The organism is Paenibacillus sp. V4I7 (genome assembly GCF_030817275.1).
Classification (GTDB): domain Bacteria; phylum Bacillota; class Bacilli; order Paenibacillales; family NBRC-103111; genus Paenibacillus_E.
Genome location: NZ_JAUSZD010000002.1, coordinates 4,034,122 through 4,149,464, shown reverse-complemented (window position 1 = coordinate 4,149,464; position 115,343 = coordinate 4,034,122). Strand labels below are relative to the sequence as shown.

Annotated in this window: 112 protein-coding genes, 1 pseudogene, 1 riboswitch and 1 other annotated feature (2 of these 115 only partly in view); of the genes and pseudogenes, 82 read left to right on the top strand and 31 right to left on the bottom strand. The window is 45.1% G+C overall.

All coding sequences use genetic code 11. From position 1 onward, the window contains the following. Both QFZ80_RS20385 and QFZ80_RS20380 read right to left on the bottom strand, forming a co-directional pair. On the bottom strand, positions 1 to 1,387 hold the 5' portion of the coding sequence (locus tag QFZ80_RS20385) for a discoidin domain-containing protein (RefSeq protein WP_307560698.1). 38 nt of this gene lie to the left of the window's left edge; the window shows 1,387 of its 1,425 coding nt (coding positions 1-1,387); the start codon lies at positions 1,385 to 1,387; its stop codon lies beyond the left edge, outside the window. 144 nt (positions 1,388 to 1,531) lie between these two features. After that, positions 1,532 to 1,906 (bottom strand): hypothetical protein, encoded by a 375-nt coding sequence (locus QFZ80_RS20380; RefSeq protein WP_307554715.1) that lies wholly within the window; start codon positions 1,904 to 1,906, stop codon positions 1,532 to 1,534. A 278-nt stretch (positions 1,907 to 2,184) separates the two neighbouring features. Between QFZ80_RS20380 and QFZ80_RS20375 the strand changes: the two genes are divergently transcribed. Then, on the top strand, positions 2,185 to 3,603 hold the full coding sequence (locus tag QFZ80_RS20375) for an APC family permease (protein ID WP_307560696.1): 1,419 nt from the start codon (positions 2,185 to 2,187) through the stop codon (positions 3,601 to 3,603). Here QFZ80_RS20375 and QFZ80_RS20370 read toward each other — a convergent pair. The 3 genes from QFZ80_RS20370 to QFZ80_RS20360 form a co-directional block, all read right to left on the bottom strand. Next, positions 3,587 to 4,474 carry a LysR family transcriptional regulator gene (locus QFZ80_RS20370; RefSeq protein WP_307560694.1) on the bottom strand — a complete coding sequence of 296 codons (888 nt, stop codon included), beginning with the start codon at positions 4,472 to 4,474 and terminating at the stop codon, positions 3,587 to 3,589. The genes QFZ80_RS20375 and QFZ80_RS20370 overlap by 17 nt on opposite strands. Before the next feature lie 82 nt (positions 4,475 to 4,556). Then, the gene (gene tatC / locus QFZ80_RS20365) at positions 4,557 to 5,315 is read right to left on the bottom strand and encodes a twin-arginine translocase subunit TatC (protein ID WP_307554722.1); all 759 of its coding nucleotides are present in this window, start codon (positions 5,313 to 5,315) and stop codon (positions 4,557 to 4,559) included. Between the two features lie 38 nt (positions 5,316 to 5,353). Then, positions 5,354 to 5,587: a MerR family transcriptional regulator gene (locus tag QFZ80_RS20360; protein ID WP_029193642.1), complete on the bottom strand. Its 234-nt coding sequence runs from the start codon at positions 5,585 to 5,587 to the stop codon at positions 5,354 to 5,356. A 218-nt stretch (positions 5,588 to 5,805) separates the two neighbouring features. On the opposite strand from QFZ80_RS20360, the gene QFZ80_RS20355 reads away from it, so the two are divergent. The 5 genes from QFZ80_RS20355 (at position 5,806) to QFZ80_RS20335 (ending at position 10,095) form a co-directional block, all read left to right on the top strand. Next, on the top strand, positions 5,806 to 7,413 hold the full coding sequence (locus tag QFZ80_RS20355) for a flavin monoamine oxidase family protein (RefSeq protein WP_307560692.1): 1,608 nt from the start codon (positions 5,806 to 5,808) through the stop codon (positions 7,411 to 7,413). Between the two features lie 20 nt (positions 7,414 to 7,433). Continuing rightward, entirely contained in the window at positions 7,434 to 7,994 is a 561-nt protein-coding gene (locus QFZ80_RS20350; RefSeq protein WP_307560690.1) for a RidA family protein, read from the top strand. Positions 7,995 to 8,015: 21 nt separating this feature from the next. Further along, complete coding sequence (gene tatA, locus QFZ80_RS20345; protein ID WP_047672154.1) at positions 8,016 to 8,228, top strand: twin-arginine translocase TatA/TatE family subunit; 213 nt, start codon at positions 8,016 to 8,018, stop codon at positions 8,226 to 8,228. A gap of 467 nt (positions 8,229 to 8,695) precedes the next feature. After that, positions 8,696 to 9,538 carry an SDR family oxidoreductase gene (locus tag QFZ80_RS20340; protein WP_307560688.1) on the top strand — a complete coding sequence of 281 codons (843 nt, stop codon included), beginning with the start codon at positions 8,696 to 8,698 and terminating at the stop codon, positions 9,536 to 9,538. A 47-nt stretch (positions 9,539 to 9,585) separates the two neighbouring features. After that, the gene (locus tag QFZ80_RS20335) at positions 9,586 to 10,095 is read left to right on the top strand and encodes a hypothetical protein (RefSeq protein ID WP_307554731.1); all 510 of its coding nucleotides are present in this window, start codon (positions 9,586 to 9,588) and stop codon (positions 10,093 to 10,095) included. Positions 10,096 to 10,230: 135 nt separating this feature from the next. Here the strand turns inward: QFZ80_RS20335 and QFZ80_RS20330 are convergent, their stop codons facing one another. Both QFZ80_RS20330 and QFZ80_RS20325 read right to left on the bottom strand, forming a co-directional pair. Then, positions 10,231 to 10,542, bottom strand: coding sequence for a hypothetical protein (locus QFZ80_RS20330; protein WP_307554733.1), 312 nt, complete (start codon positions 10,540 to 10,542; stop codon positions 10,231 to 10,233). Positions 10,543 to 10,678: 136 nt separating this feature from the next. Then, positions 10,679 to 11,686: a LacI family DNA-binding transcriptional regulator gene (locus QFZ80_RS20325; protein WP_307554735.1), complete on the bottom strand. Its 1,008-nt coding sequence runs from the start codon at positions 11,684 to 11,686 to the stop codon at positions 10,679 to 10,681. 123 nt (positions 11,687 to 11,809) lie between these two features. Between QFZ80_RS20325 and fucU the strand changes: the two genes are divergently transcribed. From fucU to QFZ80_RS20305, 4 genes are all read left to right on the top strand, one after another. After that, the gene (gene fucU, locus QFZ80_RS20320) at positions 11,810 to 12,235 is read left to right on the top strand and encodes an L-fucose mutarotase (protein ID WP_307554738.1); all 426 of its coding nucleotides are present in this window, start codon (positions 11,810 to 11,812) and stop codon (positions 12,233 to 12,235) included. An 87-nt stretch (positions 12,236 to 12,322) separates the two neighbouring features. Next, entirely contained in the window at positions 12,323 to 14,113 is a 1,791-nt protein-coding gene (locus QFZ80_RS20315) for an L-fucose isomerase (protein WP_307560686.1), read from the top strand. A gap of 47 nt (positions 14,114 to 14,160) precedes the next feature. Further along, positions 14,161 to 15,639: a rhamnulokinase gene (locus QFZ80_RS20310; protein WP_307564170.1), complete on the top strand. Its 1,479-nt coding sequence runs from the start codon at positions 14,161 to 14,163 to the stop codon at positions 15,637 to 15,639. Between the two features lie 7 nt (positions 15,640 to 15,646). Further along, the gene (locus QFZ80_RS20305; RefSeq protein ID WP_307560684.1) at positions 15,647 to 16,306 is read left to right on the top strand and encodes a class II aldolase/adducin family protein; all 660 of its coding nucleotides are present in this window, start codon (positions 15,647 to 15,649) and stop codon (positions 16,304 to 16,306) included. A gap of 136 nt (positions 16,307 to 16,442) precedes the next feature. On the opposite strand, the gene QFZ80_RS20300 is transcribed toward QFZ80_RS20305, so the two are convergent. Continuing rightward, a complete protein-coding gene (locus QFZ80_RS20300) occupies positions 16,443 to 17,318 on the bottom strand; it encodes an AraC family transcriptional regulator (protein ID WP_307560682.1) in 876 nt (291 codons plus the stop codon). A 127-nt stretch (positions 17,319 to 17,445) separates the two neighbouring features. On the opposite strand from QFZ80_RS20300, the gene QFZ80_RS20295 reads away from it, so the two are divergent. Next, positions 17,446 to 18,948, top strand: coding sequence for an L-fucose/L-arabinose isomerase family protein (locus tag QFZ80_RS20295; protein ID WP_307560680.1), 1,503 nt, complete (start codon positions 17,446 to 17,448; stop codon positions 18,946 to 18,948). Between the two features lie 731 nt (positions 18,949 to 19,679). Here QFZ80_RS20295 and QFZ80_RS20290 read toward each other — a convergent pair. Continuing rightward, positions 19,680 to 19,874: a hypothetical protein gene (locus QFZ80_RS20290; protein WP_307554747.1), complete on the bottom strand. Its 195-nt coding sequence runs from the start codon at positions 19,872 to 19,874 to the stop codon at positions 19,680 to 19,682. Between the two features lie 418 nt (positions 19,875 to 20,292). Here QFZ80_RS20290 and QFZ80_RS20285 point away from each other — a divergent pair, with 418 nt between their 5' ends. The 8 genes from QFZ80_RS20285 (at position 20,293) to QFZ80_RS20250 (ending at position 28,323) form a co-directional block, all read left to right on the top strand. Further along, positions 20,293 to 20,586: an HPr family phosphocarrier protein gene (locus QFZ80_RS20285; protein ID WP_307554749.1), complete on the top strand. Its 294-nt coding sequence runs from the start codon at positions 20,293 to 20,295 to the stop codon at positions 20,584 to 20,586. 168 nt (positions 20,587 to 20,754) lie between these two features. After that, positions 20,755 to 21,762, top strand: a complete 1,008-nt coding sequence (locus tag QFZ80_RS20280) for an LLM class flavin-dependent oxidoreductase (RefSeq protein WP_307554751.1) — start codon at positions 20,755 to 20,757, stop codon at positions 21,760 to 21,762. A gap of 194 nt (positions 21,763 to 21,956) precedes the next feature. Further along, complete coding sequence (locus QFZ80_RS20275) at positions 21,957 to 23,495, top strand: spore germination protein (protein ID WP_373460128.1); 1,539 nt, start codon at positions 21,957 to 21,959, stop codon at positions 23,493 to 23,495. Continuing rightward, a complete protein-coding gene (locus tag QFZ80_RS20270) occupies positions 23,492 to 24,592 on the top strand; it encodes a GerAB/ArcD/ProY family transporter (protein ID WP_307554753.1) in 1,101 nt (366 codons plus the stop codon). Before QFZ80_RS20275 ends, QFZ80_RS20270 begins: the two co-directional genes overlap by 4 nt. After that, positions 24,589 to 25,710, top strand: coding sequence for a Ger(x)C family spore germination protein (locus QFZ80_RS20265; protein ID WP_307560678.1), 1,122 nt, complete (start codon positions 24,589 to 24,591; stop codon positions 25,708 to 25,710). The genes QFZ80_RS20270 and QFZ80_RS20265 overlap by 4 nt, the downstream gene beginning before the upstream one ends. A gap of 55 nt (positions 25,711 to 25,765) precedes the next feature. Beyond that, positions 25,766 to 26,866, top strand: coding sequence for a GerAB/ArcD/ProY family transporter (locus tag QFZ80_RS20260; RefSeq protein WP_307554757.1), 1,101 nt, complete (start codon positions 25,766 to 25,768; stop codon positions 26,864 to 26,866). Continuing rightward, on the top strand, positions 26,863 to 27,987 hold the full coding sequence (locus tag QFZ80_RS20255) for a Ger(x)C family spore germination protein (RefSeq protein ID WP_307554759.1): 1,125 nt from the start codon (positions 26,863 to 26,865) through the stop codon (positions 27,985 to 27,987). Before QFZ80_RS20260 ends, QFZ80_RS20255 begins: the two co-directional genes overlap by 4 nt. 114 nt (positions 27,988 to 28,101) lie before the next feature. After that, positions 28,102 to 28,323: a hypothetical protein gene (locus QFZ80_RS20250; RefSeq protein WP_307554761.1), complete on the top strand. Its 222-nt coding sequence runs from the start codon at positions 28,102 to 28,104 to the stop codon at positions 28,321 to 28,323. Positions 28,324 to 28,499: 176 nt separating this feature from the next. Here QFZ80_RS20250 and QFZ80_RS20245 read toward each other — a convergent pair whose 3' ends face one another. Then, positions 28,500 to 29,093 (bottom strand): DJ-1/PfpI family protein, encoded by a 594-nt coding sequence (locus QFZ80_RS20245; protein ID WP_307560676.1) that lies wholly within the window; start codon positions 29,091 to 29,093, stop codon positions 28,500 to 28,502. A 62-nt stretch (positions 29,094 to 29,155) separates the two neighbouring features. Beyond that, a riboswitch (ZMP/ZTP riboswitch) is annotated at positions 29,156 to 29,234 on the bottom strand. Positions 29,235 to 29,384: 150 nt separating this feature from the next. Between QFZ80_RS20245 and QFZ80_RS20240 the strand changes: the two genes are divergently transcribed. Beyond that, entirely contained in the window at positions 29,385 to 29,858 is a 474-nt protein-coding gene (locus tag QFZ80_RS20240; RefSeq protein ID WP_307560673.1) for a GlcG/HbpS family heme-binding protein, read from the top strand. A gap of 62 nt (positions 29,859 to 29,920) precedes the next feature. Here the strand turns inward: QFZ80_RS20240 and QFZ80_RS20235 are convergent, their stop codons facing one another. Genes QFZ80_RS20235 through kduI form a run of 4 tightly spaced genes read right to left on the bottom strand, consistent with a single transcriptional unit; the run spans position 29,921 to position 33,146 of the window. Continuing rightward, on the bottom strand, positions 29,921 to 30,751 hold the full coding sequence (locus QFZ80_RS20235) for a sugar phosphate isomerase/epimerase family protein (RefSeq protein WP_307560671.1): 831 nt from the start codon (positions 30,749 to 30,751) through the stop codon (positions 29,921 to 29,923). Then, entirely contained in the window at positions 30,752 to 31,504 is a 753-nt protein-coding gene (kduD, locus tag QFZ80_RS20230) for a 2-dehydro-3-deoxy-D-gluconate 5-dehydrogenase KduD (protein ID WP_307554768.1), read from the bottom strand. Positions 31,505 to 31,522: 18 nt separating this feature from the next. Beyond that, positions 31,523 to 32,278 (bottom strand): DeoR/GlpR family DNA-binding transcription regulator, encoded by a 756-nt coding sequence (locus QFZ80_RS20225; RefSeq protein ID WP_307560669.1) that lies wholly within the window; start codon positions 32,276 to 32,278, stop codon positions 31,523 to 31,525. A gap of 34 nt (positions 32,279 to 32,312) precedes the next feature. Continuing rightward, positions 32,313 to 33,146, bottom strand: coding sequence for a 5-dehydro-4-deoxy-D-glucuronate isomerase (kduI, locus tag QFZ80_RS20220; RefSeq protein ID WP_307554772.1), 834 nt, complete (start codon positions 33,144 to 33,146; stop codon positions 32,313 to 32,315). A gap of 192 nt (positions 33,147 to 33,338) precedes the next feature. Between kduI and QFZ80_RS20215 the strand changes: the two genes are divergently transcribed. Then, entirely contained in the window at positions 33,339 to 33,503 is a 165-nt protein-coding gene (locus QFZ80_RS20215) for a hypothetical protein (protein ID WP_307554774.1), read from the top strand. A gap of 370 nt (positions 33,504 to 33,873) precedes the next feature. Here QFZ80_RS20215 and QFZ80_RS20210 read toward each other — a convergent pair whose 3' ends face one another. Then, the gene (locus tag QFZ80_RS20210; RefSeq protein ID WP_307554776.1) at positions 33,874 to 34,755 is read right to left on the bottom strand and encodes a helix-turn-helix transcriptional regulator; all 882 of its coding nucleotides are present in this window, start codon (positions 34,753 to 34,755) and stop codon (positions 33,874 to 33,876) included. A 134-nt stretch (positions 34,756 to 34,889) separates the two neighbouring features. Between QFZ80_RS20210 and QFZ80_RS20205 the strand changes: the two genes are divergently transcribed. The 7 genes from QFZ80_RS20205 to QFZ80_RS20175 all read left to right on the top strand — a co-directional run bounded on the left by QFZ80_RS20205 (position 34,890) and on the right by QFZ80_RS20175 (position 41,821). After that, positions 34,890 to 35,726, top strand: a complete 837-nt coding sequence (locus tag QFZ80_RS20205) for a phytanoyl-CoA dioxygenase family protein (RefSeq protein WP_307554778.1) — start codon at positions 34,890 to 34,892, stop codon at positions 35,724 to 35,726. Between the two features lie 100 nt (positions 35,727 to 35,826). Next, entirely contained in the window at positions 35,827 to 36,210 is a 384-nt protein-coding gene (locus tag QFZ80_RS20200; protein ID WP_307554780.1) for an AraC family ligand binding domain-containing protein, read from the top strand. Then, positions 36,174 to 37,085: an AraC family transcriptional regulator gene (locus tag QFZ80_RS20195; RefSeq protein WP_307554782.1), complete on the top strand. Its 912-nt coding sequence runs from the start codon at positions 36,174 to 36,176 to the stop codon at positions 37,083 to 37,085. The genes QFZ80_RS20200 and QFZ80_RS20195 overlap by 37 nt, the downstream gene beginning before the upstream one ends. 107 nt (positions 37,086 to 37,192) lie before the next feature. After that, complete coding sequence (melA, locus tag QFZ80_RS20190) at positions 37,193 to 38,698, top strand: alpha-glucosidase/alpha-galactosidase (protein WP_307554783.1); 1,506 nt, start codon at positions 37,193 to 37,195, stop codon at positions 38,696 to 38,698. A gap of 124 nt (positions 38,699 to 38,822) precedes the next feature. Then, the gene (locus QFZ80_RS20185) at positions 38,823 to 39,140 is read left to right on the top strand and encodes a cupin domain-containing protein (RefSeq protein WP_307554785.1); all 318 of its coding nucleotides are present in this window, start codon (positions 38,823 to 38,825) and stop codon (positions 39,138 to 39,140) included. Positions 39,141 to 39,217: 77 nt separating this feature from the next. After that, complete coding sequence (locus QFZ80_RS20180; RefSeq protein WP_307554787.1) at positions 39,218 to 41,062, top strand: sensor histidine kinase; 1,845 nt, start codon at positions 39,218 to 39,220, stop codon at positions 41,060 to 41,062. A gap of 6 nt (positions 41,063 to 41,068) precedes the next feature. Continuing rightward, the gene (locus QFZ80_RS20175; RefSeq protein WP_307554789.1) at positions 41,069 to 41,821 is read left to right on the top strand and encodes a response regulator transcription factor; all 753 of its coding nucleotides are present in this window, start codon (positions 41,069 to 41,071) and stop codon (positions 41,819 to 41,821) included. A gap of 75 nt (positions 41,822 to 41,896) precedes the next feature. On the opposite strand, the gene QFZ80_RS20170 is transcribed toward QFZ80_RS20175, so the two are convergent. From QFZ80_RS20170 to QFZ80_RS20155, 4 genes are all read right to left on the bottom strand, one after another. Further along, a complete protein-coding gene (locus QFZ80_RS20170) occupies positions 41,897 to 42,961 on the bottom strand; it encodes a TRAP transporter substrate-binding protein (RefSeq protein ID WP_307554791.1) in 1,065 nt (354 codons plus the stop codon). 43 nt (positions 42,962 to 43,004) lie between these two features. After that, the gene (locus QFZ80_RS20165; RefSeq protein ID WP_307554793.1) at positions 43,005 to 44,297 is read right to left on the bottom strand and encodes a TRAP transporter large permease; all 1,293 of its coding nucleotides are present in this window, start codon (positions 44,295 to 44,297) and stop codon (positions 43,005 to 43,007) included. Further along, positions 44,297 to 44,800: a TRAP transporter small permease gene (locus QFZ80_RS20160; protein WP_307554795.1), complete on the bottom strand. Its 504-nt coding sequence runs from the start codon at positions 44,798 to 44,800 to the stop codon at positions 44,297 to 44,299. The genes QFZ80_RS20165 and QFZ80_RS20160 overlap by 1 nt, the downstream gene beginning before the upstream one ends. Before the next feature lie 266 nt (positions 44,801 to 45,066). Beyond that, positions 45,067 to 45,672: a LysE/ArgO family amino acid transporter gene (locus tag QFZ80_RS20155; protein ID WP_307554797.1), complete on the bottom strand. Its 606-nt coding sequence runs from the start codon at positions 45,670 to 45,672 to the stop codon at positions 45,067 to 45,069. Positions 45,673 to 45,802: 130 nt separating this feature from the next. Here QFZ80_RS20155 and QFZ80_RS20150 point away from each other — a divergent pair, with 130 nt between their 5' ends. Both QFZ80_RS20150 and fosM read left to right on the top strand, forming a co-directional pair. Beyond that, the gene (locus tag QFZ80_RS20150) at positions 45,803 to 47,260 is read left to right on the top strand and encodes an aminotransferase-like domain-containing protein (RefSeq protein WP_307554799.1); all 1,458 of its coding nucleotides are present in this window, start codon (positions 45,803 to 45,805) and stop codon (positions 47,258 to 47,260) included. 16 nt (positions 47,261 to 47,276) lie between these two features. Continuing rightward, the gene (gene fosM, locus QFZ80_RS20145; RefSeq protein ID WP_307554801.1) at positions 47,277 to 47,702 is read left to right on the top strand and encodes a FosM family fosfomycin resistance protein; all 426 of its coding nucleotides are present in this window, start codon (positions 47,277 to 47,279) and stop codon (positions 47,700 to 47,702) included. Between the two features lie 547 nt (positions 47,703 to 48,249). Here the strand turns inward: fosM and QFZ80_RS20140 are convergent. Further along, positions 48,250 to 48,594, bottom strand: a complete 345-nt coding sequence (locus QFZ80_RS20140; RefSeq protein ID WP_307554803.1) for a DUF1904 family protein — start codon at positions 48,592 to 48,594, stop codon at positions 48,250 to 48,252. A gap of 174 nt (positions 48,595 to 48,768) precedes the next feature. Here QFZ80_RS20140 and QFZ80_RS20135 point away from each other — a divergent pair, with 174 nt between their 5' ends. Then, positions 48,769 to 49,674, top strand: coding sequence for an aminoglycoside phosphotransferase family protein (locus QFZ80_RS20135; RefSeq protein ID WP_307554804.1), 906 nt, complete (start codon positions 48,769 to 48,771; stop codon positions 49,672 to 49,674). A gap of 98 nt (positions 49,675 to 49,772) precedes the next feature. On the opposite strand, the gene uraA is transcribed toward QFZ80_RS20135, so the two are convergent. After that, on the bottom strand, positions 49,773 to 51,044 hold the full coding sequence (gene uraA, locus QFZ80_RS20130; protein WP_307554807.1) for a uracil permease: 1,272 nt from the start codon (positions 51,042 to 51,044) through the stop codon (positions 49,773 to 49,775). A 175-nt stretch (positions 51,045 to 51,219) separates the two neighbouring features. On the opposite strand from uraA, the gene QFZ80_RS20125 reads away from it, so the two are divergent. From QFZ80_RS20125 to QFZ80_RS20105, 5 genes are all read left to right on the top strand, one after another. After that, entirely contained in the window at positions 51,220 to 52,575 is a 1,356-nt protein-coding gene (locus QFZ80_RS20125) for a TrkH family potassium uptake protein (RefSeq protein ID WP_307554809.1), read from the top strand. Positions 52,576 to 52,647: 72 nt separating this feature from the next. Then, complete coding sequence (locus tag QFZ80_RS20120) at positions 52,648 to 52,956, top strand: hypothetical protein (RefSeq protein ID WP_307560667.1); 309 nt, start codon at positions 52,648 to 52,650, stop codon at positions 52,954 to 52,956. A 2-nt stretch (positions 52,957 to 52,958) separates the two neighbouring features. Next, on the top strand, positions 52,959 to 53,720 hold the full coding sequence (locus tag QFZ80_RS20115; RefSeq protein ID WP_307554814.1) for an endonuclease/exonuclease/phosphatase family protein: 762 nt from the start codon (positions 52,959 to 52,961) through the stop codon (positions 53,718 to 53,720). A 194-nt stretch (positions 53,721 to 53,914) separates the two neighbouring features. Further along, a complete protein-coding gene (locus QFZ80_RS20110; RefSeq protein WP_307554816.1) occupies positions 53,915 to 54,820 on the top strand; it encodes a DUF3221 domain-containing protein in 906 nt (301 codons plus the stop codon). 25 nt (positions 54,821 to 54,845) lie between these two features. Further along, the gene (locus tag QFZ80_RS20105) at positions 54,846 to 55,091 is read left to right on the top strand and encodes a helix-hairpin-helix domain-containing protein (protein ID WP_307554817.1); all 246 of its coding nucleotides are present in this window, start codon (positions 54,846 to 54,848) and stop codon (positions 55,089 to 55,091) included. 46 nt (positions 55,092 to 55,137) lie between these two features. On the opposite strand, the gene QFZ80_RS20100 is transcribed toward QFZ80_RS20105, so the two are convergent. Then, positions 55,138 to 56,142, bottom strand: a complete 1,005-nt coding sequence (locus QFZ80_RS20100) for a LacI family DNA-binding transcriptional regulator (protein WP_307560665.1) — start codon at positions 56,140 to 56,142, stop codon at positions 55,138 to 55,140. Positions 56,143 to 56,466: 324 nt separating this feature from the next. On the opposite strand from QFZ80_RS20100, the gene QFZ80_RS20095 reads away from it, so the two are divergent. The 4 genes from QFZ80_RS20095 (at position 56,467) to QFZ80_RS20080 (ending at position 60,610) form a co-directional block, all read left to right on the top strand. Next, positions 56,467 to 56,700 (top strand): ABC transporter permease family protein, encoded by a 234-nt coding sequence (locus tag QFZ80_RS20095; protein WP_307560663.1) that lies wholly within the window; start codon positions 56,467 to 56,469, stop codon positions 56,698 to 56,700. Positions 56,701 to 56,713: 13 nt separating this feature from the next. Further along, complete coding sequence (locus QFZ80_RS20090) at positions 56,714 to 57,028, top strand: ABC transporter permease subunit (protein ID WP_307560661.1); 315 nt, start codon at positions 56,714 to 56,716, stop codon at positions 57,026 to 57,028. Positions 57,029 to 57,077: 49 nt separating this feature from the next. Beyond that, on the top strand, positions 57,078 to 59,705 hold the full coding sequence (locus QFZ80_RS20085) for a GH116 family glycosyl-hydrolase (RefSeq protein ID WP_307560658.1): 2,628 nt from the start codon (positions 57,078 to 57,080) through the stop codon (positions 59,703 to 59,705). 71 nt (positions 59,706 to 59,776) lie between these two features. Then, positions 59,777 to 60,610: a nucleotidyltransferase domain-containing protein gene (locus QFZ80_RS20080; RefSeq protein WP_307560656.1), complete on the top strand. Its 834-nt coding sequence runs from the start codon at positions 59,777 to 59,779 to the stop codon at positions 60,608 to 60,610. A gap of 153 nt (positions 60,611 to 60,763) precedes the next feature. Here the strand turns inward: QFZ80_RS20080 and QFZ80_RS20075 are convergent, their stop codons facing one another. Beyond that, positions 60,764 to 61,189 carry a cysteine hydrolase family protein gene (locus tag QFZ80_RS20075; protein ID WP_307560654.1) on the bottom strand — a complete coding sequence of 142 codons (426 nt, stop codon included), beginning with the start codon at positions 61,187 to 61,189 and terminating at the stop codon, positions 60,764 to 60,766. Further along, complete coding sequence (locus QFZ80_RS20070) at positions 61,138 to 61,530, bottom strand: isochorismatase family protein (RefSeq protein WP_307560652.1); 393 nt, start codon at positions 61,528 to 61,530, stop codon at positions 61,138 to 61,140. Before QFZ80_RS20070 ends, QFZ80_RS20075 begins: the two co-directional genes overlap by 52 nt. A 134-nt stretch (positions 61,531 to 61,664) precedes the next feature. On the opposite strand from QFZ80_RS20070, the gene QFZ80_RS20065 reads away from it, so the two are divergent. From QFZ80_RS20065 to QFZ80_RS20050, 4 genes are all read left to right on the top strand, one after another. Then, positions 61,665 to 61,823 (top strand): hypothetical protein, encoded by a 159-nt coding sequence (locus QFZ80_RS20065; protein ID WP_162257231.1) that lies wholly within the window; start codon positions 61,665 to 61,667, stop codon positions 61,821 to 61,823. 137 nt (positions 61,824 to 61,960) lie between these two features. Continuing rightward, positions 61,961 to 62,638 carry a DUF2238 domain-containing protein gene (locus tag QFZ80_RS20060; RefSeq protein ID WP_483874725.1) on the top strand — a complete coding sequence of 226 codons (678 nt, stop codon included), beginning with the start codon at positions 61,961 to 61,963 and terminating at the stop codon, positions 62,636 to 62,638. 133 nt (positions 62,639 to 62,771) lie between these two features. Then, positions 62,772 to 63,950: an MFS transporter gene (locus QFZ80_RS20055; protein ID WP_307560648.1), complete on the top strand. Its 1,179-nt coding sequence runs from the start codon at positions 62,772 to 62,774 to the stop codon at positions 63,948 to 63,950. A 141-nt stretch (positions 63,951 to 64,091) separates the two neighbouring features. Then, the gene (locus QFZ80_RS20050) at positions 64,092 to 64,418 is read left to right on the top strand and encodes an L-rhamnose mutarotase (protein ID WP_307554836.1); all 327 of its coding nucleotides are present in this window, start codon (positions 64,092 to 64,094) and stop codon (positions 64,416 to 64,418) included. 51 nt (positions 64,419 to 64,469) lie between these two features. On the opposite strand, the gene QFZ80_RS20045 is transcribed toward QFZ80_RS20050, so the two are convergent. After that, positions 64,470 to 66,254 carry a cache domain-containing sensor histidine kinase gene (locus QFZ80_RS20045; RefSeq protein ID WP_307560646.1) on the bottom strand — a complete coding sequence of 595 codons (1,785 nt, stop codon included), beginning with the start codon at positions 66,252 to 66,254 and terminating at the stop codon, positions 64,470 to 64,472. Further along, positions 66,251 to 67,825 (bottom strand): response regulator, encoded by a 1,575-nt coding sequence (locus QFZ80_RS20040; protein WP_307560643.1) that lies wholly within the window; start codon positions 67,823 to 67,825, stop codon positions 66,251 to 66,253. The genes QFZ80_RS20045 and QFZ80_RS20040 overlap by 4 nt, the downstream gene beginning before the upstream one ends. Positions 67,826 to 68,143: 318 nt before the next feature. Between QFZ80_RS20040 and QFZ80_RS20035 the strand changes: the two genes are divergently transcribed. The 12 genes from QFZ80_RS20035 (at position 68,144) to QFZ80_RS19980 (ending at position 84,190) form a co-directional block, all read left to right on the top strand. Further along, on the top strand, positions 68,144 to 69,061 hold the full coding sequence (locus QFZ80_RS20035) for an ABC transporter permease (RefSeq protein ID WP_307554843.1): 918 nt from the start codon (positions 68,144 to 68,146) through the stop codon (positions 69,059 to 69,061). A gap of 27 nt (positions 69,062 to 69,088) precedes the next feature. After that, on the top strand, positions 69,089 to 69,988 hold the full coding sequence (locus QFZ80_RS20030; RefSeq protein ID WP_307560642.1) for a carbohydrate ABC transporter permease: 900 nt from the start codon (positions 69,089 to 69,091) through the stop codon (positions 69,986 to 69,988). Positions 69,989 to 70,049: 61 nt separating this feature from the next. Continuing rightward, positions 70,050 to 71,609: an ABC transporter substrate-binding protein gene (locus tag QFZ80_RS20025; protein ID WP_307560640.1), complete on the top strand. Its 1,560-nt coding sequence runs from the start codon at positions 70,050 to 70,052 to the stop codon at positions 71,607 to 71,609. 131 nt (positions 71,610 to 71,740) lie between these two features. Beyond that, positions 71,741 to 72,586 carry a copper amine oxidase N-terminal domain-containing protein gene (locus tag QFZ80_RS20020; RefSeq protein ID WP_307554849.1) on the top strand — a complete coding sequence of 282 codons (846 nt, stop codon included), beginning with the start codon at positions 71,741 to 71,743 and terminating at the stop codon, positions 72,584 to 72,586. 581 nt (positions 72,587 to 73,167) lie between these two features. Next, complete coding sequence (locus QFZ80_RS20015; RefSeq protein WP_307564168.1) at positions 73,168 to 75,204, top strand: beta-galactosidase; 2,037 nt, start codon at positions 73,168 to 73,170, stop codon at positions 75,202 to 75,204. Between the two features lie 157 nt (positions 75,205 to 75,361). Continuing rightward, entirely contained in the window at positions 75,362 to 77,131 is a 1,770-nt protein-coding gene (locus QFZ80_RS20010; protein WP_307554851.1) for a cache domain-containing sensor histidine kinase, read from the top strand. A 6-nt stretch (positions 77,132 to 77,137) separates the two neighbouring features. Further along, positions 77,138 to 78,691, top strand: a complete 1,554-nt coding sequence (locus QFZ80_RS20005; protein ID WP_307554853.1) for a response regulator — start codon at positions 77,138 to 77,140, stop codon at positions 78,689 to 78,691. A gap of 115 nt (positions 78,692 to 78,806) precedes the next feature. After that, the gene (locus QFZ80_RS20000) at positions 78,807 to 80,135 is read left to right on the top strand and encodes an ABC transporter substrate-binding protein (protein ID WP_307554855.1); all 1,329 of its coding nucleotides are present in this window, start codon (positions 78,807 to 78,809) and stop codon (positions 80,133 to 80,135) included. A gap of 98 nt (positions 80,136 to 80,233) precedes the next feature. Beyond that, the gene (locus tag QFZ80_RS19995; RefSeq protein WP_307554857.1) at positions 80,234 to 81,121 is read left to right on the top strand and encodes a carbohydrate ABC transporter permease; all 888 of its coding nucleotides are present in this window, start codon (positions 80,234 to 80,236) and stop codon (positions 81,119 to 81,121) included. A gap of 12 nt (positions 81,122 to 81,133) precedes the next feature. Further along, positions 81,134 to 81,979, top strand: coding sequence for a carbohydrate ABC transporter permease (locus QFZ80_RS19990; RefSeq protein ID WP_307554860.1), 846 nt, complete (start codon positions 81,134 to 81,136; stop codon positions 81,977 to 81,979). Positions 81,980 to 82,033: 54 nt separating this feature from the next. Next, complete coding sequence (locus tag QFZ80_RS19985; RefSeq protein WP_307554863.1) at positions 82,034 to 83,059, top strand: glycoside hydrolase family 88/105 protein; 1,026 nt, start codon at positions 82,034 to 82,036, stop codon at positions 83,057 to 83,059. Positions 83,060 to 83,071: 12 nt separating this feature from the next. Then, a complete protein-coding gene (locus tag QFZ80_RS19980) occupies positions 83,072 to 84,190 on the top strand; it encodes a rhamnogalacturonan acetylesterase (RefSeq protein WP_307554866.1) in 1,119 nt (372 codons plus the stop codon). Between the two features lie 248 nt (positions 84,191 to 84,438). Here QFZ80_RS19980 and QFZ80_RS19975 read toward each other — a convergent pair whose 3' ends face one another. After that, positions 84,439 to 86,700, bottom strand: a complete 2,262-nt coding sequence (locus QFZ80_RS19975) for a carbohydrate-binding protein (RefSeq protein WP_307560638.1) — start codon at positions 86,698 to 86,700, stop codon at positions 84,439 to 84,441. 190 nt (positions 86,701 to 86,890) lie between these two features. On the opposite strand from QFZ80_RS19975, the gene galU reads away from it, so the two are divergent. From galU to QFZ80_RS19955, 4 genes are all read left to right on the top strand, one after another. Then, entirely contained in the window at positions 86,891 to 87,763 is an 873-nt protein-coding gene (galU, locus tag QFZ80_RS19970; protein WP_307554871.1) for a UTP--glucose-1-phosphate uridylyltransferase GalU, read from the top strand. A 6-nt stretch (positions 87,764 to 87,769) separates the two neighbouring features. Then, positions 87,770 to 88,738 carry a glycosyltransferase gene (locus tag QFZ80_RS19965; RefSeq protein ID WP_307560636.1) on the top strand — a complete coding sequence of 323 codons (969 nt, stop codon included), beginning with the start codon at positions 87,770 to 87,772 and terminating at the stop codon, positions 88,736 to 88,738. A gap of 111 nt (positions 88,739 to 88,849) precedes the next feature. Continuing rightward, positions 88,850 to 89,608 carry a C1 family peptidase gene (locus tag QFZ80_RS19960; protein ID WP_307554874.1) on the top strand — a complete coding sequence of 253 codons (759 nt, stop codon included), beginning with the start codon at positions 88,850 to 88,852 and terminating at the stop codon, positions 89,606 to 89,608. Between the two features lie 26 nt (positions 89,609 to 89,634). Further along, on the top strand, positions 89,635 to 89,775 hold the full coding sequence (locus QFZ80_RS19955; RefSeq protein ID WP_307554876.1) for an N-acetylmuramoyl-L-alanine amidase: 141 nt from the start codon (positions 89,635 to 89,637) through the stop codon (positions 89,773 to 89,775). A 165-nt stretch (positions 89,776 to 89,940) separates the two neighbouring features. On the opposite strand, the gene QFZ80_RS19950 is transcribed toward QFZ80_RS19955, so the two are convergent. The 3 genes from QFZ80_RS19950 to QFZ80_RS19940 all read right to left on the bottom strand — a co-directional run bounded on the left by QFZ80_RS19950 (position 89,941) and on the right by QFZ80_RS19940 (position 92,204). Next, positions 89,941 to 90,147, bottom strand: coding sequence for a DUF1657 domain-containing protein (locus tag QFZ80_RS19950; protein ID WP_307554878.1), 207 nt, complete (start codon positions 90,145 to 90,147; stop codon positions 89,941 to 89,943). A 164-nt stretch (positions 90,148 to 90,311) separates the two neighbouring features. Further along, positions 90,312 to 91,319 carry a LacI family DNA-binding transcriptional regulator gene (locus QFZ80_RS19945; protein WP_307560633.1) on the bottom strand — a complete coding sequence of 336 codons (1,008 nt, stop codon included), beginning with the start codon at positions 91,317 to 91,319 and terminating at the stop codon, positions 90,312 to 90,314. A gap of 51 nt (positions 91,320 to 91,370) precedes the next feature. Next, positions 91,371 to 92,204 (bottom strand): phytanoyl-CoA dioxygenase family protein, encoded by an 834-nt coding sequence (locus QFZ80_RS19940; RefSeq protein WP_307560631.1) that lies wholly within the window; start codon positions 92,202 to 92,204, stop codon positions 91,371 to 91,373. Positions 92,205 to 92,457: 253 nt separating this feature from the next. Here QFZ80_RS19940 and QFZ80_RS19935 point away from each other — a divergent pair, with 253 nt between their 5' ends. From QFZ80_RS19935 to leuS, 19 genes and pseudogenes are all read left to right on the top strand, one after another. After that, on the top strand, positions 92,458 to 93,306 hold the full coding sequence (locus QFZ80_RS19935) for a DUF421 domain-containing protein (protein ID WP_307556094.1): 849 nt from the start codon (positions 92,458 to 92,460) through the stop codon (positions 93,304 to 93,306). 27 nt (positions 93,307 to 93,333) lie between these two features. Further along, positions 93,334 to 93,808: pseudogene (spoVAC, locus tag QFZ80_RS19930) on the top strand (stage V sporulation protein AC). 4 nt (positions 93,809 to 93,812) lie between these two features. After that, positions 93,813 to 94,832: a stage V sporulation protein AD gene (spoVAD, locus tag QFZ80_RS19925; protein ID WP_307554886.1), complete on the top strand. Its 1,020-nt coding sequence runs from the start codon at positions 93,813 to 93,815 to the stop codon at positions 94,830 to 94,832. Beyond that, the gene (spoVAE, locus tag QFZ80_RS19920; RefSeq protein WP_307554888.1) at positions 94,829 to 95,179 is read left to right on the top strand and encodes a stage V sporulation protein AE; all 351 of its coding nucleotides are present in this window, start codon (positions 94,829 to 94,831) and stop codon (positions 95,177 to 95,179) included. Before spoVAD ends, spoVAE begins: the two co-directional genes overlap by 4 nt. Positions 95,180 to 95,448: 269 nt before the next feature. Then, entirely contained in the window at positions 95,449 to 95,559 is a 111-nt protein-coding gene (locus QFZ80_RS19915; protein ID WP_307554890.1) for a YjcZ family sporulation protein, read from the top strand. Between the two features lie 379 nt (positions 95,560 to 95,938). Continuing rightward, positions 95,939 to 96,898: an AAA family ATPase gene (locus QFZ80_RS19910; RefSeq protein WP_307560629.1), complete on the top strand. Its 960-nt coding sequence runs from the start codon at positions 95,939 to 95,941 to the stop codon at positions 96,896 to 96,898. Positions 96,899 to 96,902: 4 nt separating this feature from the next. Further along, complete coding sequence (locus QFZ80_RS19905) at positions 96,903 to 98,189, top strand: DUF58 domain-containing protein (protein WP_307554894.1); 1,287 nt, start codon at positions 96,903 to 96,905, stop codon at positions 98,187 to 98,189. Further along, positions 98,182 to 100,416 (top strand): transglutaminase TgpA family protein, encoded by a 2,235-nt coding sequence (locus tag QFZ80_RS19900; RefSeq protein WP_307554896.1) that lies wholly within the window; start codon positions 98,182 to 98,184, stop codon positions 100,414 to 100,416. Before QFZ80_RS19905 ends, QFZ80_RS19900 begins: the two co-directional genes overlap by 8 nt. Before the next feature lie 60 nt (positions 100,417 to 100,476). After that, positions 100,477 to 101,253, top strand: coding sequence for an alpha/beta hydrolase (locus tag QFZ80_RS19895; RefSeq protein ID WP_307554898.1), 777 nt, complete (start codon positions 100,477 to 100,479; stop codon positions 101,251 to 101,253). A gap of 202 nt (positions 101,254 to 101,455) precedes the next feature. Beyond that, positions 101,456 to 101,950: a YqeG family HAD IIIA-type phosphatase gene (locus tag QFZ80_RS19890; RefSeq protein WP_307554900.1), complete on the top strand. Its 495-nt coding sequence runs from the start codon at positions 101,456 to 101,458 to the stop codon at positions 101,948 to 101,950. An 8-nt stretch (positions 101,951 to 101,958) separates the two neighbouring features. Continuing rightward, the gene (gene yqeH, locus QFZ80_RS19885) at positions 101,959 to 103,074 is read left to right on the top strand and encodes a ribosome biogenesis GTPase YqeH (RefSeq protein WP_307554902.1); all 1,116 of its coding nucleotides are present in this window, start codon (positions 101,959 to 101,961) and stop codon (positions 103,072 to 103,074) included. 17 nt (positions 103,075 to 103,091) lie between these two features. Further along, positions 103,092 to 103,952 carry a shikimate dehydrogenase gene (gene aroE, locus QFZ80_RS19880; RefSeq protein WP_307554905.1) on the top strand — a complete coding sequence of 287 codons (861 nt, stop codon included), beginning with the start codon at positions 103,092 to 103,094 and terminating at the stop codon, positions 103,950 to 103,952. Between the two features lie 20 nt (positions 103,953 to 103,972). After that, positions 103,973 to 104,266 carry a ribosome assembly RNA-binding protein YhbY gene (gene yhbY / locus QFZ80_RS19875; protein ID WP_029193567.1) on the top strand — a complete coding sequence of 98 codons (294 nt, stop codon included), beginning with the start codon at positions 103,973 to 103,975 and terminating at the stop codon, positions 104,264 to 104,266. A gap of 12 nt (positions 104,267 to 104,278) precedes the next feature. Beyond that, complete coding sequence (locus QFZ80_RS19870; RefSeq protein WP_307554907.1) at positions 104,279 to 104,866, top strand: nicotinate-nucleotide adenylyltransferase; 588 nt, start codon at positions 104,279 to 104,281, stop codon at positions 104,864 to 104,866. After that, positions 104,856 to 105,422: a bis(5'-nucleosyl)-tetraphosphatase (symmetrical) YqeK gene (yqeK, locus tag QFZ80_RS19865; RefSeq protein ID WP_307554909.1), complete on the top strand. Its 567-nt coding sequence runs from the start codon at positions 104,856 to 104,858 to the stop codon at positions 105,420 to 105,422. The genes QFZ80_RS19870 and yqeK overlap by 11 nt, the downstream gene beginning before the upstream one ends. 17 nt (positions 105,423 to 105,439) lie before the next feature. Further along, on the top strand, positions 105,440 to 105,787 hold the full coding sequence (rsfS, locus tag QFZ80_RS19860; RefSeq protein ID WP_060645306.1) for a ribosome silencing factor: 348 nt from the start codon (positions 105,440 to 105,442) through the stop codon (positions 105,785 to 105,787). Further along, positions 105,784 to 106,677 (top strand): CvfB family protein, encoded by an 894-nt coding sequence (locus tag QFZ80_RS19855; protein ID WP_307560626.1) that lies wholly within the window; start codon positions 105,784 to 105,786, stop codon positions 106,675 to 106,677. Before rsfS ends, QFZ80_RS19855 begins: the two co-directional genes overlap by 4 nt. A 1-nt stretch (position 106,678) precedes the next feature. Next, positions 106,679 to 107,437, top strand: a complete 759-nt coding sequence (locus QFZ80_RS19850; RefSeq protein WP_307554914.1) for a class I SAM-dependent DNA methyltransferase — start codon at positions 106,679 to 106,681, stop codon at positions 107,435 to 107,437. Between the two features lie 68 nt (positions 107,438 to 107,505). Next, positions 107,506 to 107,818: a binding site (T-box leader), on the top strand. Between the two features lie 88 nt (positions 107,819 to 107,906). Then, on the top strand, positions 107,907 to 110,366 hold the full coding sequence (gene leuS, locus QFZ80_RS19845; protein ID WP_307560624.1) for a leucine--tRNA ligase: 2,460 nt from the start codon (positions 107,907 to 107,909) through the stop codon (positions 110,364 to 110,366). Positions 110,367 to 110,392: 26 nt separating this feature from the next. On the opposite strand, the gene comER is transcribed toward leuS, so the two are convergent. Continuing rightward, on the bottom strand, positions 110,393 to 111,220 hold the full coding sequence (comER, locus tag QFZ80_RS19840) for a late competence protein ComER (protein ID WP_307554919.1): 828 nt from the start codon (positions 111,218 to 111,220) through the stop codon (positions 110,393 to 110,395). 317 nt (positions 111,221 to 111,537) lie between these two features. Here comER and QFZ80_RS19835 point away from each other — a divergent pair, with 317 nt between their 5' ends. The 3 genes from QFZ80_RS19835 to QFZ80_RS19825 all read left to right on the top strand — a co-directional run. Then, a complete protein-coding gene (locus tag QFZ80_RS19835; RefSeq protein WP_307560622.1) occupies positions 111,538 to 112,035 on the top strand; it encodes a ComEA family DNA-binding protein in 498 nt (165 codons plus the stop codon). A gap of 109 nt (positions 112,036 to 112,144) precedes the next feature. Further along, positions 112,145 to 112,657 (top strand): deoxycytidylate deaminase, encoded by a 513-nt coding sequence (locus QFZ80_RS19830; RefSeq protein ID WP_307554924.1) that lies wholly within the window; start codon positions 112,145 to 112,147, stop codon positions 112,655 to 112,657. A 504-nt stretch (positions 112,658 to 113,161) separates the two neighbouring features. Continuing rightward, positions 113,162 to 115,343, top strand: partial view of a DNA internalization-related competence protein ComEC/Rec2 gene (locus tag QFZ80_RS19825; protein WP_307560619.1) — the 5' portion only. It continues 401 nt past the right edge of the window; 2,182 of the gene's 2,583 nt are visible here — the first part of the coding sequence; the start codon lies at positions 113,162 to 113,164; the stop codon falls past the right edge of the window.

Sequence of the window (115,343 nt, the reverse complement as noted above, 5' to 3'; positions counted from 1 at the left end):
AACCGTTGCCAGAGGAGTTGCCATGACCTACGATTCGGACATAACGCCCACTAGTATCCGTAAAGTCATAGGTTACTTGCGAAAGTGTTGTGGTACTGACCTTATTCGCTAGCAGCGTTGTCCAGTTCGTATTGTCGGAGGATATTTGAACATCGAATGTTGTTGTACGGACATCACCTTGGTGAAAAGCGATGGATGCATACTTGACTGTTTTGCTGGAACCGAGATCGAAGTTGATCCATTGTCCGTTTCCTTGAGAGGACCAGCGGGTGCTTAGGTTATTGTCCAATGTATTGGAGGCCACATTTCCATCGTTGCCGCTATCGCTAACGGAAGAAACGGACAAAAGGGAGGGGGAAGGTGCTCCCCCTGTACAAGTCGTGTACACCGTTACCCCGGCTGTATACATATTGCCAGCAGGCGTACGTGTGTTGTTGCAAGCTTTTGCTGAACCACCATTGACGAGCACAACATTGGGGGTGCCATTATCCATATTTGCAGTGTTGTTAAAGAAGTCGTTGTTAAAGCCCCAACCCGGTGAACGTTCATGCACCTGGAAGGCATCAACAATAATCGAATTGCCGTTGCGATTCACTGTATTATTGCGAATGATCGAGTTGTTTCCTTTGACATCCATGAAGCTATTTGCTGCATTGGCTCCGCTGATGCCTGTGCCGTTGAACGTACTATTCTCGACGATGGTTCCTGTCGTGCCTTCTTTGATATCAATGGATTCTGCTGTTACATTGGGCCCGATCGTTACGTTCGTAATTCTGTTGTTATCAGCTTCTTTGATATAGGTGCCCCATTTGCCGACATCAGAACCCACGTAGACGCCTTCGCCGTAATCGGCAGTTACCTGTCCTGTGTCGTGAACACTGGAGTTTTGGATGATGTTGTTGGAGCTGCCGTCCCGATAATGAACGCCTTCTTCTCCGATATTGTACACTTCGACCCCGTCGATTAAACCGTTGTTGGCATTATCGATCATGATGCCCTTCTTGGCATTGGTGATCTTTAGGTTTTTAACTTGGGTATAATTCCCGGTTAGATGAAGCGTGTAGCCACTTGATGTTCCACCGCCATTTAAAATTGCTTTATTGGTGGAACTGGCACTTTCGATGATAATCGGGTTCGAAGAGGTGCCATTTACGCCAGACACAAAATTGCCCGTATAGGTTCCGGCTGCAAGAATAATGCGGTCTCCAGCTACTGCATTGGATAATGCTGTTGTTAAACAGGAGGCCGTACTGCAGTTAACCGGTGCTGCGCCAGCTTGCGTAGGCAAAGCAATGGTTACCACTACCGTAGACATAAGAAGTAAACTTGAAAATTTCCTCCTAAAAGCAGCGTGTAAGTTGTTACTACTAGCTGAAAAATAAGTCATTATAAAACCACCTCTCATTTTTGTAATCGCTTACAAATGAAAGATAACACAAAAACGGAAGTGAATCAAACATTTTCGTACAATAAAGATATAAATGAAACCAGGGAAATAAAAAGAGGCCCTAAAGGCCTCCACATCCATCCATTATGCATGTGCTAATTGTTTAAGTTCAAGTTTTCCTGTCGTTAAATACGTGAGTTCCGGTGTTGAGAAAAAGTCAGCTAATCGCCGAAGTCTCATATATATCGTTCGCAAAATAACGGAATCCATCTCCGTGATCATACTGCGATTTGCAATGAAATCTCGCATGCTCACCTTGATGAGATACTCACTATCTCGAAGATCGGTTATCAGTTGTTTATTTGGAAGGTCTCCGTAGTTGACTATGTATTTCGTTTGTCCCAGAGCACTTTGATACAGTTCAGCACATGTTCGCGTAATTTGTACTTGCCTCTTAGTACCCATAGAATCAGTGACTGTAAGCAATTGATTTTTAGCATCTAATGAGTTCTTTTTCAAATAAACAATTTCGTGAGAGGCAATACCTTCTGTGAGTAAACGAACAATAATGGCATCTTGCGGATTGATACAGCGAGTTTCGATAAAATGAATTTGTTCTAATGTAATAATACGAAATCAGCATCCCTTCAAGTGTGAAAATTGGATTTCAGTAAACTTTCATACGGCTTTCAGTAATAAGCAACTATATACTCTATGCGGGATAAAGTTCGATAATGACTGTTTTATTAAATAATAATTAGCTCAATTTTCATTAAGAAGAAGGGAATACTTGGTTTATGCAGAAAATGATTGTATACATTTATGGGTGGAGTTGTGAGGGAGAGCTGCTGAATATGGTGAATGAAGAAGGAAAATTGAAGAAGGTGTTAGGCTTACGAGATTCAATTGGTATTGCTCTCGGACAAATTATTGGAGCGGGTATCATGTCAATTACTGGCATCGCCATAGCTTTAACGGGGACTGGTGTACCGCTTGCTTTCGTGCTTTCCTCTGTTTTTATGCTTATCATCACGATTCCTCTTGCTGTATTAGGCTCAGTTCTGCCTACGACTGGAGGCATGTATACCTACACGAGTCGTTTACTCTCTCCGAATGCAGGGTTTGTCTATTTAATCCTGTTTACATTCGGTCATTTGACCATCGCTGTATACGCCATTTCATTCGCTCAATATTTACAGGGAATCATGCCTTATACGCCGATCATGCTTGTTTCCTTCACTGTGCTGACTTTCTTCTATCTCATTAATCTGTTTGGCATCAAGTTCATGTCATCCTTAGGAAAGGCGCTCGTAGCGATTAAGCTGTTGTCACTTCTTGTTTTCATTGTGTGGGGAATTTCGAAGGTCGACTATTCGGTGTTTCATCCCGCAGAGATTTTTCCTCAGGGAATGGGGAGCTTTCTTACAGCGGTTGGAATCACATCCTTTGCATCTGGAGGCGCTTATGCCGTAGTTGAGCTCGGAGGTGAAATGAAGCGGCCACAAAGGGATATTCCGCTTACAATTTTCATCAGTAGTGGCATAGTTGCCTTGCTTTACATAGGCATTGGCATCGTGGCAACCGGAGTTCTGCCGATTTCCCATGTTGCAGGAGAGTCGCTTTCAGATGTGGCGAGGACGATATTGCCCAATCCATTGTTCCTATTTTTTATCATAGGCGGGGCTATGTTTGCTCTGGCTTCTACACTCAATGTAACGTTTTCCTGGGTGACGAGGGGGATGCTGGTGGCAAGTCGCGATGGCTGGCTCCCAGCATCGTTCGGCGCCATTAATCGAAGGTATGGTACACCACATTGGCTGCTCACGTTTTACTATCTGCTTGGGGTCATACCCATTGTGACTGGAGTCTCGTTGACTACGGTTTCCCAGCTAGGCGTTGGTATCTTACTTATTTCGAGCATTTTCCCCGTACTTTCTGCCGTACAGCTTCCTCGCAAATACCCAGAGCTTTATCGCAAAGCACCATTCACTATGAAGCCAGGCCTACTTTACACCATTGTCATCATAGCCGTTGGTTTACTGGCCTTTCAAGGCTATTTACTCCTCAGCCGATTGTCGACTCCATTAATTGTAGGCAACATCGTGCTTGTCGCAGGAGCCATCGTTTATGTGAGGATTGTCGGCAAACGCCGAGTAAATAAATATGCTTCTTACGCAGCATCAAGCGAGAGTCAAGATATCAAATTGTTGCAATAATCGTTTTCAGTTCTTTCGTAAACTCTTTGCAGGGCAGGGACTGATAGCGATTCTTTAGACGTATGGAGCAGAAGGAAATATCCATATCCTCTCCGGTGATTTCTAATGCAATAATGCTGCCTGTTTGGACATAAGGGTCGTATTTTAAGCCGATTTCCGTATAAAATCCAATAGCAATACCTTCAGCAATCACTCGTTTTGCAGCCTCTGAATTCCCTAGCTTAAATAAAATATTCGGCTCTCCATATTTTTTTAATTTATTAATAAGGTACTCCGAATTCAGGAGGATCGGTTGATGTACAAGTTCTTCTAAGGAGATGCTTTTTCGATGAGAAAGTGGGGAGTTTATCCCTACACATGCCATCACTCTGCTGTCCATTAACGTCTCTGTGATCAATTGTTTATTCGGTTCTTCATAATTCCGGGATACAGCTATTAGACCGATATCTACATTACCGCTTTGGACTTCTTGTTTAATTTGCGGATAATCAAGTTCCAACATTTCAAGCTCTACGCCAGTATGTTTCGCTTTGAAAATCGCCAAGGTTGAGGGTAATACACTCAAGCACAGGCTAGGCACGGAAGCGATGGAAAGGAACCCTGAGAGCTGATTGGACTGAAAAATTGCCGTCTCTCGGAGTTCCTCAACTTTGTTAATAATCTCTTCCGCTTTACTTATTATTAATTTCCCATCTTCCGTAGGAACGGCTCCGAAGCGCGAACGCTTAAATAGTTTAACTCCAAGCTCTTCTTCCAGACTCACAATGGCCTGACTGATATTCGGTTGGGAGACGTGAAGCTTTTCGGCAGCTAGGGAAATCGAACCGGTTTGATTGATTTCAATGATATAGAGAAGTTGTTCAATCCGCATAGTTCTCCTTTTTTTGGGAAGTGATTTATGTCGTAAATATATCCCAAAAGCGGACCATAGGCAATGATAGGGAAGCCCTATTTTAAGAGGCTCCGTACTCAACACTTAGTTTGCTTAGCTCTTTCATTTGTTCGTTATAGACGAAACGAGATAGCACGACGCTGATTTCATATAAAGCGAATAAAGGAATGGCCACTATGAGATGTGAGATGAGATCTGGCGGTGAAATAAGGCTGGCTACGATGACTAGGACAAGGTAGGCATATCTGCGAATTTTGTTCAAGAGCTTTGGATTCAGCAGCTTTAGTCTAGTTAGAAACATGACGACGATGGGAAGTTCGAAGGCAATCGACAAAGGCAGCACAATGTTCAGCATGAAGCTAAAATATTGCGCGACGCCGTACGTCGGGGTTAATCCGAGGTTATCGGAAATTTGGGTAGTGAATGCCATACACATGGGGAAAACAACGAAGTAGGCAAAGGTTAAACCGATGATGAAGCACAGGACCGTATAAGGGATATAACGAAGTGAGGCTGACTGCTCCTCCTTCGTTAGACCTTGTTTAACGAATCCCCAGATCTGATATAGGATAAAAGGCAAAGAAACCGTAAGTGATATGACGAACGCAATCATCATATAGAGGCGAATACTATCCATGGGGGAAAATACATGCCATGTCATGTCGGATGCCGGGGGTGTTTGCTTCAAGTAGAGGAGGAGCTTCTGGGCAGCAAGAAAACCGGCAATCATCGTAAGGACAATTACGATGAGAACTCGAATAATGCGTGTTCGCAGTTCGGACAGATGTTCAACGAGAGACATCATTTCTTTTATTGGCATGAAAGGCACCTCCAAAGCTATGTATGGTTGTCATTGTCTTAAGAACCCGCTAGCATACGCTTAAGTTCAACGGTGTGGAAGCCGTCCATCAGCTTTGTGTGAATTTCCATGATGGTCTGAATATCCTCAAATGAATATTTACGAACGCCTCCTTTACTTCTTTCTGGGAAAATAAGCTTGCGATCTTCGTAATAACGAATCTGCCTCTCCGATAACCCGGTTAATTCGCTTACCACACCAATTTGAATCACTTTCTTCTTCGTCATCGACATCATCCAACCTCCTAGAAATGTTAGATAAATTAACGTTTACATGACATTGTTTACAAGTTAACTCTATCACCATGCCCATATCTGATCAAATAACCTATTTTTATCCCGGTATAAGTAATATTTATGTAATGTAATCTAACACTTAATAGTGACGAATACATGTCCTACTGGTACGTTTAAGGTGCGGTTTATCCAAACTTGAACGAGGAGATGGGAGCATGGAGAAGACACCAATCAAAGAAGATCAAATTACACGTAGACAATTTTTGACTACTGTCGGCAAAATTGGAGGGTCAGCCGCACTCTTTAGTGTTATGGGGACTCTGGGGCTCTTATCCCCAGAAACGATGAAAGCGGCAGATTACACGCCACCTTCAGGTAGGGATCTCACTTCAACAAACCGCAATGGGAAAAAAGTGATTATTTTAGGTGCTGGGGTAGCTGGTATGACGGCTGCCTATGAGCTAGGAATGGCTGGTTATCAATGTACAATTTTAGAATCGAGAGCTCGTTCTGGCGGCAGAGTTTGGACAGCCCGCAGAGGAACGACCGTTACGGAAGTCGGAGGCAGCAAGCAGGTTGCGCGCTTTGATAATGGGATGTATTTTAACACGGGACCGATGCGGATTCCCCAGTTTCATGTAACCTTGGAATATGCACGCAAATTCGGTGTCGCCATTGAGCCTTTCAACAATGTAAACGAGAGCGGCTACTATTATAACGAAAATGTCGGTGAATTGTCGGGAAAGAAAATTCCGAAGCGCCAAGCAAAAGCTGATGTTAGGGGGTATGTCGCCGAGATGCTGGCCAAAGCAGTAAACCAGAAGGCGCTGGATCTCCCGCTAACAACAGAAGAAAAAGATAAGCTCGTTGCTTATTTGAAGACCGAAGGAGATTTGAACGCCGATCTGTTCTACAAAGGCTCTAGCAGAGCTGGCTATGTCGAAGAACCAGGTGGTAAGTTTGACTCAGGGGTTCGTAGAGATCCTTTTAGTTTAAAAGCGATCATTAATTCCGGTTTTGGTCAATTTTTTAGCAGTGAATACAGCTACGATCAACAAATGATGATGTTTCATCCGGTAGGCGGGATGGACCAAATTGCTAAAGCGTTTGAGAAGCGTGTAGGGGACCGTATCGAGTTCCATGCTGAGGTACAGGAAATTAAACAATCGTCGGAAGGTGTTCGCGTCCTGTATAAGGATTTGAACAGCGGCGCCAGCAAGGAAGCTGCCGGAGACTTTTGCATATGTACGATTCCATTACCTGTCCTTAAGGATATCAAGGCTGATTTCTCTGCCGAAATGTCTACTGCAATTTCTAAGATTAGCTACGCATCTGCCGGTAAAATTGGCCTCCAATTCAAACGGCGGTTCTGGGAGGAAGATGAGCATATATTTGGCGGAAGCTCACTAACGAATATGGACATATCCAGTATTTATTACCCGCCAAATGACTATTTTTCCACAAAAGGCATCCTCTTAGGCTATTATGCTTTCGGGGCTAACTCTGACAAGATTGGAAAAATGACACCTGTCCAAAGGGAGGACTATGCTTTAAGCCAAGGGGCGAAAATTCATCCCCAATACCATAAGGAGTTTGAGGCCTCGTTCTCCATCGATTGGAAGAAGATTAAATATAATCTTGGCGGATGGGCTTCCTATACGGCGGACGACCGCAAAATGTATTACCCTACCCTGTGCAAGCCGGATGGTCGCATATATTTGGCTGGGGAGCATATCAGCTATATTACCGCTTGGCAGGCAGGGGCGATTGAATCTGCTAGAAAAGTAGTCACTGAAATTCATGAGCGAGTAATGAAAGAGTAGATGATGAGGAGCGATGAACGATGATGATAACGAAGAAAGTGAAAACCATTGCAGCCGTCACATTAGGTTCATGTCTCATATGTGTCAGCGCCTATGCGGCCGGAACGGAAAAATCTAGTAAATACCCATCAGAGCCAATTCATGAAATGGAATTCTATGGCAACCCAGCGTCCTCTATATCTGCCGGAGTGTCCGTACCTGCAGGCTCTTCTTACTTATTCACAAGCGGAACGGTACCGCCTGTTCTGAATAAAGAGGGGAAGACGGTATATGAACGTTATGGTGATACTAAAACGCAAGGTATCGGTATTTTAAAGGAAATTGAGAAGCAATTGAAGGATAAGGGATTAACTCTAGCCGACGTCGCTTATCTTCGCGTTTATATTACGGCTGACACGGCCAAAGAGGGGAAGTTCGACTATCAAGGCTGGTTTGACGCTTACGCGCAATTCTTTGGTAATGAAGCGAATCCGGTTAAACCGGCTCGTTCTACGGTTGGTGTGGCAGGACTCGTTAATTCCGATTGGCTTATTGAGATCGAAGCTGTAGCGGTATATCCGAAGCATCATAATCAAAACTAATGAAACGGAGTTGATGATCCTATGCTGCAAAATATTGGCTTTCCTGGTCTCATGTTAATCTTAGTTGTTGTCTTAGTCTTGTTTGGTCCATCCAAGCTGCCAGAGCTTGGCCGTGCGGTGGGACGCACCCTCCACGAGTTTAAAAATTCTGCGCGGGAACTCGTTTCCGAGGGCAAAGAAGTGCCCGAACATGTAGAACCATCTGATAAACTGCTCGAGAAGGCAAAAGTATAAACGAAGCTCAGACAGCCTGTATCTGTGATTGTTCTCTTTGGAGGAGAGCATCTGGATACAGGCTTTTTTGTGCTTTGGGTTGGGGTTAAATCGAGCCGAAAGCAGATTTGGGAAATCTATCATGCGCATCCATGTATGGAGTTCCTATTTGTGTATGAAGGATAGCATATCGACGTTCCTCTTCACTAACAAAATAGCAGCATTGAAGCAAAAGTATCACGCCGATGTTCCGGAAGGAAACCAACGATTCATTCCTCCTCCGTGCATAAAGACGAATATAAAAGATCAACCTGAGGTGTGAAGCCTCGGGTTTTTTTACATGTGATTGGATAAAAGCAGCCATAAATGGGAAATCACTAGGAGGTTAGCATCTGCTCAGACCAAATTATCCTCTTTTACATATCGACATTATGTCTTTTGTATGGGATTATGAAGGAATGTGAGTTGGATAATAGGGGGCAGCCTGGATGAGTTTCACAAAGCCGACAGCATTAGTGACAGGCGCATCTAGCGGATTTGGCTTATTAACGTCAATAGCTCTGGCTCAAAAGGGGTATCACGTTATCGCAACTATGCGCGACCTAGGTAGAGGTGAAGCCTTGCTCGCGCATGTCGAACAAGCTGGCGTAACAAATGCCATCGAAACCATGGCTCTGGACGTAACGATTCATGACTCGATTGAACAAGTTGTTTCTGATATTATGGACAAGTATGGCAGAATCGATGTTCTTATTAACAATGCCGGCTTTGCTGTCGGAGGGTATGTGGAAGATGTACCGATGGAAGCGTGGAGATCACAGCTGGAAACGAATGTATTCGGTGTCATTGCGGCAACGAGGGCTGTCCTGCCGCACATGCGCGCACAGCAATCTGGTTGTATTGTTAATGTAAGCAGTGTGAGCGGGTTATCCGCATTTCCTGGCTATGCCCCATATAGCACTTCGAAGTTTGCCATTGAGGGCTTCAGTGAATCGCTTCGTTTGGAGATGATGCCCCTAGGTGTGCGCGTCGTGCTTGTAGAGCCAGGTGCCTATAAGACGGAGATTTGGCGTAAAGGCTTCGAGGCGATTCATACCGCGGAAGCGTCTCCTTATTGGAAAAGGCTTAGCAAAATGCTTGACTACTCAAGGAAAGCCTCAGCGACAGCACCTGAACCGCAAGAAGTAGCAGACCAAATTGTACGAATTGTAGACAACCCGCGGCCAAAGCTTCGTTATCCAATGGGACGCGGTGTGAAGGCGGGGCTGTGGGCGAGAAGTCTTTTGCCATGGAGATGGTATGAAGGCATTTTGAATCGATTATTGAAATGAAGAGGGATGTACCTGAGTAAGTACGAATAATCCAAGGAGTGAATGGAATGTCACGTAAGTGGGAAAGAATGGTAAGCAAAAATACGAAAACAGTAAATAAGAATCGCTCCAAACAGGGGATTGCTCCGATTTCTTCGGATACGGATCGATCGGAAGTGTTCAAGGGTAGAAGCATTATGTTATCTTTATTTTTTGTTCTAATTTCCATCTTATTATTGGTTACTTTGACCAAAACAGACGGGGACAAGATGTACTGGTATACGACACTCAGCTACATGGCGGTTGGACTGTTCGTTTATTTTATTCGCCGTCCGTATTTAAAGGTTAGCAAGACGAGCATCTCAAAGAGAGGTTTTGCCAGAGAGCTCATACTTAATGCCGATAAAATTAAAGAAATCGTATACTCCCCCGGTCAGGTGGTCATTGACCTGAATGGGAAGTCACCACGTTGGGTGTACAACAAATCCCTGAATCGATTCGACATAGCTGCCATGGCTGCTAGATTGAAAAAATTTGCTGAGCAGAACCAGATTCCGTTTGTGGATAAAACGGTTTAAGTGCGGTTAGCACGATACGAAGCTAATAAATGAAGAAAAAGCCCAATTCGATATTGGGCTTTTTTTGCTGCTTGGGCGCGATGAGCCAAGATTAGACTTGTTGATGTTAGAGCAGCGACGATTCGCAATTAACTTTTAATCGTATTTATCATCGTCGATTCTAACCACATTATCCATGATAAGCTCAACTTCCGTCTCGAAGTTCAAATGAAGCGGTGCTGGAAGTACATCGAGAATTTCCTGCATCATATCCATATCTAATAACTCATCAATGGTTCGAGGTCGCGGTTCTAACTCATGGACCCATTCACGGACCGTATCAATAAATAAATAAAAAGATGATTGGAACTGATCAGCGACAGCTTCCTGCTCATCACCATGTGATGCCGACATGGCATTCCAGTTTTTTAGCGTGGTTTGTAAGGCTTGCTTTACGTTTGGGTTCATTATAATCTCCTAAAGGTTCATAGGGTGCAACATAATCCCTTCATTTTAGCTCAAAAGCTACTGTATGTTGTGCGACGTACAACAAAGTCGAGGCCTGATCATCCATAGGCTCCCCTTTTAACCGCAATGTCAACCATCACTTCAACGCTTGCGTTGAAGCACGGATAATCATCTCCGAAGGCAGAATGATCTTCCGATTCTCATGAACGGCTTCACCTTCAATGCGTTCGATCAATAACTGCATACCTAATAAGCCGAATTGATAGGCGGGCTGTGAAGCCAGGGTTAGAAACGGGTTAATCGCACCTGCTGGGCCGAAATCGTCAAAACAGACGACTGATAGATCATCTGGCACCTGCAAGCCGCGCTGTCTCAATGATTGAATGACGCCGACGGCGAGCATGTTGTTAGCAGCGAAGATGGCTGTAGGCGGATCTGCAAGATTGAGTAGCGCGTCTAACGCGGATTCATCATGGAAATCACGATAGTTTAGATGTGCGACGAGCGAGTCATTTATAGATAATCCGCGAAGCAAATGTGCCTCGCAATACCCCGTATAACGCAAGCGGGCTGTAGAGACATCCTGTGAACCGTTAATCAAAGCGATTCGGCGATGCCCCAGACCAATTAAATGATCAACAAGTTTCCTCGCGCCTTCCTTGCTGTCCCCGAGTACCACATCCGCCTCAATTCCGGGAATTTCACGGTCTAAAACAACGAAGGGGATATTATGCTTTTGGAGCCGACCTAGATTCTCGACAGAATGATCGCCCGTCGGGGCGAATAGGACGCCATCCACACGGGTTGATAAAATCATATCAACGTAGTCTTTCTCTTTCGCATAATCCTCGTCACTATTTGCAAAAAGCAGCCGATACCCAGCCCGTTTAGCTGCATCCTCTGCACCGCGTGCAAGCGTAGTATAGAACGGATTCGTAATATCCGTAATGAGCAGGGAAAGAATTTTCGTCTTCTGAAGTACCAGACTGCGTGCCATCGAGTTCGGAATATAGTGGAGATCCTCCATTACTTTCCTAACCCGTTTGCGCGTTGCTTCGCTGATACGACCTGTATTATTGATAACCCGTGAAACGGTCATTGCCGAAACACCGGCTTTTTCAGCGATATCATATATTGTAATCACGTCGAGTCACCTTTTCATCTCATCCTATTCGTCTATTGTATAGAAATTAAGGATTGACAGCAAGGCTTAAAATTGATAATTTTGAGTTATCGATAACACTCATTCTTTGAGGAGGTCTTGAATATGCTTAAAGGTATTCCTTCCATCCTGTCGCCTGAGCTTTTGAAGGTGCTGATGGAAATGGGGCATGGGGATGAAATTATTCTAGCAGATGGCAATTTCCCTGCTGCGAGTCATACGAATCGTTTGCTGCGCAGCGATGGCCATGGTGTACCGGAATTGTTGGAAGCGGTTTTATCGTTATTCCCACTGGATTCTTACAGTGAAAAACCGGTAGCGCTAATGGCCATAGTACCAGGAGATAAGGTGGAAACACCAATTTGGGCAGCATATGAAGAAATCATTCATAATTATACAACGCCACAAATTGAGTATGTGGAACGATTCGCTTTTTATGAGCGAGCGAAGAAAGCCTATGCGATCGTGGCCACGAGTGAGAAAGCTTTATACGCCAATATTATTTTGAAAAAAGGTGTCATTAGCGAGTAGTTTGGATTATCGATAACTCTATAGTCGTACCCGTTTAAAGGCGCAATTTATATCAATCCCATACACAACGAGGAGGATGAAGTGAAAATGGCAAACAGTGATTACAGATGGAACCAGGATTTCCCGAAGATTGGGATACGACCAACGATTGACGGCAGAAGAAAAGGGGTTCGTGAATCACTTGAAGATCAAACGATGAATATGGCCAAAGCTGTCGCTGCCTTACTAAGTGAAACTCTGAAATATCCAAACGGTGAACCTGTAGAGTGCGTTATCGCTGACACCTGTATCGGAGGCGTAGCCGAGGCTGCTGCAGCAGCAGATAAATTCACGAAATCCGGTGTAGGCGTATCCATCACCGTTACTCCTTGTTGGTGTTATGGAACGGAAACGATGGATATGGACCCATCCACACCGAAAGCCATTTGGGGCTTTAACGGTACGGAACGTCCGGGTGCGGTATACTTGGCCGCCGTTTTATCAGGTCATGCACAGAAAGGCATTCCGGCCTTCGGTATTTACGGCAAAGATGTACAAGATGCTGGTACAACAGACATTCCGCAAGACGTTCATGAGAAGCTGATTCGTTTTGCTAAGGCAGGGCTTGCTGCTGCTTACATGAAAGGGAAATCATACCTCTCAATCGGGTCTGTATCCATGGGGATTGCTGGATCAATCGTAAATGAGGAGCTGTTCCAGAATTACCTGGGCATGCGCAATGAATATGTCGATATGTCCGAATTAGTGCGACGTATTGATGAAGAGATTTTCGATCCTGAAGAGTACCAATTGGCGCTGAACTGGGTAAAAGAGAACTGTTCAGAAGGCCCAGATAAGAATCCTCCTGAGATTCAAACGAGCCGTGCAAAGAAAGATCAAGATTGGGAAACCGTTGTGAAAATGTCCTTGATTGTCAGGGATTTAATGGTCGGCAACCCACGTCTGGCTGACATTGAGTTCGGGGAAGAAGCACTTGGCCACAATGCGATTCTCTCTGGTTTCCAAGGGCAGCGTCATTGGACGGATCATTTCCCGAACGGAGATTTCATGGAAGCTATTCTGAATACTTCCTTTGACTGGAATGGCAAACGCGCCCCTTATCTGGTTGCAACAGAGAACGATAGTCTGAATGGTGTTGCCATGTTATTCGGTAATCTGTTGACGAATACAGCGCAAATTTTCGCCGATGTAAGAACGTACTGGAGCCCAGATGCGGTGAAACGTGTAACAGGGCACACTTTAAGCGGTGCTGCCAAAGACGGAATTCTTCACTTGATTAACTCCGGCCCAGCAGCGCTGGATGGTACAGGCGAACAGAGCCGCAACGGCAAACCTGTTATGAAGCCTTACTGGGAAATCACGGACGAAGAAGTGACTAAGTGTCTGGAGGCAACTTCTTGGCGTCCAGCATCTGTTGAATATTTCCGCGGAGGCGGCTATTCCACGGATTTCCTTACGAAAGGCGGTATGCCGGTCACGATGTCTCGCATCAACCTAGTAAGGGGCTTAGGTCCCGTGCTTCAGTTAGCAGAAGGCTACTCTGTTGATCTGCCTGAGAATGTGCATCAACAGCTGGATGATCGCACAGATTCAACGTGGCCGACGACTTGGTTTGCTCCTATTTTGACAGGTGAAGGCTCATTTACAGATGTTTATTCGGTTATGGATAACTGGGGCTCCAATCATGGATCGATCAGCTATGGTCATATCGGTGCTGACTTGATCACACTTGCTGCTATTCTAAGAATTCCTGTATCTATGCACAACGTAGCGAAGGATCACATTTTCCGTCCGCGCGTTTGGAGTAATTTCGGAACATCGGATCCAGAAGGCGCTGATTTCAGGGCTTGCAGCAGCTTCGGACCCTTATATAATTAGTAATTGCACGAATTGAGGTGACTCTGTTGGGGACTAACCATTTGAATATGTTAGCCGTAGATTTCGGAGCTAGCAGCGGCAGAACCATTTTGGGGCGTTGGAGTGGTTCTACACTTTCCGTAGAAGATATTCATCGCTTCTCGAATGATCCTGTTGAGCTTGGCGGCAGTTTGTACTGGGACTTTTTGCGACTTTTTCATGAGTTGAAAGCAGGAATTCATGCCTACAAGCAGCATGCCTCGGGGAGTCCAGCTTCCATTGCGGTTGATACGTGGGGAGTGGACTACGGCTTTGTTGACGGAAAAGGCAAGCTGCTCGGCAATCCGTATCATTATAGGGAAGCGCGGAATGCTGAGGCGATGAGCAAATTGCTGCAGCAAACGACGGAGCGTGAATTATACAGCCACTCAGGTATTCAGCCGCTCTCGTTTAATACGATTTTTCAGCTCTATGCTGAGAGCAGAGAACAAGGTTTATCCCTTCCTGATGATGTTCGTCTCTTGCTCATGCCAGACTTATTCCGTTTCTATTTGTCTGGTATTCGTTCCACGGAGTACACGATTGCCAGTACAACAGGGCTTCTGGATCCAGTGGCGAGAGACTGGGACCGTTTACTTTTGCAGAAGGTTGGAATCCCGTCCGATCTCTTTACAGACATCGTGATGCCCGGAACGAAAGAAGGAACTCTGCGTAAAGAAATTGCCGAGGAACTGCAGGTTGGCGCGATGCCAATTGTGGCTGCGGCTTCACATGATACTGCTTCTGCGGTCGTTTCGATTCCTTCGCTCGAAGGTGACTATGCGTTCATCTCCTGCGGAACCTGGTCCTTAATGGGCGTAGAAATCGATCAACCCATCATGACGGAAGACAGTCTTCGTTGGGGATTCACAAACGAGGGCGGCGCTGAGAATAAGATTCGCATGCTGAAGAATATCATGGGACTATGGCTACTTCAAGACTGCAAAAGACAATGGGAGCTCGAAGGGGATTCCATAAGCTTTGCTCATATGCAAGAGATGGCGAAGCAGGAAACAGGGCTGCAAAGCTACGTGGATCCGCAGGATCCTGTGTTTCTTGCTCCAGGAAATATGCCGGAACGAATTCGTCTTTATTGTGCGGAAACAGGCCAAACCGTACCACGAACCAAAGCTGAGCTTATCCGCTGCGTAGTGGATAGTCTGGCTATGAAGTTCAAGCAAACGTTAGATGAGATTGAACAGCTTCTTGCCAGAAAGCTTTCAACCATTCATATGGTAGGCGGAGGAATTCAAAATCGGCTGCTCTGCCAGTTGACGGCGAACGCCACAGGGAAACCGGTCATTGCCGGTCCTGTGGAAGCGACGGCGATCGGCAATATTATGATGCAAGTCAAAGCGCACGGCGAGGTCCAATCGTTGGATCAGATACGCCAAGTCGTTATGGACTCCTTCCCGCCTGATCGTTATGAATCTCAGGATGAAGCTCAGTGGCAGGAGGCTTACCAAACCTATTTGCAGGTGATTACTAAGAAATCAGTAAGGAGTTGAAGGGTAGATGTCCGAGCAGCAAACAAGAGAAGAACTGACGAAGTATGCCCGTAAAAGTGTAGCGAAAGGACTTGTCGTAGGTCCTGGCGGGAATATAAGCGCAAGATTTGAAGATACGATGTACCTTTCTCCCAGCGGTTTCGCACTAGAAGATATTGAGCCTGAGCAATGGGTGCCGGTCGATATCCCAACGGGGAACATTCTGGATTCGACCTACCGACCTTCTTCCGAGGTGCTCATGCATTTATTTTGCTATCGCGTGAATCCCATCATGAAGGCGATTGTGCATACGCACCCGGCTTACTGTATCGCATTAACACTCGTTGATGACGAGCTTCCAATGCTGTTTCCGGACCAAGCGGCGCTTGTCGGTGACGTAGTCTTCGTTCCCTATGTCGTTCCGACAACGGATAAACTAGCCAACCTAGTGGCGGAGAAGGCTGACCGTTATAGCTCGATTTTGCTAAACAATCATGGACTCGTCACAACAGGTAAAAATTTACGTGAAGCCTACTACCGTACCGAAGTTATGGAAGAGAGCGCGAAGATTTACCTCATCGCCAAGTCCGTTGGTCAACCGAGAAGGCTGACTGAGGAAGAGTACAAAGAAATTCAAGGCTTAGAAAGTGAAGCTTACCGCGTGAATTTATTGCAGCAAATGAAATAATTGACTTGTCAGGTAGGACCGCTCTCATCGCAATCGATGGGGGCGGTTTTTTTGTTGTGTCGGGGATGACTCAAGGTGCTCGAGCTTGGGCCGATCTCCTGACAGTACTTGATGAGAACGAATTGAAATAGCCCCATCATCTGGGGCGCTGCCATTTCTTCCTATAAGCTAAAGGGGTATCTCCAGCGCGGTCTTTGAACAAATTGATGAAATGACTGACATTGTCAATACCGACACTGGCGGCTATTTCGGATACGGGCATATCAGAGTATTTCAAACGTTCCTTAGCGTGTGTCATACGGATTGATATGAGAAATTCATGAGGCGAATAGCCTGTATAACGTTTGAACTGCTTGGCCAAATGGTACTTGCTGACGGCATGATCATGGGCAAGCTGATCCAACGAAATCGACTCATTGAATCTACGATCCAGTGTTTGACAAATGTCTTCGATATAGCTGGGTTCATCTGTTTCGGACAAAACCAGATTTTGTGATGACAACAGGAGCTCGGTCAGGAGTTCTACGAGAAGCTTGGACGAAATGAGTTCCGTACGAGCTGTTCTTTGCTGCTGGATATGTAAGATTTGACGCAGTAGAGCGGGGATGAAGGATTCAGGGTTCAGTTGAAGGACAGGCTCATTATTGGCAGCAAACTGCTCATAGTAACCAGATGTTGAGCTGCCATTGAGATGCACCCATAGAATCTCCCAAGGCTCGAGTGGATCTGTTTCATAGTAATGATAATCTTCACAATGAATGAAGAATACCTGCTGAGGTTGAAGGAAATAGCTCTTTCCTTGATATTTCAAGCGGCCTTTGCCTTTGATCGTATAGACGATAAGGTAGGAGTCCAACTGTTCGCGTTCTGTAAAATAACCAGGTAACGTACGGAAATGGCCAATTTCTTGCACATGATAGAGGGTGGATTTGGCGAATACGGAGGGGCTGGATATGAATCGTATCGAGTCTTCAGACCAAGCAGTAGTAAAATTTTCTTTAGGGGTTGTCATGGCGAATCACCTGCACAAGATTCTATTATTTTTAAACAAGATTATTGGATGTTATCTGTATTGTAAGCCATTACAATGAGTTTATAAAGGTATTATTTTTATCTTATAAACGAATGGAGTGGTAGGGATGTCTGTATACCCAGCTATTAAAGCAAGCCAAAAACCGCGAATCGGACTTTACTCGGTGGGGCTTCGTGCCTATTGGGAACAGTTCCCTGGCCTAAAAGAACGACTTGAGGCATACGGTCGATTTATTGAGGAGCGAATCTCGGAATGGGCAGACGTCTATTACTATGGGTTGGTAGATACGGAAAATGAAGGGCGGAAGGCTGGAGAATGGCTGAATGAACGCGATATCGATCTTGTATTCTGTCACGCAGCGACATACTCGACAAGCTCGACAGTGCTTCCCGTTCACCAAATTTGCAAAGCGCCAGCCGTGTTTCTGAACTTGCAGCCGAGCTTACGGCTTAATTATGAGCAATCCACGACAGGGGAGTGGTTGGCGCATTGCGGGGCTTGTCCTGTGCCTGAGTTCGCCAATGTGTTTAACAGAGCGGGTATCCCGTTCCGTGTCGTAAATGGGGTACTAGGACTCGATTATACACCGGCGATTTCGTTAACGAATGAAGTGACACATAAGCGCCCAGAAGCTGTTCGAGCATGGAGGGAGATCGAGGAATGGGTGAAGGCAGCCGGCGTGCCTCGGACGCTTCAGCATAGCCGGTTCGGCTTTCTTGGTAATACGTACAGCGGCATGCTGGATATGTACAGTGATTTTACGATGATTTCGGCGCAGACAGGGCTGCACGTGGAAGTGCTTGAAATGTGTGATTTGGATCGCATGCTGCGGGAAGTGACACCGCAGGAGGTGAAAGCGAAGCTGGCTGAGGTTCACGAGATGTTCCAGATCAGCGGCGACTCGCCATCTGATCCGATCGCGAAGAAACCTACGGATGAGCAGCTGGAGTGGTCTTGCAAAGTGGCGGCAGCGCAGGAGAAGCTCGTCAGAGCTTACGATCTGGACGCCTTGTCCTACTACTACCACGGCGCGCCGGGAGGCGACTATGAGAAGCTGCAAGGCGGCTTCATCGTCGGCCACTCGCTGCTTACCGCACGCGGTATTCCCTGCTCCGGCGAAGGGGACCTCAAGACGGCCGTCGCGATGAAAATCAGCGACATCCTCGGCGTCGGCGGCAGCTTCTCGGAGATCGTCGTCGTGGACTATATCGACGAGACGATCTTGCTGGGCCATGACGGGCCGTTCCATATCGCGATTTCCGAAGGAAAGCCGATTCTGCGGGGCATGGGGCTTTATCACGGGAAGCAAGGCACGGGCGTATCCGTCGAGGCGAAGGTGAAGACGGGGGCGATCACGACGCTGAACGTGACGCAGACCGGCGATGGACGGCTGAAGCTGATCTCCAGCGAAGGCGAGTCCACGAACGGGCCGATCATGAAGATCGGCAACACGCAGACGCCGGTGAAGTTCCGCGATCATCCAGACGCGTACATGACGCGCTGGTTCGCCGAAGCGCCGACGCACCACTGCGCGATGTCCATTGGTTATAATGCTTCCATGTTCCAGAAAGTCGCAGAGCTGATGAAGATGAAGCATGTGATTTTATAATTCTGTTATAGTTTGTTAGAGCTGCTGAAACTGTTAAAACTGTAAAACTGTAAAACTGTAAAACTGTAAAACTGTTTAAAGCTAATAAACTGTTATAAATGTTAAAGCTTGTATAGCCCTCTATTGGCGGGTTTTTAAGTTAAGACTTAGGTTTTTTATACATGCCCTTCGTCTCTTCATTCATGATAAAAACGTATTGTTGTAAAACGTACAACAATTTCGTTTCTTCTCAATAAGCTTCAAAGTTGTATGTAGTACTATGTAGTACAACAATTTTGACTGATTTTATACTCTAAAGCTGCTTTGGAGAGGAAATGTTGTATTTTCTACAACAATGGCGGGGAAAACGCGAATTCGTCAGTGAAATGTTGTACAAATTACAACAACTAGGTCCATAGATGAAGGAAGCAGTGCCCTTATCCTACGTCGGGGGGAACGACAATCCGCGATTATAGAGAATTTGCCCGTAATCTGAATGAACGGAACGTCATTCCGCTATTTGTGGGAAAAGTACCCAATAAATTGAATGAACGGAACGTGAGTGCTCTATTGGGTGAAATCTATGCTCTCTTGGGGTGAAAATGACGGAATAAGGGATCGTCGTTCCTCCTGCTTGTGAAATCAAGCGGTTTTTCATTAAATAACGCATCTACGTTCCTCTATGGGTCCACTCGATGCTAAATCGGAGAGATTTGGTTAATGAACATTTCGTTAATTCAACATGTATATGATTAGTTTTGCGGCATACCGGATTCCGCATCCTCGCTCGAATTGTTATCCGTGAATTCCACATAATAATCGACCGTATCTAGCACTTGGCTTAGCTGCCAACGGCTAAAAATAATATGATCTGATGAAATCGCATTATAGATGCTTTCTTGTTTGCTAATTTTAAAACCTCGGTAATTCTCATAAATGGTTCTCATTCTGATCTCTCCCTCACTTGGATGTATATCTTAAACTATCATCAAACGAGCAATTTTGGTAGAGGTGTAAATTGATAGAAATTGTCTATTCCTGACTAATTGCATGTAAATATGGTTAATTGCTTCTTTTCTGTTGTCTATACGGTGTGAATTGTTCTCTACGCGGGTGTTCGTTTAGCCGGAAATACCATTTGCATGTATGTGAGTTATTTCAATTTTAAACGTTGACAGAATCTGGATTAATTCACTATAATCTAAATACGATTAATTTTATCGGAATAATATGAATCAACCAGACAGCTGGAGATGCTTCATCCTAAAGGGATGAATGCGTCTCCTTTTTTCATTCATAAGCCCAAATGCTAATTAATGCTTACGATGAAACTATATCTTATAATACTATCTAGGAGGAATAAGAATGAAAATTGAATGGACTTTTGCGAGGAATAAACCTTGGACGATTGATCTTGTGTTGGATTTTGTGACCATAGCTAATCGGTATTCGTGCAATATTTATGTGGGCGTAAGTGGAAAAATGCTGAATGCAAAGGGTTTACTGGGCATTGTTTCCCTTAGCCTATCACTCGGTAATCAGTCAGTTATTGTCTTGCAATTAGATGGCGTTGATGCTCAAGAAGCATTTGAAAATGTGTCTGTGTACTTACAAAGTACGGATCACAGTATACAAAAGGCCTATTCACATAGTTCGTAGTCGCTTGCAAGCTAGAGCGGGAGTTTATTGTCATGAATATTGAAAATATTGAATCATTCGTCTAAAGATGCCCAATAAGTAGATGCGTAAAGACAGTCGGGAGCCATTCTGGCTGTTTTTTGCTATTCTGTGCTTAAATATGTTACAGTTAAAAGGAGGTGATCGAGCATGTTAAAATTGGGGATTTTGGACCAATCACAAATAGGAGAAGGTCGTAATGCCGCCCAAACGCTGGTTGAAACGACCGTGCTGGCGCAAGAGGCAGATAAACTTGGATATACGCGCTACTGGGTGTCGGAGCATCATGCTTCCGAGGCGCTTGCTCACTCAAGCCCAGAAGTACTTATTGCTCATTTAGCTGCAAAAACGAATCGGATCCGCTTAGGGTCAGGCGGTATTATGATGCCGCATTACAGTGCATACAAAGTTGCAGAAAATTTCCGGTTATTGGAGGCGCTGCATCCGGGAAGGATTGACGTTGGTCTTGGACGTGCGCCTGGCGGCATGCCAATCTCGACGCGAGCGCTGCAAGAGGGGAAATACACGAGCGTAGATCAATACCCGCAGCAAGTTGCTGACTTGACTGGGTATTTATATGATTCGCTGCCTGCAAACCATCGTTTTGCTGCGCTGCACGCGTCTCCAATTATTCCGACAGCCCCGGAAATTTGGCTGCTTGGTTCTTCCTATGACAGTGCCAGCATTGCTGCTGAAAAAGGGGCCGCTTTTGGTTTTGCGCAATTTTTTGGCAATGCGGATTGTGAGCAAGCGCTGCAGATTTATCGCGAGCAGTTCAAACCATCTATTTTGAATGATAAGCCGCATTCACTTGCAGCAGTTCTAGTCGTTTGTGCCGATACGGAAGAAGAGGCGAACGTACTTGCGACGAGTACGGATTTGTTCTTCCTGTCCCTTGGCCGCGGCGCGCTGCTGCCCTCATTCCCTTCCGTTGAAACGGCAATGAATTATCCATACACGGAAGCTGATTTGGCACTTATTCGGGGGCGCCAACACAAACGTATTGTCGGCACACCTCAACAAGTAAAAGCGGAAATTCTCAAGCTGAACGAGGCGTATAAAGCTGACGAGTTTATGGTCGTTTCTCCGATTCATGATGTGGATGCGCGTATTCATTCTTATCGTTTATTAGCCAAGGCGTTTGAGCTGCAAGGGTAAATGTTAGCGTAAAGTGTGGCCGTATGTAAATAGGCTCAATCTTATAAATCAGAAGCAGCACACCGATTAACGGTGGCTGCTTTTTTCTATTGCTAGTGTATCTTTAAGCCGTATTCATTGGCGTACAGCCTTTGTCATGAATACATAATTTTGGATATTTAAAGAAAGAATAGAGGTGAGGGTGGTGAAGTTCGTTGCTATTTTCAAACTGGTTCGGAAGGAAGAAGTATCGTTCGGTTCCAGAGCAAATTAATCAGCCGCCTAGCGACACGATAAGTGCGTCGTTGGCGCAAAATATAACCTATTTACATAGTCAGTTCTGTCAAACTCCCGATCTGGTTGTGCGGCATTTTATGATCAAACAGTCAGGGGATCAAGCGGCGCTAGTCTACTTGAGTGGACTCATAGATAAAAACGCAATCAATAATAACGTGCTTCGGCCTCTGCAATTTGAAACGGGAAGCGGCAATTCGGAATATGGCTTTACGATAAATGTAGGTCAAATCAATCCGTTGTTGTCTTGGCCTCAAATTGAGTCTGCCATTTTGCATGGCAGCAGTATTCTCTTTGTTGGCGGACGAACAGAAGTCTACGCCTTAGGAACGCAAGGGTGGCCGCAGCGGGCAATTGAAGATCCACAGATTGAGGCTTCTTTGAAAGGAGCACATCAAGGCTTTGTTGAAACAGGAAGCCAAAATATTGCTTTAATCCGTCGCTATATTCAAAACCGTGAATTGAAAATAATAGAGCTGACGGTTGGACGGAGAGGGAACAGTTTAGTTTCTATCCTATATTTGGCTGATGTCGCGCATCCTGAGGTACTGAAAGAATTGCAAGACCGGATTCAGCAGCTAGATGTTGATGTCATCATCAACACAGGTGAGTTGGCAGAGTTGATAGAGGACAATCCGTTTTCCCCATTCCCGCAATTTATTACGACGGAAAGACCGGATGCTGCGGCATCACAAATATTACAAGGAAGATTCGCTGTAGTCGTAGATCGTTCACCGAGCGTATTGATCGCTCCGGTGGCATTTATGTCATTTTTTCAGAATATCGACGACTATAGCACACGATGGTCGATTGCTACTTTTATACGGCTGCTGAGGATTTTGGCATTTTTTGTTGCCGTATTTTTGCCGGCATTCTATATTGCTGTCATCTCCTTTAATTTCGAGATCATCCCAGTTAAATTACTTCTGACGATTGGTGAGTTCAGAGGAAGAGTACCATTTCCGCCATTTGTAGAAGCGATCCTCATGGAGGTCACATTAGAAATGATGCGGGAAGCAGGTGTGCGCCTGCCTGCTCCAGTTGGGCAAACCGTTGGTATTGTTGGGGGGATTGTCATCGGGCAGGCGATCGTACAGGCAGGACTCATCAGTAATATCATGGTGATTGTCGTTGCTTTTACGGCCATTGCATCGTTCATCCTGCCCAACTATGATATGGTCGCAGCCGTCCGGCTTATCCGCTTCGGCATGATGATTGCTGCCTCCATGTTTGGCATTGTTGGCATCATTATTGGTTTGATGACGATGATCGGACACCTGATTGCGCTCGAATCGCTTGGAACACCGTACAGTACTCCTTTCGCGCCAGTTCGGTTTGCCGATTGGAAAGATACGTTCGTCCGTTTACCGCTGTGGAAAATGGGCAAGCGTCCTCTAGGCACAAGAGCGACCCAATCGCAGAGGCAAGGATCAAATCGTCCAAAAGGTGATGGGAAATGAAGAAATATGCTTACAATGAGATCACCTCTATGCAATACATTTTTCTGAATAGCGGCATTCAAGTGAGTGTGTTCTTTTTGGCAATGCCGGGAAAATTAGCCGAGAAGGCAGGCACGGATGGCTGGATCGCACTTATCATCGGCTGGGCTATTACGGTTGCAGCAAGCTTGATTGTTATTCAGGTGATGAAAAAGCACCCCGAAGGAACATTGTTTGATCTAATAGCACGATATTTGGGCAAATGGGCAGGCAGGGTGGCTGCTATCTTTTTTGCCCTTTATCTCTTTTACTACGCTTATACTGGGCTCGTTGAGGCGGTTTTGCTCACGAAGGCATGGCTTTTGCCGCAAACTTCGGCATCTACCGTCATGCTATTATTGCTCATTCCCACTTATGTGATTGCACGTAATGGACTTCGCGTCTTGGGCAGATATGCGGAACTTGTTTATATGATCTCTTTGTGGATACCATTTGTATATTTATTTCCGCTCAAGGACGCCCATTGGCTCAATATGGTTCCCTTATTAAAGGAAGGATGGAAGCCTGTATTCTCAGCGGTACCTACTACGTTCTTTTCTTATATCGGATTTGCTACCACGTTTATTTTGTATCCGTTTTTGAAGAACAAACAAAAAGCTTCTAGCGCTATCTTGATCTCCGATACACTGACGATGCTTGGATATTTGTTCATTACTGTTATCTGTTTTGTCTATTACAGCCCAGACGAAATTCAGAAGTACAACGAACCTGTGGTTAATATCTTAGAAGCCATCGAATTTAATTTTGTAGAACGGATGGAAGTGCTGTTTATCGCGTTTTTCTTGCTTATTTTTTCATTAGCGTGGATACCTACTATATACATGGGTGTTTTTTGTACAAGCTGGCTGCTCGGAAAGCAGGATCACCGCAATCATTTGCGGATACTGTGGTTGATCACTGCTCTGAGCACGTTTTTCTTCATACCAACTTTTAATCAGAACGATCGCATGAATGATTTTCTTATTCAGATTGGTATTGGAATCGAATATGTTTTTCCCGGTTGCTTACTCGTATATTTATGGGTGCAAGATCGCTTTCAGTGGGGGAAGCGTTTATGAACAAGCGGCTCCTTCATGCTATACTCATCGCCACGGTTATCGTCATCATTGCGAGCTGCAGTGACAGGTTAGATATGGAAGATGCTACACATGCCTTATTAGTAGGTTTTGATCTCGATAAAGAAAACGAGCTCATTCTATACAGCACATCTCCAGTTTTCAGCAAAAATGTCGAGAAAAAAACGCGTGAACTTAGAGTGAAACCACAGACGAATCGTCAATCAAGAGGAAAACAAGACAGTTATACAGAAGGCGTTTTCCAAGGGAGAAGTATTCAAGTCCTACTACTATCTAAGCGAATATTGCAGCAAGAAAATTGGTTCCAATTAACGGATGTTTGGTTTCGCGATCCGAAAAATCCGCTAACTCCAAGGATCATTGCTTTCGATGGACCTCTCTCTGAAATCATATACCTGAACCCGAAAGATCAGCCGATGCTGCCCATATTGCTGCGGGAAATGGTAGAAACGAAGAACGCCCGATCGGAAACGGTTAAGACGACTTTACAGGGGCTGCACCAACAAATACGTGAAAAGGGTGTCACTCCTATCATCTCTGAAGTTCGATTGAAAGATAAGCAGATTGCGATAACAGGGACGACACTGTTGGATCATAAAGGGAAATATGCTGATTCTCTGAACATGCAGGAAACTATTCTACTGCGCATATTGCAAAAAAATACAAAAAAGAGCGTCAACTTAACAATTCCCATTCCCGGCGAAATGAAGATTGGACCGTTCCATACAGATAAAGTAAGTTTAAACGCGGATGAAATAAAGGTGAAAATCAAGACCTCCTTCCTCAAGGACAAATTTCAGTTCCATATGCACATTACCATGCGCGTTGGACTATCGGAGCTTTTGTTCCCTTTCGACGTACGTAGTCAAGGAAAAGAGTTAGAGAATAAGATTACCGAACAAGTGCAAATGAATTTTGAAAACCTCATAAAGAAAATACAAACGGATAAAATTGATCCGATAGGGCTCGGGCTCTATGCGCAAGCGCATGAATATAGCCATTTCAAGAAAGTGGAAGATCATTGGGGTGAAACGCTGGCCAATGCGGACATTCATGTTTCCGTTAAAACAATCATAGGAGCTATGGGAACAGTGAAGTAACAGCCTTGTATGCATACGATGCGCTTCTTAATAGAAAGCTCTAGGGGGACAACAAGTGAAAAAATATACCTTGAATGAAATCACCTTCATGCAGTATATCCTTCTCAACTTCGGAATGGTTGTGAGTATCGGATTTTTGTCGCTGCCGCGAGTATTAGCCGAACAGGCAGGCACGGCAGGCTGGATTGCGCTCATCATCGTTTGGGTCATCTCCATAGTGGCGAGTCTGATCGTCATACAAGTGATGAAGAGGTACCCAGATGGTACCTTGTTAGATCTATTGTCGATGTACTTGGGCAAATGGGCAGGCAAAGCGGGAGCCGTCCTATTTGCCCTCTATCTCTTTTACTACGGATACACAGGTCTCGTATATACCATATTGATTTCAAAGCAATACCTTTTGCAGCAAACCCCTGATTATATCATTATGCTTCTGCTGCTCATTCCCACTTATGTTATTGTGCGGAACGGACCACGCATATTGGGCAGATATGTGGAAGTGATAATACTCCTATCTCTATGGATCCCCTTCGTTTATTTGATTCCGCTTAAGGATGCTCATTGGCTCCGTCTGCTTCCTGTTCTTAAAGAAGGATGGAAGCCTGTTTTCGCAGCGTTACCATACACTTTATATTATCATATAGGTTTTTCAACCACGTTTATTTTGTATCCGTTTCTCAAAAACAAGCGGAAGGCCGCAGCAGGAATCGTTATCTCGTATACATTGACGATGCTCATGTATTTGTTCATTACCGTTATCTGTTTCGTCTATTTCAGTCCAGATGAAATTCTGGAGTACAACGAACCGACGATCAATGTATTGAAAGCTATCGAGTTTAAGTTTATATCACGGATCGAAGTGCTATTTATCGCGTTTTATTTACTTATCTTTTCATTGTCATGGATACCCACGATGTACATGAGCGTTTTTTGTACAACTTGGCTAATTGGAAAGCAGGACCACCGCAATCATTTGCGGCTGCTTTGGCTTTTCATCGCTGTGGGCACGTATTTCTTCATGCCTACTTTTTTTCAAAGTGAACGGATGAATACTTTGCTTGGTCAGATCGGTTTTGTTGTTGAGTACTTAGTGCCTGGTTGTTTACTCCTGTATGTATGGATACATGATCGTTTGGGGTGGAGGAAGCACTTATGAACAAGCAGCCGCTGTACGTTTTGTTCATTATCATGATGATTGCAATTGTTCCGGGGTGCAGTGACCGGTTGGATCTGGAAGATACCACAAACAACCTAGCTCTCGGTTTGGATCTTGATAATGAAAACAACATGCTTGTATATATGAATAGCCCTGCATATGGCAGAGATATAAAGAAGAAAACACTAGAAGTCCAAGTGAAATCGCAAACAATTCGTCAATCGAGAGAGAAACAAGATGAATTTGCGCCAGGAGTTATTACAGGCAGAAAAGTTCAGGTCATACTTATTGGGAAACGCATCTTGGAACATGAAGACTGGTTTCGGATACTTGACGTCTTCTTTCGTGATATGAAAAATCCATTAACACCCAGAATTATCGCTGTCGATGGATATATCTCCGACATAATATTCCTACATCCGAAAGATCAGCCGATGTTACCTTTAATGTTGCGGGGGATGATCGATACGAAGAGCGCTAGATCGGAAACGGCAAAAACAACACTGCAGCAGCTGCATTGGCAAATGTATGAGAAGGGGGTTACGCCCTATATTTCCGAAATTCAGTTGGACAAGGCCAAACAGATCAGGCTGGTTGGCGTAACGCTTCTGGATCATAAAGGGAAGTATAAAACCTCTCTGAACATAGAGGAAACCAGTTTACTTCAAATATTGAATAAAAACGCCAAGAAGCCTGTTAGCTTTACACTTCCGATTCCTGGTGAAAAGAAGAGCGGTCCATTCCATACAGACCATTTAAGTATATCGGTTCAAGGAATGAAAACGAAAATAAAAACCTCGTTTAAGCAGAACAAGTTTCGGTTCGATATCAACATTAAAATGCCAGCCGGTCTTACTGAACGTTTATTCCCCTTTGATGTACGAAAGAATGGAAAAGAGTTAGAGAAAATGATTTCTGAACATATGCAAAAGCAATTCGATAGCCTCATCAAAAACATACAGAAGCATCAAATCGATCCGATCGGGCTTGGTCTCTATGCGCGGGCCCACGAATATAGTCAATACAAGAAAGTGGAGGATCATTGGGGAGAAGCGCTGTCAAAGGCAGACATTCATGTTTCCGTTAAGGTGATCTTAGGAAGTATGGGGCCCGTGAAGTGACTGATTTTGGAGCGTGTAACCACCTTTTTGACATAAAGTTGATCATGATTGGCAGCAAAAATTTGCGTTTTTCTACTTATGCCTTTACACTTAAAACAAAAATGGAGTGGTGAAATGAGTAAAGGCAGAGTTTGGAACAAGGGTAAACGCAACGGAGGTGGCGGACCAGCGGCTGGAACGGGTTATAAGGAAAAGCTAGCGGCCACCATGCAAGCGGAGGGTAAAACCGTCGAGATTATCGATCTTAAGAATCCGATAAATCAGGTTCAACGTATGAATCGTGAGAATTGGGTCGAGAGGCCCGTTCGTGTTAACCGTGAACAACCTAAAAAATAATACAGATAAGCCTATCCAGACACTTTATGAGTGTTGGGTGGGCTTATTTTATTTTGAAAGTTCCCCCCTGTTGTACAAAGTGCAACAACATGAAAGGGATGAGCGAGTAATTAAACACTTTTCTTTCACACTCTCGTCCAAGGCAAAGTGTAAGCCGTATATTCTCGAGTAGCTTATTACTCCAAATTTACATTTGATAACTGTCCCGCTTGATAGTAAGGGTAATCCATCTTTTGTTGAACTTGCTGTACGAAATGTGAATCCGTAAGCGATTCAATGACGAATAATCCTAAATCAATGGATGCCGAAACTCCGCCGCCGGTAAAAAGATTCCCGTCTCTGACGATTCGTTTTTTAACGACTTCGGAACAGTAAGGCGTCAATAAGTCATAAGCGGAAGGATTGGTGGTTGCCTTTTTTTCATGTAAGAATCCGGCTGCACCTAGTAACAACGCACCTGTACACACAGAAGCTTTGTAAGTCACTTTAGCTGAGGTTTGGAGCCAAGTGATGAAGGCAGAGTCGAATCTAAGGCTTCTCGTTGAAAATCCGCCAGGTACAAACAGGAGATCATATCCTGATAGGTCGGGATAGACATGTCTTGCCTTTACAGTTAAGCCTCGGTCGTCCGTAATTTCCTCCTTATTGGAGCAAAAATCCCAAGTGACGTTCTCTTTGGCTCCCAAAATGCCCATCCATGTGATAGCTTCAAAGAAGCCAGCGAAGTCTAACGTGGTCATTCCATCGAATAGTACGAATGCCATTTTCATACACAGCCACCTGACCTTTCAATTGTCATAAAAGCACAAAAAAGCATTTGATTAAGGATCAAATACTTTGCCCAGGCGTACGGCTGTTAGCAATGTGCTCCCTCATGGTTATCCATGTTTACGCCAGTCACACATCGGGTTGATTTCTATAATCTTACAATTACTCGCACCGAAATTCAATATCTTTTTTCAAGTGACGACCATGACATAAACCTTTCACGTCCCCATATGAATGGAAGAGGCGTTTGTTGCGTACGTCATAATGGCCGACAAGCTGGGAGGGAATGACTTATGAAATCGGTGTTTAAGCTTGAAGTAGAGGAAGCGAGAGTCATGATCGCAGCAGGCATACAAGCGGCAATAGAAGCGAATACAGCCGAAACGATATGTATCGTAGACGATGGCGGGTATCTAATTGCGTTAGAAAGAATGAATGGCGCTCGCAATACGAGCCCGGAAATCGCCATAGCTAAGGCTTTTACAGCTAGCGGTCACAGGCGTTCTACGCATTTGTTTAATCAGCCAGGTGGCCCAGCAACCATCCATGGTGAGGCATTTGGTATTCATGCAATGATGCCGGGTAAATTTGCCATTTTCGTCGGTGGGCTTCCGATTGTGGTGAACGGGAGTGTCATTGGAGGAGTCGGTGTAAGTGGAGGAAATGGAGAGGATGATATTGCGGTGGGGGTTGCGGCGTTAAAGGCGCTGCAGTCTTATTTGGGTAACGCGTATGAAGTCATGACAGAGCCTGATATAAAGAAATAGACATCATTTCAAATAGGAAAGCCCCAGTCCCTCAGATGATAGAGAGAACGGGGCCAATTTCCTTAACTCAAAAGGCTTCTTACGTATTGAATGGTTTCGTCAATCGTATCATCCGCAAGTTGTTCTAAAGAGATGTCGATCCCCGGTTTTACCCGGTGCAGCTTCTCTAAGAACGTTTTTGTTTGGAAAATACCCTTACCAGATCGTACCTCTTGCCGTTTGTTGTTCTGAATGACAACATCCTTAAGATGGGCAAGGACGATACGATCACCGAAAGCAGCAAAGGCTTGATCCAGGAAAACTTCTTGTGCCTCAACAGCAGTAGGTGGCATTAGATTCACTGGATCAAACACAACCCCCAGATTACTGGAAGGAATCTCATCCAAAATTCGAACCATTTTCTCAGTACTAGATAACGTGTGAGTGAATACGGGTTCGAGTCCGATGAAGACACCCCAACGCTCAGCTTCCTCTGCCAATTCTTCAACTGTTTGCTTGAGGATTGCCCAACCAATGGCTTCATAACGTTCGGAATCCTGCGAAAGGTAAGTCGTTAGGTCAGCTGTTTCCGTCGCAACGATAGAGGTACCAAAGTCTCTGGCGAAACGCAGATGCTCTTTGAACCGGTTGATTTCATGACGCCGCTGCTGCGGATCTGGATGAATCGGATTGATATAACAGCCAAGCACGCCAATCCGAATACCAGCACGATGGAATTGCTCGCCAATGTGGTTGGCCAGAGCAGGGCTGAGCCTACCGAGGCTGGTGTCAATATCACTAATCGCTTTGCTGAGTGCCAGTTGAACGAAGTCAATGCCTCGTCCGCTTAGCTTCTCTGTTAATTGCTTCAATGGAAGATGGCCGGCAGCATGGGCTAACGTTCCGATTCCCATCTATCTAGCCATCCATCCGCCGTCCACGCATAGTACGTGTCCGTTCATATAATCCGACGCATTCGATGATAAGAAAACAACAGGACCTTTCAAATCCTCTGGTGAGCCCCAACGGCCTGCCGGAATTCGATCTGTAATGGATTGTGTGCGTTTTTCATCTTTGAGGATAGGAGCTGTATTATTGGTCGTCATGTAACCAGGAGCAATGGCATTGATCTGGATACCTTTCCCGGCCCACTCGTTCGCTAATGCTTTAGTAACACCAGCGATAGCATGTTTACTCGCAGTGTAGCCAGGAACATTAATGCCTCCTTGGTAGGTCAGCATAGAAGCGATGTTCACGATTTTGCCGCTGCCGCGCTCAATCATGTGACGGCCAATCAGCTGGCATAAGAAAAAGGCAGAGTTCAAGTTCAGATCAATGACATCATGCCAATCTTGACGTCCATGGTCAACTGCCGGCGTACGTCGGATGATTCCGGCATTATTGACGAGAATATCGACGCCGCCGTAGATGCCGATGGCTTTGTTTACCACATCCTCAAGGATGTCTTCGTTGCTAAGATCAGCTGCGATCAGCTCGGCTTTGCCGCCTAATGCTCGGATGGCTTCTACCGTTTGTACGCTTTCGGAAGAGGATACGGCAATGACTTTTGCGCCTGCTTCAGCAAGGCCAATGGCCATCGCTTGACCAAGACCGCTGGAAGCGCCGGTTACGAAGGCTGTTTTGCCTGTTAAATTAAAAAGTGTCATGAAGGATACTCCTTTTCACTATTGAGTTACGATCTGGATGCCAGCCTCACGGTACTGCTTGGCAATATCAGCGGGTAGGGCACTGTCTGTTAGGATCATAGCCACTTCGGACAAGGCAGCGAACGTACGTAAGGCACACTGTCCGAATTTGTAATGATCGGCAACGCCATACACCGTTGCACTGTTTCTAATCAATGCACGTTTATAATCGGCATGATCACTCGTGTAGATGGTAAAGCCGTGCTGTAAATGAACACCAGTGGCAGAAATGAACGATTTCTGAATGTTGAGCTTATTCACATATTCCACGGCTTCAGGACCTGCGAGCATGTTGCGCAGACGGTAGCCGCCTGGAACAACCAGCCGAATTTCTTCCTTATGCAAGAGCTCGGAGATAATAAATAAATCGTTCGTTACAACAGTAAGCGGCTGATTTTCCAGCCGCCTAGCAATTTCAAGGGTTGTGCTGCCGCCATCGAGGGCAATAATATCTCTTGGTTGAATGTATCGCAGAGCAATCGTCGCGATTTCGGATTTCTGATCGGCATGCTTAATGATCGGCTCTTTCGTTGAAAGTATGCCGAGCTGATCACTTTGAGCGAGCATCGCTCCGCCATGAATGCGGACAAGCAGCCCTTTTTCTTCGAGTTTGGCCAAATCTTCGCGAATCGTTTTACCTGTAACGTCCAGCCGTTCGCTAAGCTCGTTAACGGTTACTTCTTTCTGTGCCAGAAGTATTTCCATAATGGTTTCATATCTGCGTAGAGGGTTCATCGGTTGTCATCCGTTTCTAAATTGAGGTTACCGACTATTTTAAATCTTTCATGGCCACGGCGTCCATATCATCAAAAATTTGATTTTCGCCAGCCATGCCCCAAATGAAGGTGTAATTGTTCGTGCCAACACCGCTATGAATGGACCAGCTTGGGGAAATGACAGCTTGCTCATTGCGCATAACTACGTGACGTGTTTGCTGCGGCTCACCCATCATGTGGAACACAACCGCATCTTCCGGCATGTCAAAGTAGAAATAAACTTCGGAACGACGATTGTGTGTATGAGAAGGCATTGTGTTCCACATATTGCCTGGCTTCAGAAGCGTCATACCCATAACGAGTTGACAGCTTTTTACGCCGCCTGTGTGGATATATTTGTAAATCGTACGCTCGTTAGAAGTATTGATGCTACCTAAGTGAGTAGGAGTAGCTTCGCTGATGGCGACTTTTACCGTTGGATATGTTTGGTGAGCAGGTGTTGAATTAAAGTAGAATTTCGCTGGATCTGCAGCGTTATCACTAGCAAACGTAATATCCTTCGCGCCAAGACCAATATAGATGCAATCTTTGGAATCCATGTTATACACCGTTCCGTCAACTGTGATCGTACCTCTGCCACCAACATTAATGATTCCGATCTCGCGGCGCTCTAAGAAATAATCAGCAGCCATTTCTTTCTTGTCAGCTTGCAGTTGAAGTGAGCCAGTAACAGGAAGCACGCCACCAATGATGAAACGGTCAACGTGGGAGTAAACCAATTTAATTTCATTAGGTGAGAACAAAGCGTTAATTTGAAACTCAGCTTGCAGGCGTTCAGTGTCAAATTGCTTTACTTCATTCGGGTGTGATGCGTAGCGGATATCCATCGGTTAATCTCTCCTCAAATTTGGTTTATTTATGTTGATATGTGTTCATATAGGTTTAATTTACTCCAATAAGGGGGTTTAGGCAAGAGTTTTTGGACCTATGTTTTAAAAGTTTCTATTTGGGTGAATAAAGTATGCGGAATAAGTAAACAACTATCCATCAGTTAGGTTAATACCTAGGAGGTTAAGTACATGGACAAGAGTCACAATTACGATCGTATAAGTAATGATGCGAATCCCACCAAACCTGGTGAAGAAGCTATATCATCGACAGACATGGTCAGTGAGGCCGTAGAGGAAATCATGGATAATATTAAAAAGGCGTTTTCGACCAGCGATCCCGATGATCGCGATTAGGACGTGGAAGAGCTTCTCCGGAGGAGGGGAGAGCGCTGAAAAGGACCTTGTTGTCTACGTGTGTTTGTGTAGATGACAAAGGTCCTTTTTCATTTAGGGTTAAGGTAAGGCGACGAAGTTTAGGCTAAAGTATTGTATTTTTTGCAACATTCGGTTGGAAAACGCTTGATTAGCTTGCCTAAAGTTGTAAAAAGTAAACTTTACACGGATAAGTATGCGAATGGTTCAGTATTACATCACTTAGGCGGAAATTACTTTGCATCAACCTTATAAACACTCTCAACCAAGGGCGGCGTAAGCCGTTTATTTTCATTGCACTCAATTAAATGGAGATTCTCCCTACGCTCTGTTGAAGCATTCGGACTACTCGCTAGCGTGCATCATTTCGGACAGTTTGATTCATTCTCCATTGGATCGGGGTCATGCCTGTGATGCGTTTAAACACGGTGGCAAAATGTTGACTGGACGCGTAACCCAACTCATTGGCAATCTTTGTTACTGTATCCGTGCCTTCAGTCAACAGTCCGCAAGCATTTTTAATTCGTGCACGTTCAATAAATACCATTGGCGGGAGCCCTGTGTATTCCTGGAAGGTGCGGAAGAAGTGGGAGGGACTGATTCGGACAAAATCAGCCATTTCTTCGATGGCGGGGCGCCATTGCGGATCTTCCGCGATCCGCCCAACCAGGGCATCCAATTGACGTAATAGATCGTCAGCGAGTGAAACCATTTGTTGACTAGGCTGAAGAATTCGAAGCAGCATCCCAAGCAGTGCTTGACGGGTAGCGGAGGTTCGTAATGGATTGTTGGAATTAATCGCATTTCGCAGCTGTCTAATGTCGTCAACGGATTGCAGTCCAGTGTGGGTAACTCTGGGCAGCGCCTCGAGTGCCTGTCTGAAGCATTCACTCTCGTCTTGCGGCAAGCGCAACCAGTTTTCTGAATGCGGTGGTGTGATGATGAACCACCAGAATCGGCTGGGCTCAATCACGTTGAAGCGCCCGCGATGAACCTCGCCAGGACTTGTGTGAAACACGTCACCTGCTTTTGTCTCATAGACGTGCCCATCCAGCTCCCAGCTGGCTTTACCGCGTTCAACCAAAACGAATTCATATCCGTCATGCTGATGATAGGAAAGGGGCAATGCCGACCTAATCTCATCGAAGCCGAAAAGGAGAAGCTCCGGAACTCCTGGTATGCGATTTTCCGTATTGATGTCATAAGTCCAGCGTGGACTTAGTTTCGTAGGCAAGGGGGAGGTCCTCCTCTACGTTCGGATGTTCTTATTTGTCTTATATGTTTCTTATACTACTTTGTAGCTATGTGAACGTCAATCAACCAGGAATTAAGTATGATGAAAGTAAGACGTAAAAGGAGGAATTTACGATGACTTTGCAAGCAGATAGAACATACAAAATTACGGCTCAGGATAAGGATACATTCAATCGCGACGGTTACTGGATATCTCCGAAGTTGCTGGATGATGATCAAATCGAACGGTTGCGACTTGCGCATGAGCGGGTTTGGACTGGCGATTACGATGGTGATGGGCTACCGATGAACCATTATCGTCCAAACTCGAACCCTGATGCATTACGCAAGCTAGATAATGGATGGTGGATCAATGACGAGATCCGAAGAACCGTCACGGATCCGTTTATAGGTGAACTTACAGCCGATTTGCTGGAGACCGATGAAATTCGGCTATGGCACGATCAAGTTATTTATAAGCCAGGTGTCGGCGATAAAGAGACGAAGTCTGGCAACGTTGGTTGGCATCAGGACTATGGCTACTGGCAATGCTCCAGCCATCCGAATATGGTAACCGTATGGATCGCGCTGCAGGACACGGATCTAACCAACGGCGGAATGATGACCATTCTCGGCTCTCACAAGTGGGGACTAATACCTGATAGCAATTCGTTCTTCGATCCGAACATGGAGGAGCTTAGGAACAAATATGCGGCAGGTCGCGAATGGGTCGAGGAGCCCTGTATTCTGAAGGCAGGTCAGGCAAGCTTTCATCACGCTCTTACGTTCCACGGGTCCGGCGCGAACAAAACAAATGAGCCTCGTATGTCTGTTGTTGCGCATCTGATGCCGGGCGGTACAAGCTACCGCGCGGGCGTGCAGCGTCATGACAATTCCCGTCTGTTGGGACCGCGCCCTTATCACGGTCAAGCTTTTGCAAATGAGTATTTTCCAGTTTTGTTTAAACGATAATGAAGGCGCAAAATCCCTTCCATACGAGGGGATTTTCTTTTTACCTACAGGCGGTTACAATTGCCTTAATGACGACACAGCTATTCTGGAGATGAAGTACATGGCGAATCCATTAGAACATCTTAGTTTTAATCATATCGGTTCCGCTACGGTCGGTACGATTGTATATCCACCTGGTGGCAGATATGGTCCTCGCATCCAACCAGATATTCAACTCGTTTTTTTACATACTGGTTCTATGGAAGTGGCCATTGATGGCGTACACTTCCGACTGGAGCCCGGCAATGTGGCACTTCTAAAGCCTGGGCACATCGAGTATTTTACATTTGCGGATGAACAAGACAGCTGGCATCGTTGGGTGGCCAGTTACCACTTCGCGCGATTGGTGAAGCAGCAAACAGGTAATACCCCTTCAGAAATAAGGATCTTGGGGGAAAGGAGATTCCCATGCAGAATAGCGATAGTCTTTTCCCCGCCTTTTTGACCGAGCATCACTGCCATCCTCAGGTGATGGCGTATTATTTTAAACAATGGCAAGGCTTCTATATGCCCTTTCATCGCCATGATGCGGTAGAAATCATGTATACCATTCAAGGTTCCTGCGACGTTGAAATCCAAACTCTGCCTACACAGATCGAAAGTGTTAGTCTCAAAAAGGGAGAGTTCATTATTATGGACGCAAATGTCTCCCATCGATTGATCGTTGACGAGGCTGCCCCCTGTAGAATGCTAAATGTAGAGTTCCGCTTTATCCAGCAAAAGGGTGTGTTTCCATCGATTCTTCAGCTGGCCGCAGAAGACAAGCTATTGGCTTCTCTACTGGGGGTAAAATCTCCATATTTGGTATTGCGCGACCCCGATGAGGTTTACCACATTATGAAAAGCTTGGTGCTTGAACTGGATAAAGCTGCTGCCAAAAGTGAAACAATGGTTCAATTGCTCATCGCTCAACTGCTCATTCGTATTGCGCGTCTTAGGCGAGAAGCAGCAAGCAGCGGCATGGCGCAAAGTGAGTGGTATGTGAAACAGAGCATGGATTATTTGCATCAGAACTATGACCGCGACATTCAAGTGAAGGATATTGCCGGAGCTGTAAATTTACATCCCGGGTATTTACAGCGGATTTTCAAATCGTTAACGGGGCAAACTCTTATGGCTTATTTAACTGTGATTCGAATGGAAAAAGCCAAAATGCTGCTGCTTGAAACCGATGTGCCGATTTCTGAAATATGCGATTATATCGGGGTAGGGAGCCGGCAGTATTTTCATATGCTTTTCAAAGACTATACAGAGTTAACCCCTACAGAATATCGTAAATCAATGGATACTCATAAGTCGGATTATCCAGAAAAAAGTTAGGATTTTTGACAAATCACCTCCGATGAAGTTAGGAATTTGATAACGTTTTCTCTTTCGCGCTTGATACAATGTGAATTGTAGACTAAACGATAGAGAGGGCGATAGATATGTCATTTAAGGTAGCTTTTATTGGAGCAGGGAGTATTGGATTTACACGCGGATTACTTCGAGACTTGTTAGCAGTATCTGAATTTCACGATATTCAAGTCGCTTTTACTGACATCAATCAACATAATTTAGATATGGTTACCGAACTGTGCCAAAGGGATATACGAGAAAATGGATTGAACATAGAGATTCAAGCAACTACAGATCGTAGAGAAGCTTTGAAAGATGCGAAGTATGTCTTATGTACGATTCGTGTGGGAGGTCTGGAGGCTTTTGCCACCGATGTGGATATTCCGCTGAAATACGGCGTTGACCAATGTGTGGGCGACACGCTGTGTGCAGGCGGCATTATGTATGGTCAGCGGGGCATTTCAGAAATGCTTCGCATTTGTCAGGATATTCGAGAAGTGGCGGCGCCTGATGTGCTGTTGTTAAATTACGCGAATCCGATGGCCATGCTGACTTGGGCTTGCAACAAGTACGGTGGTGTGAGGACGATTGGTCTGTGTCACGGTGTTCAGCATGGACATCAACAAATTGCGGAAGTATACGGTTTGGAGAAAAAGGAAGTAGACATTATTTGCGCAGGTATCAATCACCAAACTTGGTATGTACAGATCCGTCACAACGGTCAGGATTTGACGGGCGGTCTGCTTGAAGCTTTCGAGAACCATCCGGAGTTCACGCGTACGGAGAAAGTGCGTATCGACATGCTGCGCCGCTTTGGCTACTATAGTACAGAATCAAACGGACATCTGAGCGAGTATGTGCCTTGGTACCGAAAGCGTGCTAGTGAAATCCAAGATTGGATCGACATGGGCAGCTGGATCAATGGAGAAACAGGCGGTTATCTGCGTGTTTGTACGGAGGGGCGCAACTGGTTCGAAACGGAGTTTCCGAACTGGATGAAGGAAAAGCCATTTGTTTATGCAGCTGAGAAGCGCAGTGAAGAGCATGGCTCCTATATTATTGAGGGTCTTGAGACAGGACGCGTGTATCGCGGACATTTCAACTTAGTCAATAACGGTGTCATCTCGAATCTGCCTGATGATGCGATTATCGAAGCGCCAGGCTATGTAGATCTCAACGGCATCTCGATGCCGCATGTTGGGGACCTGCCGCTTGGACCAGCAGCGGTTTGCAATGTAAGTATTTCCGTGCAGCGGCTTGCAGTGGAAGCTGCTGTGCATGGAGATGATAAGCTGCTTCGTCAAGCGTTTATGATGGATCCGCTCGTAGGAGCCGTTTGTAATCCCAAAGAAATATGGCAGATGGTCGATGAAATGTTGGTCGCACAAGAGTCATGGCTGCCGCAATATGGCACGGCTATTGCCGAAGCGAAACAACGTCTCGCAGCTGGGAACCTCGTTCCAACGCGCAGCTATGAAGGTGCAGCACGCTTGAAGGTGAAAACAGTGGAAGAAATGCAGCAGGATCGTGAAGCTGCGAATAAAAATGCAGGTGAAGCGGACAAAGGGAAGGATCGCGCAGCTGTTAACTCTTAATGTTCGTTTAGATTCAAGTATGTTCATTTAGGTGCTTTTCATATATAATTAAAAAGTAAGTGAAGGACCGCTTGCGGTCCTTTTATTTTTCGTTGGTCGTTTAATTATGAAAGGGGAAAGTCAGATGTCTAATATTGGCGTATGGGAAGCAGCCGAGCCAGGCGTTCAGCGCTGCATTCTGAAAGCTGAGGTTGGTTTGATGATGATGGAGGTTCATTTCGAGCCAGGAGCCATTGGTTACCAACACAGTCATGTGCATGAACAAATGTCCTATTGCTTAAAAGGGAAAATTGAGTTTACCATAGATGGTGTGGTGACCGTTATCGAGAAAGGCCAGACGGTATACATACCAAGTAACGCCAAGCATGGTGTTACAGCATTAGAAGAATCAGCCTTATTAGATGTCTTCACACCGATTCGCGAAGATCTTGTAAAACGGTAACCAGTTGCTTTATGCAGCTGGTTTTTCTTTCCTACGCATTGAATGCGTTTACAAATTCGGCGGAATGGAGGCTAAACATGAGTAGAAGAGGCCGTAGAGCTTGGATCTGGTTCTATAGAAGCTTGTTTTTGCGTGATCGTCCACTGACAGTGAAACTGCTCGTCTATTCGGCTATGCTGGTTGTCATTCCGCTGCTTGTGGTTGGACTGATTTCTTACCAGAAATCATCCGAAGTGCTGCGTGAGGAAGCCAATTTGAGTAACAAGCAAATCATTGAGCAAGTCAAGCTGCATATTGAATATTATATTCGAGATTTCGAGATCGACTCGATTCGCATGCAGAATCATCCTTCGATGCAGCAGTTTCTTAGGATGACAAGCGAACAGGAGGTGAAGAATTCAGGCATCCGCGAGCCGATGATGCAGCTTTTGAACGATACTGCTTACTCTCGATCCGACATCTCTCGGATCATGCTGGTTATGGAAAACCAGACGGTCTTAGATACAAGCATGAACAAAAATGTGACCCCGGCGCTGCAATTAATCCAGGAGCCATGGTTTGCCAGTGTACCCTCCAACAGTGATATTATGTTGATCATCAGACCGCCTTCTCAACGCTACGAGCTGGAATATGTGCCTGTTCTCTCCATCGTGAAGCGCTTAGTAAGTCCACTTACCTTAGAACCCGTTGCAACGTTAATTATGGAGGTCAACTTCAAACGGATTCAAGAGATTGCTGAACGAGTTACAATTGGCCGAACAGGGTATTTATCTATTCTCGACTCCTACGGGCGCTATATTTATTCACCTGAGTACACGGATATTGGTCGTTTGTCGGCTTGGGATCAGCTAGAATGGATTTTACAGCAGGAAAGCGGTTCTTACCAAGCGCAAACAGGAGATAAGCCTTTCTACACCTTCAGCCTGTCATCCTATTTAAATTGGCGGTTGGTGACGACGATCCCTGAAGAAGAATTGACACATGGAACCGAGTATATTCGACGAACGATTTGGTGGACGGTCCTTGCCACATTATTGATTGCCTATTTGATTGGGATTGGTTTTGCTACGAGTATCGTTCGACCTGTAAGGGCGCTGCAATTTTTCATGAAAAGAGTGAAAGAGGGCGACTTCCTGGCTCGTGTGGATATCGAATCCAAGGATGAGATTGGGCAGCTTACGAACGATTTTAATAAAATGGTCGAAAAGCTCCAGGTACTTCTCGATGAAATTTACTACTCTCAGCTCCGCGAGAAGGATCTTCAGCTGCGCCAAAAAGAGACAGAACTGAAAGTACTGCAATCGCAGGTTAATCCGCACTTTCTCATGAACGCTTTAGAAACAGTGCGTGGGATGGCACTGGAAAAGGATATGACCGACATCTCTGTGCTCGTTGCTTCCCTTGCTCGTCTGCTGCGTTACAATTTGAATCATGCTGGGGCAACGATCTCGTTGCAGCAGGAAATTCAGATATGCGACATGTATTTGCGGATTCAGAAATATCGATTTGACGATAAACTCACCTATGAATTCCAGATCCCTGAATGGGCAGAAGGACAAATCATCGCTAAGTTCGCTTTACAGCCCTTGGTTGAAAATTGTGTCATTCATGGATTTGAAACAAGCGCACAACCTGTTCATATTGTCATTTCAGCTGCTCAATTAAATGATCATCAATTTGTTGTTGAGATTCAGGATAGCGGTATTGGCATTCCGGCTGCCAAACTCCGTGTCTTACAGCTCGATTTACTGCAGAAGGACATGATTACAGCGGTATCACAGATCGGCATCGTCAATGTACATCGGCGTATCTCTTATCTGTTTGGTGAGGCCTATGGTCTAGAGCTAGAAAGTGGCGCAGATGCAGGAACTCTGGTGAGAATTAAGCTGCCGCTGAAGCCTCACGGAGAGGAAGGGAGGTAGGAGATCATGTACAAAGTCATTCTCGTGGACGATGAAAGATGGGTTCGTGTCGTGCTTCGGAAAGCCGTGGAACAAACAAAGCTTCCATTCGAAATCGTGCAGGAATGCGCGAACGGATTGGAGGCGATAGATGCACTGCAGAAGCATAAAGCTGATTTGGTTATCTCGGATGTAAAGATGCCGATCATGGATGGCATTGCTTTGGCGGAGCAGATGACGCAGATGTTAGCCAATTTAATCCTAGTGAGCGGGTATGACGATTTTCAGCTAGCTCAGAAAGCGATACGCTTTGGGGTGAAGGACTATCTGCTGAAGCCTGTTGAAATGGAGGCAATGGCAGATTGTTTGGGACGATGGATGCAAGACCGGGTAACGAAGACCGCGAGGAGGTTCGTGGATTCCCCGCTAATCGGAACGGACGAAATGTCAGCCATTGAACAAGTGCAGCAGTTTATCGGCTCGAACTTATCCAGAGATATCAGCTTAACGGATGCCGCAGCTCTGGTCCACTTGAACCCCAGCTACTTAAGCCAGCTCTTTAAGCAGCAAACGGGAGGCAAGTTCGTCGATTATGTCATTGAAATGCGCATGGAAGAAGCGAAGAAGCTGCTTATAATAACGTCTTTACGTGTTTCTGAGATCGCGGAACGGCTTGGTTATGGGGATATTTCTTACTTCAGCAGTACGTTCAAAAAGCTGATCGGCTGCTCCCCGTTGGAATATAGGAAATCTGGCGGTAGGCTCGATGAAGCGAAATGAAGTCAAATGAAAAAGGACACCTGAGGGGGAGATTGTACCCCTTAGAATGTCCTTTTTTTACTTTGTTTTGAATGGCTATTTTCTAGCTTTCTCGATAGCTTCTAACGTTTCTTTGTAGTCGTTGCGGTACTTCTCGATAACAGGCTTTACAGCATTTTGCCATGGCCCCAGGTCAGATACGTCTGTAATCGTAACTCCCGCCGCTTTCACTTTGGCTTCGGAATCCTTCTCGAATTTATCCCATTCTGCTTTTTGCGTTTTGACGGATTCAATAGCAGCTTTTTTAATAAGTGCTTTATCATCAGCTGACAGCTTATCCCAAGCTACTTTAGAAATCAAAAGGACTTCAGGCACTCGTTGGTGCTGGTCAAGAATGAGATTTTTGGCTTGTTGAAAATGATTGGATGAGAAGTAGCTTGGATAGTTATTCTCAGCGGCATCGATGACACCTGTTTGCAGAGCATTGAAGACGTCTCCATAAGGCATAGGAGTTGCATTCGCACCAAGTGCATTCATGAGATCAATGTTGACCTTGTTTTGAATAACGCGTATTTTGAGTCCTTTCAGATCGGCGATGCTTTTAATCGGCTTCTTGGAATAGAAATGACGAGCCCCTGAGCTGTAATACGCCAGTCCTTTCATTCGTGAAGACTCTAAGCTATCGAGCAGCTTCGTTCCTTGCTCACTTTCTAGAAATTTCCATTGATGATTATCATTATCGAAAATGTAGGGCAAGCTGAACACTTCATACTGCTTGTTGAACCCGCCAAGTGCTCCCGTACTGACTCGTGTGAATTCAATTGCACCAAGTTGAACTTGCTCGATCACAGCCTTCTCCTCACCGAGCTGGGAGGCAGGGAATACATCGATTTTGATGCGGCCATCCGATGCTTGATTGACAAGTTCGGCGAATTTCTTATCGCCTAGCGTCGTTGGGTAGTCTGCGGGGTGTGTCTCAGCTAGACGGAAATTTAATTTAGGACCATCAGCTTTCTTCGTCGCTGCTGCAGGGCTCGCGGCTCCAGGAGTCGTTGTTGAACCGCTATTCGTCGGTGTGCTGCCGCCACCGCAAGCTGCAAGCAAGAGACTAGTACCAATCACAGTACTTAGAGCCGTGATGTATTTTCTTTTCATTTTCATATCGAATATTCACCCTTTTTATCGTATTAGTTGCGTTGTTTCCTTATTTCATTAAGTTAGGAAGCCACATGACAAGCCCCGGTATATAGGTAAGTATCATGAGCACGACACACATGACATAGAAGAACGGCATCATGGCTTTGGTGCCTTCAGAAATCGAAATATTTCCAATCGCAGAGCCTACAAAGAGAACGGTTCCGACAGGCGGTGTCAGCAGTCCAATGCCTAAGTTTAACATCATAATGATGCCGAAGTGAACAGGATCCATGCCTAGGGTCGTCACGACAGGAAGTAAAATAGGCGTCATGATTAAGATGAGTGGAGCCATATCCATCGGTGCCCCCAGTAAGAGCAGCAAGACATTGATGATCAGCAAAATGACAATAGGGCTGTCTGTGATGCCCAGCATCCAATCCGTTAACATGCCGGGAACTTTGAGAAAGGCAAGTACCCAGCTGAAGGTAGCGGAGGCAGCTATCAGGAAGAGCACCATCGCTACGGTCCGGAATGTACGTTGGAGAATGATCCACATCCGGCTTATGGGAATATCTCGGTACACTAGAAAGGTAAGAATAAAAGCGTATAGACAAGCTAATGCGCCGCTTTCTGTAGCCGTAAACCATCCCGTGAATATACCGCCTAAAATGATAACGGCTGTCAGAAGGGAAAGCAGACCATCGCGTACAATCTTCGGAATTTCTCGCACGGGAACAGCTTCACTCTTCGTATAACCGCGCTTGATGGCGATAATATAACTCGTGATCATAAGGGAGACACATAGGATCAATCCCGGAACTATGCCCGCTAGGAAAAGGGAAGCGATGGAGATTCCACCACCAGCCGCTAGGGAATAGAGCACGAGGTTGTGGCTTGGCGGCACAACGACGCCTTGAATGGCGGCAGAGACTGTAACGCCAACTGCGTAATCGGTGTCATAGCCCTTTTTCTTCATCATCGGAATCATGACAGAGCCGATGGAGGAGACGTCAGCAATGGCTGATCCGGAGATGTTCCCGAAGAACATACAGGCGACACAGTTGACCATGGCCAAGCCTCCGCGTATGCCTCCAACGAGAACTTGAGCGAGATTGATGAGCCGCAGTGCCATCTGGCCTTCACTCATAATTTGCCCGGCAAGAATAAAAAACGGAATGGTCAGGAGGGAGTAAGAGTTCATTCCCTGAATCATCGTTTGTCCCACGGTTGCCAGCGGAACTTTCAAGTAAAGTAGGGTGAGCAATGAAGACCCTGCTAAAGCCAATGAGATCGGAAAGCGGAGGACGATCAGACCAACAAAGGTGATAGTAAGGATGAGAATAGCGATGGTCGGATCCATTATTCGGGACCTCCTTCTTTTATATGTTTATGCCGCTTCGTCTCGATACCAAACAACTGCAAGAGCGCGTAGGCACAGGTCATGACGCCGGTTATCGGCATGATGACATACAGCGTGCTGTTAGGCAGGCCCGTCGCTGGTAATTCTGATTCATTCATCATGACGGTGAAGTCCCATCCAAAATAGACAAGATAGGCACCAAAGGCGAGAATAACAACCTCGATGACTTTATCAAGAACTTTATTGATGGAGGCTGGAAGCTTGTGAGTGAAGGAATCGATGCCCAAATGCAGCTTCTCACGAAAGCCTATCGCAATGCCCATGAAGGAAAACCAGACAAGAAGCAGCATCGTCACTTCCTCCGACCAGAAGAAAACGAAGTCAAACAGCTTGCGGGTCATGACCTGTACGGTGACGATGATGATCATACTAAGCAAGCCGATGAGGGCGGCAGACTCGATAAATGAATCGATACCGAGAGCAATTTTTCGAAGTATTCTCATTGTAATGCGGACCTCCTCTCTCTTTTTGTAAGTGCTTTCATTTGTGTGACTTAAGTATATCGCTCCTTTCGACCCACAGGTATGCCATTGTTTTTAGTTTTTTTTGTAGTTTTTTTAGATATTTGGTTGGAATGAAACAAATAATGAGCAGGTGTCGGGGGACAGCCTGCTCATTATTTGAACGAAAGTATTTTAATGAGTACGAAAAATTTGCTCCAGGTGATGCTCTAAGTAAGGGTGATTTTATTGTTATTCCTCCATACCTTTTAAATGAATTGCATACCCATATATACAGCAACAGCCCATATCATACAAGCAGAAACCTTGTTTAATTTGGTAATGAATAGACCTTGAGGATCCCGCTTACCCACTAGGCGTCCTGCGAACGCTAAACCGAAGAACCAGAGCCAGGAGACTAGAATAACGCAGACAGTGAACGCCAATTTTTCTCCGGCAACATAATGTAAGGAATTTGTACCGATAACTCCAATCGTATCCAGTATAGCGTGGGGATTCATTAACGATACGGAGGCTGCAAACAGGATTTGTTTTTTTGGTTCGTTTTCCCGTTGTGAGGTCATCGAACCAGGTTTACTTTTCCAGAGTACCCATCCCATATAAAACAAGAAAAAGAATCCAAATCCATAGAGCGCTGCTTGAAGCCAAGCGAAGGTTAATACGACGAAAGAGACCCCTAAAACAGCTAATAAAATTAGGATCGTGTCACAAATCGACGCCGTGAGGATGACAGGCAGTGCTCTAAGGTAAGATGGCCCACGGGCACCTTGGTTGAATACGAAAACATTTTGTACCCCTACAGGCAGGATGAGCCCACAACCCAAAATAAGCCCATGTAAAACAGTTTCCAGCAAAACGATCTCCCCCATCTATAAGACTATTCTTCACTAGTATAGAGCAAATCAATCGAATGTCTCCCTCCAAATGGATGGCGTATCACCCAACCAAATGTTATAGTAGAACTCGTTAGGAGAGGATCATTGCATGGACTGGAAACCGGACTTAGCGTCGGAAACCCCTTTATATAGTCAGATTAAAGATTTTATTAAAAACAAAATATCGCTAGGCGAATGGGCGGTTGGGACCAAAATTCCCTCGCAGCGTGCATTGGCTGAACGCTTTAACGTCAATCGAAGTACGGTTGTGACCGCGCTGAGCGATTTGATAGCTGAGGGGTTATTGGAGGGCAACACCAAAGGGGGGACTAGAGTTATCAATAACTCTTGGAACCTTTTAGCGGCTTCGCCTCCCCCAGACTGGAGCTCTTATGTGCAAGCTGGTACTTATTATCCAAACCAGCCTGCCATACAGCACATTAATCGTGCGGAATTTCAAGATGGCATTATCCGTTTGGGAACTGGAGAGCTTTCCCCTGAGCTGCTTCCTTCTGAACAAATGAAAAAGATTTTTGAAAATAGTTCATTGAATCTTTTCTCATTGGGCTATGAAGAACCTAAAGGAAATCAGTATTTGAGGGAACAGATAGCTGCTTACTTGCAAGGAATTGGCGTTCAAACGTCGCCCTCCAACATCCTTATCGTATCGGGCTCGCTCCAAGCGTTACAGCTCATATCTATCGGACTACTGCAGCGAGGTTCCTCCATCCTTCTGGAAAAGCCATCCTATCTGTATTCGGTCCATGTGTTTCAATCTAGTGCAATTAAGCTAGTTGGTCTACCTATGGATGAAGAGGGCATTCAGACGAATCAGATTAGCCGTTACAAAGAAGGCTATAACGCATCGCTGCTCTATACCATTCCTACTTTTCATAATCCTACCAGTACGTTGATGTCAGAGCCGAGACGTCAAGCGCTGATGAGAATCTGCGCGGATGAGGGACTCCCAATCATTGAAGACGATGCGTACAGGGAGCTTTGGTTTGAAACCCCGCCACCTCCGCCATTGAAGGCTAGGGATCCCAATGCGCTGGTCCTTTATTTGGGGAGTTTGTCGAAGACTTTAAGTCCTGGACTACGAATTGGTTGGGTGGTTGCCCCAGAGCCTGTTATTGAACGATTGGCTGATATCAAAATGCAGAACGATTACGGCTCGAGCTCGGTATCCCAATGGGCAGCAGCCGAATGGCTTGGTAGAGGTTTATATCAAGAGCATCTTGTCTATGTTAGAGAGCAGCTTAAAATAAGACGGGATCTAACTGTTCAGTTGTTGAAGACCAATTTTACGGAGATTGCATCATGGTCAGTGCCGGCAGGTGGTTTCTACATTTGGGTTCACCTCAACGTGGATGTCCCCATGCAGATGCTGTTTGAGCGTGCTTTGAAAGCAGGGATTTTGCTGAATCCGGGTTCAATTTATGATAGAAATGCAGGAAGTTACTTGCGTATTTCCTATGCCTATGCCAAGCATCATGAGCTTGAATGGGGTATTATGCATTTGGCGGAGATGATTAAAGAGTTAGCTGGGGTCATAAAAAATAAATAAACTCCGAGGTGATCATGTGTCTATTAAAGGTCTGAATCATTTATTATTTTCTGTTTCTAATTTAGAGAATTCGATTTCGTTTTATCAACAAGTTTTTGATGCTAAGCTGTTAGTTAAAGGAAGAAGTACGGCCTATTTTGATCTGAATGGCATGTGGCTTGCCCTGAATGTAGAATCAGATATTCCACGTAATGAAATAAACCATTCCTACACACACATTGCTTTTTCAATTGAGGAAGCCGACTTTGATGATCTGTATGAGAAGCTAAAGAAATTGCATGTTAACATCCTTCCTGGGCGTCCAAGAGACGAGAAAGATAAGAGGTCTATTTACTTCACAGACCCAGATGGTCATAAGTTCGAATTTCATACGGGTACTTTACAGGACAGATTAGATTATTATAAACAGGAAAAAACACATATGGAGTTTAACGATGAATAAATATTTCTAATTTAGAATGCAAAAAGCAAAGACCAGAAGGACTCGATCATTTTTAACAATAATCGGCTTCACGAGATGTTCGGCGGCTACGAAATAGATTGGAGCTATCCATGCAATCTGATTATTTGGAAAGCATAGGTCGGGAGGGACGTTAAATCCTATCTGTACGCATAGTATCATTTAGAACAATAGAGAATTTTAGCGGAATTCTGGAACATGAAGTGGCTGTGCAAAAAGTCGCCGAAGATGTGAGATAGGTCCTTTAAGACAAAACAAGGGGCTGTCCCAAGTCATAAATGACTGCGGAGCAGCCTATCTGCAGGAGCTTCACCGCTATTCACGTTCGAACCTACCCGACGGATCATGGGGTATCTGAGGACAATCAACGGGATATGATCCATTGGTTGAGTTCTAATAAGCTATTACTTCATAATTATAATCTACTCTTGAAGATAATTTTTTTGTTGACTTAGGCCGTTGGTAGATGTGCTAAATAGAGAAAAGGCACGCTAAGCGTGCCTTTTCTTTCTTTTTTCACGCCATATCGTCATGTTATTAAGAAAGGTTCTGAATGATTGGTGATTAAAGGTTGTCCTTCTTTATAGTACAAATGAGGGGATAGCAGGATAAAAAAGATATGAACATCGCGAAAGCCGTGCTCACATAAAATCGTATAGAGTTCTTTAACAATGTTATCATGCAATTCCTGATCTCTAGGGAACATATATATTTCTAAGGATAGGGGAGAATTATTTAATTGTTCCACAAGAAGAAGTTCGATTTTTATTTTTTCTTGCACAACGCCCGTTAACTTCGAAAATTGTTGGATGATGGTGCTTGAAATCGAGGAAATGAAATCCTTTTGAAAACCTTTAAATCTGAGAAAAGGCATATGGGTTCCTTCTTTGCAAAATGGTTAGCGAATTTAATTATTTTAATAAAAAATAAGCGTAAAAACAAATCCTATATTAGATGAAACCATTCTCATATATAGATAAGTACCTAATCTGAACGATATATCTTATAATGAGATCGATCGTACTGTCATATTGTGGGGGTAAAGATAATGAGTAGCTTACCAGAACAATTCGTTCAAACATTAAGAGATGTTCATAAGGGTAAAGCTGAAATATGGTTGAGAGATTTTGATAGGCTTATTTATGATTGCGAGAAGCGTTGGCAAATGAAAATATTGCCCCCGTTTGATTTATCTTTTAATTTTGTGGCTCCTGCCATACGGAAAGATGGAACTGAAGTTGTGATAAAACTCGTCATCCCAGGCGATGAATTTGTATCTGAAGTTGATGCCCTTACACTTTTTAATGGGAATGGCATTGTTAAAATCATTGATGTTGATATCGCAAAAGGGATTCTTATTCTTGAACGATTAATTCCTGGGAAAACATTAGCCTCAATAGAAAATGAGGAGGAAGCTGCACAAATAGCCTCGCAAGTAATGAAGAAACTATGGATTCCTGTACCATCTAATTCATCTAGTATTCCTACAACTATGCATATGGAAGAGAAATTAATTCATATTTTCAAGAAAAATAGAGAAGGTCTTGGTCCTATAACAAAGGAAATACTGCAAGAAGCAGTGGACACTTATAGATCAATGAACGCTATGCCGGATACACCATTTTTACTTCATGGCGATTTGCATCATTACAATATTCTGACGGCTGCAAGGGAACCTTGGTTAGCGATTGATCCTAAAGGGTTGATTGGCGACAGAGAATACGATGTCATTCAATATTTATTAAATAAATTGCCTAATGGAGATTCAACTCATGTTATTGAGAAGCGTATTGATAAATTTGTAAAAGAGTTGAATTTAGACAAAAAAAGAATGTTATCGTGGGGGTTTGCACATTCTGTTCTTGCAACCTGTTGGACAGTTCAGGAGGATGGTCGTTATAACGAGCCTTTTTTTGATGCCATCCATATTTTTAAGCGGTTGAAGCAGATATAGCGAAGACAGGACAGCGTTTAATTTATTATCATATTTAAAAAATGGCTATCCCCGGGTCTGTTAAGACTTAGGGGATAGCCATTCTTTATACGATTTGATCATTTGTCGTTAGATAGCTTGAAAACCTCTAACAGCTTGAAGAACATGCTAAGCAAAATGGCAACTATGGTGGCCAGTGCCATACCCTTAAGTTCAAAATGCCCTAATCTCAGCGTTGCTCCGCTAAGGCCAATGACAAGTACAACGGTAGTTAGAATCAGATTGACCGGTTTGGAATAATCGACTTTGGTTTCCACCAGCATACGGACCCCCGAAGCAGCGATGATACCGAACAGCAGCAAGGAAACGCCTCCCATGACAGGTGTTGGTATGGTTTGAATCAATGCTGAGATTTTCCCGACAAAGGAGAGCACAATCGCTAGGATCGCTGCTCCTCCGATAACCCACACAGAATATACGCGGCTAATTGCCATGACACCAATGTTTTCACCATAAGTTGTATTTGGCGTTGAGCCTACTAAAGAGGACAGTATGGTAGAGATGCCATTTCCAAGTAAGGATCTACTAAGTCCAGGGTCTTTTGATAAATCTTTTCCTACCATATTCCCGGTAACAATCAAGTGGCCAATATGCTCAGCAATGACAACTAAAGCAGCAGGAGCGATGATTAAAATACTCGCCAGATCGAATGTTGGGCTGTAGAAAGTAGGGAGTCTGAACCACTGGGCACCTCCAAATGTTTCGCTTACATGCACCAAACCAAGCAATGCTGCAAGTAGGTAACCGGCAACGATAGCTGCCAAAATCGGAATGACCTTCAAAAGTCCACGGAAGACAACGGAACCTATTACTCCTACCATCAATGTAAAAATAGAAACCGATATAACGATAGGATTGGGAACCCAGGCTTCTTTTAAATTAGCTGGCGGAATAATGCCTGCCATAGTGGCGGCTGTAGGTACTAACTCTAGACCAATAACGGCAACGATCGCTCCCATCGCAGCAGGTGGAAATACGACGTCAATCCAGCGTGTCCCCACGACACGAATTAACAACGCTATGATCGTAAAAATCAATCCGACGACCAGAAATCCGCCTAACGCTGAACTATATCCTTTGGAAGCGATGACGACGAAAACGGGGGAGAGGAAGGCGAAGCTTGACCCCAAAAATGCGGGGATCTTTCCTTTTGTGATGAAAATATAAAGCAAAGTGCCTAACCCATTCATCAACAGAATCGTAGCTGGATCGACATTAAACAAAATAGGGACCAGCACGGTGGAGCCAAACATTGCAAATAAATGCTGTAAACTAAGGGGAATACTTTCACCTATGGAGGGGCGTTCATCTACTTGAATAATACGAGACACGGTTGGAACTCCCTTCTTAAACTTATCGTACGATATCTTATCATAATTCGGATGAAAAAAAGAAATAAATGATCAAAAATTCGATAAGGCCATGCCATCTTGTTAATGCTGCCTTTACTTTGTTTCTGTCAGATTATACAATAATCGGACAATCCTATGCTTATGGAGCCTTCATATGTTAAATTATTCAAAGAAAAAATTCCGCTGGGGTCCACCTCAAGTAATGGCGATCGGATTCGTAATAATGATCCTCATAGGTGCCGTCCTACTTTGGCTGCCTATCTCCTATGTTGGCGAAGCCAGATTAACATTTATTGACGCCGTATTTATGTCGACTTCCGCTACTTGTGTTACCGGGCTGTCTGTGATCAATACAGGAGCGCATTTATCGGCCTTTGGGGAGATTGTTATTATTGTGCTAGTCCAAATTGGCGGTCTCGGCTTCATGACGATGTCTACACTAATTGCACTCGTACTACGCCGCCGTATTTCTTTTCAGGAACGTCTCATCTTACAGGAAGCGATGAACCATGATTCAACGGAAGGTATAGTCCGTCTTATTCGCAAGGTGTTGATCTATGCGCTATATATTGAGCTGGCAGGCGCGCTGTTATTCGCACTTCGATGGTCATTTGAAATGCCGATCGGCCAAGCATTGTACTTCGGTGTTTTTCATAGCATCTCGATATTCAACAACGCGGGATTCGATCTGTTTGGCGGTTTACCTAATAGAATGGGAAGTCTCATGCATTATGTAGAAGACCCGTACATCAATATCGTCTCGATGTTGCTTATCATTTTAGGCGGAATCGGATTTATCGTTATCTCTGACTTGCTTACGTACCCTAAGAATAAAAAACTAACGCTGCACAGCAAGGTTGTCCTTAGCGCCTCTGCGGTTCTGATATTGGTAGGCACACTGGTCATCTTTGTGTTTGAGTACTCGAATTCCCTTACACTTCAGCCATTGTCCACCTTAGGTAAAACGCTCAGCGCGATGCTGCAATCCGTGTCATCACGTTCAGCGGGCGTGAATTCGGTCGATATCGCTTCGATGCGGCAGGCTACGCAATTTTTTATCATTATCATGATGTTTATCGGTGCCGCGCCTGGTTCCTCTGGTGGGGGGATTAAGGTGACAACCTTCGTAATCCTTGTCGGAGCGGTTTACGCAATGGTTCGAGGCAGGGAAGAAATTGTACTATTCCATCGAAGAATTTCGAAGGATCGGATTTATAAAGCTATTACATTTACTTTGCTCTCCTTTATCTTAATTGTACTTTCGACAATGATCCTCTCGATCACCGAGAACTTCCCATTCTTGGGCATTTTGTTCGAGGTAACTTCGGCGTATGCTACCGCGGGAATGTCGGTTGGATTAACGTCGCAGCTCTCGGGATTCGGTAAGGTGTTTATCATCATGTTAATGTTTGTCGGACGTCTTGGTCCCGTCACATTGGCCTATACCTTGTCGCCGTTGCCGAAAAAAGAGACGTATCGTTACCCCGAGGGGAAGATCACGATCGGCTAATAGTAAAGGTGTTCATCTTCACTCGTTGGGCAACCTGCTTATACCTTTGAACCTGGAAGCCACGATATTACGGTGTCGGCCACAGACTTGGCAGGGAACACCAGTAACGTCACATTTACGTTCCAAGTTTCCGTGACTTATGACGGGGTGAGCGAACTCATTCGTCAATTCATGGCGGACGATCAGGGGATTGCAAGTGAGCTATGCAGTAAGTTTCTGAATGCGCAGGAAGCGGAGAAGCGAGGTAATCAAAAGGCAAAGGAAGGTATGCTCCATGCTTTCCTTAACGAAGTGGACGCCCTAAATGGCAAAAAAATGACGACAGAACAAGCACAAATTCTTAAGAAGTTGGCAGGTTATTGTAACCCTATTGGAGGATAACCATGGATATAACCGTGATGACGTTTAACCTGCGGGTTAATGTCAAACAGGATGGCGACAATGCATGGCCGAATCGTATCAATGAAGCGGCTGAGGCCATAAAAAAAGCAGAAGCAGCGATTGTTTGCACGCAGGAGGGAACGCATGCTATGCTGCAGGATCTGCAGGAGCTGCTATCGGATTATGCTTGGCTTGGTGATGGCCGTCAGGGAGGGAACGAAGACGAGCATTGTGCTATCTTCTATCATCGCGGCTTGCTGAAGCCAGTCGAGAGCGGGAACTTCGGTCTATCCGAATATCCTGAAAGGCTCGGTTACTTGAGCTGGAACACTGGTTGTCCGCGTATATGCACATGGGTACGGCTTAGGCAGCAAGACGGACAGGAGTGGTTCGTGTTCAATACTCACTTGGATCATAAAAGTGAGGAAGCCAGAACGAACGGCATCCAGCTTATTGTAGAACGAATCCGCTCCATGAGCGGCCGAGACGGAATTCCGGCAGTGTTGACTGGTGATTTTAACTGTAGCCCAAGCAGCAAAGTGATCGAAATTCTGACCCAAGCGGGGCTTTGTGACGCTTACGACGCGAACGATAAAGTAGGCAGCACCTGGCATGACTTTAACGGCGGCGACACGGGAGAGCCGATAGATTACATTTTCGTGACGCCCGAAATTCAAGTGACTTCAATCAACGTCGACCGAAGTATGTACAACGGTCGTTATCCGTCAGACCATTATCCTGTCGTGGCGAGTGTACGATTGTAGCATGGAACAGCTATAGCAGCTATACTTGCCAATAAAACTTAACCCGCAGCCTGTTGCTGTGGGTTTTTTTTGTGCCATTCAGAAGGGCAGTATAACGAAACTATGATTAGCTTTAACGCGTCTAATAGTTACAAAATCATGAAAGGATACCTGTCAAATAGTAACTATCCTACTCTTGAATAAGGAGGCGTGTCGTGCGGAAAGAGATGAGGTTGTTCGGTGTAGTTGTTTGTATAATAGTTGTAGCGATGTTATTTTCAAGTTGTGGGAAATCGAATCTCCTGAACAGAGGTGAGGGAGCTGAGCCATCCAAGACTCCTGGAAAGGTGGCATCTATATCTAAACAGGAGTTGGAAAAGTATGTGAATCAGCTCCCCTCATTGAAAAACGTATTTGAAAGCCACCATGTGAAGTTCCAGTCATCATACAGCAACGAAAACGAAGGTTTCCTAGAAATCCGTCGAATTGGCGATCATTCTAAGTTGATGTCTGAGGATGAGGAAGCCGGGCTCAGACAATCGATCTATAAGGCGGTCGGTGGCGAGTTTCCACTGAACATTTCGGTATACACAATTGGAGATCAACCAGGATTGACTGGCAAAATCACTGCAATCGATGAAAAGGGTCGGTTTCTGGTTGTGTCATCCAATAAATTCTTAGACAAAGAAAAGAAAATGCCTGACGCTGCGTGGTACACGATGTCGGACGATGCGAACATGGAGTTTGAAGGGAAGCTAATCCATGCGAGGGACGTAAGAATCGGCTCTATAGTCAAGGTTTGGAGCGAAGGCTTGATGTTGACGAGTTACCCAGGGCAAACAACGGGACTACGCCTTGAAATAATGACAAGAGACAATGGAATAGGCGATGCAAGAGGTAATGTCACGGGATTAGAGAAAACGGGTGAAGGCGTTAACACAGAACGAACAATCGAAGTTGATGGTGTAAAGCATCGACTGCTCCCAATTACACAAGTGTGGATGAATGATAAAAATGCGGACATTTCCGACATCAAAATGGGAGAAAGCGTAAAGATTTGGTTTGCAGGATACGAAATTGGGCCGGAGAAAATCGTGACACAGGTTGTCATTGAACGTTAATGGGAGAAAATAAGGAGGACTTAAGATGCCTAAACACAAAAGCATTGAACCTAATCATGTGGAAATTGCCGACGAGCAGAAGTCTGACCTTCCGAAGTTAAGCAATCCAGGTCGTCGAGCACTCGCAAGTGCTGGATACTTGCGGCTAGAGCAGTTCACCAAGCTCACCGAGTCCGAGATATTGAAGCTTCATGGAATGGGACCAAAGGCTCTGGAGCAGATCCGTCAAGCTCTTGCCACCAAAGGCCAATCGTTCGCCGATGGCTCTTAAAGCTATTCAGGTTGACCACTCATGTTGCGCTGAAAAAGACAGAGACTTATAAATCTCTGTCCAGCGTGACGGATTCTCCCTGAAGGACATGATGAGTGATAAGTGTCTCGGCAGGAACCTCGTCATTGTTAATTTGGCTAATTAAGATGTCGGCGAGTTTCGTGCCGATTTCATTCACATTATAGTCCACTGTTGTTAGTGCGGGATTAATGTATTTTAATACATGAATGTTATCGAAACCCATGAGGCCAATTTGTTCGGGTACTCGGATTTTGCGGGATTTCAACCATTTCAGAACCTCAAGTGCGTACACGTCACTAGAGCATAAGATCGCACTCTTGCTGTCCGTTTTCTCTATCAATTGCTCCAACTCAGCCAAATAATTTTTCTGTGCGATGACGTTATGCCGCATATCTGAGATCTCATCACATGCCTCGATAAAACCAAGGTATCGTTGTTCGGGCACATAAATATTCTCTTTCCCCTTTCGCATTAGAGGCGGGCTTAAGTAGATCAAGTACCGATAGCCTTGACTGGAGAGAAAGGCGACAGAGTCTCTGATCGCTTGCTTGTCGTCGATCCAAACATAAGGAAAAGGGCCTGAAAGGCGATTGCCGAATGTTACGATAGGTGTCCGCGAACGTGTCAAAAGAGATTCAAATTTTTTGTTGAAATTGGTCGGCAGCAATGCGATTCCGTCGACTCTACGATCTAACAAGTTGTTGATATACTCTAGTTCTAGGTCCTTGTCACGATTAGAAAGGACAAGATAGACGATATAACCCCGTTTCCTAGCTTCGGCTTCGAATGCGTGGAATAGCTGGGAGAAAATCTGATTATGAATGTCAAACAGCACGATACCTAACGTTTTTGTATGCCCTTTGACAAGGCTTTGTGCTAGAAAATGGGGGCGGTAGCCGAGCTCCTCTGCGACCCGCAGTATTTTCACACGAGTTTCCGAATTAATACCGGGACGGTTGTTTAACGCCCGATCCACCGTTCCCCGTGTAACTCCGCACAGCTCGGCGATTTGTTTACTTGTAATGTTCATGCGGCCTCCGTGAGAATGGGATCTAGTGGTCTAATCGTAGCTTAACAGAGCGGGTTGGTCAATACCCGTGCTCGTGAACGATGCAGGGAAGAGTAGGTATAGGAAAGATGAACTAATTTGTAATAAAAGCGTTTACAAACTTGGGGGCATTTGATAAGATAAGGTCGTTCACGTGCACGATTTACGTAATTGAAGCTCATATTGTTAATTTGCCACTCATATGCAGGAACGGTGGCGAGGGGGACGCCCCTATCGGTAATTGTATCTTCGTAACAAATTTTTTTAGCTTTTTCCGTTCACGTGCACGGAGTGTTCATCTCAAGCATGGCGGCTTTTGCCTTCTCTCGTATTGCTTTTCCGGGACGCAACGTCCTATTTCTCGTCTTTCTTTCCGGACTTATGATCCCAGGGCAGGTAACGATCATTCCTCAGTTCATTCTGATGTCGAAGTTAGGTTTGGTCGATACGCACTTGACGCTCATTTTGCCAGGCCTTATCAACCCGTTCGGAATATTCATGATTCGGCAAACTATGATGACCCATATCCTATTCCTATGACGAAGCCGCTTATATGGACGGTGCTAGCCGATTATGGGTTTTCCTTAAAGTCATCCTTCCCATGTCGTTTCCGGCGGTTGCCGTTACCTCGGTCATAAGTTTCATCGCGCATTGGAACGATTTTTTCCGCCCATTAATTTTTCTGAATTCCTTCGAAAAAATGACGCTGCCGATCGGTATGACGGCATTAACCGGAGCGTTCGGGACGGGGAATTTGTCTGCTATTCTGGCAGGGGTGACATTGTCGCTTATCGTTCCGCTGCTCTTTTACATTTTCGGACAAAAATACTTGCTAGATGGCATTACGGCGGGGGGTCTTAAACTATGAGGCCTGCCAGGATTCATGAAATCAGTTAGGAACTTGAGGAGGCTAAGATATGAGCAACAATATACTAAACCAACAGTTTCGTATGGACAAAGATTTTATGTATACAGGAACCAAAACGAGCCAAATCTCTTTTCCGCTTGGCGGGATTGGAACGGGTAGTATCGGTCTCGCCGGCAACGGACGTCTGATAGATTGGGAAATTTTCAACCGGCCCAACAAGCTGAGCTTTAACGGATTCTCATTCTTTGCCGTAAAGGCGGAATGCAAGGGTGAGGTCAAACTAACCAAAGTGCTCAATGGGGATTTACAAACACCGTACACAGGAGAAGGGAAAGGGAAATTCGAGGGTTATGGGTACGGACCTAGACGGGAAAACATGGCCGGCTTTCCTCACTTTACAAACACATCGTTCCAAGGACAATTCCCATTCGCAGAAATGACGTTCGACGATGCGGATGACCCGATCACGGTCAAACTGACAGCCTTCAATCCGTTTATTCCTCTGAATGATCGGGATTCCTCTATACCTTGTGCCATTTTCGAGTATGAGGTGACGAATCGGTCAACGGATGAGTTGGAGATCAGTGTGGTCGGCAATGTGTCAAATCCGTTTCGTCAAGGGGCTGTCAATGAAGCGGTGGAATTCGGCGGAAGACGAGCCATCCGTATGTCATCCACACAGTATGAAGTGGACGAAGCGGAATTCGGCGATCTGACGTTGATGACTGACAATGATGACGTCAGCTATCAATCATATTGGTATCGTGGTGGATGGTTCGATAACTTGACCGTATTCTGGAAGGATTTCCGTCAGCCAGGCCGCTTTCAGGAACGAAGTTACGAAGGACCGCGTGAACTGGATGCGAAGAGGCTGCATGAAAAGCATCAGGATGTTGGCCTGCTGAGCGGGCATCACACGGTAGCAGCTGGTGGGAAGGCAAGATTCCGTTTCGTGCTTTCCTGGAACTTTCCGAATTGCGTAAACTTCTGGAATCCAGGCAGTGGGGATGATAGCGGGCGGCAACCTTCTTGGAAAAACTACTACTCGACGCTGTTCCGTGACTCCACAGATTCGGCAAATTACATCATGGAACACTATGATCGATTGAACAAGGAGACTCGGTTGTTCCAAGAAACGCTGTTCTATTCTACACTTCCCGACACTGTGATTGACGCTATTAGCAGCAACATTTCGATCCTGAAATCGCCTACAGTGCTGCGTTTGACTGATGGGACACTTTACGGTTTCGAGGGCGTTCATACGAACGAAGGCTCGTGTGAAGGTTCCTGCACACATGTATGGAATTACGAGCAGGCGACAGCCTTCTTGTTCCCGGCACTTGCCCGTTCGATGCGAAACATCGAGTACAAACATGCCCAGTTTGAGAATGGAAAAATGGCGTTCCGCCTCATGCTGCCCGCCGAGCGAACGACTCGTGATAACACGTTCAGGGCGGCTGCTGACGGTCAGATGGGAGGCGTGATTAAGTCCTATAGGGAATGGAAAATTTCAGGCGATACGGAATGGCTGCGCTCGATATGGCCGAATATTCGTAAAGCTCTCGAATATGCCTGGGATCCTACAAACGAAGACCAATGGGATGCAGACAAGGACGGTGTCATGGAAGGTCGCCAGCATCATACGCTGGACATGGAATTGTTCGGCCCCAATTCATGGCTGACGAGCATGTACTTGACTGCGTTGAAGGCGGCAGCAGAGATGGCGGGAACTCTTGGTGAACAGGAGAAAGTGGCAGAGTATGAAGGGCTTTACGCAAACGGGTCCGCTTGGACGAACGAGCATTTGTTCAATGGTCGGTACTTCCATCAATTAGTCGATCTCAAAGACCGATCTGTCCTCGAAAAATATGACGCGGAAGAAGTGTACTGGAATGATGAGGCAGGAGAGCATAAGTATCAGATTGGTGAAGGCTGCGGCATAGATCAAGTACTCGGACAATGGTTTGCTCATCTTGTAGGCCTCGGCTATGTCCTTGATCCTGTGAAAGTGAAACGAGCGGTCCAATCGATTTATGACAATAATTACATCGAGAATTTAGGCGATTATCCAAACGCCTGCCGTATCTATGGATTAAATGACGAGTCCGGACTCATGATCTGTACTTGGCCTGACGATAACTGCCCGACCGTGCCGGTTCCTTATGCAGATGAATGTATGAATGGGTTCGAATATCAGGCTGCTTGCCATATGATCTATGAAGGGCTCGTAACAGAAGGGCTAAGCGCCGTTAAGTCTATTCGAGACAGATATGATGGAGAGCGTCGCAATCCATGGAACGAGTTCGAATGCGGCAGCAATTATGCCCGTTCCATGGCGTCGTATGGGCTGCTTCTTGCTCTTAGCGGTTTCGAATATGATATGGTAAGTGGACATATCGGCTTTAGCCCGAAATGGCAGGCTCAAGATTTCCGTTGTTTCTGGAGCTTGAACGACGGTTGGGGCGAGTTCCGCTGCAGTGATGAACAGATGGAGTTAGAGGTATTGATGGGGGAACTAAGTCTATCCAGCTTTGGAAGTGGACTGTTAGTTGGGCGAGTCGTGAAGAGTGTCATGATTGGCGGTAAAAGCGTCTCTTTCGAACAGTCAGAGGGAAATCTGATATGGAAAGATAAAATAGTTATTGAACCGCAAATCATACTTGTCCTACACTTTTAATAATATGTGTCGGAGCTGGCCATTCATCTTGTTGTTGGGCTGGCTTTCATATGGAATGGAGGCTATGGAACATGGATGCAAACGATGTAATTGAATCCGTTGTTGGACAATTACGCAATGTCCCGGGAATTGGGGCAGTTGTGTTGGGCGGATCTCGGGCCTGTGGGACAGAAACACCGGAATCCGACATTGACATTGGACTCTACTACCGATCTGGATACCCGATCAATACGGATGCTCTTGATAGATTAGCATCGACGCTAGACGACGAACGACGTAGTGGTCTAATTACGCCGCTAGGCGGATGGGGACCCTGGATTAACGGCGGCGGCTGGTTAAAGGTGGGAGGTTATTCATTAGATCTCCTCTACCGCGATACAGAGATTGTAACTGGCTTGATCAACGATTGCCGCCAAGGTCGAATCGACATCCATTATCAGCCAGGGCACCCTCATGGATTTTGCACATCCATTTACATGGGAGAAGCGGCGTATTGCCGACCTCTCTGGGATCCGGATGGCATAGTCGCTGAGATGAAGACGTTGACAGAGCAGTATCCGGATCCCCTTCGGCAAGCGACAGTCTCGAAGTTTATGTGGGAAGCTGAATTTTCCGTATCGAATGCCAAAAAAGCATTGAGCCGTAAGGATGTATCTTATGCGGCAGGTCATCTTTTTCGGACCGTAAGTTGTTTGACTCAAGTGTTGTTTGCATGCAATGGGGTTTATCTTCTGAACGAAAAAGGGGCAGTAGCTCAGTGCAGTCGTTTTCAATTGGCTCCAATTGCTTTCGAGTCACGCGTTCAGGAAGGCTTCGCCTGTTTGACAGCTGAGCGTTCTGATTTGTCCAAGGCAATTGGCCTATTTGACGCGCTAGTTCGTGAAACGGCAGAGATTGCTTCATAAACGAGGTGTTTTTTCAAGAAGGAAGGGGCTTAAAGTGGACTGTCCTTTGCAATCGATAAAAACAAAAAATGAGAAGGCAAGAATGACCTTGCCACCTCATTTTTTTTGATTTCTGTGCCTCTGAGTGATCTTATTTATTTTGGGACCGCCCTATCAATTCATTGATTTCATTTTTTCTACAGCCTCATTTGTTGGCCACGAAGCACTAGCAATCATACGAAAATTTATTTTTGCAGCCTTATCCCCATCCAAGTCGTTCATTTTCCCGGATGCTGTAGCATCGTGAACCACTGCCACTTCAAAGCCTTGTTCAATTAGTTCGCGCATATGAGATTCAACGCACAAGTTCCCAGACATACCTGCAAGAATGATGCGGGTAATTCCCTGTTTTCGCAGTTGCAAAACCAAGTCATTGGCTTCGGGGCCGTAAATTTTATGTGGGCTTGTGATAACGGTTTGACCATCTTCAATAAAGGGTTTATATCTGTCCAAAAAGTCGGCACCAGAACCTTTAAAGCCATCGAGCGTTAATGGACCTTTTCGTTGATACATGTTGAGAGCGTGCATCGAATGTTCCATAGCGCCTCCAAACATCCATTTTTGGTCATAGGGATAATAGTATGAGGAGAAACAAACACTTTAAACTGATTCGCTTTTGCTGTTTTTAATAATAATTCAATGTTCTCGATCGTATGATTTTCAGCAACACTGTCTTTAACTAAATGCCATGCTGCACCTTTTGGACTTAAAAAGTCATTTTGTGGATCAGTGATCACCAAAGCGGTATTGTTTCGATCCACCTTCATTCCCGGCGAGGGAAGTGATGAGGTTTGTGCTGTTATAACATTTTGATGAAAAGCATAAAAATTAACATGGACAAGGAACGAAAACACAAAGAAACAAAGTAGAATTTTTCTCATTAGAATCTCCTTTTATTGGGGTCTGCCTATATTGTGTGCCTAGTGACATTCCTTTAGTAATTGTTTAAAGAATTTATTGCCCAAGTATAGAATCGGCATATTTATCCAAACTATGGTTGATGGAGGTGATCAATTTGAAAGACAAGTCCCAATCCAACCATAACGAGCCGACAATTGCACCGGGTATGAACACGCATGATCCTCTTGAAAAAAAAGCAACCGAAGAAGATATTGAAAAGGGCGATGTTACTTCAGTGACTCGTTTATACTTGGATCGTACACCAGAAGACTAAAGTCATTTTATAAATTTCCCATTGGCCGAAATGGCTAACGGGATTTTGTTATATTTAATCCAGAAATAAAACAAACAAGGCGGAAGAAAGGTGGGCTTCTACATGATTAGCAGCCTAGGTAAAAGGAACGGACGAACATGCTGACGAACCCGGACATACCGTTTTCCCGCAATTGGCTTTTGCACTTGGTGATCTTCGTGTTTGTTGTGTATTGGGGATTCACGGCCTTTTCACCCACTGACAGGATACAATGGCTTATGGAGAGCATACTTCCCGTTATCGTGGTGCTTGTTCTCACTTTCACTTATAAAGTTTTCCGGTTCTCCAATGCTTCTTATTTACTCATGTTTATTTTTCTGTGCTTACATACCTATGGGGCCCATTATACCTACCAGAGAACACCGTTTGACATGTGGCTGAAGGCCTCGTTTCATATCCAGAGAAGCTACTATGATCGGGTCGTTCATTTCGCATTCGGTTTGTTCTGGGCATATCCATTCCGCGAATTGTTAACCCGGGCAGCTGCACAGCGTGGTTTTTGGTCTTATGTCATTCCCACGACAGTCGTTTTCAGTTGCAGCGCCTGCTTCGAAATCATAGAGATGGTAGCTGCTTTTGTAGCTGGGCAACATGGGGAGGAATATGTTGGTCTACAAGGTGATGTTTTTGATACTCAAAAAGACATGGGACTTGGATTAGGCCGGAGCGGTTATTTCAATGGGCATACTTGCATGGTATCTACACAGAAAGCAGCTCAAATAAACACATTGACGCGCCCTGCTTCTCAACTTATGATGGGGATAACTACGAACTGAACGAAAGGAGAGTCCCCATTATGATAGCTTTCGCACGACCTCCCTGCTAAGACGTAACCGCTAGTCCACCGCGAGCGCCCCCTGATTTGATTGAGCCAAATTAGCCAATCAGATTTAGGAGAGGAGCTCCTTCATGGACCACACAGCCAATCTTCCCAAACTATATGCGCTCCGCTTCTTTTCCAGCCTTATCCCAGCCTACGTCATCGAGAGGCTATTTTGGGAGGAACGGGGCATGACTATTCAGATGGTCGTGTATACGGAAATTATTTACGCCCTGACAATCGTCCTTCTGGAGGTTCCGACCGGTATTATGGCCGACAAGTGGGGCCGAAAAAAAATGCTTGTGCTCAGTAGCCTGCTCGGGTGCAGCGAGTTTCTGATTTTACTGTATGCAACCGAATTCTGGCACTTTGCTTTGGTTGTTTTCCTGGCGGGCGTGAGTAGATCGGCAAGCAGCGGCTCAGAAAATGCCTTGCTTTACGATTCCTTAAAGCTGCAAGGGAAGGCCAATTTGTTCGAAAAGCAGCTTGGCAGATTGAACGCCTGCGACTTCGTATCCGCCATACTCGCCGCCTTGTGTGGAAGCTTGCTCGCAAGTAAATACAACCTCGAGCTGAACTATTGGATATCACTCGGAAGCGCACTGATCGCCCTGGTCCTTTCATTGCTATTGATCGAGCCTGCTGCTGAAGACAGCACTTCTCTTGAGGAAGTTATTCCTTTTAAGACATATGTCGCTGTGTCACTGCGCTTTTTCCGAACGAATCCAAGTGTCACCCTTGTGATGCTTTCAGCGATGGTAACAGGTGCTGCCATGGGCTACATCGAAGAATTCTGGCAGTTGTACGTGAGCAGATTGGGTATGCCGGTTGTCTATTTCGGCGTGTTATCCGCCGCGATCATGCTGCTGCAGCTCCCTGGCAATCTGATGGCGCACGTGCTGTTACGTTGGATTAGCTATAGAGCGCTGATTTTCATGGTTATGGGTGTATTCGCCGTTGGCTTCACTTATGTTGCCTTTAGTATGGATTTCATCGGCCTAACAGCGATGCTTATCATCTGTTTGTTCTCTGGCGTGATGGAGCCTATCGCTACTGGCTACTTGCATCACCGGATCAATTCCTCCATGCGGGCCACGATCGATTCGTTCCAGTCGTTAGGGGAGAATCTAGTGCACACTTTCGCTGGTCTTGGCTTCGGCTACTTCGCTTCAAAGTATGACGTGTTCGGCGGCTATGGCTTTATTGCAATGCTGTGCTGCGCTTTTCTCGTTTGGTTCATTGGAGCATCCCGTAAAATTGAACAATAAACACCCTGCAACACGAGACGACGGCCTTAGTTGGCTGTCGTCTTTTTCTGTATAAAAGCTTGGACAATGATGTTTATTGACGGGACGAAGTTGTCGCGGTAAAGTACAATTGATTACATGTTAATGGGAAAGGGTGACCGTATGACAAGTAGTGGGAAATTCGCATGGACATGGACGATACGTGAAGAAGTTTTAGAGGAATACGTAAGTATGCATCTGGCTCCATGGCCGGAAATTATGGAAGAGCATACGAAGGCAGGGATCAGGGATTACTCGATCTTTCAAAATGGTGCACAATTTTTTTATTGCTTCTTGTGCGATGATTTAGAAGCTGCTTTCGCTTATTTAGCAGAAAGCGAGGCTTGTAATCGATGGAATGCGATTACTTCGAAGATGGTCGTCGGTTCCTTCGACTTCCGCGAAGCGGTGCCAATCCAACCGATGCGTGAAGTGTTTTATTTGGAATAGATAGAAGAAGAGCCTTGGGAAGCAGCTGCTTCCCAAGGCTCTTTCTATCTATCAAAGTATCTCCGATCCCGGTGTTACGGGAATCGTAATCTCCACTTCCGTACCCTCGCCAGGTACGCTCCGATATGTCAAATTCGCGGGTTCACCGAAATAGTGGCGAATGCGCTCGATGACGTTTTTGACGCCGTATCCGCTGCCGCTGATTTTGCTGCGGCTCGTGCCCGTCATGATGTCTTCGACCTGATTCGCGCGCATGCCGACGCCGTCGTCCTTGATGATCAGGTGAATGTTGTCATTCACCCTTGTGCCACTAATCATAATCGTACCTTCTCGGTGGGTACGGCCAAGAATACCGTGCAGGATCGCATTTTCTACAATTGGCTGCAGAGTAATTTTCGGAATCGCGTTATCTAATAGCTCCTCGGGAACATGGATCTGAAAATCAATCTTATTTTCAAATCGGATATTCTGAATCTGCACGTAAAAAGAAACATGCTTTAATTCCTCGCGAAGCGAAATAATATCTTTCCCGCTGCTTAAGCTGACTTTATAGAAACGAGCTAGCGCCTTGACGACCTTTTTGATGTCCGTGTTAAGACCGCTGTCAGCCATCCAGTTAATGAGATCGAGCGTATTATATAGGAAGTGAGGATTGATTTGCGACTGGAGTGCTTTCAGCTCCGCGTTTTTTACTTCTTGTCCTAATCGGTAATGCTCCTTATTCATTGAGCTAATTTGTTCAATCATGTAGTTGTAGGTCTGAATCAGCTCCCCAATTTCATCTTTTCCTTGCGTTTGAGCCAGTGCGATGAGATTGCCTTTCTGTACATCACGCAAACGGCTCGTCAATTGTGAAATACGCCGAGTGACAGAAAAGGAAAATAAATAGGCTAGCAGGTAGGCAAGTACACTTACAATAAGCAGAATAATTAGTAAGTCATTGCGCAGCTCATTGCTTTGTTGAACGACTTCATCTAGCGGAATGACTGTCACCATGCCCCAATTCGATGGAAGCTGCCGGTATAAATAGTAGTTATTGTTGCTTTGCCAATTCATCGTGACCGTGTCGCTGAAGACATCCGGCAGGGTAAAGTCGGTAAGAGTCAGAGGTTCAGATGCAAGAACGATCTGCTGGTTCTGGTCGACTAGGAAGGTGGCGCTGTTCTTCACGACGTTGGCTTTTTTAAGCATGGATCGCAGTGTCTCTGCTTGTACATCCACACGCAGCTGGCCGATGGGCACCGAATAATTATTTGGATCCAGAATGCTCCTAACCACATAGAGGGAGGAGTTATCATGGGTAGCATGAGAACCTAATTCCGATGGCGAGCACCATAAATACTTGGCATTCAGTTCGTTTAAACGAGTAAAGCAAGGGCTGTCAACAGTCTGCTCTAGGGGCAGGAAATTCTCCGATTCGTTGGAGAAAATAAACGCCTTCGGCACATAGAGGATGACCCGTGAAATATCAAGACTGTCCTGCATAGATCGGAGGAGCTGCTTGAGATTGCTGTAATCCTGCAGCTCACGATTAATATTTTGGGTGATACTCGTGTCCATTAAAATGCCAGAAATGGTTGTATTCGAAACCAGAATATTCGTTGTTTCCGCTATTCGCTGTACGCGGTAGCTGAGGAACGAATAAGTTTGGTCGAAGCCTTGCTTTGCCGAATACGTCACATGATTAATGATGATGGCTGACATTTTATCCGAAGCAATGAATTGATAGAAGCCAAGTGGAATCATGATCAGCAGCAAATAGGTAACCATGATTTTATGCCGTAATTTCGCGTTGTACAGCCATTTTCGTATCGTTTGAATAAAAGTGAATATCATAGTTGACATCGCTCCCGATACTCGGAAGGTGTCATCCCTGTGGATTTCCGAAATATTTTCGCGAAATGCTCCCCATCTTTAAACCCCACCTGTGAAGCGACGTCAAGCACTTTCAATCGATTATTTCGGAGCAAATCCTTCGCCTTTTCCATTCGGTATTCTGTGACGTACTGCTTAATGGTTTTGCCAGTCGTTTCTTTGAAAATCGAGATGAGATGTGAGGCGGTCATTTGCATATGATCACTTACATCTTGAACAGACAAGTTATCCTCAGCAAAATGCAGATGAATGTAACGAATGATCCGCGAACTGGCAGATGACGTGGTTCCGTTCCCACGTTCCCTGAAGGATTGCTTTAGCTCGTCCAGCTTCTGAGTGATTACCCGATGAATATCATCTAGGAAGTGACATTCCAAAATAAGCTTCCACGGCACATTATTTTCTTCCGAGACATTGAACAGGATGACATTTCGGCTGCGAGCAAATTTGTCCATTTCTAAAGCTAAACGATAATAGAGCTCTTTGACGCTGACAATGAGCGTTCCAGGATGCCGATGAATATCCGCGGTAACCGTGTTCAACAAACGGGAGATTTCCTCAAAGTTTTCCTCGACAAGTGATTCTTGGAACCTGTTGAATAACTCAGCCGGCACTTGATAATGCTCAGAATGCACTTCGCTGCCATAACTGTCATGAAGAATGACGGAGCATGGTTTATGAAAAAAAGACTCCTGAAGACGCAGGACAGCACTTGTGTACGACTCCTGAAGCCGTTTAACCGCAGGAACTATTTTCCCCGCGGCAATGGAGAAGGAATGGAATTCCTTTTTTAAAGCAGAAGAGAGTTCGTAACAAACATGATGCAATCCACTGCTTTCTAAAGGCTCTATGCCGCTCGAAAATAAATGCAGGATGACATGATTGTCATCTTTCAGTGCATATAAGTAGGGGCTCTCGCAATCCGTCAGCGCAGACTCAATAATGGAACTGATAATTTCTTTAGCTGGTTGTGGCGTGATTAGCTTGGCCATGATCGTAACTGCCGGGGCGTGAAGCGATGCCTCGAAACCAACGGCTAACAGTCGCTTAACTAGCAATTCCTCGACAAATCCCCCGCGTATGAGCTGGAGTGCTGCTTCTTGCTTGATATAGCTCTTATTATCTCTGGCTACCGCGTCGTTCGCCAAATGCCGCTGTTCTTCCAAGCAAATGGCTATTGCGCTTCGCAACGCTTCTTCTAGCTCCTCGATATCAATCGGTTTCTCTACATAGCTAACCGCTTTCAACGATATCGCTGCTTTCAAATAGTCTTTATCTGCGTATCCACTCATAAAAACAATTTTGCACAGTGGATACTTCCGCCGAAGATGTGTGGCGAGCTCAATGCCGTCCATGCGCGGCATGCGAATATCTGTCAGCACAATATCGGGCTGGAATTGCTCAGCGATAGCAACCGCTTCTAGACCATCGACTGCCTCGACAAGCTCGGTAATCCCGAGTTCTCCCCATGCTATCGATTTACGAATACCTTCTCTCGTGAATTTTTCATCCTCTGCGAAAAGAAGTTTCATAGTTAAAATCGCCCCCAAGAATTTTCAAAGAAACTTATGATGTAGGAGTAAGCTTCTCTAAAGTTGATAAGAAAGTATAAGTTTTATACTTTGGCTTTGCATCAACCTGGATAAACGCACTCGTCCTGGAGGACGGCGGAATCGTTTATCCTAGTGTAGCTTAAGATTAGCGCATATTAGATAGCAAAGCCACTAACTTAGGTGCTATCCGCAAAAGTTACAGGGAATCGATATTTTGTCGGGTTACTAGGTGGAATGGAACCTGTTAATTTAGTAACAGGAGAGAACAACTAGAACCGGATGGGGGAACGAATAAAGATGAGAACAGGACTCCTGTATCGACTCAAGTCAAAGAAAACACTGCTGTTCATGATTGCGCCGGCAGTTCTTTACTTCTTACTTTTCAGCTATGTGCCCATGGCCGGTATCGTGCTTGCGTTCAAGCAGTACCGCTATGACTTGGGCATTATGGGCTCACCTTGGGTAGGATTTGATAACTTCAAATTCTTTTTTATGACGGGTGATGCGTTTAGAGTCACTCGGAACACGATGCTTTACAATGCGGCTTTTATCATTATTAACAATGTGCTGCAGATTGTGGTGGCGATTCTGATGGCCGAAATCGGCTCGAAACTGTTTCGCAAAACAGCGCAAACAATTATGTTTCTACCGTATTTTTTATCCTGGGTCGTTGTAGGTGCTGTAGCTTACAATCTTTTTAATTATGAGCATGGAACCGTGAATACACTGCTTCGATCCCTACATATTCCTGAGTTAGATATTTATACCACTCCGGAGTATTGGAAGTATATTCTGATCTTTTTCTCAGCGTGGAAAGCGGTTGGTTACGGCGCTGTATTTTACATGGCATCAATCCTTAGCATTGATCGAGAAACGTATGAAGCAGCTGAAATTGACGGCGCCAATGTCTTTCAAAGGATTCGATATATTACGCTTCCTTCCTTGCGTCCGACGATAACCATTCTTGTTCTACTGGCGATTGGCGGTATTTTCCGCGGGGATTTCGGACTATTCTACCAACTCGTGGGCAATAATGGTCTGCTATATCAAACGACGGATGTCATTGACACGTATGTGTATCGTTCCCTATTAGTTAACAATGAAATCGGGATGTCGTCTGCGATAGGATTCTATCAATCCATCCTCTGTTTTGCGACCATTATGGTAACGAATTTCCTTGTGCGTAAATCGGATAAAGAGAATGCCTTATTTTAATCAGAATGTAATTTGCGGGGTGAACCTATGAGTACGACGAGTGTTAAAAAGAGTCACATCGATCAGCGGATGCTGGATGTTATTGGCTATGTGTTTATCAGTTTGATCAGCTTGGCTTGTTTAATCCCTTTTATTCTTATTATTAGCGGCTCGTTAACGAGCGAATCCTCGATTACGAGTGATGGCTTTCGAATATGGCCCAAGGAATTTTCTTGGGATGCCTATGCCTTTGCGCTCAAACATCCGCAGCAATTTATTAGCTCTTATCTGTTAACGATTGCTTTAACCGTAACGGGGACGATTGTGGGACTATTCATATCAGCGATGGCCGCGTATGTCCTTCAACGTCAGGATTTTGAGTGGCGTGGCGGATTTTCCTTCTTTTTCTACTTCACAACCCTTTTTAATGGCGGACTTGTACCTTGGTACATCTTAATGGTTAACTATTTACACATGAAGAATACCTTCTGGTCGCTGCTTTTACCGCCCCTCTTGAACGTTTTCTATATCATCATTTTACGAACGTTTTTGCGGAGCATACCAGACGCCATTACGGAATCTGCGAAGATTGATGGAGCAGGGGATTTCACGATTTTTATCCGTTTAATTCTACCGCTAGCCAAACCTGGATTGGCCACGATTGGACTCTTCACCGCACTAAATTATTGGAACGATTGGTTTAACTCTTTGCTGTTTGTACAGAATGAGAAACTGTATACCCTGCAATATTTACTTTATAAAATGCTGGGCAATCTCGAAGGCATTCGTAAGGTTATGGCTATTACAGGTATGCAGGTTACGGAATTGCCTGGTGAAAGTTTGAAAATGGCGCTCGCCATTCTTGTCACAGGACCGATCATCTTCTTATATCCGTTCGTTCAGCGTTATTTCGTGCAAGGCTTGACCGTTGGAGCTGTAAAAGGATAACCCCGGGAATTCAAATTCCCGGTTATCATAAATTATCTATCTTTTATAAGGGGAGAAAAAAATGGCATACACCAAGAAATTAGCGACACTCAGTCTAGCATCACTTTTCGTGATGGGTACTGTTCTTACTGCTTGTGGCACGAAGGATGCATCACCGACACCAGGTGCTTCTACGGCACCTCAAGCAAACGCTTCCGCGACTTCAAGTAATGGGATGGATACAAGTAAAGAAGTAAAGCTGAAAATGGTTTTGCTTGGTTCCAAGCCAAAAGCTTTTGATGAGGTTTATGGTGAAGTCAATAAATTGATGAAGCAAAAGATTAACGCAACGCTGGATGTTAGCTTCCTCGATTGGGGCGAGTATCAACAGAAATATCCGCTTATGTTTGCAGCTAACGAGGATTTCGATCTTGTGTTCTCGGCCACTTGGTCCTACTACGCTCAGCAAGCTACGAAAAACGGCTTCATGGAATTGACAGAGGACATGATTAAAAAGTTTGCCCCGAAAACATGGGCAGAACAGCCCAAAGTAGCTTGGGAGCAAGCGAAGATCAACGGTAAAATTTATATGGTTCCACAAAATAATTTTGAGTATAGCTACCATATGGTCGGTATCCGTGGAGACTTGCGTCAAAAGCACAATTTGCCGGAGCTGAAGACGTACGCTGACTATGTGACTTATTTGAAAACGGTTGCTGAGAAAGAGAAGGATTTCAAACCGAGTATCGGTGTTAGTGAATTTAATGCTGTTGAATTGGTTCAACCGAATGAGTGGAACTTCGTAGTCCCTCAGATGCCTGTCGTTTATAAAGTAACGGATGGTTCTGGCAAATTATTCAACTTTGTCGATACGCCGGAGTTTGCAACTTTCTCTAAGAAAATGTATGACACCCAAAAAACAGGTGCTTGGTCCAGAGATGCGATTGCCAACAAAGTTGACAAAACACAAGCGTTCAAAGACGGCAAGCTAGCTTCCGTAGAGTGGAACTTAGGTACTTTACTGCGTGCAAAATCCGAGATGCAAACTACGCATCCAGATTGGAAAGTAGAACTTTATGATTTGAGCGCAGATAAAAAACGTCTATCCAATCCATTTATCAACAATGGGATGTCCATTCATGCAGGGTCGAAAAACTACGAACGTGGTTTGATGGCGATTGACTTACTTCGTTATGATCCGGAAATTCATGACCTGACGAACTATGGGATTAAAGGCAAGCACTACGAGGCTGTAGGAAACGATCAGTTCAAACCGCTTCCTGCTTCTGCTGATTTCCCTCCGGGCGGTACGTGTCCATGGGGTTGGAACTCCATGCATGAGCGTTTGGATTCCACGGTTGCTGCTGAAACGCAAAAGTTTACAGAAAATTGGAAGAAAACTGTAACGGTCAACCATCCATTAGAAACGTATACATTTGATGATTCCAAAGTGAAAAATGAAGTTGCCGCGGTAAGCAACGTGATGGATACTTACGGTAAGCCGCTCTTCTACGGTTTGGTTGATCCTAACGATGAAAAGCATGGTCTGAAAGTGTTCAATGATAAGTTGAAGCAAGCCGGCATCGATAAAGTCGTTGCTGAAATGCAGAATCAAGCAAATCCGTTGATTGCGAAAAAATAAGTTGAAGAAAGGTCCGCTTCCTGATTTCAGGAGGCGGACTTTTTTAACTCTTTTTAATGGACCCCTCCAAAAACAGGAAATATGTCGAATATGTTAGGGAGTTAATAAATCACAACAGAGGAGTCGTTATTATGAAAATGAACAAGACTTGGATGATCACAGCAACATGCGTTGTTGTAACTAGCCTTATGACAGGATCTGCCTTTGCAAAATCCGAGAATGGCAACAATGCGGATAAAGTGGATTCGTCCAAACCAGCAGTAGAACTGAATGTGAAGGTTAATGGAGGTACTGATGCAACTGTAACTTCTGATACCTATGGCAATGAAGGCAAAAACGGGTATAAAGGTCTTCTTAAAGCGATCGAAAATGTAAAAGATAAGCCAGCCGGAGCTGTTATTGCCGATATTCTTTTAACTAACTACGGTACTCACATTAGCGCTGAATTAAAGGCTGAACTTGATGCAATTGTAGATCGTGATGCTGCACTTACTGCTGTTGCCGATGTTTTGGACGAGCAGGGTAGTGTAACCGATGCGGTTTATGTTCAAAAGGAAGCCGTAAAAGCAAACATAAAGAACTTGCAATCCTACAAGAAATTGGGCAAACTTTTTGAAAAGCTAGGGAAAAAAGGCGTGTTTTTGTATGTGAATGGTGAAGAGCCTACATTGGAAGTTAATCCTTTCATTAAAGATGGCAGCACATTGGTACCATTCCGTGCGATTTCGGAGTCATTAAAAGCTGAAGTAACATGGAACGCGGAAGAACGTTCAGTAACGGTTACTCGTGACGGCATTACAGTGAAGCTCTTTATCGATAGCACGAAAGCTACTGTAGACGGTAAAGAAGTAACATTGGAAGTTCCTGCGGCTATCGTTGAAGGTAACACGGTTGTACCGGTTCGTTTCATTAGCGAAGCTCTAAAAGCGACTGTTAAATGGGAAGCAGAAACAAAGTCCGTCGTGATTTATGAGTAATAATTAGTTTTTTCCATGTGGAGCTTACCTTCGGGTAGGCTCTTTTTTGTTTATTGGTTACTGGTTTGAGCGAGCAGAGGGGAGTCCAGTCTGACTGTCTTTTCATTGGTTTATAAGATCGATTGTTGTTCGGAGTACAACAATTTCGTTGGTTTCTTCTCATCAAGCTGTCAATGTTGTACGTTGTACAACAATTCTGCCTTATTTCCTTCTATGGAGCTATTTTAGGGAGAAATGTTGTATTTACTGCAACAATCGAGAGATTATCGCGGCTTAACTAGCTTTTTGTTGTACGAAATACAACATTGCTAGGATCAAATATTGGGGGCATCCATAGCTAAGGCCGATATAAACAACGATGGTCTCGTTGATATAGCTGATTTCCAGCGTTGGTCGAACAAATGGTTCGCAAGTAAAATCGAAAGAAATGACGGGTAATCGATATTTTGTCGGGTATTATTGTAGTGGTGAACCTGTTACACTTGGATGCAATGAACCCAATATGAGTCCATACATTTATCCTAGAGGTGATCATCTTGTCACAGAAGTATCCGCCAATAAGCCCGAAATTACCCGTCTTCATGCACGGGGCCGATTATAATCCTGATCAGTGGCAGCACGATCTACATGTGTTGGAAGAAGATATCCGTATGATGAAGCTGGCCAAATGTAACGTGATGGCTGTCGGCATTTTTGCTTGGTCAGCGCTTGAGCCGGAGGAAGGTGTGTTCACCTTCGATTGGCTTGACCGTGTATTGGACAAATTCGCGGCCAATGGCATTTATGCGTGGTTGGCTACCCCGAGTGGCGCCAGACCGGCATGGATGGCGGAGCAATACCCGGAAGTGCTGCGGGTAGGTCCTAACCGGGTGCGCAATTTATTCGGTGCGCGTCATAATCATTGCTATACATCCCCAGTCTATCGGGAGAAAGTCACGATCATGAACAAGCAGTTGGCAGAGCGCTATGCGCAGCATCCTGCCGTAGTGGGCTGGCATATCTCCAATGAATATGGTGGGGAATGCCACTGTAACTATTGTCAGGAAGCTTTCCGCGGTTGGCTGAAGCGCAAATACGTAACGCTGGATGCTCTGAACATGGCGTGGTGGACTTCATTTTGGAGCCATACGTATACGAATTGGTCGCAGATTGAATCTCCTGCACCGCATGGCGAGAATCTTGTCCATGCGATGAATTTAGATTGGAAACGGTTCGTGACAGATCAAACGGTTGATTTCTGCCGTCATGAAATCGCTCCGCTGAAGGCGGAAAATACCGAGCTGCCCGTAACGACAAATCTCATGGACGCTTACGAAGGTCTTAATTACTGGAAGTTCGCCGCTGTACTGGATGTCATCTCATGGGATGCTTATCCAACTTGGCACAATGTGGCGGATCAAAGCAATCTAGCCGCATGGTTCTCGCTCAACCATGATATGTTTCGCTCGCTTGGTGGCGGTAAGCCTTTCCTGCTAATGGAGAGTACACCTAGCTTAACGAATTGGCAGCCCATTTCAAAACTGAAGAAGCCGGGCATGCATCTCCTTTCTTCCTTGCAAGCTGTCGCACATGGATCTGACTCCGTTCAGTATTTCCAGTGGCGCAAAAGCCGCGGAGCCAGCGAGAAGCTGCATGGAGCGGTGATAGATCACGTTGGTCATGAGCATACGCGTGTATTTCAAGATGTAGCTGAGCTTGGCGGCGCTTTGGAGAAGCTGTCTGATCTCATCGGGACACGAGTGCCCGCACAAACGGCATTAATTTTCGACTGGGAAAATCGCTGGGCCGTTAAGGATTCGCAAGGGCCTCGTAATATGGGAATCAAATATGAACAAACGGTTTTAAGTCACTATCGCGCATTTTGGGAACAAGGTGTTCCTGTCGATGTTATTGATATGGACTGTGATTTCAGCAAATATAAGCTGGTTCTTGCGCCAATGTTATATTTGGTACGCCCGGGAGTCGGAGAGCGAATCGAGCAGTTTGTCGCGAATGGGGGAACCTTCGTCACTACGTATTGGTCTGGCATCGTGGATGAGAATGACCTTTGCTTCCAAGGCGGCTTTCCAGGACCGCTTCGCAAAACGCTTGGCATCTGGTCTGAGGAAATCGACGGACTGCATGATCATGAGGTGAATCGTGTCCTCTTCACGGAGGGCAACGCTCTTCAAATCACAGGTGAATATGAGATTCGCGAGCTGTGCGAGCTGATTCATACAGAAGGTGCCGAGACTCTTGCCATCTATGGTGATGACTTCTATGCAGGCCGACCTGCGTTGACAGTCAATGCAGTTGGTAAAGGCAAAGCCTACTATATCGCAGCTCGTACAGATCAATCTTTCCAGAGCAGCTTCTATAAGCAGATTCTTAAAGAAGCTGGGATCGATGGTGCTCTACAAACAGAGCTGCCTGCAGAGGTTACAGCTCAAATTCGTACGGACGGTGTGAATGAGTTCATCTTCCTCATGAATTTTAGCGGTAAAACCCACACCATTACATTGGATGAACAAGCTTATACGGACATGCTAGCCTCGGATCCAGCGTCGTCTGTGAAGATCAGTTCAAGCCTGCTGCTCCAGCCTTACGGAGTTCGGGTACTGAAGAGAAGTAAACGCTAGAATTCGTTGGAGAATGCCTAATTTCTTAAACCGAAGAGGATGTCTGGTTACTATTTCCAGCATCCTTTTTTGTTATCCTTAAAGGGAATTGGAACATCCATCACGAAGACTCTCTCCAACATGAACCTTATTCAGCGAAGAAAAGTGGTGACGTTGCATGAAATCAGGCATAAGCAAGTGGTTTAATGAAATACGCAATCTGCGTATTAAAGCGAAGTTGTTTCTGCTCATTACAATATCTATGGCTGTCAGTTCTTGCATCTCATTGGTGGGGCTCCAGATTGCCTATTCCATTTATGATCAGCAAATTTATGAGAAATCATCTCAAGTTCTGAATCTATCATCCACCTTGATAGAGAACGAGTTAAATAAAGTGGAACGATTGACCTTTAGTATCATGTCGGATGAACAAATCCAGCAAAATTTGATCGTGATGAACGCGGATGAATCCGATTACAATCGTATCCAATCACGTGCCAAGCTTGTGGATCGGCTTGTGCAATACATTAATTCTGAGACGTATATCATTGCAGCAGATATAACCGATGTGAAGGGAAGCAGCTATTCCAGCGGAAATTTGACGACGCTCTCATCAGAGCGGAGAGACCTTATCCAAACGACGGCTGACCAAGGCAATGGCACTCTGGGGTGGGTGAACCCGGATGCGCAGGATTATAGTTTAATTGCTGCCAGACAAATTCGTTCCTTCGAAAAATTGGAGCTTAACAAGCTGGGCACCCTGGTGCTGCATGTGAATTTAGACAAAATTGTTAACCAATACGCAAGAGAAGCCGTAACAAGGGACGGCGAACTCGTCATTGTATCAGACAGGAATTTAGTATACCCGCGAGCAGCTAGTATGAAATCCTTGCTTAGTGAGGGCAATCCAGCGGAGTCGGCATCCAAGGGTTTTCGCATTATGGAACAGGACGGAGAGAAATATTTCGTTTCCCATATTCACTCTGATTATTTGGGCTGGACGTATTACAACACGCTGCCCTTCCAAACCATCTTTTATCATATAATTTTGATGAAAAACTGGATGATTGCCGCATTCCTGCTTAGCTTTTTCCTCCTTGTCGGATTTGGGATGACAGTGGCAAGAAGCGTAACACGGCCGATAGAAGGCTTAATTACCAACATGCGCGGCCTGCAAATTAGTGATCTAGAGAGGTCCGAACTGCCAACGCTCGCACCATTATCACAGCAGATGGATGAGGTAGGCTTGCTGCAGCGTACGTATCGCATGATGCTAGTGCGTATTCAAGAGCTGATCAAAGAGAACTACACGAAACAGTTGATCATCAAAGAAACTGAATTTCGTTCCCTGCAGGCGCAGATTAATCCGCATTTTCTGTACAATACGCTTGAATCAATCAACTGGATCTCCAAGATGAATGGACAGAAGCAAGTGTCCCAAATGGTTGAATCCCTCGGTTATTTGCTCCGTTCGTCGATTAGCCTAAAGCAGGATATCATCTCTGTGGAAGATGAACTTCGGCTTGTGCAGCATTATATTACGATTCAAAGGGTCAGATTTGAGGAACGGCTTGATTTTAGACTCGATGTTCCGGAACTAATAAGAAGCAATAGTATACCGAAACTGACGCTGCAGCCGCTTTTGGAAAATGCGATTAAATATGCGGTAGAAGTCATGCTAGAACCATGTGTCATCCAAATTATCGGTCGAGAAGAAGGCGAATACATTTTGCTCATCGTGGAAGATAATGGACCCGGTATTGATGAAACCTATTTAGAGCAGATCCTGACAGGAGAACGTAAATCCAGAGGGACAGGTATCGGTCTGAAAAATATTGATGAACGGATCAAGCTGTCCTTTGGCGATGTGTTCGGCATCCAAGTTGATAATCGCGTGGACGGCGGTGCTCGCATTACAGTCCGTATTCCTAATACGAAAAGAGGGTAATTGTTTATGTATAAAGTGCTGTTAGTTGATGATGAACGGATGATTCTGGAGGGTATTTCTTCCATTGTGGACTGGCATTCGGTGGATACACAGTTAGTTGGAACAGCGCGAAATGGTGTTGAAGCCTACGCCTTCGTGTGTGAACATGCACCCGACATCATTATTAGTGATATTCGTATGCCTGGTATGGATGGACTCCAGCTTGTGGCCCGAGTAAAAGAAACCCATCCGCACATCCGGTTCATTATGCTTTCAGGATTCGATGAATTCGAATATGCCCAAATCGCCATGCAGTATGGGGTGAAGCATTATTTATTAAAGCCATGCAACGAGAACAGCATTCTGAAGGCTTTAAGCGAAATTGCTGCAGAATATAAGCAGGAAGAGAGCAAGGAAAGCTTTATTCAGTCGATGAAGGCGAATTTGCGGAAGGTACTGCCCCATGTGAAGGAACAGTTTCTGAAGGAGTTCGTGACGAACAAGTCGTATGGAAGCCGGGATTGGGATTATTATCAGGATTTATTTGGGCTGCAGGTCAGCGGGAAGAAAGTGCGCTTATTGCTTTTCCGTCTGGAAGACAAGTTCGAATATGAGCATCTTTTTGCCGTGAAAAATATTGCTGAGGATATTCTCGATGAAACTCTGCTAAGCTCAACCATTGCGGAACAAATTCTGATTATGATTGAGGATCAGGAAGATATGGAGCGATTACAGGAGCAAATCAAAGAGATAAGGCGCATTTTTATGCTATATTACAAAATTGATACGACTGTCGCCTTAAGTGAATCAGGAGACATCGTAGAGGCGAGACGCCTTTATTTGCAAGCGCTTGATTGTTTGGGCCATCGCTTTTATCTCGGTGAAGGCGGGCTGATTACGATGCGAGATATTTTGGATTCCACCCTTCTGAGCAAAGCTGATTTCGTCTATGACGAAGACCGGATTCTGTTCCCGATACGGGCGGGCAATTGGGAGGAAGCAGAAGTGAGCATTGATGCGTTTCACGATCAACTAGCAAATTCCCGACTCGATATTCAGACGACCAAGTCGTATGTCATTCAAATATTTATTTCCATGACGCGACTATGTGCGGAAGAGCAAATGAATCATTACATGGGGCTGATCAGTCAAATATCTCAACTGGAAACCCTGCAAGCGAGCATCCATTTGCTGAAGCAAATCGCATCCGAAATCACGCTTATTAACTTTGAACAAAATAAAAATAAACATTCGCAAGTCGTTCAAAAGGTTATTGATATTGTTAATTCGGAGCTAGCCAACGCTGAACTTTCTCTCAATTGGGTAGCTCACCAGATGCTGTATATGAACCCGGATTACCTGGGGAAATTGTTCAAGAAAGAAACGGGTGAACGTTTCTCTAACTATGTGGTTACTGTAAGGATTAAGAAAGCAATGGAGATTATTAGACATCATGATGATGTTAAAATGTTCGAACTAGCGGAACAGCTTGGTTTTGGCGACAATCCGCAATACTTCTCTCAAGTGTTTAAAAAGATCGCAGGCTGCGCTCCTTCCGAGTATAAGAAGTTGACGCTATAATCTTGTTTTCACTGTTTTTTGAACATTTATCGCGGTAAATTAGATTCAACTTTCGCTCTTCCAAGCTGATAATAAGAAGTGTGGAGCGCAGGTGACTCATAGGGGGAAGCTAACTATGAAACGCATACCAATACCAGTCCTGCTCCTAGTCATGTTGCTGTTTACCATAATCGGATGCAGCTCGAGTCAGCAATCAGCGAATGGGGGAACTGGGTCATCAAGAACGATAGAAACGGCGAAAAGTGAAAGCAAGCATGACGTTAAGCTTCGAATCGCGTGGTGGGGCGGTCAAGCCAGACATGACTACACCTTGAAGCTGATAGAGATGTACCAACAGCAGAATCCTGGCGTGAAGATCGATACGGAATATGCCGGCTTCGATGATTATTGGAAAAAGCTGGCACCGCAAGCCGCGGCCAACCAACTACCGGATATTATCCAGATGGATATTTCGTACTTAAATCAATACAGTTCGAAGAATCAGCTGGAAGATTTAGATGAGCTTACGAGTAACGGAACGCTAGATGTTCGTTCAGCCTCACCGGAAACGATAGACGCTGGACGAATTGGCGGCAAGCTTTACGGCATTACTCTTGGGGTGAATGCGATGGGAGCGACCTTCGATGCAGCGCTGCTGAAGCAGGCCGGTATTGCTTCGATTCCTGTGAACTGGACTTGGTCTGATCTGGAGCAAATCGCCAAGCGAATGAAAGGACAAGGCAAAGTGCTTGATCATATGCGATTCGATCAGTTCTTTCCTTACTACTTGCGTACGCATAATCAGCACTATTTTAGCTCGGATGGTACGAGTCTTGGTTATAGCGATCCCCAATATTTTATAGATTACTTCACGATGTATCTCAAATGGTACGATGCCGGCTACATGCGGAACTGGGATAAAGAGTCTTTAACCAAATTGACACCGGAGGAGAATCCGGTTGCCCTCGGCGATGGGTTCATGACGATGGCGTGGTCGAATCAATTCATAACTCTGCAGGAGGCCTCTAACAAGTCATTGAACATGATAGGGATGCCAGGTCCAAATGGGAAGCAAGGACTTTATTTGAAGCCGACGATGCTGTTCTCAATTTCGAAAAGCTCAAAGCAGAAAACGGAAGCAGCTAAATTTATTTCTTGGTTTATTAATGATTTGGAAGCAAATAAACTCATACATGGAGACCGCGGGATTCCGATTTCGGCTGCCGTTAAGGAAGGTTTGAAACCCCTACTAACAGAGGCAGATCAGAAAGTCTATGACTACGTCGCTTGGGCGCAGTTGAACAGCAGTGCCATGGATCCGCCAGATCCGCCAGGGGCTGCAGAAGTAAGCAAGCTGCTTCGGGATATGCAAGAACAAATCTTGTATAGGAAGCTCTCAGTGGAGGAAGCCGCAGCCAAATTCATGAACGATGCCAACGCGGTTCTCGCCAAAAATAAGAAGTAAGAATTTTTTGAAAAGCTTTACAAAGGGGTTAAAGGGTAGCTTCATGCAAGCTGCCCTCCCAAATAAATAGAAATTGACGAATGTAAGGGAGTGGAACTATGAAACTACGTGAAAATGATCACATAGTCGGTTATGTGTTTATATCACCATTCATCTTGGGTTTTCTGATCTTCACGCTGTTTCCGATGTTTTCATCGCTGTACTTTTCATTTACCGAGTACGATTTGCTATCGGCTCCAAGATGGGTGGGACTTTCCAATTACGAGAAAATGTTCACGGATGACGACAAAATCATGGATTCCATCCGAGTGACACTAACTTATGTGCTTACGTCTGTCCCATCCAGACTCATTATCGCTCTGCTCGTTGCCATGCTGTTGAATCGCGCGGTTAAAGGGATTGGGTTATACCGAGCCACGTATTACTTACCATCCTTGATTGGCGGCAGCGTCGCAGTCTCCATCATGTGGCGTCAGATTTTCGGAGATAAAGGACTAATCAATGCTTTCCTAGATACAATTGGCATCCATACCACTATATCCTGGATTGGCTACCCAGCTACAGCACTTGGTACTTTAGTTCTGTTATCGGTTTGGCAATTCGGTTCCTCCATGTTGATATTCCTTGCCGGACTAAAGAATATTCCTGGTACCTATTATGAGGCAGCCAGTGTAGATGGCGCAGGACCCATTCGCAAGTTTTTTCATATTACCTTGCCTTTGTTAAGTCCGATCATTCTCTTTAATTTAATCCTGCAAACGATATCAGGCTTCTTAACCTTTACTCCGGCCTACATCATTTCCAATGGGGAGGGCGGGCCGCTGAACAATACCTTGCTGTATTCACTTTACTTATTCCATCGAGCATTCGTCTTCTTCGAAATGGGTTACGCTTCGGCCATGGCTTGGTTCATGCTGATCCTGATCGGACTCATCACCTTAGTGATTTTTAAAACATCGAAATATTGGGTTCATTACGAAAGCTAGGAGGGGTAAACAATGGTTTTACGAGCGAAAAATGTCAAGACAGTGCTATATCATCTCATCGTATGTATCATCGCAGTAACTGCGATTTATCCGATCCTATGGCTGGTCGCGAGCTCACTGAAGCCGAATGATGAAATTTACACAACGGCTACCAGTCTGATCCCAAGTCGGCTCGAGTGGAACAATTATGTGTCGGGCTGGAAAGGGTTTGCAGGCAATACGTTTGCTACATTCATGAAAAATTCGTTCATTATTGTTATTCTTTCGACGATAGGTGCGGTGGTTTCCTCCGCTTTGGTAGGTTATGGATTTGCCCGGATTCGTTTTGCTGGAAGCAAATTCTGGTTTTCGGCTGTTATGCTTACTTTGCTGCTTCCTCATGACGTAACGATTATTTCTCAATATGTTTTATTTGCCAAAATAGGCTGGTTATCCAGTTTTAAACCGATTATCGTCCCGCAGTTTTTTGGGATTCCATTCTTTATCTTCTTGATCATGCAGTTTATTCGTACGATTCCGCCAGAATTGGATGAAGCCGCGAAAATGGACGGCTGCAGCAAGTACAGCATCTTTTACAAAATTATTGTACCTTTAATTGTTCCGGCACTCGTGACGTCGGCGATCTTCTCCTTCTATTGGAGATGGGATGATTTCTATACACCACTGCTTTATTTGAACAATCCGAGTCAATATCCGGTTTCCTTAGCATTGAAGCTTTTCTTGGATAGCGAGTCGTTGAATAACTGGGGTGGCATGTTTGCCATGTCGACGTTATCACTTGTCCCGATTTTCGTTGTTTTCATCATATTCCAGAAGTACATTGTTGACGGAATTTCGACGAGCGGTTTGAAAGGATAAGAAGAGATGATTACGAACACAGAAAATAGCCAACTACAGGGAGGAAATGAAGAGATGCCAGCCTTACAATTTGATCCAGATGAAATTCGCAAAGTGATTGACCGTGTTGTCCATAGAACGTTCCGAATGGACTTTAATTGGGATTGGCCGGGCGGCGTAGCCTTCTATGGCGTAACCGAAGCCTATGAAGCGACGGGCAAGGAGGAATATCTGCAACTGCTGAAAGATTGGATCGATGAGAAGCTGGAGGATGGCTTGCCTAAGCTGTCCGTTAACGGGATCTCAATTGGACACTCCTTGCTGACACTGTACAAAGAAACCGGTGAAGATCGGTATATCGAAATTGCTTCACAAATGGCTGAATTCCTTCAGCATGAGGCGGAGCGTTTCGGAGAAGGCATATTCCAGCATACGGTGAACTCGGAAACCTATAACTTTCCGCAGCAGGCATGGGTGGACACCATGTTCATGGCAGGCTACTTCCTCTTGCGGATCGGTTCTGTGCTAAAGCGTGACGATTATTTTGAAGATGGGTTGAAGCAATATCACGGTCACGAGAATTATTTGCAAGATATGACAACTAATCTGTACTATCACGGCTGGGATCATCTAGCACAAAATCATATGTCCGGTATATTCTGGGCACGTGGCAATGCATGGGCAGCAATTACGATGGCTCGTGCGCTGAGACTGGTGCATGTGACGCATCCTTCTTTTATGATTCTCGAGGGCTCGCTGCGTGATCAATTGAGCGCACTTGTCCGCTTGCAAGATGAGAGTGGACTGTGGCATACCGTATTGACAGACAAAGCTGCTTATTTGGAAACAAGCGGTTCTGCTGGTATCGCGGCGGCGCTTATCAGTTCAGGTCCTCTCTACAACAAATATACGAACAAATCCATTCAAGGTATACTTTCACGCATCACGGAAGATGGGACAGTCACTCATGTTTCAGCTGGAACAGCGGTAATGAGAGATATTGACGGTTACAAAGGGGTTCCCTACAAACGGATTCAAGGCTGGGGACAGGGGTTAGGGCTTACTTTCTTAGCATCCTTGCTTAATCGCAAAGACTGGTAGGAGGTAACGTTGATGAGCGTACACTTCAGGTTCGATTTCGGTCCAGAAGAGAGTTCAAGCTGTACAAAAGAAGGGTACACGAGAATTAGCGGTCAAACGTATTACAATGAGAAAATGGGCTATGGCTTTCTGGATGGTTCAACGGTGTTTGAGCGAGATCGAGGGCGTCCCGCGGCGCTCCGTCAAGATTTTTGCATTCCGGTTGGTGCTGTCTTTATTGTGGACGTGCCGAATGGCAGCTATACGGTTCAGACACTCATGGGGGACCTTATAACGTCAACTTGTACGGGATTGAAGGCGGGGCCAGGAAGACTTGTATTGACCGATGTTCTGACAGCATCAGGAGAGTTTGTTACTAGCAGCTTTACCGTTCATGTGGCAGACGGACAGTTGAGACTTACTTTCTCTGGTGTGGCCCCGAGAATTAATGCATTAGAAATTACCTCGGCACCGCAAGCGGCAAACTTGTATATCGTCGGTGATTCCACCGTTACCGATCAACCGCAGGATGGTTATCCGTACACGGGTTGGGGACAAATGCTGCCGCTTTTCATTAAAGCGGACGCCGCTGTAGCCAACTATGCGGTATCAGGCCGCAGCTCCAAAAGCTTTTTGGAGGAAGGACGCCTGGCACCCATCCTTGACCAGATGAATGCGAATGACTGCCTGTTCATTCAGTTTGGACATAACGATCAGAAGCTGGATGCAGAGCGGGCTACATCCCCTTTTACAACGTATAAAGAGCATTTGAACATCTACATACAAGAGGCAAGATTGCGGGGAGCGGCCCCGATTCTAGTAACGCCAGTTCAGCGAAGATTTTTTGACAGTGCCGGTAAAATCATAGATACGCATGGTGACTATATTACCGCGATGAAGCAGCTTGCAGAGGAAGAAAACGTTCCCTTGATAGATTTGGCAGAAGAGAGCAGGCAATTGTTTGAAGCACTAGGTCCGGAAGAAACGAAAGCAATATTCATGTGGGCGTGGCCGGGTGAGTTCCCTAACTTCCCCAAAGGCGCAGAGGATAATACACATTTTCAGGAAAGAGGCGGTATTGCCATCGCCAAGCTGGTCGTAGATAGCATAAAGAAGCAAAATATCCAGCCGCTTATGCGTTATCTTCGTTAGTAATTGGCTGTCTATAGAAACCCAAACCCCAGCCATGCGATAAATATCACAATAGGCTGGGGATTTGTTTTGGGGCAAATAGGGGAGGATTGACCATCCTAATCCTATATATGGCCTGAGACGATGTTTTTCTACTCAGGCTACAATACAAGCCACTCCACAGTTTTGGCTTACGTTAGGCTCGGCATCCGAGCTTAACGCAGAACAAACGAAGACCTGGCTAAACAGCCAGGTCCATTTTGAATCAATCAGTCCATCTTCTCAATCGAAACTTGATCGATTTGCAAAGAAGTTAACCCCGGTGAATCCACATAGAAGCCGATATCCAAGCTGCCATTCGTTACGTTAACAGTGGCTTGAACGCGTTGATACCCTTTGGTCGGACTAATGTTCTTGTATATGGTCTTTGCACCATGCTCACTAAGCTCCATCCGGACTGTTGTCGGTTTGTTTCCATATAACGTCTCTTTAACCCATGCGCTAACGGTATAGGATCCATTCGGAAGTCCAGTTAATTTCTGATGAATGCTTTGCTTATAGGCTTTGGTGTCCCAGAAATAGAGCTTGTATTTACCTTTATACGCATCGTAGGAATCAACACCGTACTTTGCGGTCTGACCTGCTGGATGCCATTCCGACCATCCTCGAATGTCACCGCTTTCAAAATCCCCATTTTGCACGAGCGAAGAGTCAATGTTGGCTAACCGATTCTTGTCGAGCACAAGACCATCCAAATGAATCTCACCCGTATCTGAGGCTGTACGCTCTAAGGTGATCAGGTTCACACCCTTTTTCAAATGAATGCGATCATTCTGATTCATCCATGTATTCCAAGCTGAAGTCGAACCGAACGTGACTGCCCGCGATGGTTGAACCACAACTCCCTTCTCATCGGTTGCGCTTACATGAAGAGTGCTGTTCATCCCTGAAGCATTTGCATAACGATAGGAGAGCGCATAGACACCTTCTTCAGCTGCTTGGACTGCATAGACAATTTTAGCCCCCGTCAATCCCAACCCATCGACAAAACCAAATCCTTGATAACCCGCATAGTTATTATTAAAATGCGTACCGCCCATCCAAGTAGCAACCTCAGCAGCATAACTCGCTTTCGTGCCTTCCGGTTCGATTTTCACAACTTTTGATGCATGTTTCACAAGGGTCGGGCTGTAGGCAGTAAGTTTGCCAAGGCTAGTTCCTGTCCAGAGCTCGGTTGTATCCGCTGATTGAGTCAGTCCCAAATCTTTCAAATAATTGACCGAACGAGTGGCTGTCCCATCTGATCGATTAAATAACCCGACAACCCAGCTGCCATCTGGTAATTGTCCAAGCCATTTTTCTGAGTTCCTTGCCCCTGGATCGCTGCTAAATGAATGCCCATTATTATAGTAAGGTTTGCCTACGAACCCTTGATTATGGAGCGCAAGCATGTTCTTGTTTTTGTAAAAGCTTCCGAAATTGCCAATCGTGGAATGCTGATCCGTGATCGCTATGGGTGAACCCGCCATGGTGAATAATTGAATGATGCTTTTGCGTTCTTCATCTGTTTTAAAGGTATTCATGCGGATGAAATCCCCATCCAGAATCATATTGGAACCGCGGCCAGCGATGTCGGAAAATCCAGTAAATCCTTGGAACGGATTGGCCCACTGCGACCAGCTGTTCACCCAATTTTGACGTTGACCGCTTAAGTTTTCCCAACCGCCATGGGCGAGATCCTCATTGATTCGGACCATATCACCATACGGCAGTTCGCCAGCAGCATGATTGTTCAAATGAGGCATTACGAGACTTAGTTCCATATCATCGCCGGCTGCTTCCTGCATCCACTTTAAAGCCGTCTGATAGTTCTCTGAGCCATGATTAACCCCAATCGTCTTGCCTTTATCTGTTCCGGTTTCATACCAAGACAAAAAATCAATTCGCAGGTAGGGAACACCTAGCTGTTTGAAGTAATTCACGTACCCTTGAATATACGCCTTGGCGCCGGGTTTCGTAACATCTACCCAATACAAATCATCATTAAATTTATCTGCGGAACTGGCAATCTCACTAATTTTGTAGTTCGTTCCGACGATTGTTTTCGTTGGATCTGCCGCGGCACTCCGCGTTACCCACAACGGGTTATAGTAAACACCGAGCTTCATGCCTTTATTTTGAATGTAGGTTGACCAATAAGCCCAGTCATGCTGCCAGTTATCATTGTGAGACAAAATGTAACCGTTCTCATTTGTGCGTTGAGCACCTTCAATCCAGCCATCGGAGGCTATCATGTCATAGCCCGATGCTTTGTAATCGCTTGCAATCCAATCAATGTTTTTCTTCCATTCTGCCTCGTTCATAGGTGCATTATTTGTGTATTGATATTCATAAGTGCTCCAATAGAGGGGCCCTGTTCCATCTCTAGTAAATTGACTTTCCCTGGCTTCCGTCGTCTGAGTCCCTAAGTTCAGCAAGAATAAGAGACTGGCGCAACCAAGCAGCGCTTTCGTGAATGATGTCATTGTCATGGTGGTTGCTCCTTTCTGTTAGTTGATCATGTTCACACCCTCATCATAACTGAAAGTTTGCCGAGTACCTATGACCTGTTTTAACCAGTACATTTTGAGTGAAAAAGATACATGTCCGTGGCATTCCAAAGTGGTTTGCATACTTTGAACATAAAGCTTATTAATTACTACTTGAGAGATGGTGATATGTTTGAAGATTCGAAAAGCGGTCATACCTGCAGCAGGTTTGGGTACGCGATTCCTACCGGCGACCAAAGCTCTCCCAAAGGAAATGCTGCCTATCATAGATAAACCAACCATTCAATTTATCGTAGAAGAAGCGGTAGCTTCAGGCATTGAAGACATCATCATCGTGACAGGGAAAGGGAAGAAAGCGATCGAAGATCATTTCGATACTGCCTTTGAATTGGAGAGCTATCTTAGAGAGCGTGAAAAGTTTGATCTTCTTGGGGTTGTGCAGGAGGCAACCCAGCTAGCTAACCTTCATTATATTCGCCAAACCGAGCCGTTCGGACTAGGACATGCTATTTGGTGCGCCCGCGCTTTTGTTCAAAATGAACCCTTTGCCGTGTTATTGGGTGATACGTTTTTTGATGCCGAAACGCCTGCACTGGCGCAATTAATCCATTACTATAATCGATATCATAGGTCCATTATTGGTGTTCAGGAAGTAGAGGATCAACTCGTTTCGGATTACGGAATTGTAGATGCAAAAGTCCTGCACGAAGGTATTCATAGTGTCATAGACCTTATTGAGAAACCAGTTCTTCCAATGTCGCCGTCAAATTTGGCCATGCTGGGTCGTTACATTTTGACACCTCAGATTTTCGAAGTATTGGCCACTCAAAAGGCCGGCGTAGGTAAAGAAATTCAATTGACGGACGCATTGATTACGCTAAACAAAATCGAAGCCATGTATGCCTGTGAGATAAAGGGGCAATGGCATGATATTGGAAATCATAGAGGATTTATTACATCGATTCTTTCTGAAGCGAACAAGAGAGCCAATCTGAGGCCATGGCTTCGCGAGCACATAGAGAATATGTTAAGAGAAACGGAGTGATAGGGGATGAAACGTCTTCACATTGTGCAGGTGATTTCTAACTTTCCAGATGCACAGAAACTGCCACCAACGAACCAGGGAGGAACGGAGAAAGTTGTGCATGAATTGACAGAAAACCTTGTGCAAAGAGGACATCAAGTGACCGTATTTGCAACACAAGGAAGTCGAACTAGTGCTAACCTTATTCCATTTCCAAAGGGTCTTCGTGACCAAGGAATAGCAAGGTATGTTTTGAGTAAAATGCCGCGGGATGTTGACGTTATTCATGATCATACGTTCAGTTCTGCACTTGGGCGGAGCAAGCATACTTTTCCTACGGTGTGTACCTTGCATCTCCCTGTAAAACAGCATGTGAAACATCCTGTATATGTTTCCAAACGTGCTAGGCAGGTGATGGGCAAAAATCGTGGGTATTATGTTTATAATGGACTTAACCCAAGCGAATATGAGTTCAGTGACAAAAAGCGCAGTTTTATGGTATTTATGGGACGAATTCTGAGAGAGAAGGGTGTCCTACTCGCCATTGAGATTGCTGAGAAAACGAATAAAAAACTAATCATTGCTGGGCCAATAAAAGATAAAGCATTGTTTCGTAATGAAATTGCTCCTCGTATCCGAAGGAATCCCAATATCCATTATGTAGGACCCGTTGGAGGCAAAAAGAAACAGAAGCTGCTTAAATATGCAAGCTGTTTGCTGTTTCCAACCCTGTGGGAAGAGCCCTTCGGACTTGTCATGATTGAGGCCATGGCCTGCGGTACACCCGTAATCGCCTTGAAACATGGTGCGGTACCTGAGGTTATGGCGGGATTTCCTCAATTAATCTGCCGTTCCGTTTCTGAGATGGTTGCAAAGGTAAAAGAAGGGAATTATCCGCATCCAGCTGAGCTTCGCCGCTATGTTATTCGTAGATTTACAACGTCCCAAATGACAACAAAGTACTTGAAAATATATCAAAAAGCAATGAAAAAGTAATCTGCAACAAACTGCGCGCATTCCATAGGGATGCGTGCTTTTTGCACGCTGCAGCCTATGGGTGAATATACTGGAATACAATTCTGCTAACACACCGTTGGAGGCTATGGGATGCGTAAATACACGGTTAAACGGGACCAGAGAGATTTTCGGGATTATTTTTACCGAAGCGTCAATTACATCCGGGAATCACAATTGCCCCGCAAAGTAGATTTGCGCAAGGAGCTGTCTCCTATCGTGAATCAGGGGAATCTAGGCTCTTGCACATCAAATGCCATTGTAAGCGGGCTGCGTGAGTATTGGCTTCGTCAAGAACGCGATTCAACGTTAAGGCTATCTCGTCTTTTTCATTATTGGCATGAGCGTAAATTAGAGGGTACGATCAATTGGGACTCGGGAGCTACAGTTCGCGATGGCATGAAGGTTCTGCATAAAATAGGGGTATGCCCGGAAGCCGATTGGCCTTATCGCATAGCCAAATTTAAAGAAAAACCTGATTCTGAGGCCGAAGCTGCAGCAGGAGCCTACCGTATAGAGGGGTATTATCGGATTCATGATTTGGCAGGGATCAAAGCTGCGTTAGCTGATGGGAAGCCTGTCGTCTTCGGAATCTGGCTGTATCAATCTTTCGTAAGTCCAATGGCGGCAAAAACAGGGAGGATCCCTTACCCGAATCGAAAAAAAGAGCAGATGTTAGGCGGGCATGCCTTATTGGCCGTCGGATACAAGGATGGTAAGCAGAAGGGACAGGGAATAGTCATCGTGCGGAATTCATGGGGGAAAGGATGGGGAGACCAAGGCTATTGTTACTTGCCCTATTCCTTTTTCAAAAACAACGTGATGACATTCGATTATTGGACCGGTAAATAAACCGACTTCAGGGAGGTACTGAATCTATGTTAAGTGTGGAAGATGCCAATAAAATCATTGCGTTCTTGTCTGCGGCTTATATGGCAACCGAGGATGCTGACGCTAGAGAAGAATTTCATCGATTGGCCAATGAGCTAAGGAAATCATCTGGGCAACCATTGGAATAAATGGGAATCTCATCCGAAACGAGGGGCGGCTTGAATGCCAAAAGATAAGCTGATACTGCTTATATTAATTCTATTCGTTTTACTTACTCTGATACTCGTCAGTATGTTCTAATGCAAAACCAGCCGTCCGCGAGTGTTCGCAGCCGGCTGGTTTTGGCTTGTTAACTAGAAGCCTTTGTACTGAGGTTCTTCATTTTCTAATTGCTGCACACGGGAGGCAACTTGATTTACGATGTCTTGTGTAGATAAGGCGGCCGCTTCATACAACTGTTTGGCTTCTTGATTTTGCGTGCCAAGAGCAAATGTTTCTAAGCTCGCTTGCGCACTTTTAAGTGAAGCCAGTGTTGTTTTTACTTGAGAAGCTACTGTCATGTTGTGCACCTCTTCTTTAAGATTTTTATAGGATAGCAAGCAAATTGATCGTATTTCAATTGATTGCGATCTTTAATATGCCCTAACTTTTTACCCAGATATACAACAATTAAATCCAATACAGAATTGCTCATAACGGCTATCTGAATCGTACATCTTAATTGCTATATGGATGTGGCATTCAAGGAGTTCTCTACGGTTGAAGCTCTGACTGAAAGCTTGCCTTCCAGTTGTGGTGTCTTCTTATTCTCTCCGTTAATGAGTGATAGCAGAAGTTCTGTCGCCGCTAAACCAACCTCCATCCGAGGATAACAAATAGCTGTCAAAGCTGGCGAGACTTGCGAAGACATTAGAATATCTTCGCACCCGGCCACTGCCAATTGTTGTGGGACAAGAATGCCGGATTCGCGGCAAGCTGCGAGGCAACCAGCCGCCATCAAATCATTTGCTGCTACGATAGCAGTAAAATCAAAACCTTGCGTAAGTGTTGTGGTTAACACTTCGAAAGCTCTCTCAAAGCGGCCGGCGCCTTCGAGAATATATGGCTCCGGCAGTTTCAATCCTTCGTGATGCATAGCTTCGCGGAAAGCCAAGAGCCGATGAGCAATCGGATCCTGCGGATCGCCAGCGGTCATAAATGCAATCTGCTCATGCCCCTGTTCACGAAGATGAACAATTAACCGCCGCATTTCAGCTATCCAATCCACATCAACGACAGGGATGCTCGGCATGGCAACACCTGGATGCATCAGAGACACGATGGGTAGCTCCATCAAGCTGTAAAATGCCTGACTTTCCTCACTGAGCGTTTGGCCGAGCAGAAGAATGCCGTCCACACGCCCCATCAGTGTATTTTTTAATTCTTCTTCACGAGCAGGTTCAAAGGAATGAAAAAACACCGAATAATTGCTGAGTTTAGCTTTTTTCTCAATATATAATAGCAATCCACCCTCGAATGGATTTCCCACGAAATGAACGAGGACAGCAATTTGCCCTGTTTTCCTGGTTTTGAGGCTGCGTGCTGTCTGATTGGGACGATAACCTAGCTCATTGATTACAGCAAGCACTTTTTGTCTGGTTTCTTCTTTGACGATGCTTCGATTATTAAGCACATATGAAACGACAGCTACCGAAACACCAGCCCGGTCTGCGACTTCTTTCCTGGTAATCATAAGGAACTCCCTTTTCTTGTTTCCTCAAGGGTATCATAAATTTGGACAAATCTAAATGTACTCACTTTTGGTTGCAGCACCGCCTAACCATAGCTCTTTAAGCGGGACCATTGACTCCTCCGGTACGTAGAATTTGAAATAGTTTTCACTAATTGCACCAAGCAGTTGACGACGTATTGGATCTGCCGCTTCGAGTAGAGCTGGCGAAGCAGCATGGTAATCGATAGGCCTCATCCAAATCGGGCTATAACCGATAAATAATTGGCGACGTGTGAAATCAGAGCGATTCGGGGAACCGGCATGCCAAAGATTTTGTGCAAATAGGAATACGTCCCCAGGCTTACCGCAAATTTGCATTTCTCCTGGTAAAGGCACATTCACGTCGGTTTGAACGGGGGGGTAATCCGGCCACTTATGACTGCCCGGAATGATTTTCGTATTCCCGCGGTCTATCTCAGACATATCACTCAAAATGTAACAAACTTTAATGTAGTAGGTGGATGTTAATCCGTTAATACTTGGGAATTTGGGAGCTGGTCCATCCTGATGCCAGTTAATGAAGCTGTTGGTCTCCGTCTTGAGATCATCGGGATTTGGTTTGCGCACGGTCAGATGTGAGATATGAAGTTGAATGTTATAACCCATCAAATTAACGATAAGTGGAAGAAGAGTCCGATTGTCCATTAAGGACAAAATAGAGGAGTCTCTTTCTATGCTATTGTAAATGTTGTAGGATAACGACTCTTGCTCATCAGAAAGGATGCCGTCAACGGCTCTATTCAATTCTGCTATCCTTTCTTCCGATAGTACATTGCGAAGCAGTAGGTAACCATCATTTTCAAATTGTCGTGAGAGCTCAGGGATATCCAGGGTCACTGTCGTCATTCTCATCGTCCTCCTTGTATTTTACTCGTGTAAAATAAATTGAAGATAAAATGGAATAAAGAGCATTTTACTCTTTATTCATTTGTTATAAAATGTATTTTACTCGTGTAAATTTAAACTTGCAAGCATATTTTTTCACTTGCTACGTTAACATTTAAATCCAACTCAAATTGATCATACTTGCTGCCTAAATAGTGCATAATGATGTTGTTTCGAGCTTTAGGAGAAGGAGGGAAAGCTTGTGGCGGATTGGATGAATATCGTTGTCAGATCGTTTTTTGCCTTATTCTTTTTGTTTGTACTAACTCGAATTCTTGGCAAAAAACAAATTTCCCAACTTACTTTTTTTGAATATGTTCTTGGAATTACGATTGGTGACTTGGCTGGGACAATTTCCACTGATGTGGATTACAATTTCTGGCACGGGGTCATCGCTATACTCGTTTGGGTTCTCATTCCGTTGACATTGGAGATTCTGACGCTCAAAAGCAAGACGTTACGGCTTTGGTTTGAGGGTAGAGGAACTGTTGTTGTTCAAGATGGCAAAATTCTTGAGAACAATTTAAAAAAAGAACGTTACACTGGCGATGAGCTGCTGGAGCAGCTGCGCACCAAAAGTGTTTTTCGCGTGGCAGATGTTGAGTTTGCTATGCTTGAGGCTAATGGTGATTTAAGTGTTCTGCTCAAAAGTGAACTCCAACCTCTGACACCAAAGCATTTGGGCATAAAACTGAACATTGAGAAACCGACTCAATCCGTTATCATGGATGGTGTCATTCAAGATGAACCTTTGGCAGTAACGGGTAGAGGAAGAGGATGGCTACATACGGAACTGGATAAGCTAGGAGTAACGAAGGAGAATGTGTTCCTCGCACAAGTAGACACGCATGGCGAATTAACGGTTGATCTTTATGATGATAAATTAAAAGTGCCTCAACCAGTTGAAAGGCCTGTATTATTAGCCAATTTGAAGAAATGTGAGGCAGACCTTGAACTTTTTTCATTGACGACTAGCCATCCGCAAGCGAAGAAGATGTACGAGGCATGTTCGGTACAGTTAACGAAGGTCATTCAAGATCTGTATACGATTCTAAGAGCCTAGGGCGTTTGAGGAAGCAGGAGGGAAAACATGGCCAACAACAAGAAGAAAAACTTAACAATGACACAGCAGGAGTATCAGAAACTAGCCAAGAAACAAGAGCCCAAAAGACCCGTTCTAATAAATTGCATGCGAGCCTTTCTCGTTGGAGGGGCAATCTGTTTAATTGGTGAATGCTTCATGCAAATGTTCATCAATTGGTTTGGTTTTACCGAAAAAAACGGCTGGGAATCCAACGGTTGCGGTGTTAATTATCATATCCGTCATACTGACGAGCTTCGGTGTGTACGATAAAATGGCCCAATGGGCTGGGGCGGGAAGCTCCGTTCCTGTAACAGGTTTTGCAAATTCATTATGCTCAGCTGCTATTGAGCACCGAGCGGAAGGACTAGTGCTTGGGGTAGGCGGTAATATGTTCAAGTTAGCTGGCTCGGTTATTGTATTCGGAACCGTCGCTGCCTTTTTTGTAGGTATTGTACATCTTATCATTACGGGTGGAGGTTGACCTTATGCTAAAGGGACATCAGAGCTGGGTCTTTGAGAATCGACCCGTGATACTATCTACGGGGACGGTTGTAGGACCTGATGAAGGTCAAGGGCCAATTAGTGGAGATTTTGATATCGTTCACGGAGATTTGACTGTTGGTCAGAAAACGTGGGAAAAAGCCGAAAAGGCGCTGCTAGAGGAAGCGGCGCAGCGAGCACTTGCAAAGGCCGGGCTTACGGACGGCCAGATACAGTTCTATGTTGGAGGGGATCTGATGAATCAGATCATCTCTAATACCTTTGCTGTGCGCACGCTAAATATACCGTATCTCGGCATATTCGGCGCTTGCTCCACATCGATGGAAGGGCTCGCGCTAGCCGCCCAGCTGGTGGACTCGGGGGCCGCCAACTACGTGATGGCTGGCACCTGCAGCCATAACTGCACAGCGGAGAAGCAGTTCCGCTATCCGACGGAATACGGATCGCAGAAGCCGCCGACAGCTCAATACACAGTCACCGGCGCAGGGGTCGCCGTGCTTGGTAAGACCGGTGACGGCCCCGTCGTCACCTCGGCCACAATCGGACGAATCGTTGATATGGGCATCACGGATCCGTTTAATATGGGCGCTGCGATGGCGCCGGCAGCGGTAGATACCATTCAAACTCACTTCCGAGAATTGAATATTGAGCCTAGTTATTACGATCTAATCGTCACCGGTGATTTGGCAACAGTGGGTGTGAACATTGCGCGCGAACTATTCGATAAGCACAAGTTTCCAATTGATCAAACGACTTATGACGACTGCGGGTTGATCATTTATGATCGCGAGAAGCAGACCGTCCAAGCGGGAGGGAGCGGTTGTGGCTGCTCGGCAACCGTTACTTATGGTCATCTCCTAAAGCGCATTAAGAGTGGCGAATTGAAGCGAATCCTAGTCGTAGCGACCGGAGCTCTACTCTCGCCGCTTTCTTTCCAACAAGGGGAAAGCATCCCTTGCATTGCACATGCTGTTTCAATTGAGTCTGGAGGGTTGTACGCATGAACTTTTTTTGGGCTTTTCTGATTGGTGGAGCCATCTGTGTATTTGGCCAACTTTTGATGGATGTAGGTAAGTTGACGCCCGCTCATACCATGAGTACGCTTGTCGTGCTGGGTGCTATAGCAGACGGCTGTAATTTGTATGATCCGTTCATTGAATTTGCTGGTGCGGGTGCAACTGTCCCGATTACCAGCTTCGGCAACGCACTTGTGCATGGTGCGTTAGAGGAGCTCCATAAGAATGGCTATATAGGGATCATAACCGGTATATTTAAAGTGACCAGCGCTGGGATATCCGCGGCGATCATCTTCTCCTTCATAGCTGCTGTATTTGTCAGACCCAAAGGATAAGATGATTGCTTGAACATGGGCTGTCCCAGGACGGGTGACTTTTCCAGTCACGTTGTCAAACTTCAATAAAAGAGGGCTGCCCTTAAGTAGACTTTTTTTCTACTTTTGGGACAGCCCCTTTTTCGTTAAATCACGCTAACATCATTCAAAAAACAGTGATCATTGATCCTAATCTCAAAACAGGCCTTTACTATCTGATATTTGTCCATACATTTCAAATGCCATTGAAATACAATAGACCATCTGATAACAGAAAGGAGCGAGATAGAATGGGTTATGCTGCAGGAGGTTGTTATAGCGGTGGTGTGGGTACAAGTACGGCTGTAGTCTTGGTTCTCTTTATTCTTTTGGTTATTATTACTATGGCTTTTGCAATCTGATTCGCCGCAATAGGTAATATATTAAATTTGGATCCACAGCACGATGCTGTGGATCTCTTTTTTTTGCTTATCCTCGTTTACCGCTGTGGATGGTTAAATTTAACAAATAAATTTAGAGGATTTACAAGTATACGGACGAAAAACTTTACTGTAAACTAGATTTACGCTCATTTTCCTATCATTTTTGAGGAATATGGACTTATGGAAGTATTTTCACCCTAAATGGCAGCATAAACGCAATATGCCAAGAAAAATGCAGCTAATGCTTACGTCGTAAATTTTCTGAAACTCGAATGCTTACGACGTAAGTTTTCTTACGAAAACTCAGTAACGCTATCGAAGCAAGTTTTGCTGAGCAAAACTCTAAGGAGGATCACACATGGAAACTGCCACCCATCATCATGTAGAAGCTCTAGCTAGGTTGAAAACGAATTTGGAATCATGCATTCTTGGCAAGAGCTCTGAGATTGAATTGTTGCTAACTGCGATGCTGGCCGGTGGGCATGTTTTGCTTGAAGATGTGCCGGGTACTGGCAAGACAGTGCTGATTAAAGCACTTGCTCGATCCATAGATGGTCAATTTCGCCGTATTCAATGTAATCCGGATTTATTACCTTCCGATATAACAGGTGTTTCTATATATCATCCCAAAGAAGAGAAATTCCTGTTCCGTTCAGGACCGATTATGGCGAATATTTTACTAGTCGATGAGATTAACCGGGCAACAACCAAAACACAGTCTGCTTTGTTGGAAGCAATGGAAGAACAACACATCACCGTCGATGGTGATATACATGAGCTTCCTTCACCATTTATGATGCTGGCGACCCAGAACCCGATTGACTTCGAAGGCACATATATTTTGCCTGAAGCGCAGCTTGACCGATTCATGATGAAGTTTAGCCTAGGTTATCCGAGTGAAGCCGCCGAGAAGCAAATGATTACATCCCAGAGCAAAGTGCATCCGATGGAGGCACTGCAGGCGATCATGAATACGTCTCAAGTACTAGCCATCCAGGAACAGGTCCGTCATGTCCACTTGGATGAAGCAGTAGCTGATTATTTAGTGACCATTACTAGAAAAACGCGGGAACATCAGGCTGTATTCCTCGGAGCCAGTCCAAGAGCAACGCTTTCATTAGTTTTGGCTTCCAAATCTTTTGCATTCCTCCATGGAAGAGACTATGTGATTCCTGATGATATTAAATACCTTGCTCCTTATGTTCTTGGTCATCGAATGATTCTTCATTCCGAAGCCCGTATGGACGGAGCGACGGTTTCCTCAGTTCTCGGCGCGATTTTCGAGCAAGTACGCGTGCCGGTTCGATTGGAGAAGTGAGCCTATGAATCGACCGGTATTCAAACGATTCGGGGAATTTCCCCGGTTTCCGGCAGCTCTATGGCTTCTTATTTCTTGTTTCACAGCTAGTTTATTGTTCCTGTTGTTTCAAGGTGGGAAGCTGGCCTCTATGCTTTTTATTATTATCACGTTATTGTCTGCTTATTTACTCTCTGGCAACTGGAGTGGAATTAAACGTGCGCAAGGTACCCGCAAGCTTACGAATGTAGGTCAAGAAACTCAAATAGAAGCTGGGCAATCATTGCAGATTGGTATTGGCGTGCAGATTCCGGGGTACTGGCCTATTCCTTATATGATGATTAAAGATCAGCTTATTCGACAGAATGGGGAAGAGACCATTTTCGAAGGCTCCATTGTTCCGGATTGGAAACGTAGAGGCGAATTACTTTACAGTACCCCACCATTAAGAAGAGGGTATTATCGATTTGGTGATACGGAGTGCTTAACCGAAGATATTTTTGGCTTCTTTCAGCATAAGGGACGATTAGAGCTTCAGCAGCCGATTACTGTGTATCCACAAACGGTTGCTATTCGGGAATGGGCGCAATTTCACCAAATGCTTAAGGGCATGCAGCATCACTCCACAACGACACGAGCACATCGTGAAACGACGCAAATTAATGGTGTCCGTGAATATATTTATGGAGACCGCTTATCACGTATACATTGGAATGCCACTGCGAAGACAGGTACATGGAAATCCAAAGAATTCGAGCGAGAATCCCTTCCCAAGACGATTATTCTATTGGATCGGAATGCCAGGGCCTACCGGGACGCTGCCGAATTTGAACTGGCGGTATCTGTAGCAGCGTCCTTATTTCGATATGGAGCGAGTCGTGATTTAGCACTGGGATTACTTTCGATTGGGAAGGAATCCACGTATTTTGAACCGAAGCAAAGTCAGAAACATCACAAGCAAATCATCCAGCATTTGGTCGGGGTAGAAGCAGATGGTTATCACTCACTTCACCAAATCATCAAAGAACGCTCGCGGGAATGGCCAGCAGGCTGCTTCTTTGTACTTATTTCACCGCAAAAGGGCTCAGCGATGATACAAGTGATTCATCACCTGGAACATCTTCAGATGAATCCATGCCATATCTGGGTTCATGCGAAGTCCAACCATGTATTCAAACCGCAAGGGACGGACATTGAAGGTCATCAGGAGGATTGGATTAAGGCGATTCGCTCACAAGGTTATATGGGTTATGAGGTTAGTCAGTTGACGGACTTGCCTAACCTGTTGGGAGGGGCGAAACGTTATGCCTAACGTACTTTGGAAAAGGATTTTGCTGACGGATTGGTCAAAGCGAGTTACAGCAATTCTTACGGGGATTTTCCTTTATCAATTTGTTATTTGGATCATGAAAGAAGATGGACTTTGGTTGCCTGAAACAGTCGCCTTTGTGACGGGAACCCTCTTAATTGTAGCGGTTACTTACCTCATACCGCACTTACATCGCGGCTGGCGTTCCTTGATTCAATTTGGTTTGATTATATGGCTGCACGGAATTGGTATGAGCTATCATTTTGTTGCGGTTAATGTGACGGCATGGAAGGATGCAGTGAAGTGGATTGCTCTGAATGCGGGGCAGTTGGAGCCGTACATTTGGTTTAGTTTAACTGCATGGATTACTTATTTGTTTGCGATGTGGTCAGTCCAATCAAGACTGCGTGTATTTGTCCTTATTTTTGTCAGTATCTTATTTTTTGCTATTCGAGATTCCTTCAGTATAATCTTTTTGTGGCCGCAAGTAGCTATGGTCATATTTTGCGGATTCTCACTGTTGATGGTTCAGCATTTTAGTCAACTGAAGAGGCGGGCTCCGGTCATTTGGGAAACGATTACGGATTACCCGTCAACCCTCATTGTTCCCGTTCTATTGATTGTCGGTGTCACTTTTCTAGTTGGTCTACTAGCACCAACTGTGAATCCGATATTAACGGATCCTTATACAGCCTGGAAAGTAAGCCGTGGTGAAGCTGTCCCTCTACTTGGAAAAGGAGTCAGCATCACGTCATCTACGAACGCCGATGCTTCTTCCGGTTATAGTCGGGATGACAGCCGGCTTGGCGGTGGTTTTCGTTATGATTACACGCCGGTTATGACCGTTGAAACGAGCAAGAGAACTTACTTCCGAGGCGAAACGAGATCGTTATATAATGGAAAAGGCTGGGAGTTTAGCCCCGTGGAGCGGAAATTGCCAGTCAATCGTGTGAATGGTAATCCGCTGCCGCTAGATCCGCGATTTGACCTGTCACTTTTGAAAACCAAAGAAGTGACTCAAACGGTTGTTATGGATAGAGAGGAAGTATTTCCCGTTTTGTTCGGGGGATTCGCTATCCAGAAGATTGTGGAAGTGAATAAAGGTGAGAACCCGTTTCAACGCCTGATTTGGTCTCCGCGTCAGTCTGAACTGCGCTACGCAGGAAGAAATAATTATCCTAAAGATTATACAATCGTTACCCAGGAACCTATTCTGGAAGAAGCGTTATTGCGAGAAGTCAAATCAGACTATGCCAATCAACTGGAATGGGCGGAGTATCTACAAGTGCCTGCCGACCTTCCTGGACGTGTGAAGCAGCTGGCTGTTGAAATTACCAAGGCAGCGACGAATCCTTATGACAAAGCAAAGTCAATAGAGAAGTATTTATCGGATAATTATCCGTATACAAATACCCCAGATGAAAGCAAAGGCAAGAGCAAGGATTTCGTAGACCGCTTCTTATTTGAAGTGAAGCAAGGGTATTGTGATTATTACTCAACGTCTATGGCTGTATTAACCCGTTCTATTGGGCTTCCAACTCGTTGGGTGAAAGGCTATTCATCGGGCACCTCACCGATCCCTGAGGAATTTAGGGATTTAGGTATTTTGAGTCAACTGGGTACTGAAATCGATGTGGATGGAGCAGGTACCTATACAGTTAGAAATTCAGACGCCCATTCGTGGGTTGAAGTGTACTTTGAAGGCTTTGGCTGGATACCCTTTGAACCGACCTCAGGCTTCAGTCTACCGAATGTGTTCCCAGAGCAAACACCGCCACCCGTTGATCTATCAACGGAAAGTGACCCTGTTACTTTGCCAGAAGAAACTAAAGAGGCTCCGAGCCTTACATGGTTGTGGTTGACATTAAGCGGTGTAGCTGCTATCGCAGTTGTTGCAGTTGGTTTATTCTTTATCTCGAAAAGCGACTACTGGAGAGTATGGCTAACACGCAGGAAGAAAAGGCAAGCCGTTAATTTTAATCAGAAAATTATCGTTGAATTCGAAAAACTGCTGCGGCTAAGCCGTCGTAAGGGTTACACGAGACATGAGTACGAAACCATGCGAGAAGCGACGACAAGGTGGTCGAACCAAAGTAAGTGGATGAAAAAAGAGTTAGAAACGGTGCTCGAATTGTTTGAGCGCGCGAAGTACAGTCAGGAGAATTCCACTGAAGTCGACTACCAAACCGTTAGTCAATCTATTATTCGATTAAAAGAACAAATGAAATAGGGCAATGAAGCCACTCACCTTTCGAGGGGGTGGTTTTCCTATGAGAGGAGATTATGATATATGGCTTTTATCGACTGTCATTTTTATTCGGATTCCCTTGGTGTTTCAGCTTCAATGCACGTCATTTTGCCGCAAGCTGCTCAAAATCAAATCGGGTTGGCATCTGCGGTTTATGGGATAAAGCATCCTACGCTATATCTGCTGCATGGCTTATCCGATGATCATACGATTTGGATGCGAAGAACCTCGATAGAACGGTATGCTTCGAAGTTGGGGATAGCGGTAGTCATGCCTGCCGTCAATCGCAGCTTTTACACCGATATGGCGTCGGGGCCGAAATACTGGACGTTTATTAGTGAAGAATTGCCTGCTATAGCACGATCATTTTTCCCGCTAGCTGAGGAAAGAGAATTGAATTATGTGGCAGGCCTGTCCATGGGTGGCTATGGCGCGATGAAACTCGCACTTTCACATCCAGATCGGTTTGCAGCAGCGGCAAGCTTATCTGGGGCATTAGATGTATCACAAAGAGCATTGAATTTTCCTGACGACTTCCAACTTATTTATGGAGATGTGAACAAGATTAAAGGCAGCGGGAATGATTTGTTTTATTTGGCAGAGCAGCTCTCAGGATCGACTAAACAATCCCCTATGTTCTATCAATGCTGCGGTACGGAAGACTTCCTTTATGAAGATAATATTCGATTCCGAGATTATTGCCGCGAATTGGGGTTGGATCTGACCTATGAAGAAGAGCCAGGCGAACATGAGTGGAGCTATTGGGATCGTAAAATTCAAAACGTATTGAACTGGTTGCCGCTTCCGACCCGTTCCTAGTGGGAAAATATGTTCTTTTCTTTTTGCAACAAGTGGATCACTATGGTATAGTTTCACGTATATAATATAGGGATCTTTGAATGTAATTCAAAGTCTCTCTGCTTAGGGATCTTTGAACGAATTCAAAGTCCCTCCGCTTAGGGATCTTTGAACATAGTTCAAAGTCTCCCCGCCTGCGAGGAAGCAGTTGGAGGTAATTTGTTTGCTGAAAAAGCTAGTGCCCAGACAATCTGTACATACGATCTATGATATTGATGCCAATCACCTATGGGGATTTGGTGTTCGCGGTATCATAACAGATCTCGATAATACACTCGTAGGCGCACGAGATCCGCTTGCGACTCCGGAGTTAATTGAGTGGTTGAATCGTTTGCAAAAAATGGGCTTCAAGGTCGTCATCGTGTCCAATAATAATCATGGACGGGTTTCAGCCTTTGCGGAGCCGCTAGGTATTCCATTCATTCACCGGGCTAAGAAACCAACGAACGTTTCATTCCACAGAGCCATGAAGCTGCTTGGTACGAATGCGAGACAAACAGCTGTCATTGGTGATCAAATGTTAACAGACGTTCTTGGAGGCAATCGGATGGGGCTATACACGATCCTTGTTCAACCCATTTCAATTAAGGATGAGGGTTTTTTTACGAAAATCAATCGTCGTATTGAGAAATGGGCTTTAGCAAGGATGAAGAAATAGGAGGATTCATGAGTACAGAAACGATTAATCATTGCGCGGGGTGCGGCGTATTGCTGCAAACGGAAGAAAAAGGTAAGCTGGGCTTTATCCCGGCTGAAGCGATGCAGAAGGAACCGATTATTTGTCAACGCTGCTATCGCATTAAGCATTATAATGAATCTTCGAGCATCACACTGCAGCAGGACGACTTCCTTAAATTACTAGGACATGTCGGCCAAACGAAAGCTCTGGTTGTGAAAATCGTAGATATTTTTGACTTTGAAGGCAGTATGATTAGCGGACTTGCACGCTTTGTGGGTACGAATCCTGTTCTGTTAGTTGTGAACAAGATTGATTTGCTGCCAAAAGTGACGAACGCAAACAAGATCATTAACTGGGTACAGCGCAGAGCCAAAGAGGAGAACCTCAAGGTTGTTGATATTATCCTTTGCAGCGCGAAGAAAAACATTGGTTTCGATCGTGTTATTACAGCTGTGCAGGAATATCGCGGCAACATGGATGTTTATGTGGTCGGTGCAACGAATGTCGGTAAATCGACGCTCATTAACCGCTTAATCAGTGATTATAGTGATCTGGAGTCGGAGCTTACGACGTCACAGTACCCGGGTACGACGCTGGATTTGGTCAAAATCCCACTGGATGATGGTCGGTTTATCGTTGATACACCAGGTATCGTGCACACTCATCGTTTAACTGAAGTCGTGAAAAAGCGTGATTTAACTAGAATCATGCCTGACAAACCGCTTAAGCCGATGGTGTTTCAATTAAATGAAGCGCAAACGTTATTTTTTGGCGCCTTAGCTCGATTTGATTTTATTAGCGGTGAACATCAATCGTTCACTTGCTACACGTCAAATGCCATTCAAATTCATCGAACAAAGCTAGAAAAAGCCGATGATTTGTATGAAGAACATAAAGGTGTCATGCTTGCGCCACCTAACCTAGCGGACTTGGACGAGCTGCCTAAGCTTGTGAAGCATCCGCTGCACATTCCGAAGGGGAAACAGATGGATGTGTTGATCTCTGGTTTAGGCTGGATTAAAGTGAACAGCTTAGCTGGAGCACAGCTTGCCGTTCATGCGCCGAAGGGGATTAAGGTTATCACGCGTGAGTCGTTGATTTAGGGGGACAAGAGGAGAACATGGAGAAGAACCGGACGATTGACAGTCATACCATTCTATATGGGGTTTTCGGAGATCCGATACGGCATTCCCGTTCCCCGATAATGCTGAATCGGGCTTTTCAGGAAGCGGGTATTAATGCCGTTTACGCTGCTTTCCATGTTCGGCCGGATGAACTTGGCGATGCTGTTCGCGGGATACGGGCATTAGGATACAGAGGTATCAATGTAACGATTCCGCATAAAGTGGAAGTTATGCAGTATTTGGATGAAATCGATGAAGGGGCTAGGATCGTTGGGGCGGTGAATACCATCGTTAATGAATCTGGCAAGCTCATCGGTTACAATACGGACGGTATTGGCTATGTGCGATCGCTTAAGGAAGAGACGGGTATTGAACTGAGAGGGAAAAGTGTACTTCTCCTTGGGGCTGGTGGAGCGGCGAGAGGCGTTGCCTATGCGCTTGCCAAAGAAGGAGCAGGCCGTATCTATATCGCGAATCGTACCAAAGAACGGGCCTTGGAGCTTGCCGACACGATTAGTAGCTACACCGAAGCGATTGGACTTGGTATGGACGAGCTAGGATATGTTGTAAATGAGGTCGAATTCGTTTTGAATACAACTTCGGCCGGCATGCATCCTCATGTTGATGAACTTCCGCTACCGCTTGAACTCCTGCGTTCGCACCATCTGGTCAGCGATCTCATTTATAATCCGCGAATTACAAGATTTCTTCGTGAAGCGGAAGCAAGAGGAGCCCGCATACATGGCGGACTCGGTATGTTTATTTATCAAGGTGCTTTTGCCTTTGAATATTGGACTTGTACCCCTGCGCCCGTTGCGGCGATGAGACAGGTGGTAGAACAGTCGTTAGCTGAATAAGAATGAATAGAGGGACATCCATGTTAACAGGCAAACAGAAACGTTATTTGCGCTCAATGGCGCACCACTTAGATCCAATCTTCCAAGTAGGTAAAGGCGGCGTGAACGATCATTTAATCCGTCACATTCAAGAAGCTTTGGAAGTTCGTGAATTGATTAAAATCACTGTACTTAACAACAGTGGAGAAGACCGCGACGAGGTCGGTACTGAATTATCCGAAAAGTCTGGCGCAGAGCTCGTGCAGGTTATCGGTAAAATCGTCGTGCTTTACAAAGAATCGCGTGACAAGAAGAAGATTGAACTGCCGCGCTAAAGAGGTGGAAGTATGCTTGTCGGAATAATGGGTGGCACCTTCGATCCTATCCACACCGGTCATCTGATCGCGGCGGAGAGAGCGAGGGTGGAAGCGGATCTCGCCGAAGTGTGGTTGATGCCGGCAAATGTGCCGCCGCATAAGCCAAATGCGCCAAAAGCGACGACAAAGCAGCGCTGGGAGATGGTTTGCCTTGCTGCGGAAGGCAATCCTTTTTTTCGTCCAATGGATATCGAAATCAGCAAAGGCGGCGTATCTTATAGTATCGATACGATTGAGCTGCTCAGCAAGGAATACCCAGGTACGGAATTTGCTTATATTATAGGTGCCGATATGGTTCAATATTTGCCGCAGTGGCATCGCATTGATGACATCGTGCGGCATATTCGCTTTATTGGATTAGCTAGACCTGGCTATGATCTTGACATGTCGCATATGCCTATGAACATTCGTAATCGAGTTACGATTGTACCCACGCCGCTTATTGAAATTTCGTCAACAGCTATTCGTAAGGAAAGGCAAAGGAACGGTTCAGTCCGTTACCTTGTCCCAGACTCGGTGAATAGTTACATGGAGGTGAACCGATTGTATGAATCGTAAGGAACTGATAGCCGCGGTAAAGGAACAAATGCCTGAGCGACGCTGGCTGCATACACTCGGTGTCATGGAAACTAGCGTTATATTAGCGAAACGCTTTGGTGGAGATCCGGTCAAAGCGGACCTTGCGGCCATTTTGCACGATTATTGCAAGTATTGGCCCGTTCAGGAGCAAGCTAAGATTATCCGCGAGAACGGATTGCCCCAAGACTTGCTGGACTATGATAAGGAGCTGTGGCACTCCCATGCTGGAGCTTTTATCGCTAAGGAGCAATTTGGCATCCATGATGAGGAGATACTAGATGCAATTCGGTATCACACCTCCGGACGTGTTCAGATGACACTAATGGACAAAATCGTATGCTTAGCAGATTATATGGAGCCTGGACGTGACTTTCCGGGTGTGGATATCATCCGCGAAATCGCTGAGCGAAGCTTAGAGAAGGCGCTGGTAGCCGGTTTTGATTCCACGATTAGCTTTTTAATTGCCAAAGGCAAACGGATTTATCCGCTTACTATTTTGACACGGAACGATTTGATTACACAAATAAACACATAACCCTGGAGGTTGATTGAATGAGTAAAAACCCAGAAGAAGTTTTGGCTTTTGTTGTTGAGGCTGCTGAAGATAAAAAAGCGGCAGATGTTGTAACACTAAACTTGAAAGGCGTATCCTTAATTGCCGACTATTTCGTTATTTGTCACGGGAATTCAGAAACGCAAGTGCAAGCGATTGCCGGCGAAGCTAGAAAGAAAGCACATGAGCATGGCGTTAATATCAGAGGCTATGAAGGTATTGATACAGCAAGATGGGTTCTGCTTGATCTAGGGGATGTTGTTCTTCATGTCTTCCACCGCGATGATCGTGAATATTATAATATCGAAAGACTTTGGTCTGATGCCAAAGTTGTGGAGCGCGTATGAGAATGGAAGCAGGATCCCTTGTTACCCTAGAGGTAGCGAGGGAGGTTCCTCCTAACGGTTATTTCCTTACTGACGGCCAGCAGGATGTTCTTCTGCCTTATGCAGAAATCGTAGGTAAAATACAACCCGGAGAGCATGTTGAAGCCTTCATGTTCCACGATACGCAGGATCGATTGATGGCTACAATGAAGCGTCCGCTTCTTCTCATGGGCGAAGTAGGACTTCTGGAAGTTGTAGATATTCACCCTAGATTTGGATATTTTCTGGAAATGGGACTGGGTCGCCACTTATTACTTCCTTACCGACATGTACCGGAGCTCGAGGAGCTGCGTCCACAAGTAGGAGATAAGGTATTTGCCACTTTAGCTCACGATCGGCAAGGACGTTTAATCGCTAAGCTGGCTCTGGAAGAGGATCTGGCTCCTCTTTGCGTCCGTGCACCTTCTAGCTGGAATAATCAGTGGGTTAAAGCTCGTGTCTATAGACCGCTACAAATTGGCACCTTTGTCATTTGCGAAGCCGGCGTCCTCGGCTATGGTGTTATTGGACTTATTGCTGCTCCAGAACGGACACGCTTGCTGCGTGTAGGTGAGTTAGTTGAAGTACGGGTCGCATTCGTTCGTGAAGAGGATGGTCGGGTCAATCTATCGATGCGACTCCGTAAAGAAAAAGGGATGGATGAAGATTCGGAGCGCATTTTGAGTGTCCTTCAAGAACGACCTGGAAATGCGATGCCATTTTCGGATAAAACGTCTGCAGAGATCATTAAGGATCGGTTTGGCCTTAGTAAAGCGGCATTCAAACGCGCATTAGGCAAGCTTATGAAGGACGGGCTCATCTATCAGGAAGATGATTGGACCTATCTGAAGCAAGAGGAGACGCAAGGTTAACATGAGTTACGAAAAATTCGCGTATACCTATGATCGCTTGATGAATAGCATGCCATATGAAGATTGGCTTCGTTTCGTGAAAGAAAGCTTCGAACGATTTGGTATGAAACCATCTACGATTGTTGATCTGGGCTGTGGTACTGGGAATTTGACGATTCCTTTAGCTTTGGAAGGGTACGAGTTGACGGGTATTGATTTATCTGAAGACATGCTGGCAGTCGCTGAGCAAAAAACAGGGGAGCACATTCAACTGCGCGGTGGCGCCATTCATTGGGTACAACAGGATCTGCGTGAATGGGACCTCGGTGAACAAGTGGATGTGGCGCTTTCGATCTGTGATAGTCTCAACTATTTGTTAGAGGACGAAGATATCGTTGATGCTTTTCGCCAAACCTTTAAGGGGCTCAAGCCTGGCGGTCTTTTCCTTTTTGATGTGCATACTCCTGAGCAATTGTTCGCTTATGCGGAATCTCAGCCCTTTTTCCTGAATGAAGAAGATGTTGCTTACATTTGGACAAGTGAGTTAGATGAAGAAAAAGTGCAAATTGAACACGAGTTGACCATATTTGTCAAAAATAGCGATGGCACGAATTCATTTCGACGCATCGATGAAACTCATCAACAGCGAGCTTATTCTTTGCAATGGCTAAAGCAAACGCTGCTTGCTGTCGGTTTCACAGAGGTACATATGGCCGCCGATTTTACTTGGGAGCAACCTACCTCTATGACGGAACGTGCTTTCTTTATTGCAAAGAAATAACGGGAATGAAGTCCATCACAGCTTGACAGTGCGGTATTATTTTACATATAATCAAAGCTAATTAGATTATTAAAGCTTAGAAGAGGAATAGTAGCTTGTACAGCATCTTTCAGAGAGCCGGATGTAGGGTGGAAGCCGGTAGATGTTAGTCTTGTGAACTCGCCTCGGAGCTAGAAGGTGAATCACCATGTTAAGCGGAGAGACTTTGAGCTACACTCAAAGATCCCTATAGCGGAGAGACTTTGAGCTACGCTCAAAGATCCCTATAAATGGTGCTAGCTGGATCGTCTCACCCGCGTTAAGGGGCAGAGTGAACACAGGCAAAGAATGTCTTGTGTTAACTAGGGTGGTACCACGGGAATCTAACCTCTCGTCCCTAGCGATATCCGCTAGCGATGAGGGGTTTTTTGGCGCTTACAGCGCTTTTGAACCATGAAGAGGATGGCTGTACACAGGGAGGATTTTACACATGACACAAGAAACTAAAGAAACAAAAGAGCAGCAAGGCTATAATCCACAGGCAATTGAGCCGAAATGGCAGGCTTATTGGGATGCGAAGAAAACGTTTAAGGTGCTTGAGAATTCGGATAAGCCGAAGTTTTATGCGCTGGATATGTTCCCTTACCCATCCGGAGCTGGTCTGCATGTAGGACATCCGGAAGGCTACACAGCAACTGATATCGTTTCACGTTTCAAACGGATGAGAGGCTTTAACGTACTTCATCCAATGGGATGGGACGCTTTCGGACTTCCTGCTGAACAGTACGCACTGGATACGGGAAATGATCCGCGAGAATTCACCAAGAAGAACATTGATACATTCCGTCGTCAAATTAAATCACTAGGCTTCTCGTACGATTGGGATCGTGAAATTAGTACAACAGATCCTGAGTATTACAAATGGACACAATGGATTTTCATCCAGTTGTACAATAAAGGACTCGCTTATGTGGATGAAGTGCCCGTAAACTGGTGTCCAGCGCTGGGAACTGTTCTTGCTAATGAAGAAGTGATTGACGGCCTGAGCGAGCGCGGTAACCATCCGGTTATTCGTAAGCCGATGCGTCAATGGATTCTGAAAATTACCGAGTACGCAGAACGTTTACTTGAAGATCTTGAGGAGCTGGATTGGTCCGAAAGTATCAAAGATATGCAGCGCAACTGGATTGGTAAATCCACAGGCGCAGAAGTCCAATTTGCGATTGATGGATACAATGAGAAGAGTTTGACGGTTTTTACGACACGTCCAGATACATTGTTTGGCGCTACGTACTGTGTTCTTGCACCTGAGCATGAGCTTGTTACGCAAATTACAACGGGAGATCAAGCAGCTGCCATTAAGGAATACCAAGAAAAAGCTTCGCGCAAAAGCGATCTTGAGCGTACGGATTTGGCAAAAGACAAAACAGGTGTTTTTACAGGGGCGTATGCTGTCAATCCGGTTAATGGCGTGAAAGTGCCAATTTGGATTGCTGACTACGTGCTTGGCGGTTACGGTACGGGAGCAATCATGGCTGTTCCAGGACACGATCAACGTGACTGGGAGTTTGCTAAACAGTTTGATTTGCCGATTATCGAAGTCGTGCAAGGTGGAGATGTTGAGAAGGAAGCTTATACTGGTGACGGGGCGATTGTCAATTCCGGCCCGATTAATGGCTTGAACATCGAACAGGGGATCAGCCATATGATCGCTTGGTTAGAGCAAAACGGCAAAGGCCGCGGTAAAGTAACCTACCGTTTGAGAGATTGGCTATTCAGCCGTCAAAGATATTGGGGAGAGCCGATTCCAATTCTTCATCTTGAAGATGGCACAATGAAGCCTGTTCCCGTGGATCAACTGCCACTCTTGCTTCCACAAGTCGATGAAATTAAACCATCAGGTACAGGAGAATCACCACTTGCGAACGTATTGGAATGGGTAAATACGATTGATCCGGAAACCGGCATGAAAGCTCGCCGTGAAACGAATACCATGCCGCAATGGGCTGGCAGCTGCTGGTACTATCTACGTTTTATCGATCCGCGTAATGATAAAGAGTTTTGTTCGCAAGAGCTTCAGCAGCAATGGCTGCCAGTAGATCTTTATATCGGCGGAGCAGAACATGCAGTTCTTCATTTGCTGTATGCGCGTTTCTGGCATAAGGTGCTTTATGATCTTGGTTTTGTTCATACCAAAGAGCCTTTCCATAAGCTTGTAAACCAAGGGATGATTCTTGGTGAGAACATGGAGAAAATGAGTAAATCTCGCGGTAACGTTGTAAATCCAGATGATATTGTCAGCGATCAAGGGGCCGACACACTGCGTATTTACGAAATGTTCATGGGACCACTTGAAGCGACCAAACCTTGGAACACAACGGGTGTGGATGGTATCTATCGTTATTTGAATCGTGTATGGAGACTGTTTGTTGACGAGAATGGTCAAATAAATGCTAAAATCAGCGCCGACGAAACATTGGGCAGCGATGCGTTCAAACGTACTTGGCACCGGACGATCAAAAAAATAACCGAGGATTTCGAAGCCCTTAGGTTTAATACAGCGATCAGTCAAATGATGATTTTCGTTAACGAAGCCTATAAAACAGAGCGTTTACCGCTTGAAGCGATGAAAAATTTCATTCAGATGTTATCCCCAATTGCACCGCATTTGGCCGAGGAACTTTGGGAGAAGCTTGGCGGCACAGAGTCAATTACCTATCTGCCATGGCCAACCTACGATGAAGCGTGGACAGTCGACAATGAAATTGAGATTGTTGTACAGGTCAATGGTAAAATTGTTGATCGTGTGCTGATTTCCAAGGATACAGATGAAGCAGCGATGGAGAAAATCGCATTTGACCTCGATAAAGTCAAAGAAGCGACCGCCGGAAAGGCCGTTCGCAAATTGATTGTTGTAAAAGGCAAATTAGTAAATATTGTTGTAGGATAGCAAGGGAAGTTGGCAATTTGGGAAGGTTACTGCTTCAGAGTAAACAGCAGCTCAGCCTTCTCAATGTCTTCTTCATATTTGGCATGTGTAGCACAAATGACTCGTGAGAATATCCCCGCAAGCTCGTTGTCCAAAATACGTAAGCCTTCCGCTGTTATTCCACCGGGAACAGATACACGTTTTTGCAGACTAGCAGGGTTGAATCCTCCGGTCGTAAGCAGCTTTCCTGTGCCTAGCGTCATTTCACTAGCAAGTAAGGTCGCTTCCTCAATAGAAATACCAGTTGCCTCAACAGCCGCATCAATAAAAGATTGCAGGAATTTGGCTAAAAAAGCGGGACCGCAGCTGGATATGTCGGAAGAGATCCGCGTATAATTTTCGGAAACACGAATAGGTGAGGAAATATGCGCAAATAGGTTCTCAAGCCATTCTTTATCCTCAGGCTGCATTCGATTCCCATGAATACATAGTGTAGCACCACTTAACACGTAGTTGGTGATACTTGGGATAATTTTACTGATTTTCGCCGACAGAAGACCTTCCAAATGTTTGAGCAGGACAGGGCTTGTAATGGACACGATGAGTTGAGAGGGAAGCACGTCCTCTTTAATTTCATCAATAACTTTCTTGAATTCAGACGGCTTCACACAGAGAAAGATGAGATCGCTCCCCAGTACGACTTCTCTATTCGACCCGGCAACATGAAGTCCAGGATATGTCTCCGCTAGAAGCTCAACTTTACGAATTGTTCGATTTCCCGCTATAATTTGCTCCGGATTGAAAGCTCCAGAATGAATGAATGCTTCAATCAGAATACTTCCCATACTCCCAGTACCGATGAATCCTGCTTTCATCCAGTAATCCCTCCCGAAAAAATCAGTCACTTTCTTTCATAGTTTATTGAACGGGGTCAGTTTTAATTGCCATTCGGATGCTTTTTCATGTATATGTTCATATGCCAGCAATTATGTTCGGAAAGACTTAAGATGCAAGTTTTGCTAAATCAAAAATCTAAAGTTTATGGTTACGAAGTTAGTTTTGCTAAAGCAAAACTCTTAGGAGGGAATTCGTGGATTTTTTTGGTTACAAAAAAGGAAGGATACTAATCATGATGGCAGCGATCTGTTTATTTGCTTTCGTCGTTTTGCCTTTCCTTCGTGGAGGCAGATCTATGATACAAACAGATTTTATACCTTTGAACACTCAAATGCAGGCTATGATTTCACAAACTGAAGAGGACCAGGTACCTAAATCGAATCTTACAAGCAAATTAGATTCGAAATCGACCTTAGGAATAGAACAGAAGGCAACGATAGAAACAGAACCGAAAGGAGCGTTAGAAGCAGAACCAAAGGCATCAATAAACACAGAAACTAAAGCAACGATACCTGCACTTACAGCAATACCTACGCCTTCTGTTGTATCTAATGAAAAGCCGGAAGCTAGTTTGCCAGCAGCAGGGTCTACCGGGCGATTGGATCTTAACACCGCTACGTTTGAACAGTTAGATGAGATACCGGGTATTGGAGCGAGCAAGGCAAAGGCTATATTGGACTATCGGTTGAAAAAGGGGCGATTTAACCGGATTGAAGAGCTGATAGAAGTGAAGGGCATCGGGGAGAAAATGCTCGAGAAATTGAAAGCATTTCTTTATGTAACTTCAACATAGTCCTTTCCTTCCTTTTATTTTGCAAGGAAATATGAGAGAATACTAGAAATGAAAAAAAGGATCCAATGACTACACATGGGTCTTCGGAAGGAGGAGTCAGCAATCCGTTATGAGCATCCGTAAAGATTGGGATACTTATTTCCTCGATATAGCTTACATGGCATCAACTCGATCAAGATGCAACCGTCGGCATGTGGGGGCAGTGTTGGTTCAGGGCAAGAAGCTGCTTGGAACAGCTTACAATGGTGCACCTATGGGTGTTCCCGATTGTACAGAGGCAGGCTGCATGCTTGTAGAAGAAATTGAGCTTAAAGTGGTGGATGGTACCGAGGAAGTTATTCGTAAACAGCGATGTATTAGAACGATTCATGCAGAGCAAAATTTGCTGCTATTTACGGATCGGGAAGATCGCGAAGGATCGACTGTCTATGTTACAGATCAGCCTTGCTGGACATGTGCGAATATGCTGGCCAATAGCGGTGTAATGGAAATCGTTTTCCATCGCGGGTATCCCAAGGATCATGAAAAAGTAAGCCATTTGATGGAAGACAGAGGCATCGTTTTCCGTAGATTGGAAGGATATGAACCTCCACCTGGCACTGTATCTGAAGTTGTGAATTAAATGGTCTACTGAAACAAGGGGAAGAACCTCTTTCTAGAAGCAGCCGTTAGGGCTGCTCTGGGGAGAGGTTTTTTTGTTTGTTCATTCAGCTGGGAAAAGTGTGGATATCAAGGCACTGTAACTATGCGGTACCTACATTTTCATTGGAGTAAATACAGTGTAATGGCTATTCTGACACGGGTTATCGTGCTTTGACTGGAAATAATCCAATGAAATATATGATTTTCCTTGGAAATTGTCTTTTCAAGAGACTTCTATTGGAATCCAATAGAACCTGTTTTCTGAAGTCTGAGAGTGAAAAACATTGTAAAAAATCCAATGATGTTGAAGTTGATGAAGGTGAATGATGAAAGTGAAAGATGAAAGGTGAAAGATGAAAGACGAATATTGAAGTTGAAGATTAATGATTAATGATGAAGTTCAAAGTATAGGTTTCTTCAATTACGTAACTTATGTAAATGAATACAATTCGATTTTATAACATTCAAGAGGAGGGGGAAGCAAATGTATATGCAAATGCTAGTGAAACGACCAGTTGTTATAGGGTGTTGTCTGTGGATAACTGGCTACGTGCTCGCGCTCTATACCGAGCTGCGGTGGTTATCTTTGATGACGAGTACGCTGCTGTTAGCCGCGCTTATCGTCATCTATGCGCTGCGGCTGCCTGGCAGACAGCCGCTGTGCGCCTTGCTGCTGGTCGGAGTAGCCTATGGCTACTTCCAATGGACCGACCAGCGCAACGTCTCTGCGCTGCTCCCGAAGGCGCAGCAGCAGCAGACCCTGGACGGCAGCGAGGTCACGCTGCTCGGCCGATTCTCCAGCCCTGTCACCGTCGACGGCGACAGGGCCAGCTTCACGATGGAAGCGGAATCCATCCGCTTCCCAAGCACGGAAGCTTTCCCCCTCGGCGGGGAAAGTGTGCAGGTCTCGCTGCGCCTGCTCCAGCAGGAGCAGCAGGCGGTGGCGTCGGGCTGGCGCCGAGGCGACGCCTTGACGCTGCACGGGACGCTGCGCAGCCCGTCCCCCGCCCGCAACTTCGGCGGCTTCGACTACCGCCGATACCTGCGCCTTCACCACACCCATTGGCTGCTCGCTGCCAAAGGGGTGGATCAGGCGCAGGTCGAGCCTGCGGAAGCGCGTATAAGCGTCGTCCAGCTGCTGCGCTGGAACGACGAGCTGCGCGGCGCCCTCAGCAGGCGCATGGATCTTATCTTCCCCGCGCCGCAGGCGGGGTTCATGAAGAGCATGCTGATCGGTCAGACGGACGATCTCGATCCGGAGCGCTTCCAGCAATTTTCGGAGCTGGGATTGACCCATATTTTAGCCATATCCGGCTTAAATATTGCTGTTTTTCTCGGTGTATGTATTTGGATCATGCGCCGATTAAAGCTGGCGAAGGAGACCTATTTGCTAATCTGTATATGGTTATTGCCGTTTTATATCCTATTGACAGGTGCTTCCCCTTCGATCGTTCGGGCCGGACTCATGTCTATAATTGCCCTCTATGCAGCTCGGAAAGGGCTCTTTAAGGATGTTTTACATGTTATGGCGATTGTCGCATGGATCATGCTTTTGTGGGATCCATACTTTTTGCTGGATGTCAGCTTTCAGCTTTCATTTCTGGTTACACTTGGTCTTATTGTTGGGGTACAAAGAGTCAATGATTTAATCGTTCCGTGGATTTCTTCCCCAATTATAAGAAATACGGCCTCCATCACGCTTGTTTCCCAAATGGTATCCTTCCCGGTATCTATTTATTATTTTAATCAGTTTTCTTTATTGTCTTGGCTAGCTAATGCCATTTTGGTTCCTGTTATTAGCATGATTGTATTCCCCGCTGGCCTGCTAGCTTTAGTTCTGGGAATTATTTATGTCCCTGCTGGTAGAAGCATCGGTATGCTTATTTCTTGGTTAAACGAAGTGATTTTCTGGATGACAGACAAGCTTCAACATTTGCACCAATTTAAGTTGCTATGGCCGTCGCCAAGCTTACCCTGGATAACTTTTTATTATGGTTTTCTCATTTTGATTTATGGATTATGTCATCGCATGTCGCAAGAAGCTGGGGGAGAGCCTCCGGTTATTTTGGTAAGTGTTAAAGGCAAAAAGAAGGTGAACTTATCGAAATGGCTCGTATGTGCGACAGGAGGTTTCCTGTTATTGCTTTGGATGGGGTATTCGCCTGAGCGCTTCAACCGGTCCGGTCTTGTTCAATTTATCGACGTTGGTCAAGGTGATGCTATACTGATTCGGACGCCTTATGGTCGACATATTCTGGTTGATGGTGGAGGGACTCTTACATTTAGGAAGCCTGGTGAGGCTTGGAAAATTCGTAAGGATCCTTATGAAGTTGGCCAAAAGCTGCTGGTTCCGCTGCTCAAGAAACGTGGTGTTCATCAGATTGATCTCGTTGTTCTCACACATGAAGATGCGGACCATAGTGGGGGTCTGCAGGCTGTTATTGCGCAAATGCCCGTCAAGCAGTTTCTCTTTAATGGAACGCTCAAGCCAGGGGCAAGCATAGAGAAATTATTTGACACCCTGCTAACGCGAAAAGTGCCGCTTTTGCCTGCGAATGTAAGCAATTGGATTCAGATTGATCCGCTTACCAGATTGCAGGTTCTGTATCCATTGGAAAGAGATAATCAGCTCATTGAAATTGTCAAAGAACAGAATGCGCAGTCCG

What these genes read in the sequence shown, in the direction of transcription:
- QFZ80_RS20375 (WP_307560696.1), top strand. Translation starts at nt 2,185, where the DNA reads ATGCAGAAAATGATTGTATACATTTATGGGTGGAGTTGTGAGGGAGAG.
- QFZ80_RS20370 (WP_307560694.1), bottom strand. Translation starts at nt 4,474, where the DNA reads ATGCGGATTGAACAACTTCTCTATATCATTGAAATCAATCAAACCGGT.
- tatC (WP_307554722.1), bottom strand. Translation starts at nt 5,315, where the DNA reads ATGCCAATAAAAGAAATGATGTCTCTCGTTGAACATCTGTCCGAACTG.
- QFZ80_RS20360 (WP_029193642.1), bottom strand. Translation starts at nt 5,587, where the DNA reads ATGTCGATGACGAAGAAGAAAGTGATTCAAATTGGTGTGGTAAGCGAA.
- QFZ80_RS20355 (WP_307560692.1), top strand. Translation starts at nt 5,806, where the DNA reads ATGGAGAAGACACCAATCAAAGAAGATCAAATTACACGTAGACAATTT.
- QFZ80_RS20350 (WP_307560690.1), top strand. Translation starts at nt 7,434, where the DNA reads ATGATGATAACGAAGAAAGTGAAAACCATTGCAGCCGTCACATTAGGT.
- tatA (WP_047672154.1), top strand. Translation starts at nt 8,016, where the DNA reads ATGCTGCAAAATATTGGCTTTCCTGGTCTCATGTTAATCTTAGTTGTT.
- QFZ80_RS20340 (WP_307560688.1), top strand. Translation starts at nt 8,696, where the DNA reads ATGAGTTTCACAAAGCCGACAGCATTAGTGACAGGCGCATCTAGCGGA.
- QFZ80_RS20335 (WP_307554731.1), top strand. Translation starts at nt 9,586, where the DNA reads ATGTCACGTAAGTGGGAAAGAATGGTAAGCAAAAATACGAAAACAGTA.
- QFZ80_RS20330 (WP_307554733.1), bottom strand. Translation starts at nt 10,542, where the DNA reads ATGAACCCAAACGTAAAGCAAGCCTTACAAACCACGCTAAAAAACTGG.
- fucU (WP_307554738.1), top strand. Translation starts at nt 11,810, where the DNA reads ATGCTTAAAGGTATTCCTTCCATCCTGTCGCCTGAGCTTTTGAAGGTG.
- QFZ80_RS20315 (WP_307560686.1), top strand. Translation starts at nt 12,323, where the DNA reads ATGGCAAACAGTGATTACAGATGGAACCAGGATTTCCCGAAGATTGGG.
- QFZ80_RS20310 (WP_307564170.1), top strand. Translation starts at nt 14,161, where the DNA reads ATGTTAGCCGTAGATTTCGGAGCTAGCAGCGGCAGAACCATTTTGGGG.
- QFZ80_RS20305 (WP_307560684.1), top strand. Translation starts at nt 15,647, where the DNA reads ATGTCCGAGCAGCAAACAAGAGAAGAACTGACGAAGTATGCCCGTAAA.
- QFZ80_RS20300 (WP_307560682.1), bottom strand. Translation starts at nt 17,318, where the DNA reads ATGACAACCCCTAAAGAAAATTTTACTACTGCTTGGTCTGAAGACTCG.
- QFZ80_RS20295 (WP_307560680.1), top strand. Translation starts at nt 17,446, where the DNA reads ATGTCTGTATACCCAGCTATTAAAGCAAGCCAAAAACCGCGAATCGGA.
- QFZ80_RS20290 (WP_307554747.1), bottom strand. Translation starts at nt 19,874, where the DNA reads ATGAGAACCATTTATGAGAATTACCGAGGTTTTAAAATTAGCAAACAA.
- QFZ80_RS20285 (WP_307554749.1), top strand. Translation starts at nt 20,293, where the DNA reads ATGAAAATTGAATGGACTTTTGCGAGGAATAAACCTTGGACGATTGAT.
- QFZ80_RS20280 (WP_307554751.1), top strand. Translation starts at nt 20,755, where the DNA reads ATGTTAAAATTGGGGATTTTGGACCAATCACAAATAGGAGAAGGTCGT.
- QFZ80_RS20270 (WP_307554753.1), top strand. Translation starts at nt 23,492, where the DNA reads ATGAAGAAATATGCTTACAATGAGATCACCTCTATGCAATACATTTTT.
- QFZ80_RS20265 (WP_307560678.1), top strand. Translation starts at nt 24,589, where the DNA reads ATGAACAAGCGGCTCCTTCATGCTATACTCATCGCCACGGTTATCGTC.
- QFZ80_RS20255 (WP_307554759.1), top strand. Translation starts at nt 26,863, where the DNA reads ATGAACAAGCAGCCGCTGTACGTTTTGTTCATTATCATGATGATTGCA.
- QFZ80_RS20250 (WP_307554761.1), top strand. Translation starts at nt 28,102, where the DNA reads ATGAGTAAAGGCAGAGTTTGGAACAAGGGTAAACGCAACGGAGGTGGC.
- QFZ80_RS20245 (WP_307560676.1), bottom strand. Translation starts at nt 29,093, where the DNA reads ATGAAAATGGCATTCGTACTATTCGATGGAATGACCACGTTAGACTTC.
- QFZ80_RS20240 (WP_307560673.1), top strand. Translation starts at nt 29,385, where the DNA reads ATGAAATCGGTGTTTAAGCTTGAAGTAGAGGAAGCGAGAGTCATGATC.
- QFZ80_RS20235 (WP_307560671.1), bottom strand. Translation starts at nt 30,751, where the DNA reads ATGGGAATCGGAACGTTAGCCCATGCTGCCGGCCATCTTCCATTGAAG.
- kduD (WP_307554768.1), bottom strand. Translation starts at nt 31,504, where the DNA reads ATGACACTTTTTAATTTAACAGGCAAAACAGCCTTCGTAACCGGCGCT.
- QFZ80_RS20225 (WP_307560669.1), bottom strand. Translation starts at nt 32,278, where the DNA reads ATGAACCCTCTACGCAGATATGAAACCATTATGGAAATACTTCTGGCA.
- kduI (WP_307554772.1), bottom strand. Translation starts at nt 33,146, where the DNA reads ATGGATATCCGCTACGCATCACACCCGAATGAAGTAAAGCAATTTGAC.
- QFZ80_RS20215 (WP_307554774.1), top strand. Translation starts at nt 33,339, where the DNA reads ATGGACAAGAGTCACAATTACGATCGTATAAGTAATGATGCGAATCCC.
- QFZ80_RS20205 (WP_307554778.1), top strand. Translation starts at nt 34,890, where the DNA reads ATGACTTTGCAAGCAGATAGAACATACAAAATTACGGCTCAGGATAAG.
- QFZ80_RS20200 (WP_307554780.1), top strand. Translation starts at nt 35,827, where the DNA reads ATGGCGAATCCATTAGAACATCTTAGTTTTAATCATATCGGTTCCGCT.
- QFZ80_RS20195 (WP_307554782.1), top strand. Translation starts at nt 36,174, where the DNA reads ATGCAGAATAGCGATAGTCTTTTCCCCGCCTTTTTGACCGAGCATCAC.
- melA (WP_307554783.1), top strand. Translation starts at nt 37,193, where the DNA reads ATGTCATTTAAGGTAGCTTTTATTGGAGCAGGGAGTATTGGATTTACA.
- QFZ80_RS20185 (WP_307554785.1), top strand. Translation starts at nt 38,823, where the DNA reads ATGTCTAATATTGGCGTATGGGAAGCAGCCGAGCCAGGCGTTCAGCGC.
- QFZ80_RS20180 (WP_307554787.1), top strand. Translation starts at nt 39,218, where the DNA reads ATGAGTAGAAGAGGCCGTAGAGCTTGGATCTGGTTCTATAGAAGCTTG.
- QFZ80_RS20175 (WP_307554789.1), top strand. Translation starts at nt 41,069, where the DNA reads ATGTACAAAGTCATTCTCGTGGACGATGAAAGATGGGTTCGTGTCGTG.
- QFZ80_RS20170 (WP_307554791.1), bottom strand. Translation starts at nt 42,961, where the DNA reads ATGAAAATGAAAAGAAAATACATCACGGCTCTAAGTACTGTGATTGGT.
- QFZ80_RS20165 (WP_307554793.1), bottom strand. Translation starts at nt 44,297, where the DNA reads ATGGATCCGACCATCGCTATTCTCATCCTTACTATCACCTTTGTTGGT.
- QFZ80_RS20160 (WP_307554795.1), bottom strand. Translation starts at nt 44,800, where the DNA reads ATGAGAATACTTCGAAAAATTGCTCTCGGTATCGATTCATTTATCGAG.
- QFZ80_RS20150 (WP_307554799.1), top strand. Translation starts at nt 45,803, where the DNA reads ATGGACTGGAAACCGGACTTAGCGTCGGAAACCCCTTTATATAGTCAG.
- QFZ80_RS20140 (WP_307554803.1), bottom strand. Translation starts at nt 48,594, where the DNA reads ATGCCTTTTCTCAGATTTAAAGGTTTTCAAAAGGATTTCATTTCCTCG.
- QFZ80_RS20135 (WP_307554804.1), top strand. Translation starts at nt 48,769, where the DNA reads ATGAGTAGCTTACCAGAACAATTCGTTCAAACATTAAGAGATGTTCAT.
- QFZ80_RS20125 (WP_307554809.1), top strand. Translation starts at nt 51,220, where the DNA reads ATGTTAAATTATTCAAAGAAAAAATTCCGCTGGGGTCCACCTCAAGTA.
- QFZ80_RS20115 (WP_307554814.1), top strand. Translation starts at nt 52,959, where the DNA reads ATGGATATAACCGTGATGACGTTTAACCTGCGGGTTAATGTCAAACAG.
- QFZ80_RS20105 (WP_307554817.1), top strand. Translation starts at nt 54,846, where the DNA reads ATGCCTAAACACAAAAGCATTGAACCTAATCATGTGGAAATTGCCGAC.
- QFZ80_RS20100 (WP_307560665.1), bottom strand. Translation starts at nt 56,142, where the DNA reads ATGAACATTACAAGTAAACAAATCGCCGAGCTGTGCGGAGTTACACGG.
- QFZ80_RS20095 (WP_307560663.1), top strand. Translation starts at nt 56,467, where the DNA reads ATGGCGGCTTTTGCCTTCTCTCGTATTGCTTTTCCGGGACGCAACGTC.
- QFZ80_RS20090 (WP_307560661.1), top strand. Translation starts at nt 56,714, where the DNA reads ATGGACGGTGCTAGCCGATTATGGGTTTTCCTTAAAGTCATCCTTCCC.
- QFZ80_RS20085 (WP_307560658.1), top strand. Translation starts at nt 57,078, where the DNA reads ATGAGCAACAATATACTAAACCAACAGTTTCGTATGGACAAAGATTTT.
- QFZ80_RS20080 (WP_307560656.1), top strand. Translation starts at nt 59,777, where the DNA reads ATGGATGCAAACGATGTAATTGAATCCGTTGTTGGACAATTACGCAAT.
- QFZ80_RS20075 (WP_307560654.1), bottom strand. Translation starts at nt 61,189, where the DNA reads ATGGAACATTCGATGCACGCTCTCAACATGTATCAACGAAAAGGTCCA.
- QFZ80_RS20070 (WP_307560652.1), bottom strand. Translation starts at nt 61,530, where the DNA reads ATGAGAAAAATTCTACTTTGTTTCTTTGTGTTTTCGTTCCTTGTCCAT.
- QFZ80_RS20060 (WP_483874725.1), top strand. Translation starts at nt 61,961, where the DNA reads ATGCTGACGAACCCGGACATACCGTTTTCCCGCAATTGGCTTTTGCAC.
- QFZ80_RS20055 (WP_307560648.1), top strand. Translation starts at nt 62,772, where the DNA reads ATGGACCACACAGCCAATCTTCCCAAACTATATGCGCTCCGCTTCTTT.
- QFZ80_RS20050 (WP_307554836.1), top strand. Translation starts at nt 64,092, where the DNA reads ATGACAAGTAGTGGGAAATTCGCATGGACATGGACGATACGTGAAGAA.
- QFZ80_RS20045 (WP_307560646.1), bottom strand. Translation starts at nt 66,254, where the DNA reads ATGATATTCACTTTTATTCAAACGATACGAAAATGGCTGTACAACGCG.
- QFZ80_RS20040 (WP_307560643.1), bottom strand. Translation starts at nt 67,825, where the DNA reads ATGAAACTTCTTTTCGCAGAGGATGAAAAATTCACGAGAGAAGGTATT.
- QFZ80_RS20035 (WP_307554843.1), top strand. Translation starts at nt 68,144, where the DNA reads ATGAGAACAGGACTCCTGTATCGACTCAAGTCAAAGAAAACACTGCTG.
- QFZ80_RS20030 (WP_307560642.1), top strand. Translation starts at nt 69,089, where the DNA reads ATGAGTACGACGAGTGTTAAAAAGAGTCACATCGATCAGCGGATGCTG.
- QFZ80_RS20025 (WP_307560640.1), top strand. Translation starts at nt 70,050, where the DNA reads ATGGCATACACCAAGAAATTAGCGACACTCAGTCTAGCATCACTTTTC.
- QFZ80_RS20020 (WP_307554849.1), top strand. Translation starts at nt 71,741, where the DNA reads ATGAAAATGAACAAGACTTGGATGATCACAGCAACATGCGTTGTTGTA.
- QFZ80_RS20015 (WP_307564168.1), top strand. Translation starts at nt 73,168, where the DNA reads ATGCACGGGGCCGATTATAATCCTGATCAGTGGCAGCACGATCTACAT.
- QFZ80_RS20010 (WP_307554851.1), top strand. Translation starts at nt 75,362, where the DNA reads ATGAAATCAGGCATAAGCAAGTGGTTTAATGAAATACGCAATCTGCGT.
- QFZ80_RS20005 (WP_307554853.1), top strand. Translation starts at nt 77,138, where the DNA reads ATGTATAAAGTGCTGTTAGTTGATGATGAACGGATGATTCTGGAGGGT.
- QFZ80_RS20000 (WP_307554855.1), top strand. Translation starts at nt 78,807, where the DNA reads ATGAAACGCATACCAATACCAGTCCTGCTCCTAGTCATGTTGCTGTTT.
- QFZ80_RS19995 (WP_307554857.1), top strand. Translation starts at nt 80,234, where the DNA reads ATGAAACTACGTGAAAATGATCACATAGTCGGTTATGTGTTTATATCA.
- QFZ80_RS19990 (WP_307554860.1), top strand. Translation starts at nt 81,134, where the DNA reads ATGGTTTTACGAGCGAAAAATGTCAAGACAGTGCTATATCATCTCATC.
- QFZ80_RS19985 (WP_307554863.1), top strand. Translation starts at nt 82,034, where the DNA reads ATGCCAGCCTTACAATTTGATCCAGATGAAATTCGCAAAGTGATTGAC.
- QFZ80_RS19980 (WP_307554866.1), top strand. Translation starts at nt 83,072, where the DNA reads ATGAGCGTACACTTCAGGTTCGATTTCGGTCCAGAAGAGAGTTCAAGC.
- QFZ80_RS19975 (WP_307560638.1), bottom strand. Translation starts at nt 86,700, where the DNA reads ATGACAATGACATCATTCACGAAAGCGCTGCTTGGTTGCGCCAGTCTC.
- QFZ80_RS19965 (WP_307560636.1), top strand. Translation starts at nt 87,770, where the DNA reads ATGAAACGTCTTCACATTGTGCAGGTGATTTCTAACTTTCCAGATGCA.
- QFZ80_RS19960 (WP_307554874.1), top strand. Translation starts at nt 88,850, where the DNA reads ATGCGTAAATACACGGTTAAACGGGACCAGAGAGATTTTCGGGATTAT.
- QFZ80_RS19955 (WP_307554876.1), top strand. Translation starts at nt 89,635, where the DNA reads ATGTTAAGTGTGGAAGATGCCAATAAAATCATTGCGTTCTTGTCTGCG.
- QFZ80_RS19950 (WP_307554878.1), bottom strand. Translation starts at nt 90,147, where the DNA reads ATGACAGTAGCTTCTCAAGTAAAAACAACACTGGCTTCACTTAAAAGT.
- QFZ80_RS19945 (WP_307560633.1), bottom strand. Translation starts at nt 91,319, where the DNA reads ATGATTACCAGGAAAGAAGTCGCAGACCGGGCTGGTGTTTCGGTAGCT.
- QFZ80_RS19940 (WP_307560631.1), bottom strand. Translation starts at nt 92,204, where the DNA reads ATGACGACAGTGACCCTGGATATCCCTGAGCTCTCACGACAATTTGAA.
- QFZ80_RS19935 (WP_307556094.1), top strand. Translation starts at nt 92,458, where the DNA reads ATGAATATCGTTGTCAGATCGTTTTTTGCCTTATTCTTTTTGTTTGTA.
- spoVAD (WP_307554886.1), top strand. Translation starts at nt 93,813, where the DNA reads ATGCTAAAGGGACATCAGAGCTGGGTCTTTGAGAATCGACCCGTGATA.
- spoVAE (WP_307554888.1), top strand. Translation starts at nt 94,829, where the DNA reads ATGAACTTTTTTTGGGCTTTTCTGATTGGTGGAGCCATCTGTGTATTT.
- QFZ80_RS19915 (WP_307554890.1), top strand. Translation starts at nt 95,449, where the DNA reads ATGGGTTATGCTGCAGGAGGTTGTTATAGCGGTGGTGTGGGTACAAGT.
- QFZ80_RS19910 (WP_307560629.1), top strand. Translation starts at nt 95,939, where the DNA reads ATGGAAACTGCCACCCATCATCATGTAGAAGCTCTAGCTAGGTTGAAA.
- QFZ80_RS19905 (WP_307554894.1), top strand. Translation starts at nt 96,903, where the DNA reads ATGAATCGACCGGTATTCAAACGATTCGGGGAATTTCCCCGGTTTCCG.
- QFZ80_RS19900 (WP_307554896.1), top strand. Translation starts at nt 98,182, where the DNA reads ATGCCTAACGTACTTTGGAAAAGGATTTTGCTGACGGATTGGTCAAAG.
- QFZ80_RS19895 (WP_307554898.1), top strand. Translation starts at nt 100,477, where the DNA reads ATGGCTTTTATCGACTGTCATTTTTATTCGGATTCCCTTGGTGTTTCA.
- yqeH (WP_307554902.1), top strand. Translation starts at nt 101,959, where the DNA reads ATGAGTACAGAAACGATTAATCATTGCGCGGGGTGCGGCGTATTGCTG.
- aroE (WP_307554905.1), top strand. Translation starts at nt 103,092, where the DNA reads ATGGAGAAGAACCGGACGATTGACAGTCATACCATTCTATATGGGGTT.
- yhbY (WP_029193567.1), top strand. Translation starts at nt 103,973, where the DNA reads ATGTTAACAGGCAAACAGAAACGTTATTTGCGCTCAATGGCGCACCAC.
- QFZ80_RS19870 (WP_307554907.1), top strand. Translation starts at nt 104,279, where the DNA reads ATGCTTGTCGGAATAATGGGTGGCACCTTCGATCCTATCCACACCGGT.
- yqeK (WP_307554909.1), top strand. Translation starts at nt 104,856, where the DNA reads ATGAATCGTAAGGAACTGATAGCCGCGGTAAAGGAACAAATGCCTGAG.
- rsfS (WP_060645306.1), top strand. Translation starts at nt 105,440, where the DNA reads ATGAGTAAAAACCCAGAAGAAGTTTTGGCTTTTGTTGTTGAGGCTGCT.
- QFZ80_RS19855 (WP_307560626.1), top strand. Translation starts at nt 105,784, where the DNA reads ATGAGAATGGAAGCAGGATCCCTTGTTACCCTAGAGGTAGCGAGGGAG.
- QFZ80_RS19850 (WP_307554914.1), top strand. Translation starts at nt 106,679, where the DNA reads ATGAGTTACGAAAAATTCGCGTATACCTATGATCGCTTGATGAATAGC.
- leuS (WP_307560624.1), top strand. Translation starts at nt 107,907, where the DNA reads ATGACACAAGAAACTAAAGAAACAAAAGAGCAGCAAGGCTATAATCCA.
- comER (WP_307554919.1), bottom strand. Translation starts at nt 111,220, where the DNA reads ATGAAAGCAGGATTCATCGGTACTGGGAGTATGGGAAGTATTCTGATT.
- QFZ80_RS19835 (WP_307560622.1), top strand. Translation starts at nt 111,538, where the DNA reads ATGATACAAACAGATTTTATACCTTTGAACACTCAAATGCAGGCTATG.
- QFZ80_RS19830 (WP_307554924.1), top strand. Translation starts at nt 112,145, where the DNA reads ATGAGCATCCGTAAAGATTGGGATACTTATTTCCTCGATATAGCTTAC.